This is a genomic window from Streptomyces sp. NPDC007917 (genome assembly GCF_042959105.1).
GTDB lineage: Bacteria > Actinomycetota > Actinomycetes > Streptomycetales > Streptomycetaceae > Streptomyces.
The window spans coordinates 1-114,052 of sequence record NZ_JBIBKK010000011.1 but is presented as its reverse complement, the minus strand read 5'-3'; the positions used below and the strand labels follow the sequence as shown (position 1 = coordinate 114,052).

General features: G+C 71.0%; 101 protein-coding genes, 1 rRNA gene and 2 pseudogenes (1 of these 104 cut by a window edge). 30 read left to right on the top strand and 74 right to left on the bottom strand.

What is annotated here, in order from left to right:
- A protein-coding gene (locus tag ACFZDL_RS23185) for a M28 family metallopeptidase (protein ID WP_353592249.1) crosses the window boundary here: on the top strand, positions 1-600 show its 3' portion. The gene continues 387 nt to the left of window position 1, outside the view; 600 of the gene's 987 nt are visible here — the last part of the coding sequence; the start codon falls outside the window, past its left edge; its stop codon occupies positions 598-600.
- 89 nt (positions 601-689) lie between these two features.
- On the opposite strand, the gene ACFZDL_RS23180 is transcribed toward ACFZDL_RS23185, so the two are convergent.
- The 6 genes from ACFZDL_RS23180 to ACFZDL_RS23155 all read right to left on the bottom strand — a co-directional run bounded on the left by ACFZDL_RS23180 (position 690) and on the right by ACFZDL_RS23155 (position 8,136).
- Positions 690-1,583 (bottom strand): ABC transporter permease, encoded by an 894-nt coding sequence (locus ACFZDL_RS23180; protein ID WP_353592427.1) that lies wholly within the window; start codon positions 1,581-1,583, stop codon positions 690-692.
- A gap of 145 nt (positions 1,584-1,728) precedes the next feature.
- Positions 1,729-2,844: an ABC transporter ATP-binding protein gene (locus ACFZDL_RS23175; RefSeq protein WP_353592248.1), complete on the bottom strand. Its 1,116-nt coding sequence runs from the start codon at positions 2,842-2,844 to the stop codon at positions 1,729-1,731.
- A 22-nt stretch (positions 2,845-2,866) separates the two neighbouring features.
- A complete protein-coding gene (locus tag ACFZDL_RS23170) occupies positions 2,867-4,075 on the bottom strand; it encodes a DUF2092 domain-containing protein (RefSeq protein ID WP_353592247.1) in 1,209 nt (402 codons plus the stop codon).
- Positions 4,076-4,330: 255 nt separating this feature from the next.
- Positions 4,331-5,341 carry a polyprenyl synthetase family protein gene (locus ACFZDL_RS23165; RefSeq protein WP_353592246.1) on the bottom strand — a complete coding sequence of 337 codons (1,011 nt, stop codon included), beginning with the start codon at positions 5,339-5,341 and terminating at the stop codon, positions 4,331-4,333.
- A gap of 296 nt (positions 5,342-5,637) precedes the next feature.
- The gene (locus ACFZDL_RS23160) at positions 5,638-6,840 is read right to left on the bottom strand and encodes an FAD-dependent oxidoreductase (RefSeq protein WP_353592245.1); all 1,203 of its coding nucleotides are present in this window, start codon (positions 6,838-6,840) and stop codon (positions 5,638-5,640) included.
- 39 nt (positions 6,841-6,879) lie between these two features.
- The gene (locus ACFZDL_RS23155; RefSeq protein WP_353592244.1) at positions 6,880-8,136 is read right to left on the bottom strand and encodes an ATP-grasp domain-containing protein; all 1,257 of its coding nucleotides are present in this window, start codon (positions 8,134-8,136) and stop codon (positions 6,880-6,882) included.
- Between the two features lie 228 nt (positions 8,137-8,364).
- Between ACFZDL_RS23155 and fahA the strand changes: the two genes are divergently transcribed.
- Positions 8,365-9,693 (top strand): fumarylacetoacetase, encoded by a 1,329-nt coding sequence (gene fahA, locus ACFZDL_RS23150; protein ID WP_353592243.1) that lies wholly within the window; start codon positions 8,365-8,367, stop codon positions 9,691-9,693.
- Between the two features lie 48 nt (positions 9,694-9,741).
- Positions 9,742-10,239, top strand: a complete 498-nt coding sequence (locus tag ACFZDL_RS23145; protein WP_353592242.1) for a hypothetical protein — start codon at positions 9,742-9,744, stop codon at positions 10,237-10,239.
- 86 nt (positions 10,240-10,325) lie between these two features.
- Here ACFZDL_RS23145 and nuoN read toward each other — a convergent pair whose 3' ends face one another.
- Genes nuoN through ACFZDL_RS23075 form a run of 14 tightly spaced genes read right to left on the bottom strand, consistent with a single transcriptional unit; the run spans position 10,326 to position 26,543 of the window.
- Complete coding sequence (gene nuoN, locus ACFZDL_RS23140) at positions 10,326-11,981, bottom strand: NADH-quinone oxidoreductase subunit NuoN (protein WP_353592241.1); 1,656 nt, start codon at positions 11,979-11,981, stop codon at positions 10,326-10,328.
- Positions 11,978-13,627 carry an NADH-quinone oxidoreductase subunit M gene (locus tag ACFZDL_RS23135; RefSeq protein WP_353592240.1) on the bottom strand — a complete coding sequence of 550 codons (1,650 nt, stop codon included), beginning with the start codon at positions 13,625-13,627 and terminating at the stop codon, positions 11,978-11,980. The genes nuoN and ACFZDL_RS23135 overlap by 4 nt, the downstream gene beginning before the upstream one ends.
- Before the next feature lie 3 nt (positions 13,628-13,630).
- Positions 13,631-15,571, bottom strand: a complete 1,941-nt coding sequence (gene nuoL, locus ACFZDL_RS23130) for an NADH-quinone oxidoreductase subunit L (protein ID WP_353592239.1) — start codon at positions 15,569-15,571, stop codon at positions 13,631-13,633.
- Between the two features lie 15 nt (positions 15,572-15,586).
- On the bottom strand, positions 15,587-15,886 hold the full coding sequence (gene nuoK, locus ACFZDL_RS23125; RefSeq protein ID WP_352276016.1) for an NADH-quinone oxidoreductase subunit NuoK: 300 nt from the start codon (positions 15,884-15,886) through the stop codon (positions 15,587-15,589).
- Positions 15,883-16,815, bottom strand: a complete 933-nt coding sequence (locus ACFZDL_RS23120) for an NADH-quinone oxidoreductase subunit J (protein ID WP_353592238.1) — start codon at positions 16,813-16,815, stop codon at positions 15,883-15,885. Before ACFZDL_RS23120 ends, nuoK begins: the two co-directional genes overlap by 4 nt.
- Positions 16,812-17,456, bottom strand: a complete 645-nt coding sequence (gene nuoI, locus ACFZDL_RS23115) for an NADH-quinone oxidoreductase subunit NuoI (protein ID WP_353592237.1) — start codon at positions 17,454-17,456, stop codon at positions 16,812-16,814. The genes ACFZDL_RS23120 and nuoI overlap by 4 nt, the downstream gene beginning before the upstream one ends.
- Positions 17,449-18,819, bottom strand: coding sequence for an NADH-quinone oxidoreductase subunit NuoH (nuoH, locus tag ACFZDL_RS23110; RefSeq protein WP_353592236.1), 1,371 nt, complete (start codon positions 18,817-18,819; stop codon positions 17,449-17,451). Before nuoH ends, nuoI begins: the two co-directional genes overlap by 8 nt.
- Positions 18,816-21,311, bottom strand: coding sequence for an NADH-quinone oxidoreductase subunit G (locus tag ACFZDL_RS23105; protein WP_353592235.1), 2,496 nt, complete (start codon positions 21,309-21,311; stop codon positions 18,816-18,818). The genes nuoH and ACFZDL_RS23105 overlap by 4 nt, the downstream gene beginning before the upstream one ends.
- Positions 21,308-22,690, bottom strand: a complete 1,383-nt coding sequence (gene nuoF / locus ACFZDL_RS23100) for an NADH-quinone oxidoreductase subunit NuoF (RefSeq protein WP_353592234.1) — start codon at positions 22,688-22,690, stop codon at positions 21,308-21,310. The genes ACFZDL_RS23105 and nuoF overlap by 4 nt, the downstream gene beginning before the upstream one ends.
- Positions 22,690-23,499, bottom strand: coding sequence for an NADH-quinone oxidoreductase subunit NuoE (gene nuoE, locus ACFZDL_RS23095; protein WP_353592426.1), 810 nt, complete (start codon positions 23,497-23,499; stop codon positions 22,690-22,692). The genes nuoF and nuoE overlap by 1 nt, the downstream gene beginning before the upstream one ends.
- A gap of 17 nt (positions 23,500-23,516) precedes the next feature.
- Entirely contained in the window at positions 23,517-24,851 is a 1,335-nt protein-coding gene (locus tag ACFZDL_RS23090; RefSeq protein ID WP_353592233.1) for an NADH-quinone oxidoreductase subunit D, read from the bottom strand.
- The gene (locus ACFZDL_RS23085) at positions 24,851-25,594 is read right to left on the bottom strand and encodes an NADH-quinone oxidoreductase subunit C (RefSeq protein ID WP_353592232.1); all 744 of its coding nucleotides are present in this window, start codon (positions 25,592-25,594) and stop codon (positions 24,851-24,853) included. The genes ACFZDL_RS23090 and ACFZDL_RS23085 overlap by 1 nt, the downstream gene beginning before the upstream one ends.
- The gene (locus tag ACFZDL_RS23080) at positions 25,591-26,145 is read right to left on the bottom strand and encodes an NADH-quinone oxidoreductase subunit B family protein (protein WP_353592231.1); all 555 of its coding nucleotides are present in this window, start codon (positions 26,143-26,145) and stop codon (positions 25,591-25,593) included. The genes ACFZDL_RS23085 and ACFZDL_RS23080 overlap by 4 nt, the downstream gene beginning before the upstream one ends.
- 38 nt (positions 26,146-26,183) lie before the next feature.
- A complete protein-coding gene (locus ACFZDL_RS23075; protein ID WP_353592230.1) occupies positions 26,184-26,543 on the bottom strand; it encodes an NADH-quinone oxidoreductase subunit A in 360 nt (119 codons plus the stop codon).
- 717 nt (positions 26,544-27,260) lie between these two features.
- On the opposite strand from ACFZDL_RS23075, the gene ACFZDL_RS23070 reads away from it, so the two are divergent.
- Entirely contained in the window at positions 27,261-28,085 is an 825-nt protein-coding gene (locus ACFZDL_RS23070; RefSeq protein ID WP_353592229.1) for a C40 family peptidase, read from the top strand.
- 92 nt (positions 28,086-28,177) lie between these two features.
- On the opposite strand, the gene ACFZDL_RS23065 is transcribed toward ACFZDL_RS23070, so the two are convergent.
- The gene (locus ACFZDL_RS23065; RefSeq protein WP_353592228.1) at positions 28,178-28,594 is read right to left on the bottom strand and encodes a CBS domain-containing protein; all 417 of its coding nucleotides are present in this window, start codon (positions 28,592-28,594) and stop codon (positions 28,178-28,180) included.
- Positions 28,595-28,889: 295 nt separating this feature from the next.
- Here ACFZDL_RS23065 and ACFZDL_RS23060 point away from each other — a divergent pair, with 295 nt between their 5' ends.
- Positions 28,890-29,675, top strand: coding sequence for a VOC family protein (locus ACFZDL_RS23060; RefSeq protein WP_353592227.1), 786 nt, complete (start codon positions 28,890-28,892; stop codon positions 29,673-29,675).
- A gap of 11 nt (positions 29,676-29,686) precedes the next feature.
- Here the strand turns inward: ACFZDL_RS23060 and ACFZDL_RS23055 are convergent, their stop codons facing one another.
- The 6 genes from ACFZDL_RS23055 to ACFZDL_RS23030 form a co-directional block, all read right to left on the bottom strand.
- Positions 29,687-30,973 (bottom strand): geranylgeranyl reductase family protein, encoded by a 1,287-nt coding sequence (locus ACFZDL_RS23055; protein WP_353592226.1) that lies wholly within the window; start codon positions 30,971-30,973, stop codon positions 29,687-29,689.
- A 221-nt stretch (positions 30,974-31,194) separates the two neighbouring features.
- A complete protein-coding gene (locus ACFZDL_RS23050) occupies positions 31,195-31,887 on the bottom strand; it encodes a demethylmenaquinone methyltransferase (protein ID WP_353592225.1) in 693 nt (230 codons plus the stop codon).
- A gap of 58 nt (positions 31,888-31,945) precedes the next feature.
- Positions 31,946-32,395, bottom strand: a complete 450-nt coding sequence (locus ACFZDL_RS23045) for a hypothetical protein (protein ID WP_353592224.1) — start codon at positions 32,393-32,395, stop codon at positions 31,946-31,948.
- Between the two features lie 46 nt (positions 32,396-32,441).
- Complete coding sequence (gene mqnC / locus ACFZDL_RS23040) at positions 32,442-33,641, bottom strand: cyclic dehypoxanthinyl futalosine synthase (protein WP_353592223.1); 1,200 nt, start codon at positions 33,639-33,641, stop codon at positions 32,442-32,444.
- A gap of 84 nt (positions 33,642-33,725) precedes the next feature.
- Positions 33,726-35,453 (bottom strand): protein kinase, encoded by a 1,728-nt coding sequence (locus ACFZDL_RS23035; protein WP_353592222.1) that lies wholly within the window; start codon positions 35,451-35,453, stop codon positions 33,726-33,728.
- 124 nt (positions 35,454-35,577) lie between these two features.
- A complete protein-coding gene (locus ACFZDL_RS23030) occupies positions 35,578-36,411 on the bottom strand; it encodes a menaquinone biosynthesis protein (RefSeq protein ID WP_353592425.1) in 834 nt (277 codons plus the stop codon).
- A gap of 407 nt (positions 36,412-36,818) precedes the next feature.
- On the opposite strand from ACFZDL_RS23030, the gene ACFZDL_RS23025 reads away from it, so the two are divergent.
- On the top strand, positions 36,819-37,022 hold the full coding sequence (locus ACFZDL_RS23025; RefSeq protein ID WP_030834854.1) for a cold-shock protein: 204 nt from the start codon (positions 36,819-36,821) through the stop codon (positions 37,020-37,022).
- A gap of 166 nt (positions 37,023-37,188) precedes the next feature.
- Here ACFZDL_RS23025 and ACFZDL_RS23020 read toward each other — a convergent pair whose 3' ends face one another.
- From ACFZDL_RS23020 to ctaD, 3 genes are all read right to left on the bottom strand, one after another.
- On the bottom strand, positions 37,189-37,836 hold the full coding sequence (locus tag ACFZDL_RS23020) for a TetR/AcrR family transcriptional regulator (protein ID WP_353592424.1): 648 nt from the start codon (positions 37,834-37,836) through the stop codon (positions 37,189-37,191).
- 151 nt (positions 37,837-37,987) lie between these two features.
- A complete protein-coding gene (locus tag ACFZDL_RS23015) occupies positions 37,988-38,353 on the bottom strand; it encodes a hypothetical protein (protein WP_353592221.1) in 366 nt (121 codons plus the stop codon).
- Between the two features lie 7 nt (positions 38,354-38,360).
- Positions 38,361-40,040, bottom strand: a complete 1,680-nt coding sequence (ctaD, locus tag ACFZDL_RS23010) for a cytochrome c oxidase subunit I (protein WP_353592220.1) — start codon at positions 40,038-40,040, stop codon at positions 38,361-38,363.
- A 159-nt stretch (positions 40,041-40,199) separates the two neighbouring features.
- Here ctaD and ACFZDL_RS23005 point away from each other — a divergent pair, with 159 nt between their 5' ends.
- Positions 40,200-41,831, top strand: coding sequence for a GMC oxidoreductase (locus tag ACFZDL_RS23005; protein WP_353592219.1), 1,632 nt, complete (start codon positions 40,200-40,202; stop codon positions 41,829-41,831).
- Between the two features lie 41 nt (positions 41,832-41,872).
- Here ACFZDL_RS23005 and ACFZDL_RS23000 read toward each other — a convergent pair whose 3' ends face one another.
- The 9 genes from ACFZDL_RS23000 to ACFZDL_RS22960 all read right to left on the bottom strand — a co-directional run bounded on the left by ACFZDL_RS23000 (position 41,873) and on the right by ACFZDL_RS22960 (position 50,936).
- A complete protein-coding gene (locus tag ACFZDL_RS23000) occupies positions 41,873-42,970 on the bottom strand; it encodes an NAD(P)/FAD-dependent oxidoreductase (protein WP_353592218.1) in 1,098 nt (365 codons plus the stop codon).
- Positions 42,971-43,107: 137 nt separating this feature from the next.
- The gene (locus ACFZDL_RS22995; RefSeq protein ID WP_353592217.1) at positions 43,108-44,442 is read right to left on the bottom strand and encodes a dicarboxylate/amino acid:cation symporter; all 1,335 of its coding nucleotides are present in this window, start codon (positions 44,440-44,442) and stop codon (positions 43,108-43,110) included.
- A 373-nt stretch (positions 44,443-44,815) separates the two neighbouring features.
- Complete coding sequence (locus ACFZDL_RS22990; protein WP_353592216.1) at positions 44,816-45,103, bottom strand: DUF4229 domain-containing protein; 288 nt, start codon at positions 45,101-45,103, stop codon at positions 44,816-44,818.
- 42 nt (positions 45,104-45,145) lie between these two features.
- Positions 45,146-45,820, bottom strand: a complete 675-nt coding sequence (locus ACFZDL_RS22985) for a UdgX family uracil-DNA binding protein (protein ID WP_353592215.1) — start codon at positions 45,818-45,820, stop codon at positions 45,146-45,148.
- A 71-nt stretch (positions 45,821-45,891) separates the two neighbouring features.
- The gene (gene mqnE / locus ACFZDL_RS22980; RefSeq protein WP_391192077.1) at positions 45,892-47,070 is read right to left on the bottom strand and encodes an aminofutalosine synthase MqnE; all 1,179 of its coding nucleotides are present in this window, start codon (positions 47,068-47,070) and stop codon (positions 45,892-45,894) included.
- A gap of 70 nt (positions 47,071-47,140) precedes the next feature.
- Positions 47,141-47,602: an Lrp/AsnC family transcriptional regulator gene (locus ACFZDL_RS22975; protein ID WP_353592213.1), complete on the bottom strand. Its 462-nt coding sequence runs from the start codon at positions 47,600-47,602 to the stop codon at positions 47,141-47,143.
- A gap of 148 nt (positions 47,603-47,750) precedes the next feature.
- Positions 47,751-48,479, bottom strand: a complete 729-nt coding sequence (locus ACFZDL_RS22970; protein WP_391192074.1) for a UbiX family flavin prenyltransferase — start codon at positions 48,477-48,479, stop codon at positions 47,751-47,753.
- 23 nt (positions 48,480-48,502) lie between these two features.
- Positions 48,503-49,426, bottom strand: coding sequence for a menaquinone biosynthesis prenyltransferase MqnP (mqnP, locus tag ACFZDL_RS22965; RefSeq protein ID WP_353592212.1), 924 nt, complete (start codon positions 49,424-49,426; stop codon positions 48,503-48,505).
- Between the two features lie 58 nt (positions 49,427-49,484).
- The gene (locus ACFZDL_RS22960; protein ID WP_353592211.1) at positions 49,485-50,936 is read right to left on the bottom strand and encodes a menaquinone biosynthesis decarboxylase; all 1,452 of its coding nucleotides are present in this window, start codon (positions 50,934-50,936) and stop codon (positions 49,485-49,487) included.
- A gap of 84 nt (positions 50,937-51,020) precedes the next feature.
- Here ACFZDL_RS22960 and ACFZDL_RS22955 point away from each other — a divergent pair, with 84 nt between their 5' ends.
- A complete protein-coding gene (locus tag ACFZDL_RS22955) occupies positions 51,021-51,425 on the top strand; it encodes a PLD nuclease N-terminal domain-containing protein (protein WP_353592210.1) in 405 nt (134 codons plus the stop codon).
- Between the two features lie 126 nt (positions 51,426-51,551).
- Here ACFZDL_RS22955 and ACFZDL_RS22950 read toward each other — a convergent pair whose 3' ends face one another.
- From ACFZDL_RS22950 to hemL, 8 genes are all read right to left on the bottom strand, one after another.
- Positions 51,552-51,881 (bottom strand): CU044_5270 family protein, encoded by a 330-nt coding sequence (locus tag ACFZDL_RS22950; protein WP_353592209.1) that lies wholly within the window; start codon positions 51,879-51,881, stop codon positions 51,552-51,554.
- A gap of 193 nt (positions 51,882-52,074) precedes the next feature.
- Positions 52,075-53,157 carry a c-type cytochrome biogenesis protein CcsB gene (gene ccsB, locus ACFZDL_RS22945; RefSeq protein ID WP_353592208.1) on the bottom strand — a complete coding sequence of 361 codons (1,083 nt, stop codon included), beginning with the start codon at positions 53,155-53,157 and terminating at the stop codon, positions 52,075-52,077.
- Complete coding sequence (locus ACFZDL_RS22940) at positions 53,154-54,893, bottom strand: cytochrome c biogenesis protein ResB (protein ID WP_353592207.1); 1,740 nt, start codon at positions 54,891-54,893, stop codon at positions 53,154-53,156. Before ACFZDL_RS22940 ends, ccsB begins: the two co-directional genes overlap by 4 nt.
- Before the next feature lie 3 nt (positions 54,894-54,896).
- On the bottom strand, positions 54,897-55,664 hold the full coding sequence (locus ACFZDL_RS22935) for a cytochrome c biogenesis protein CcdA (protein ID WP_353592206.1): 768 nt from the start codon (positions 55,662-55,664) through the stop codon (positions 54,897-54,899).
- Between the two features lie 4 nt (positions 55,665-55,668).
- The gene (locus ACFZDL_RS22930) at positions 55,669-56,286 is read right to left on the bottom strand and encodes a TlpA disulfide reductase family protein (RefSeq protein WP_353592205.1); all 618 of its coding nucleotides are present in this window, start codon (positions 56,284-56,286) and stop codon (positions 55,669-55,671) included.
- Positions 56,287-56,348: 62 nt separating this feature from the next.
- A complete protein-coding gene (locus ACFZDL_RS22925) occupies positions 56,349-57,551 on the bottom strand; it encodes a hypothetical protein (protein ID WP_353592204.1) in 1,203 nt (400 codons plus the stop codon).
- 173 nt (positions 57,552-57,724) lie between these two features.
- Positions 57,725-58,411: a histidine phosphatase family protein gene (locus tag ACFZDL_RS22920; RefSeq protein WP_353592422.1), complete on the bottom strand. Its 687-nt coding sequence runs from the start codon at positions 58,409-58,411 to the stop codon at positions 57,725-57,727.
- Between the two features lie 16 nt (positions 58,412-58,427).
- Positions 58,428-59,744: a glutamate-1-semialdehyde 2,1-aminomutase gene (hemL, locus tag ACFZDL_RS22915; RefSeq protein WP_353592203.1), complete on the bottom strand. Its 1,317-nt coding sequence runs from the start codon at positions 59,742-59,744 to the stop codon at positions 58,428-58,430.
- Positions 59,745-59,860: 116 nt separating this feature from the next.
- On the opposite strand from hemL, the gene ACFZDL_RS22910 reads away from it, so the two are divergent.
- Positions 59,861-60,415 (top strand): hypothetical protein, encoded by a 555-nt coding sequence (locus ACFZDL_RS22910; protein ID WP_353592202.1) that lies wholly within the window; start codon positions 59,861-59,863, stop codon positions 60,413-60,415.
- A 47-nt stretch (positions 60,416-60,462) separates the two neighbouring features.
- Here ACFZDL_RS22910 and ACFZDL_RS22905 read toward each other — a convergent pair whose 3' ends face one another.
- Together ACFZDL_RS22905 and ACFZDL_RS22900 are read right to left on the bottom strand one after the other, a co-directional pair.
- A complete protein-coding gene (locus ACFZDL_RS22905) occupies positions 60,463-60,705 on the bottom strand; it encodes a hypothetical protein (RefSeq protein WP_353592201.1) in 243 nt (80 codons plus the stop codon).
- A 329-nt stretch (positions 60,706-61,034) separates the two neighbouring features.
- Positions 61,035-62,447 (bottom strand): hypothetical protein, encoded by a 1,413-nt coding sequence (locus ACFZDL_RS22900; RefSeq protein WP_353592200.1) that lies wholly within the window; start codon positions 62,445-62,447, stop codon positions 61,035-61,037.
- Positions 62,448-62,658: 211 nt separating this feature from the next.
- Here ACFZDL_RS22900 and ACFZDL_RS22895 point away from each other — a divergent pair, with 211 nt between their 5' ends.
- Positions 62,659-63,621 carry a hypothetical protein gene (locus tag ACFZDL_RS22895; protein ID WP_353592199.1) on the top strand — a complete coding sequence of 321 codons (963 nt, stop codon included), beginning with the start codon at positions 62,659-62,661 and terminating at the stop codon, positions 63,619-63,621.
- Positions 63,622-63,633: 12 nt separating this feature from the next.
- On the opposite strand, the gene ACFZDL_RS22890 is transcribed toward ACFZDL_RS22895, so the two are convergent.
- A complete protein-coding gene (locus ACFZDL_RS22890; RefSeq protein WP_353592198.1) occupies positions 63,634-64,185 on the bottom strand; it encodes a GNAT family protein in 552 nt (183 codons plus the stop codon).
- A 52-nt stretch (positions 64,186-64,237) separates the two neighbouring features.
- Between ACFZDL_RS22890 and ACFZDL_RS22885 the strand changes: the two genes are divergently transcribed.
- Positions 64,238-64,876 carry a TetR/AcrR family transcriptional regulator gene (locus ACFZDL_RS22885; RefSeq protein ID WP_353592197.1) on the top strand — a complete coding sequence of 213 codons (639 nt, stop codon included), beginning with the start codon at positions 64,238-64,240 and terminating at the stop codon, positions 64,874-64,876.
- Here the strand turns inward: ACFZDL_RS22885 and ACFZDL_RS22880 are convergent.
- Positions 64,868-65,173: pseudogene (locus ACFZDL_RS22880) on the bottom strand (MarR family winged helix-turn-helix transcriptional regulator); the annotation flags it as partial. The gene ACFZDL_RS22885 and the pseudogene ACFZDL_RS22880 overlap by 9 nt on opposite strands.
- Before the next feature lie 165 nt (positions 65,174-65,338).
- The gene (locus tag ACFZDL_RS22875; protein WP_353592196.1) at positions 65,339-66,394 is read right to left on the bottom strand and encodes a hypothetical protein; all 1,056 of its coding nucleotides are present in this window, start codon (positions 66,392-66,394) and stop codon (positions 65,339-65,341) included.
- Positions 66,395-66,675: 281 nt separating this feature from the next.
- Here ACFZDL_RS22875 and ACFZDL_RS22870 point away from each other — a divergent pair, with 281 nt between their 5' ends.
- Genes ACFZDL_RS22870 through ACFZDL_RS22855 form a run of 4 tightly spaced genes read left to right on the top strand, consistent with a single transcriptional unit; the run spans position 66,676 to position 72,064 of the window.
- Positions 66,676-68,853, top strand: a complete 2,178-nt coding sequence (locus ACFZDL_RS22870) for a HAMP domain-containing protein (protein ID WP_353592195.1) — start codon at positions 66,676-66,678, stop codon at positions 68,851-68,853.
- Positions 68,854-68,859: 6 nt separating this feature from the next.
- A complete protein-coding gene (gene pgsB / locus ACFZDL_RS22865) occupies positions 68,860-70,497 on the top strand; it encodes a poly-gamma-glutamate synthase PgsB (protein WP_353592194.1) in 1,638 nt (545 codons plus the stop codon).
- Positions 70,494-70,976, top strand: a complete 483-nt coding sequence (locus ACFZDL_RS22860; RefSeq protein ID WP_353592193.1) for a poly-gamma-glutamate biosynthesis protein PgsC/CapC — start codon at positions 70,494-70,496, stop codon at positions 70,974-70,976. The genes pgsB and ACFZDL_RS22860 overlap by 4 nt, the downstream gene beginning before the upstream one ends.
- Positions 70,977-70,996: 20 nt before the next feature.
- Positions 70,997-72,064 (top strand): NlpC/P60 family protein, encoded by a 1,068-nt coding sequence (locus ACFZDL_RS22855; protein WP_353592192.1) that lies wholly within the window; start codon positions 70,997-70,999, stop codon positions 72,062-72,064.
- Positions 72,065-72,109: 45 nt separating this feature from the next.
- Here the strand turns inward: ACFZDL_RS22855 and ACFZDL_RS22850 are convergent, their stop codons facing one another.
- Positions 72,110-74,473, bottom strand: a complete 2,364-nt coding sequence (locus ACFZDL_RS22850) for a hypothetical protein (protein WP_353592191.1) — start codon at positions 74,471-74,473, stop codon at positions 72,110-72,112.
- 187 nt (positions 74,474-74,660) lie between these two features.
- Here ACFZDL_RS22850 and ACFZDL_RS22845 point away from each other — a divergent pair, with 187 nt between their 5' ends.
- Positions 74,661-74,996, top strand: a complete 336-nt coding sequence (locus ACFZDL_RS22845) for a YnfA family protein (RefSeq protein WP_353592190.1) — start codon at positions 74,661-74,663, stop codon at positions 74,994-74,996.
- 4 nt (positions 74,997-75,000) lie between these two features.
- Here the strand turns inward: ACFZDL_RS22845 and ACFZDL_RS22840 are convergent, their stop codons facing one another.
- Positions 75,001-76,125: a PepSY domain-containing protein gene (locus tag ACFZDL_RS22840; protein ID WP_353592189.1), complete on the bottom strand. Its 1,125-nt coding sequence runs from the start codon at positions 76,123-76,125 to the stop codon at positions 75,001-75,003.
- 206 nt (positions 76,126-76,331) lie between these two features.
- Between ACFZDL_RS22840 and ACFZDL_RS22835 the strand changes: the two genes are divergently transcribed.
- Positions 76,332-77,087, top strand: coding sequence for an SDR family NAD(P)-dependent oxidoreductase (locus tag ACFZDL_RS22835; RefSeq protein ID WP_353592188.1), 756 nt, complete (start codon positions 76,332-76,334; stop codon positions 77,085-77,087).
- Between the two features lie 92 nt (positions 77,088-77,179).
- On the opposite strand, the pseudogene ACFZDL_RS22830 reads toward ACFZDL_RS22835, so the two are convergent.
- Positions 77,180-77,587: pseudogene (locus ACFZDL_RS22830) on the bottom strand (RtcB family protein); the annotation flags it as partial.
- A 1,362-nt stretch (positions 77,588-78,949) separates the two neighbouring features.
- On the opposite strand from ACFZDL_RS22830, the gene ACFZDL_RS22825 reads away from it, so the two are divergent.
- Positions 78,950-80,128, top strand: a complete 1,179-nt coding sequence (locus ACFZDL_RS22825; protein ID WP_353592187.1) for an ice-binding family protein — start codon at positions 78,950-78,952, stop codon at positions 80,126-80,128.
- A 379-nt stretch (positions 80,129-80,507) separates the two neighbouring features.
- Here the strand turns inward: ACFZDL_RS22825 and ACFZDL_RS22820 are convergent, their stop codons facing one another.
- On the bottom strand, positions 80,508-81,764 hold the full coding sequence (locus ACFZDL_RS22820) for an RtcB family protein (RefSeq protein WP_353592186.1): 1,257 nt from the start codon (positions 81,762-81,764) through the stop codon (positions 80,508-80,510).
- A 183-nt stretch (positions 81,765-81,947) separates the two neighbouring features.
- On the opposite strand from ACFZDL_RS22820, the gene ACFZDL_RS22815 reads away from it, so the two are divergent.
- The 3 genes from ACFZDL_RS22815 (at position 81,948) to ACFZDL_RS22805 (ending at position 85,401) form a co-directional block, all read left to right on the top strand.
- Complete coding sequence (locus tag ACFZDL_RS22815) at positions 81,948-82,940, top strand: DUF3558 domain-containing protein (RefSeq protein WP_353592185.1); 993 nt, start codon at positions 81,948-81,950, stop codon at positions 82,938-82,940.
- A 153-nt stretch (positions 82,941-83,093) separates the two neighbouring features.
- A complete protein-coding gene (locus ACFZDL_RS22810; RefSeq protein WP_353592184.1) occupies positions 83,094-83,804 on the top strand; it encodes a hypothetical protein in 711 nt (236 codons plus the stop codon).
- 118 nt (positions 83,805-83,922) lie between these two features.
- Complete coding sequence (locus tag ACFZDL_RS22805) at positions 83,923-85,401, top strand: DUF2637 domain-containing protein (protein WP_353592183.1); 1,479 nt, start codon at positions 83,923-83,925, stop codon at positions 85,399-85,401.
- 120 nt (positions 85,402-85,521) lie between these two features.
- Here ACFZDL_RS22805 and lysS read toward each other — a convergent pair whose 3' ends face one another.
- Positions 85,522-87,285, bottom strand: a complete 1,764-nt coding sequence (lysS, locus tag ACFZDL_RS22800; RefSeq protein ID WP_353592182.1) for a lysine--tRNA ligase — start codon at positions 87,283-87,285, stop codon at positions 85,522-85,524.
- Positions 87,286-87,443: 158 nt separating this feature from the next.
- Here lysS and argS point away from each other — a divergent pair, with 158 nt between their 5' ends.
- Positions 87,444-89,222, top strand: coding sequence for an arginine--tRNA ligase (gene argS / locus ACFZDL_RS22795; protein ID WP_353592181.1), 1,779 nt, complete (start codon positions 87,444-87,446; stop codon positions 89,220-89,222).
- 58 nt (positions 89,223-89,280) lie between these two features.
- Here the strand turns inward: argS and ACFZDL_RS22790 are convergent, their stop codons facing one another.
- Together ACFZDL_RS22790 and ACFZDL_RS22785 are read right to left on the bottom strand one after the other, a co-directional pair.
- Positions 89,281-89,847, bottom strand: a complete 567-nt coding sequence (locus ACFZDL_RS22790) for a Uma2 family endonuclease (RefSeq protein WP_353592180.1) — start codon at positions 89,845-89,847, stop codon at positions 89,281-89,283.
- A 124-nt stretch (positions 89,848-89,971) separates the two neighbouring features.
- The gene (locus ACFZDL_RS22785) at positions 89,972-91,498 is read right to left on the bottom strand and encodes an alpha/beta fold hydrolase (RefSeq protein ID WP_353592179.1); all 1,527 of its coding nucleotides are present in this window, start codon (positions 91,496-91,498) and stop codon (positions 89,972-89,974) included.
- A gap of 237 nt (positions 91,499-91,735) precedes the next feature.
- On the opposite strand from ACFZDL_RS22785, the gene ACFZDL_RS22780 reads away from it, so the two are divergent.
- The 3 genes from ACFZDL_RS22780 (at position 91,736) to ACFZDL_RS22770 (ending at position 94,453) form a co-directional block, all read left to right on the top strand.
- Positions 91,736-92,329: a hypothetical protein gene (locus ACFZDL_RS22780; RefSeq protein ID WP_353592178.1), complete on the top strand. Its 594-nt coding sequence runs from the start codon at positions 91,736-91,738 to the stop codon at positions 92,327-92,329.
- A 94-nt stretch (positions 92,330-92,423) separates the two neighbouring features.
- Positions 92,424-93,371: an SMI1/KNR4 family protein gene (locus ACFZDL_RS22775; protein WP_353592177.1), complete on the top strand. Its 948-nt coding sequence runs from the start codon at positions 92,424-92,426 to the stop codon at positions 93,369-93,371.
- An 80-nt stretch (positions 93,372-93,451) separates the two neighbouring features.
- Entirely contained in the window at positions 93,452-94,453 is a 1,002-nt protein-coding gene (locus ACFZDL_RS22770) for a 2-dehydropantoate 2-reductase N-terminal domain-containing protein (RefSeq protein ID WP_353592176.1), read from the top strand.
- 76 nt (positions 94,454-94,529) lie between these two features.
- On the opposite strand, the gene ACFZDL_RS22765 is transcribed toward ACFZDL_RS22770, so the two are convergent.
- Positions 94,530-95,003 carry a MarR family transcriptional regulator gene (locus ACFZDL_RS22765; RefSeq protein ID WP_353592175.1) on the bottom strand — a complete coding sequence of 158 codons (474 nt, stop codon included), beginning with the start codon at positions 95,001-95,003 and terminating at the stop codon, positions 94,530-94,532.
- Positions 95,004-95,116: 113 nt separating this feature from the next.
- On the opposite strand from ACFZDL_RS22765, the gene ACFZDL_RS22760 reads away from it, so the two are divergent.
- The gene (locus ACFZDL_RS22760) at positions 95,117-96,337 is read left to right on the top strand and encodes an FAD-dependent monooxygenase (protein ID WP_353592174.1); all 1,221 of its coding nucleotides are present in this window, start codon (positions 95,117-95,119) and stop codon (positions 96,335-96,337) included.
- 29 nt (positions 96,338-96,366) lie between these two features.
- On the opposite strand, the gene hemB is transcribed toward ACFZDL_RS22760, so the two are convergent.
- From hemB to ACFZDL_RS22735, 5 genes are read right to left on the bottom strand one after another with little or no spacing between them, the layout of a single operon-like run.
- A complete protein-coding gene (gene hemB, locus ACFZDL_RS22755) occupies positions 96,367-97,407 on the bottom strand; it encodes a porphobilinogen synthase (protein ID WP_353592173.1) in 1,041 nt (346 codons plus the stop codon).
- A complete protein-coding gene (locus ACFZDL_RS22750) occupies positions 97,404-99,068 on the bottom strand; it encodes a uroporphyrinogen-III synthase (RefSeq protein WP_353592172.1) in 1,665 nt (554 codons plus the stop codon). The genes hemB and ACFZDL_RS22750 overlap by 4 nt, the downstream gene beginning before the upstream one ends.
- Positions 99,065-100,075, bottom strand: a complete 1,011-nt coding sequence (gene hemC, locus ACFZDL_RS22745; RefSeq protein ID WP_353592171.1) for a hydroxymethylbilane synthase — start codon at positions 100,073-100,075, stop codon at positions 99,065-99,067. Before hemC ends, ACFZDL_RS22750 begins: the two co-directional genes overlap by 4 nt.
- Complete coding sequence (locus ACFZDL_RS22740) at positions 100,072-101,595, bottom strand: glutamyl-tRNA reductase (protein ID WP_353592170.1); 1,524 nt, start codon at positions 101,593-101,595, stop codon at positions 100,072-100,074. Before ACFZDL_RS22740 ends, hemC begins: the two co-directional genes overlap by 4 nt.
- Entirely contained in the window at positions 101,592-102,446 is an 855-nt protein-coding gene (locus ACFZDL_RS22735) for a redox-sensing transcriptional repressor Rex (protein WP_353592169.1), read from the bottom strand. The genes ACFZDL_RS22740 and ACFZDL_RS22735 overlap by 4 nt, the downstream gene beginning before the upstream one ends.
- A 323-nt stretch (positions 102,447-102,769) precedes the next feature.
- On the opposite strand from ACFZDL_RS22735, the gene ACFZDL_RS22730 reads away from it, so the two are divergent.
- The 4 genes from ACFZDL_RS22730 to ACFZDL_RS22715 all read left to right on the top strand — a co-directional run bounded on the left by ACFZDL_RS22730 (position 102,770) and on the right by ACFZDL_RS22715 (position 106,845).
- Positions 102,770-103,057, top strand: a complete 288-nt coding sequence (locus ACFZDL_RS22730) for a glutaredoxin family protein (RefSeq protein WP_353592168.1) — start codon at positions 102,770-102,772, stop codon at positions 103,055-103,057.
- Between the two features lie 131 nt (positions 103,058-103,188).
- Complete coding sequence (locus ACFZDL_RS22725; RefSeq protein WP_353592167.1) at positions 103,189-104,115, top strand: HAD-IB family hydrolase; 927 nt, start codon at positions 103,189-103,191, stop codon at positions 104,113-104,115.
- A gap of 502 nt (positions 104,116-104,617) precedes the next feature.
- Positions 104,618-105,421 carry an ECF subfamily RNA polymerase sigma factor, BldN family gene (locus tag ACFZDL_RS22720; RefSeq protein ID WP_353592166.1) on the top strand — a complete coding sequence of 268 codons (804 nt, stop codon included), beginning with the start codon at positions 104,618-104,620 and terminating at the stop codon, positions 105,419-105,421.
- Between the two features lie 203 nt (positions 105,422-105,624).
- Positions 105,625-106,845 (top strand): DUF5667 domain-containing protein, encoded by a 1,221-nt coding sequence (locus ACFZDL_RS22715; protein ID WP_353592165.1) that lies wholly within the window; start codon positions 105,625-105,627, stop codon positions 106,843-106,845.
- 125 nt (positions 106,846-106,970) lie between these two features.
- Here the strand turns inward: ACFZDL_RS22715 and ACFZDL_RS22710 are convergent, their stop codons facing one another.
- The 9 genes from ACFZDL_RS22710 to rrf form a co-directional block, all read right to left on the bottom strand.
- Positions 106,971-108,023, bottom strand: a complete 1,053-nt coding sequence (locus ACFZDL_RS22710) for a lysophospholipid acyltransferase family protein (protein WP_353592164.1) — start codon at positions 108,021-108,023, stop codon at positions 106,971-106,973.
- Between the two features lie 14 nt (positions 108,024-108,037).
- On the bottom strand, positions 108,038-109,087 hold the full coding sequence (locus tag ACFZDL_RS22705) for an NAD-dependent epimerase/dehydratase family protein (RefSeq protein ID WP_353592163.1): 1,050 nt from the start codon (positions 109,085-109,087) through the stop codon (positions 108,038-108,040).
- A gap of 205 nt (positions 109,088-109,292) precedes the next feature.
- Entirely contained in the window at positions 109,293-109,391 is a 99-nt protein-coding gene (locus ACFZDL_RS22700) for a 30S ribosomal protein bS22 (protein ID WP_003948845.1), read from the bottom strand.
- A 139-nt stretch (positions 109,392-109,530) separates the two neighbouring features.
- Positions 109,531-109,740 carry a helix-turn-helix domain-containing protein gene (locus tag ACFZDL_RS22695; RefSeq protein ID WP_014053989.1) on the bottom strand — a complete coding sequence of 70 codons (210 nt, stop codon included), beginning with the start codon at positions 109,738-109,740 and terminating at the stop codon, positions 109,531-109,533.
- Positions 109,741-109,868: 128 nt separating this feature from the next.
- On the bottom strand, positions 109,869-110,684 hold the full coding sequence (locus tag ACFZDL_RS22690; protein WP_353592162.1) for a phosphatase: 816 nt from the start codon (positions 110,682-110,684) through the stop codon (positions 109,869-109,871).
- Positions 110,685-110,792: 108 nt separating this feature from the next.
- Positions 110,793-111,965, bottom strand: coding sequence for an acetoin utilization protein AcuC (locus ACFZDL_RS22685; protein WP_353592161.1), 1,173 nt, complete (start codon positions 111,963-111,965; stop codon positions 110,793-110,795).
- Positions 111,934-113,190, bottom strand: coding sequence for an MFS transporter (locus ACFZDL_RS22680; RefSeq protein ID WP_353592160.1), 1,257 nt, complete (start codon positions 113,188-113,190; stop codon positions 111,934-111,936). The genes ACFZDL_RS22685 and ACFZDL_RS22680 overlap by 32 nt, the downstream gene beginning before the upstream one ends.
- A 39-nt stretch (positions 113,191-113,229) precedes the next feature.
- Positions 113,230-113,874, bottom strand: a complete 645-nt coding sequence (locus tag ACFZDL_RS22675) for an HAD family hydrolase (protein ID WP_353592159.1) — start codon at positions 113,872-113,874, stop codon at positions 113,230-113,232.
- An 86-nt stretch (positions 113,875-113,960) separates the two neighbouring features.
- Positions 113,961-114,052: ribosomal RNA gene (rrf, locus tag ACFZDL_RS22670) — 5S ribosomal RNA — on the bottom strand; the annotation flags it as partial.

Sequence of the window (114,052 nt, the reverse complement as noted above, 5' to 3'; positions counted from 1 at the left end):
GTGGTGTTCTCGGGCGCCCACCTGGACTCCGTCAGCGCCGGCCCCGGCATCAACGACAACGGCTCGGGCTCCGCGGGGGTCCTGGAGACCGCGCTCGCCGTCTCCAGGGCGGGGCTGCAGCCCGCGAAGCATCTGCGGTTCGCCTGGTGGGGCGCCGAGGAGCTGGGGATGGTGGGCTCCCGGTACTACGTGAACAACCTGTCGACCGCGAATCGCGCGAAGATCGACGCGTATCTCAACTTCGACATGATCGGCTCGCCCAACCCGGGCTACTTCGTCTACGACGACGACGCGCGCATCGAGTCCGTGTTCAAGGACTTCTTCGCGGCCAAGGGCGTGCCCACCGAGATCGAGACGGAGGGCGACGGGCGCTCCGACCACGCGCCGTTCAAGAACGTGGGCGTGCCGGTGGGCGGGCTGTTCAGCGGCGCCGACTACACCAAGACCGCCGCCCAGGCGCAGAAGTGGGGCGGCACCTCCGGCCAGGCGTTCGACCGCTGCTACCACCGGTCCTGCGACACCTCGAGCAACATCAACGACACCGCGCTCGACCGCAACACCGACGCCATCGCCTACGCGATCTGGACCCTCAGCAGCTGACAGCTGGGCGGCTGACAGCTGGGCGGCGGTCGCGAGGTGTCACCACCCGCGGCCGCCGCGGCCGTCCGCCCCTCGGTGAGGGGTCCGGCTCAGACCGTGATGTCCCTCGCGGTGAACCGCGCCCAGGCGGCCGAGCCGAACACCGCCACGTAAAGGGCCTGCAACTCGAAGTTCTTGATGAGCTGGTCCCAGTAGACCGGGTCCCGGAGGACGTCCGCGAAGGACAGCCAGTAATGCGGGAACAGATACGGCTGGATCGCGTGCAACTGCGGGATGGTGTCCAGGATCTGCACGGTGACCAGCAGCCCGACGGTCGCCGCCATGGCCGCGATCCCGCTGTTGGTGAGGGTGGAGATGAACAGGCCCACCGTCGCGACGCCGATGAGGGAGAACGCCACGACGCCCGCCACCGCCAGCACCCGGAGCAGTCCGTCCGTGAACGAGACGGTGGTCCCCGAGATCAGCGTGACATCGCCGAGCGGGAAGAGCAGCGCCCCGGTCGCCAGTCCGGCGGCGGCCACCACACCCGTGGCGACCAGGCAGAAGGCCATCACCGTGGTGAACTTGGCGAGCAGGAGCCGGGTCCGCCCGGCCGGGGCGACCAGGAGATAGCGCAGCGTCCCCGAGCCCGCCTCGCCCGCGATGGAGTCACCGGCGATCACGCCGATGGCCATTGGCAGGAAGACGGGCAGGGTCGCCGCCAGCGACGCGAAGACCAGGAAGATGCCGTTGTTGGTGATCTGGGAGAAGAAGGCGGGGCCCTGACCGTCTCCGCCGTGCCCCCCGCCGAACGAGCCTCCGTCGCGTGTCTCGACCTTCACCGCGATCCCGGTGAGGACCGGGATGGCCGCGAGCACGCCGAGCAGGGCGATGGTCCGCCAGCGGCGGAAGGTGGTGCCCAGCTCGCTGCGGAACAGGGCCAGGGTCCACAGCGGGCTCGGCCGCCGGGCCGGCGCCCCGGCCGGGCCGCGCGCCTTCGCCATGCCCGAGCCCGCGCCCCGGCCCACCTCGGCTCCGCTCACCTCGGCTCCGCTCGCTTCGGCCCCGTTCGCTTCGGCCCCGCTCACCTCGGCTCCGCTCACCTCGGCCCCGCTCGCTTCGGCCCTGTTCACTTCGGCCCCGCTCGTCTCAGCCTGCGACATCGAAGCCCTCCCCGGTCAGCGCGACAAAGGCGTCCTCCAGCGAGGCCCGCTCGGCCCCGAAGCCCCGGACCCGCACCCCGGCGCGTACGAGGGCGGCGTTGAGATCCGCGAGGTCGAGCGGCGGGGCGCCCTCGCCGGAGGTGGGCCCGGCCGGGGGCAGCTCCCCCGTGACGCGCTCGTCCAGGACCGCGATGTCCGTCACCCCGTGCTCCTTCAGGACGCGGACCGCGTCCGCGGGGTCCGGGGTGGTGACGGACAGCCGGCCGCGGCTGCCGGCCGCCAGTTCGGCGACGGTGCCCTGGGCGATGAGCCTGCCCTGGGCCATGACCGCCGCATGAGTGCACACCTGTTCGATCTCGTCGAGGAGGTGGGAGGAGAGAAAGACGGTGGTGCCGTCCTCGGCCAGCTCGCGCACCAGCGCGCGGATCTCCCGCATGCCCTGCGGGTCGAGGCCGTTCGTCGGCTCGTCGAGAACGAGGAGTTCCCGCGGCTGGAGGAGCGCCGCGGCCAGGCCCAGGCGCTGTTTCATGCCGAGGGAGTACGCGCGGGCCTTCTTGCGCGCCGCGGCCGTCAGGCCCACCCGCTCCAGGGCGGCCGAGACCCGCGCGGCCCGGGTGCCCGGATCCGCGGTGGGGTCGGCGGCGTCGAAGCGGACCAGATTGTCGCGGCCGGTCAGGAAGGGATACAGGGCGGGGCCCTCGATGAGGGCCCCGACCCTGGGCAGCACGCTGCGGGCGGCGCCCGGCATGGGCGCGCCGAGCACCCGGGCTCTTCCCGCGGTCGGCTCGATCAGGCCCATGAGCATGCGGATGGTCGTCGTCTTCCCCGAGCCGTTGGGCCCGAGGAAGCCGAAGACGCTGCCGCGCGGCACGGTCAGATCCAGCCCGTCGACCGCGAGCTGTCCGCCTCGGTAGCGTTTGGTGAGCCCGCGGGTCTCCACCGCCGCGCCGGCCGCGCCGTCGGCCACCGCGCCGGGCCCGGTGCCGGGTCCGGCGTCCGTCCCGGCATCCGGCCCCGCGTACGCCCCGGCGCCCGCCGGGGCGGCGGTCACCGCGCGGGCGGTCGGCGCCCCGGCCATGTCCTCGGCGGACGGCTCCTCCACGGGCTCCCCCTTCGTCAGGCGGTCACTTGGCCGCGTCAGCGGCGTCGATCAGGGCGCTCTTGTCGACCGCGCCGACGAAGACCTTGCCGTCATCGGTGATCAAGGCGTTGACCAGGCGGGTGCTGAGCACCGTGCCCGAGCCGAAGTCCCCCTTGACCTTCTTGCCCAGGCTGCCCAGGAACTCGCTGGGCCCGCCCCCGCCGCTCGCGCTGGCGGGCAGGCCGCCGGGGAGGTCCAGCCGTGCCACCGAGTCCCAGCCCTTGCCGACCACGTTCAGCCCGGACAGCTCGCGCAGGCTCTTGTCCGCGCCCTTGGCCTTGGCCTTGTGCTCGGCGCCGCTCTCCTCGGTGACCTTGGCGCCCTTGGGCGGGGTGAAACTGAAAGTGCTCGCCTTGGGCTTGCCGAAGTCCACCTGAGTGAAGGCCACGTCGATCGCCGCCTTGCCACCGCTCTTGGGCTCCAGGGTGAACTTGAGCGGGGTCCAGGTGTGCGCGTCCACGGCGATACGGATGGAGCCGACCGTTGAATCGTTCTGCTTGGGACGTATCAGCAGCTGGTAGGCGTCCCGTCCGGCGACCCGCGCGGTGCCGTCGACCTTGACCTGGGTCGTGTCGTCCACGGCGGCGAGCGCCTTCTTGGCGGCCTCCCGCGGGGTGAGGCCGCTCAGGTCCTCGGGCACGTCCCGCCGGTGGTCGCCCTTGGCCGCCTTCTCGGGGGACTTGGCGTGGTAAACCGAGTTGTCGGCGCTGTTGTACGCCCACACCTCGTCGCCATTGTGGATGACGCTGTACTCGGCGGCCTTCTCGATGATCGAGACCCGCTGCCGCTCCGGTCCGTCGGCGGCCACCCGCAGGGTGTGGGTGCCGGACACGAGCTCGGCGAGCTTCGACTCCGGCGAGGCGCCGCCGTCCCCCTGCTGCTCGCCCGCGAGGTCGCCGAGCGAGACGCCTCCGGGCAGGGACGGTATGCCCAGGTCGGTCGTGACCTTCACCGAGCCGGACAGCTGCTCGGTGTCCGATGCGGCGATCTTGCTGATCAGCTCCTCTGCCGTGATCTTCGGCAGATCAGGGGCTCCGGTGCTGGCGAGGGCCGGTACCAGCCCTATCGTCGCCGCCGCGATGCCGGCCACCGCCACCGGGGCGGCGTACCGGACGGCTTTGCGGCGCCCCTTCGGTGGGTCCTCGTCCCAGAAACCGTCGTCGGCGACCTGTGTCGGTCGGATCCGTGCCATATGTGCTCTACCTCCGTCGTCGGCGGCGGTTGTCAGCCTCGCACTCGTCCACCTCTCGGGCCATTGTCACCCGATACCGCCATGTGGTGGTCCCTCAATCCCACCAAATCGACCGTCATGGCGCGTCAGCCGACAGCATCACCTCTGAGTACCCCTGAGGTAGGAGCCCGATGCGCCGCAGGTCTGAGCCGCGGAAGCCGGAAGTCTGAGCCGCGGAAGCCGGAGGACGAGGGCGCGGACGGCGGCGGGCGGCGGTCAGCCGGCCCGGTGCACCACCGCGTCGCACAGCCCCTCGAGCGCGGCCTTCGCCGGCCCCTCGGGCAGCGGCGCCAGCATCGCGCGGGCCTCCGCCGCATAGCGCAGGGTGTCCTGGCGGGCCTGCTCCAGCGCCGGGTGGGCGCGCAGCCGCCGCAGCACCTCGCTGTGGAGCCCGTCGTCGCTGAGGTCTCCGGCCAGCAGCTCGCACAGCTCGCGGTCCTCGGCCGAGCCGGACGCCTCGGCCTGCGCCCGCAGATGGAGCACGGGGAGGGTGGCGATGCCCTCCCGCAGGTCGGTGCCGGGGGTCTTGCCCGACTCATGGCTGTCGCTGGCGATGTCCAGTACGTCGTCGGCCAGCTGGAAGGCGATGCCCAGCCGCTCGCCGTACTGGGTGAGGATGCTGACGACGGACTCGTCGGCCCCCGACATCATCGCGCCGAACCGCCCGGAGACGGCGACCAGCGAGCCGGTCTTGCCCTGGAGCACGTCCAGGTAGTGCTCGATCGGGTCGCGGCCGTCCCTCGGCCCCGCCGTCTCCAGGATCTGCCCGGTCACCAGCCGCTCGAACGCCTCGGCCTGGATCCGCACCGCCTCCGGGCCCAGGTCGGCCAGGATGTGCGAGGCGCGGGCGAACAGGAAGTCGCCGGTGAGCACCGCCACCGAATTGCCCCAACGGGCGTTGGCGCTGGCCACACCGCGGCGGACGTCCGCCTCGTCCATGACGTCGTCGTGGTAGAGCGTCGCCAGGTGCGTCAGCTCGACGACGACCGCGGAGGGCACCACCCCCGGCGCGTACGGGTCGCCGAACTGCGCGGCCAGCAGCACCAGCAGCGGCCGGAACCGCTTGCCGCCCGCCCGCATCAGATGCTGGGCGGCCTCGGTGATGAACGGCACGTCGCTCTTCGTGGCCTCCAGCAGGCCCTCTTCGACGGCTGTCAGCCCGGCCTGGGTGTCGGCTTCCAGAGTCCGGTCCCGCACGCTCAGCCCGAAGGGCCCGACGACGCTCACGGGGTACTCCTGTCTGCCTGCGGTCACACGCAATGTCGATGTGTCGCTGTCTCCACTAAAGGCAGCGTATCCGGTCGGCTGGCGATCACCATGGGCGCCTTCCCGCCTTGTGCGAGCTATCACTTCCGGCGCTCCGCCGACCGGCTCCCCACGACATTCTCCGCGTTCACCGGCAGATCAAACCTGCTCAGGTCCCCGATCATTCGGTGATCGACTGTGGGTCGATCACTGATCAACAGTCGGTCAGTCCGTGATCGGCGTGCCGTCAGCGACTGACGCCGCCGACAGCCACACCGTCACCCATGGGCCAGCGCCACCGCCTTCGCCAGCCGGGGCGAGGCGTACGCGGTGCCGCAGACGAACCGCATGACCGGGCCGAAGCTCGCCGCCGAGGGCAGGCCGGTGAAGTACAGGCCCGGCACTGAGGAGCCATAGCCCGCGTCCAGCCATGGCCCTCCGGCCCTGGTCACCACCTCGGCCCTCAGCTCCGGCCCGAGAAAGCCCAGCGCCGCCACATTCATCCGGTATCCGGTCGCGGCCATCACATGGTCCGCGGCCAGCTCACCGGCGCGCCCGCCGCCGCGCAGGGAGAGCGCCACGCGCCCGCCGCTCTCCACCTCCACCCGGGTGATCCGCTGCCCCTGTGTGACCTGCACCCGCCCCGCGAAGCGCTCCCGCAGCCACCAGGCGCCCAGCGGCCCCAGCACCGCGCGGACCAGATACCGCCGGACCGGTGCGGGCAGCCGCCTGAACGCCGCGGCGTGGTACGAGAGCGCGTACAGCGACCAGGCGCGGCCGAAGGGCGACTCGGGGCGCAGCCTCGGCTGACGGTCCGGCGGCGCGCCGAAGGCGACCGCGCGCCGCCCCCGTGCCACCACCCGCACCGCCGCGGCGCCCGCCTCGGCCAGCAGCACCGCGGACTCCAGCGCCGACTGCCCGGCCCCGGCCACCACCACCTCGCGCCCGGCGAAACGCCCCAGGTCGCGGTGTTGTGAGCTGTGCGAGACGGGCCCGGTGGGAGAGGGGCCGCCGGGGACTGCGGCGGCGAACTCGGCGGGCAGATGGGCGAGCCCGCTCAGCCCGCTGGCGACCACCACGGCGCGCGCGGCGAACTGCTCCCCCGAGTCCAGCTTGAGCTCGAAGCGGCCGCCCCGCCGATCGACCGACACCACCCGCACCTGCTCCAGCTCCGGCACCAGCCGCTCCTGGAACCACAGTCCGTACCGCGCGAAGGTCTCGACGGGGATGATGTCCCAGTCCGACTCATAGCGCTTGCCGCCCTCCGCGCGGCAGAAGTCGAGCAGGGTGTGTCCCACCTGCGGGGCGTCGATGTTCGAGGCCGCCGGGGTGGATTTGAGCAGCATCCCGGCCGGCATGTGCTCACGCCAGCTCACCATCGGTGTCCCGAAGACGCGGACCGGCAGGCCGCGCTCACGCAGATGGGCGGCCGCCGACAGCCCGTACGGACCGGCCCCGATGACCACTACCGGATCGTTCATGAGTCCCCTCCCCCAGACATCACTCACTCGTGGCGCGACTTACTCGTGGCGCGACGCTCTCGCGGCGCGCCACCGCTGGTACAGGTGGACCGCGCCGGGCCGTACACAGCGCGCCAGCATCGTGAAGAACGGCTTCATGTCGTCGGGCGCGGCCCACGCCAGCTCGGTCCCGCTCGCGCGGGCGGGCGCGTGCGGCGTGGTGTATCCGCTGCGGCGGTAGGCGAGCAGCGCGGGCAGGTCGATGTTCTCCACGACGAACCGCCGGTCCGCGAGCTGATCGGCCTCCGGGACCTTGCGCCCCGTCAGGTCCAGGTGCTGGGCGCGCACCACATCGACCCCCGCCTCGCTCTCGAAGAGCCGGAACTGCGCGCCCATCCGGGGGTTGAAGTCAAGCAGTTTGTACCGCCCGTCCCGCCGGTCGAAGCGCCAGTCCAGATCGACGATCCCGGAGAAGCCGATCCGCTTGACGAACAGGGCCGCCATCTCGGCCAGTTCGGGGTTGTCCACCACGTAGGCGCAGGCCGTCATCCCCGCGTGGGGCGGCCAGGACCGCACCTTGACGCCGGTGAACATCGCCAGCGGTGTGCTCTCCGCGTCGAAGTAGGCGTGCACGATCCAGTCCTCGGCGTCCTGGCGCGGCAGATACTCCTGCAGGATCACCCCGGGCCGCGGCCCCCATCCGGCCGCCAGCGCCAGCAGCTCGCGCGGCCCGGAGATCCGCGTGGTGCCGCCGACCGCGGGCCTCCTGCGCCGCTCGAACGCCTCCCGGTTCTTGGCGACCACCGGGAAGCGCGCGGTCGCCGCGAACTCCTTGACGGCGGCGTACGAATCGGGGAACGCCGCGGACGGGGTGGGCACGCCGTGGTCCAGACACAGCTCGTACAGCCCCTGCTTGCTGGCCAGCCGCCTGGGCAGCCCCGGTTCCGCGCGCGGGAACAGGAAACGGCCCTCCCCGGCGAGGGTGTCGGCGTGCTCGGCGATCAGCACCGCCGCCTCCTCGTCCGTCGGCAGCAGGACGGCCGGCCGCCGGATCGCCCGCCCGATCCGCAGCAGCCCCTCCAGCAGCCGCTCCGGCCGCTCCTTGCCGGTGGTCGGCCAGACGAAGGCCCGCTCCAGATAGCGCGAGAGCGCGGCCGGGGTCAGACGGTCCTCGGTGACGGCGTACATGGGGATGCCCAGGCGGCCAAGGGACCTGATGGCGCCGACGCCCCCGTGGTGCAGCGGGTAGTCGCCGATCTTCACGATCAGACCGGGCACCGCGCGGTCCACCGCGAACGGCACGTCACTGCTCGCCACGAGCCCCCCTCGGTCACCGCGGCGCAGTGGCCCCCCCACTGTGCGTGACCCGCTCAAGGACGCTACTGGGGGATTGACCACCACAGCAAGAACTATCCGGACATTGCCAGCTCTTTAGGTGGTAGTCGGTACAGTCCTCCCTCCGCTCGGCCGCCCCCGTAGGGTGTGGCCCGGTGATCCCGGCGATCCCGGCGACCCCCAGTGACGACGAGAAGGCGAGGCACTCCCATGCCCCCACTGAGCCCGCTCGACTTGCCCCATGACGATCCCTTCGGCCCGCACAACCTCCCCTATGGCGTCTTCACCACCCCCGACGCCCCTGACCTGCGGCGCATCGGGGTCCGCTACGGCGACCACGTCCTGGACGCGGGCGCCGCCGCGACCGCCGCCGGCTCCCCGCACGCCGCGCTGCTCGGTCATCCGACGCTCAACCCGCTGATGGCCGCGGGCCGTCCGGTCTGGCAGGCCGTACGAGAGGAGCTGCGCGCCTGGCTGACCGAATCGGCGCACCGGTCCACCGTCGAGCCCCTTCTGCACCCCCTCACCACCGTCACACTCCATCTGCCCTTCGACGTCGCCGACTACGTCGACTTCTATGCCAGCGAGCACCACGCCTCCAATGTGGGCAGGATCTTCCGGCCGGACGGCGGGCCGCTCACCCCCAACTGGAAGCACATGCCCATCGGCTACCACGGGCGCGCGGGCACGGTCGTGGTCTCCGGCACGCCCGTCGTACGCCCCCGCGGCCAACTCCGGCCGCCCGCCGCTCAACCCACCTCTGATCAAGCCACCTCTGATCAGCCCACCTCTGATCAGCCCAGCCCCGGCCATTCCCCACTCCCCCCGTTCGGCCCCACGCGCCGGCTCGACTTCGAGGCGGAGGTCGCCTTCGTCGTCGGTGCCCCTTCACCTTTGAATACACCGCTGCCGCTCTCCGGGTTCCACGACCACGTCTTCGGCGTCTGCCTGCTCAACGACTGGTCCGCCCGCGACATCCAGAGCTGGGAGTACCGCCCCCTCGGCCCCTTCCTCGGAAAGTCCTTCGCCACCTCCGTGGCCGCCTGGATCACCCCGCTGGACGCCCTCGCCGCCGCCCGTGTCAGCCCGCCCACCCGCGACGTCCCGCTCCTCCCCTACCTCGACGACTCCGCCGCCGAGACCTCCGGGACGGCCGGGACCGCCGCGTCCGCCGAGCCGGGCGGGCTCGATCTGCGCATCGAGGTCGCCATCAACGGCCACCCCGTCTCCCATCCGCCCTTCGCGGCCATGTACTGGACGGCCGCCCAGCAGCTCGCGCACATGACGGTCAACGGGGCCTCGCTGCGCACCGGCGACCTCTTCGCCTCCGGCACGGTCAGCGGCCCGGAGCAGCATCAGCGCGGCTGCCTGCTGGAGTTGACCTGGTCGGGCCGCGACCCGCTGCGACTGCCCGACGGCGAGCGGACGTTCCTGGAGGACGGCGACGAGGTGACCCTCACCGCCTGGGCCCCGGGCCCGGGTAACAACCGGGTCGCACTGGGGGAAGTGACCGGCCGTGTCGCCCCGTCCGTGCCGTGAACACTGTTAGGTTGTCGTGTTCCTGTCCCACGACCGAGGAGTAAGCGCGTGATCAAGGCAGTGCGCATCGCCGGTGCGGTGGCCGCGGCCGCCCTGCTGATGACCGGATGCGGCAGCGACAGCGACGACGGCGGCGACAAGCCGGAGGCCTCGAAGAAGGCCCCGTCGAGCGAGCAGTCGAGCGCCCCTGCGGAGGGGGGCGCGGGCGGCGAGGTGTCGGGCGCCTATGTGGCGAAGGCCGACGGCGAGGCGTTGATCCTCTCCATCAAGGGCAAGACGGCGGCCCTGGTCGCGGGCAAGCACACCTGCACCGGCGAGTACGCCGACATGGGCAACAAGATGCTGATGCTCAAGTGCGCCGACGGCAACACCGACCGCACCATGGGCTCGGTGAAGGCGAGCGCGGACGGCAAGACCCTCTCGGTCAGCTGGGACGCCGGCATGAACGACACCTTCACCAAGGTGACCACCCCCGCCGACATCCCGACCAACTTCCCGACCGACATCCCCGGGCTGGAGAGCGTGGGCGGCGTCACCGGCGGCTGACCCAAGGCCGGAAACGCCGTCCGCCCGGCCCCCCACGGGGGACCGGGCGGACGGCCGCTGAGCGGCCGCACAGGGAGCCGGGCGGCTCAGCGCACGAAGACCCCCGCCTGGCCGGCCAGATCGAGGAAGTACTGCGGGGCGACGCCCAGCACGATCGTCACCGCGACGCCGATCGCGATCGCCGCCGAGGTCAGCGGGGACGGCACCGCCACCGACGGTCCCTCAGTCCGCGGCTCGCTGAAGAACATCAGGACGATCACCCGGATGTAGAAGAAGGCCGCGATCGCCGAGGAGATCACACCGACCACCACCAGCGGCCCCGCGCCCCCGTCGGCCGCCGCCTTGAAGACCGCGAACTTCCCCGCGAAACCACTCGTCAGCGGGATTCCGGCGAAGGCCAGCAGGAAGACCGCGAAGACCGCGGCCACCAAGGGCGAACGCCGGCCGAGCCCGGCCCACTTGGACAGGTGCGTGGCCTCGCCACCCGCGTCCCGCACCAGGGTGACCACGGAGAACGCGCCGAGGGTCACAAAGGAGTACGCGGCCAGGTAGAAGAGGACCGAGGAGATGCCGTCGGGCGTCGTGGCGATGACACCGGCCAGGATGAAGCCGGCGTGGGCGATCGAGGAGTAGGCCAGCAACCGCTTCACATCGGTCTGGGTGACCGCGACGATCGCACCGCCCAGCATGGTGACGATCGCCACCCCCCACATCACCGGCCGCCAGTCCCAGCGCAGCCCCGGCAGCACGACGTACAGCAGCCGCAGCAGCGCGCCGAAGGCCGCGACCTTGGTCGCCGCCGCCATGAAGCCGGTCACCGGGGTCGGGGCGCCCTGGTAGACGTCCGGCGTCCACATGTGGAAGGGGACGGCACCGATCTTGAACAGCAGGCCCATCAGCACCATCGCGCCGCCGATGAGCAGCAGCGCGTCATTGCCCATGGTCCCGGCGAGCGCCGGGGTGACCTCGCGGACCTGGCCATCGACCACATCGGCGATCCCGCCATAGGTGACGGTGCCCGCGTAGCCGTACAGCAGCGCGATCCCGAAGAGCAGGAAGGCGGACGAGAAGGCGCCGAGCAGGAAGTACTTGACGGCGGCCTCCTGCGAGAGCATGCGGTGGCGCCGGGCGAGGGCGCACAGCACATACAGCGGGAGCGAGAAGACCTCCAGCGCCACGAAGAGGGTCAGCAGGTCGTTGGCCGCGGGGAAGACGAGCATGCCGCCCACCGCGAAGAGGACCAGCGGAAAGACCTCGGTCGTGGTGAAGCCGGCCTTGACGGCGGCCTTTTCGGCCTCGCCGCCCGGGACGGCGGCCGCCTGCGCGGTGAAGGAGTCGACGCGATTGCCGTGTGCCGCCGGGTCGAGCCGCCGCTCGGCGAAGGTGAAGACCGCGACCAGCGCGACGAGGAGGATCGTGCCCTCCAGGAAGAGCGCGGGTCCGTCGACCGCGATCGCGCCCATGGCCGCGATGCGCGCCTTGCTCGTGCCGTAGTCCCCGGCCGCGAGTCCCAGGACGGCGGCGAAGGCCGCGGCCAGGGCGACCACGGAGACGAAGAGCTGCGCGGCGTAGCGGTGGCGGCGCGGCAGCAGGGCCTCGATCAGCACCCCGATGATCGCGGCGCCGAGGACGATCAGGGTGGGCGCCAGCTGGCCGTACTCGATGTGCGGCGCGGGGATCTTGTCGGGGGGCGACACCGCCGCTGTCGTCCACAGGCTGTGGACAGTGGCCGCGTGGCTCACTTGGCACCTCCGGAAGCACGGTCGTGCATCGGGCTGTAGCTGAACCAGCCCGCGTCAGTGACGGGGTGATCGGGCTTGGGATCCTTCTTGTCCACCACGGACAGGGTGTGATCGACCGCCGGGTTGACGATGTCGGTCAGCGGCTTCGGGTAGACGCCGAGGAAGATCAGCAGCGCGATCAGCGGCGCCACCACCACCAGCTCGCGCACCTTCAGATCGGGCATGCCCCGCACCTCGGCCTTCACCGGGCCGGTCATGGTGCGCTGGTAGAGCACCAGGACGTACAGCGCGGCCAGCACGATGCCGAGGGTCGCGATGACGCCGAGCGCGGGATAGCGGCTGAACGTGCCGACCAGGACCAGGAACTCGCTGATGAACGGCGCCAGGCCGGGCAGCGACAGGGTGGCCAGACCGCCGATCAGGAAGGTGCCGGCGAGCACCGGGGCGACCTTCTGCACCCCGCCGTAGTCGGCGATGAGCCGCGACCCGCGGCGCGTGATCAGGAACCCGGCCACCAGCATCAGCGCCGCCGTCGAGATCCCGTGGTTGACCATGTAGAGGGTGGCTCCGCCCTGGCCCTGCGTCGTCATGGCGAAGATGCCGAGGATGATGAAGCCGAAGTGGGAGATCGAGGCGTAGGCGATCAGCCGCTTGATGTCCCGCTGGCCGACCGCCAGCAGCGCCCCGTAGATGATGCTGACGAGGGCGAGGACGAGGATCACCGGTGTGGCCCACTTGCTGGCCTCCGGGAAGAGCTGGAGGCAGAAGCGGAGCATCGCGAAGGTGCCGACCTTGTCGACCACCGCGGTGATCAGCACGGCGACGGGCGAGGTCGCCTCCCCCATCGCGTTGGGCAGCCAGGTGTGCAGCGGCCACAGCGGCGCCTTGACGGCGAAGGCGAAGAAGAAGCCGAGGAACAGCAGCCGCTCGGTGCTGGTCGCGAAGTCGAGCGTGCCGGCGGCCCGGGCGTCGGTGATCTGCTGCAGCGAGAAGGTGCCCGTGCCCAGGTCGTCGGCGGTGACCACATAGAGACCGACCACCGCGGCCAGCATGATCAGACCGCCCGCCAGGTTGTAGAGCAGGAACTTGACGGCGGCGTACGAGCGCTGGGTGGCCGTCTCCTCCTCGGACCGCCCTCCGGCCCGGTCCCCGAAGCCGCCGATGAGGAAGTACATCGGGATCAGCATGGCTTCGAAGAAGATGTAGAAGAGAAAGACGTCGGTGGCCTCGAAGGAGATCACCACCATCGCCTCGACCATCAGGATCAGCGCGAAGAAGCCCTGGGTGGGCCGCCAGCGCCGGTTGGGGCTGGCCTCTTCCAGCGGGTCGGCGTCATGCCACCCGGCAAGGATGATGAAGGGGATGAGGACCGCGGTCAGCGCGATCAGCGCGACCGCGATGCCGTCCACGCCCAGCTCGTACCGCACGCCGAAGTCCTTGATCCAGGCGTGGGACTCGGTGAGCTGGAAGTGGGCGCCGTCCGGGTCGAAGCGCACCAGCACGATCGCCGCAAGGACGAGCGTGGCGAGCGAGAAGCCCAGCGCCACCCACTTGGCGGCGGCGCGCTTGGCGGCGGGCACGGCGGCGGTGGCGATCGCGCCCAGCGCGGGCACCGCGGCCGTGACCGTCAGCAGGGGAAATGACATGACTCAGACCGCCCTCATCAGCAGGGTCGCGGCGATGAGCACCGCCGTACCGCCGAACATCGAGACCGCGTACGTACGGGCGTAGCCGTTCTGGAGCTTGCGCAGCCGCCCGGAGAGGCCGCCGACCGAGGCCGCGGTGCCGTTGACCACGCCGTCGACCAGCTTGTGGTCCACATAGACCAGTCCGCGGGTCAGATACTCACCGGGCTTGACGAGGACGACATGGTTGAAGTCGTCCTGCAGCAGGTCGCGCCGGGCGGCCCGGGTGAGCAGGCTGCCGCGCGGTGCGGTGCGCGGGACGGGCCTGCGCCCGTACTGCGCCCAGGCGAGCGCGACGCCGATCAGCAGGACGACCATGGTCCCGGCGGTGACGGTGGCGGCGCTGAGCGGGGAGTCCCCGTGGCTGTGGCTGGTGACGGGCTCCAGCCACTTCAGGAACGCGTCGTTCAGGCTGAACAGCCCGCCCGCGAACACCGATCCGAAGGCCAGCACGATCATCGGGATGGTCATGGACTTCGGCGACTCGTGGGGGTGCGGCTCGGCGTGCGCCCCGGCGGTCGCGGCGGCGGGCTCCGCGCTGGGCTGCTCGGGCGAGGGGGTGGTGCCCCAGCGCTTCTCACCGAAGAAGGTCAGCAGCATCACGCGGGTCATGTAGTACGCGGTGATGGCGGCGCCGAGCAGCGCCGCGCCGCCCAGGATCCAGCCCTCCGTGCCGCCCTTGGCGAAGGCCGCCTCGATGATCTTGTCCTTGGACCAGAAACCGGAAAGGCCGGGGAAGCCGATGATCGCGAGATAGCCGAGCCCGAAGGTCGCGAAGGTGACCGGCATGTACTTCCGCAGGCCGCCGTACTTGCGCATGTCGACCTCGTCGTTCATGGCGTGCATGACCGAGCCGGCGCCGAGGAAGAGGCCCGCCTTGAAGAAGCCGTGGGTAACCAGGTGCATGATCGCGAAGACATAGCCGATCGGGCCGAGCCCGGCGGCCAGGATCATGTAGCCGATCTGCGACATGGTCGAGCCCGCCAGGGCCTTCTTGATGTCGTCCTTCGCGCAACCGACGATCGCACCGAAGAGCAGCGTCACCGCGCCCACCGTGACCACCGCGGTCTGCGCGTCCGGCGCGTTGTTGAAGATCGCGCCCGAGCGGGTGATCAGATAGACGCCCGCGGTCACCATGGTGGCCGCGTGGATCAGGGCGGAGACCGGGGTCGGACCCTCCATGGCGTCCCCGAGCCAGGACTGCAGCGGCACCTGGGCCGACTTGCCGCAGGCGGCCAGGAGCAGCATCAGCCCGATGGCGGTGAGCTTGCCCTCGCTCGCGTCCGTGGCGTTCGAGAGCACGGGGGCGAAGGCGAACGTCCCGAAGGTCGTGAACATCAGCATGATGGCGATCGACAGGCCGACGTCGCCCACCCGGTTGACGATGAACGCCTTCTTCGCCGCCGTGGCCGCACTGGGCTTGTGCTGCCAGAAGCCGATCAGCAGGTACGAGGCGAGGCCGACGCCCTCCCACCCCACGTACAGCAGCAGGTAGTTGTCGGCGAGGACGAGCAGCAGCATCGCCGCGAGGAAGAGGTTGAGATAGCCGAAGAAGCGGCGGCGGCGCTCGTCGTGCTCCATATAGCCGATCGAGTAGATGTGGATCAGGCTGCCCACACCCGTGATCAGGAGCACGAAGGTCATCGACAGCTGATCGAGCTGGAAGGCGACGTCCGCGCGGAAGCCGCCGACCGGGATCCAGCTGAACAGATGGCTGTGCAGGGCCCGGTCGTGCTCGTCCCGGCCGACCATGTCGGCGAAGAGCACCGCCCCGATCACGAAGGAGGCGAGCGCGAGCGCGGTGCCCAGCAAATGGCCCTTGCCGTCCAGCCGCCGCCCTCCGCACAGCAGCAGGGCCGCGCCGAGCAGCGGGGCCGCGACAAGCAATCCGATGAGGTTCTCCACGTGAACGCGACCCTTCTAGAGCTTCATCAGGCTGGCGTCGTCGACCGAGGCCGAATGGCGGGAGCGGAACACCGACACGATGATCGCGAGGCCGACCACGACTTCGGCGGCCGCGACGACCATCGTGAAGAAGGCGATGATCTGGCCGTCGAGATTGCCGTGCATCCGGGAGAAGGTGACGAACGCCAGGTTGCAGGCGTTCAGCATCAGCTCGACGCACATGAAGAGGACGATCGCGTTCCGCCGGATCAGGACCCCGGCCGCGCCGATGGTGAACAACAGGGCGGCCAGGTACAGGTAGTTGACCGGGTTCACTTGGCGACCCCCTTCGAGTCCTCTGGATGCTCGGCGCCGTTCGCTTCGGCCGCAGGCGCGGCCGCGCCGTTCGCACTGTCGTGACGGTCGGCGCCCTCGGGGCGCTCCGCGCCCTTGCCGCCCTTGGCGTCCCGTCCCAGCCAGCGCGCCGAGCGCTGCTCCAGGGCGGCCAGTTGGGCCAGCGCCTTCCCGGAGACGTCCCGGATCTGGCCGCGGCCGCGCAGCGTCGCGTTGACCGAGAGCTCGGCGGGAGTGCCGTCGGGCAGCAGACCGGGGATGTCCACCGCGTTGTGCCGGGCGTAGACACCGGGCGCGGGCAGCGGCGGCACCTGTGTGCCGGTGCGCACCCGCCGCTCGGACTGCTCGCGCTGGCTGAGCGCGCGCTCGGTGCGCTCCCGGTGGGTCAGCACCATCGCGCCGACCGCCGCGGTGATCAGCAGCGCGCCGGTGATCTCGAAGGCGAAGACGTACTTGGTGAAGATCAGAGCGGCCAGGCCCTCCACATTGCCGCCGGAGTTGGCCTGGCCGAGGCCGTTGAAGCTCTTCAGCGAGGCATTGCCGATCCCCGCGCACAGCAGGATGCCGAAGCCGAGCCCGCACAGGGCGGCGAGCCAGCGCTGCCCCTTCAGCGTCTCCTTGAGCGAGTCGGCGGCGGTGACGCCGACCAGCATGACGACGAAGAGGAAGAGCATCATGATCGCGCCGGTGTAGACGACGATCTGGACGACGCCCAGGAAGTACGCGCCGTTGGCCAGGTAGAAGACCGCCAGGACGATCATGGTGCCCGCCAGGCACAGGGCGCTGTGCACGGCCTTGCGCATCATGATCGTGCCCAGGGCGCCGATCACGGCCACGGTGGCGAGGATCCAGAACTGCACGGCCTCGCCGGTGGAGGTGGTGCTCGTGGCGGCGGCCAGCATGCTGCTCATGCCCCTACCTCCCGCTCGGTCTCGGCGCGCTGCGCCCCCTCTTGCAGGAGCTCTTCGTCACCCGCGACCGGCGTGGCCCCGCCGGGGGGAACCTCGCCCTTGCTGACCGCCGCCTGGCGCACCGTCCCGGGCGCGGCCTCGGTCACCAGACCGCGGTAGTAGTCCTGCTCGTCCATGCCGGGGTAGATGGCGTGCGGGGAGTCGACCATGCCCTCCTCCAGCCCCGCGAGCAGCTCCTCCTTGGTGAAGATGAGCGATTCACGGGTCCGGTCGGCGAGCTCGTACTCATTGGTCATGGTCAGCGCGCGGGTCGGGCACGCCTCCACGCACAGGCCGCACAGGATGCAGCGCAGATAGTTGATCTGGTAGACGCGGCCGTAGCGCTCCCCCGGGGAGTAGCGCTCCTCCTCCGTGTTGTCCGCGCCTTCCACATAGATCGCGTCCGCCGGGCAGGCCCAGGCGCACAGCTCGCAGCCGACGCACTTCTCCAGCCCGTCCGGGTGGCGGTTGAGCTGGTGGCGTCCGTGGAATCGGGGCGCGGTCGGCTTCTTCTGCTCGGGGTACTGCTCGGTGAGCCGCTTCTTGAACATGGCCTTGAAGGTCACGCCGAAGCCGGCCACCGGGTTCTGGAAGTCAGACACCGTCGGCCTCCTTTCCGTCACTGACAGTGTCGGGCCCGCCACTGACAATCAGCTCGCGGTCGTGTCGCGGGCGTCGGCGCGGTACGGGCGGCAGGGTCTGGCCGGGCAGCGGCGGCACCGGGAATCCGCCCCCCATCGGGTCGAAGGCGGGCTCCGGGCCCTGCTCGGCCTCCGCCTCCGCGGCGGCCTGTGAAGCCTCCCGGTCGCGGAAGATGTCGACGACGAACGACAGCAGCAGCAGGGCGAGGACGGCGCCGCCGACGTACAGCACGATGTCCTGGTAGTCGTAGTTCTCGTTGCGCAGCGCCCGCACGGTCGCGACCAGCATCAGCCAGACCATCGAGACCGGGATGAGGACCTTCCAGCCCAGCTTCATGAACTGGTCGTAGCGCACCCGCGGCAGCGTGCCGCGGATCCAGACGAAGGCGAACAGCAGCGAGAGGACCTTGCCGACGAACCAGAGCATCGGCCACCAGCCGTGGTTGGCCCCTTCCCAGAAGGTGCTGATCGGCCATGGCGCCCGCCAGCCGCCCAGGAAGAGGGTGACCGCGACCATCGAGACGGTGACCATGTTGATGTACTCGGCCAGCATGAACATCGCGAACTTGATGGACGAGTACTCGGTGTTGAAGCCGCCGACCAGGTCGCCCTCGGACTCCGGCATGTCGAAGGGCGCGCGGTTGGTCTCACCGACCATCGCGATGATGTAGATGATGAAGGAGACCGGCAGCAGCAGCGCGTACCAGCGGTCGTGCTGGGAGTTGACGATCTCGGAGGTCGACATCGAACCGGAGTAGAGGAAGACCGCCGCGAAGGACATGCCCATCGCGATCTCGTAGCTGATCATCTGGGCGCAGGAGCGCAGGCCGCCGAGGAGCGGATACGTGGAACCGGACGACCAGCCCGCCAGCACGATGCCGTAGATGCCCACCGAGGCGGTGGCCAGGATGTAGAGGATCGCGATCGGCAGGTCGGTCAGCTGCATCGTGGTGCGGTGCCCGAAGATCGAGATCTCGTTGCCGGCCGGGCCGAAGGGGATGACCGCGACCGCCATGAAGGCGGGAATGGCCGCGACGACCGGCGCCAGGACGTAGACGACCTTGTCCGCGCCCTTGACGACGATGTCCTCCTTCAGCATCAGCTTCACGCCGTCGGCCAGGGACTGCAGCATGCCCCAGGGGCCGTGCCGGTTCGGGCCGATGCGCAGCTGCATCCAGCCGACGACCTTGCGCTCCATGACGATGGAGATCAGCACGGTCACCATCAGGAAGGCGAAGCAGAAGACCGCCTTGATCACGACCAGCCACCACGGGTCGCGGCCGAACATCGACAGGTCTTCTGCGGCGAGGTAGCTCAGGCTCATGAGGTCACCTCCGGTTCCGTCGCGGGAGCACCGATCTTGACCAGTTCACCGGGGCTCGCGCCCAGGTCGCGGTACGCGCCGCCGCCCGTGGAGTTCAGCGGCAGCCAGACCACCCGGTCGGGCATCGCCGTCACCGCCAGCGGCAGCTGGACGGACCCGGCCGGGCCGGTGACGCGTACGGGCTCCCCGTCGCGCACCCCCGCCTCGGCCGCGGTCGCCTCCGACAGCCGGGCCACCGCCGCGTGCCGGGTCGCGGCGAGCGCCGTGTCGCCCTCCTGCAGCCGGCCCTGGTCCAGCAGCAGCCGGTGGCCCGCGAGCAGCGCCTCGCCCTCGCCGGGGCGGGGCAGCGGCCCGCCGGTCTCCATCGGCCCGATGCCGTGGGAGCCGCTCCAGGTGCCAAGCCGCGTCAACTCGGCCCGTACGGCCTGGACATCCGGCAGGCCGAACGGCACATCCATCGCGTCGGCCAGCATGTGCAGCGCCCGGGCGTCCGGAAGGACATGGCGGCGGGTCATCTGGTCGGGCTTGATGGCCGCCTCGAACGGCCGGGCCCGGCCCTCCCAGTTCAGGAAGGTCCCCGACTTCTCGACGACCGCCGCGACCGGCAGCACCACGTCCGCGTGCGCCGTGACCTCGGTGGGCCGCTGTTCCAGGCTGACCAGGAAGCCGACCGCCTCCAGGGCCTCCAGGGCCCGCGCCGGATCGGGCAGGTCGGCGACCTCGACGCCCGCGACCAGCAGCGCGCCGAGCTCGCCGGCGGCCGCGGCCTCGACGATCCGGGCGGTGTCCCGGCCCGTCCGGGCGGGCAGTTCGGCGACGCGCCAGATCTCGGCGGTCTCCTCGCGGGCCCGCGGATCGGTGACCGGGCGGCCGCCGGGCAGCAGCCCGGGGAGCGCGCCCGCCTCGACGGCGCCCCGCTCCCCCGCCCGCCGCGGAATCCAGACCAGCGTGGCGCCGGTGGCGGCGGCGGCCCGTACGGCGGCGGTCAGCGCGCCCGGCACGGCCGCCAGCCGCTCACCGGCGACGATCACCGCGCCCTCGGCGCGCAGCGCCTCGGCCGCCTGTTCCCCGTCCGCGTCCAGACCGGTGCGGCCCGCGAGCGCGTCCAGCCACTCGGTCTCGGTGCCGGGCGCCGCGGGCAGCAGCGTGCCGCCCGCCTTCGTCAGGCCCCGGGTGGCGTGGGTGGCCAGCGAGAACGTGCGCTGGCCGTGCTTGCGGTGCGCCTTGCGCAGCCGCAGGAAGACGCCGGGCGCCTCCTCCTCCGACTCGAAGCCGACCAGGAGGACGGCCGGGGCCTTCTCCAGCGCGGCGTAGGTGAGCCCGCCGCCGTCCAGGTCGCGGCCCCGGCCCGCCACCTGGGTGGCCAGGAAGTCGGCCTCCTCGGCGCTGTGCGCCCTGGCCCGGAAGTCGATGTCGTTGGTGTCCAGGGCGACGCGCGCGAACTTCGCGTACGCGTAGGCGTCCTCGACGGTGAGCCGGCCGCCGGTCAGCACGCCCGCCCGGCCGCGGGCCGCGGCCAGGCCGGCCGCCGCCGCCTCCAGCGCCTCGGGCCAGCTCGCGGGCGCCAGCTCGCCCGTCTCCCGGTCGCGCACCAGCGGGGTGGTGAGCCGGTCGGGGAGCTGCGCGTAGCGGAAGCCGAAGCGCCCCTTGTCGCAGATCCACTCCTCGTTGACCTCGGGGTCGTCCGCCGCGAGCCGCCGCATGACCTTGCCGCGCCGGTGGTCGGTGCGGGTCGCGCAGCCGCCCGAGCAGTGCTCGCACACGCTCGGCGAGGAGACCAGGTCGAAGGGGCGGGAGCGGAAGCGGTAGGCGGCCGACGTCAGCGCGCCCACCGGGCAGATCTGGATGGTGTTGCCGGAGAAGTACGACTCGAACGGGTCGCCCTCGCCCGTGCCCACCTGCTGCAGGGCGCCGCGCTCCAGCAGCTCGATCATCGGGTCGCCCGCGACCTGGTTGGAGAACCGGGTGCAGCGCGCGCACAGCACGCACCGCTCGCGGTCCAGCAGCACCTGCGGCGAGATCGGCACCGGCTTGGCGAAGGTGCGCTTGCGCCCTTCGAAGCGGCTCTCGGCCTGCCCCGCGGACATGGCCTGGTTCTGCAGCGGGCACTCGCCGCCCTTGTCGCAGACCGGGCAGTCCAGCGGGTGGTTGATCAGCAGCAGCTCCATCACACCGCGCTGCGCCTTCTCGGCCACCGGCGAGGTGAGCTGGGTCTTGACCACCATCCCGTCGGTGCAGGTGATCGTGCAGGAGGCCATCGGCTTGCGCTGACCCTCGACCTCGACGATGCACTGGCGGCAGGCGCCGGCCGGGTCGAGGAGCGGATGGTCGCAGAAGCGGGGGATCTCGATGCCGAGCAGCTCGGCCGCGCGGATCACCAGGGTCCCCTTGGGCACGGAGATCTCGATTCCGTCGATGGTGACGGAGACCAGATCTTCGCGCGGCACCGCCGCCTCTCCGCCTCCGGAGGGTGCATTGGTGGTCACGGTCATGCGGTCACCCCCAGGTGAGTGGAGCTCGGATCGTCGGCCCACACGGTGGACTTGGCGGGGTCGAAGGGGCACCCGCCACCGGTGATGTGCTGCTCGTACTCCTCCTTGAAGTACTTGAGGGAGGAGAAGATGGGGCTGGCGGCGCCGTCGCCGAGCGCGCAGAAGGACTTGCCGTTGATGTTGTCGGCGATGTCGGCCAGCTTGGCCAGGTCCTCCATGCGGCCCTTGCCCGCCTCGATGTCGCGCAACAGCTGAACCAGCCAGTACGTGCCCTCGCGGCAGGGCGTGCACTTGCCGCAGGACTCATGCGCGTAGAACTCGGTCCAGCGGGTCACCGCGCGCACCACGCAGGTCGTCTCGTCGAAGCACTGCAGCGCCTTGGTGCCGAGCATCGACCCGGCGGCGCCCACGCCCTCGTAGTCGAGGGGGACGTCCAGGTGCTCCTCGGTGAGCAGCGGCGTCGAGGAGCCGCCGGGCGTCCAGAACTTCAGCCGGTGGCCGGGGCGCATGCCGCCGCTCATGTCCAGCAGCTGCCGCAGGGTGATGCCCAGCGGGCCCTCGTACTGGCCGGGGGCCGCGACGTGCCCGGACAGCGAGTAGAGCGTGAAGCCCGGGGACTTCTCGCTGCCCATCGACCGGAACCATTCCTTGCCCTTGGTGAGGATGGCGGGAACCGACGCGATGGACTCGACGTTGTTGACGACAGTGGGGCACGCGTACAGACCCGCGACCGCCGGGAAGGGAGGCCGGAGCCGGGGCTGGCCGCGCCGCCCTTCCAAGGAGTCCAGCAGCGCGGTCTCTTCACCGCAGATGTACGCGCCGGCGCCCGCGTGCACGGTGATCTCGAGATCGGGCAGATCGGCCAGCCCCAGCTTCTGCCTGCGCGCGTCGGCCTTGCCGAGGTAGCCCGCCTCGTACGCCTCGCGTACGGCCTCGTGCAGCCGGCGCAGCACGGGCACGACTTCGCCGCGCAGATAGATGAAAGCGTGCTGGGAGCGGATGGCGTGACAGGCGATGATCATGCCCTCGACGAGGGCGTGCGGATTGGCGAAGAGGAGGGGGATGTCCTTGCAGGTGCCGGGTTCGGACTCGTCCGCGTTGACGACGAGGTAGTGGGGCTTGCCGTCGCCCTGCGGGATGAACTGCCACTTCATCCCGGTGGGGAAGCCCGCGCCGCCGCGGCCGCGCAGCCCCGAGTCCTTCACCAGCGCGATCACATCGTCGGGCGCCATGGCGAGGGCCTTGCGCATGCCCTCGTACCCGTCGTGGCGCAGATAGGTCTCCAAGGTCCAGGACTTGGACTCGTCCCAGAACGACGACAGCACGGGTGCCAGCAGCTTCTCGGGGCTGGACTCGCCCCGCTCGACTGTCACGGTCATCACTCCCCCTCCTCTGAGACCGGACCGGCCGGGTGGTGCGGATCGGAGGCCGAGGTCCGCTGTGGCGCGTCATGGGAGCTCGGGTGCGTGGGCGCCTGCTCGTCCGCGGGATAGTCCGCGGACCTGGGCGACACGACGCGGCCCGGGGCCGCCTCGCCCTTGGCCAGCCGCAGCCCGACCAGCGAGGCCGGGCCGGCGCTGCCGCTCGCCTCGACCGCGCCCGGACGCGCGTCGGGGAAGCCGGCGAGGATGCGCGCGGTCTCCTTGAAGGTGCACAGCGGAGCGCCGCGGGTCGGCTCGACGGTGCGGCCCGCCCGCAGGTCGTCGACCATCCGCTTGGCCGAGTCCACGGTCTGGTTGTCGAAGAACTCCCAGTTGACCATCACCACGGGCGCGTAGTCGCAGGCCGCGTTGCACTCGATGTGCTCGAGGGTGATCTTGCCGTCCTCGGTGGTCTCTCCGTTGCCGACGCCCAGATGGCGCTGCAGGGCCTCGAAGATCGCGTCGCCGCCCATCACCGCGCACAGGGTGTTGGTGCACACCCCCACCTGGTAGTCCCCGGAGGGCCCCCGCCGGTACATCGTGTAGAAGGTGGCGACCGCGGTGACCTCGGCGGTGGTCAGTCCCAGCACCTCGGCGCAGAACCGGACCCCGGTGCGGGTGACATGGCCCTCCTCCGACTGCACCAGGTGCAGCAGCGGCAGCAGCGCGCTGCGGCTGTCGGGGTAGCGGGCGATCACCTCCTCGGCATCCGCCTCGAGCCGGGCCCGGACCTCGGCCGGGTAGTCGGGGGCGGGGAGCTGCGGCATTCCCAGCTGGACATCGGTCACCGGTCGACGCCTCCCATCACAGGGTCGATGGACGCCACGGCGACGATCACGTCGGCGACCTGGCCGCCCTCGCACATCGCCGCCACGGACTGCAGATTGGTGAAGGACGGGTCGCGGAAGTGCACCCGGAACGGGCGGGTGCCGCCATCGCTGACCATGTGCACGCCCAGTTCGCCCTTGGGCGACTCGACGGCCGTGTACGCCTGCCCCGGCGGGACCCGGAACCCCTCGGTCACCAGCTTGAAGTGGTGGATCAGGGCCTCCATCGAGGTGCCCATGATCTTCTTGATGTGGTCGAGGGAGTTGCCGAGCCCGTCCGGCCCCAGCGCCAGCTGCGCCGGCCAGGCGATCTTCTTGTCCTCGACCATGACCGGCCCCGGCGCCAGCCGGTCCAGGCACTGCTCGACGATCCGCAGCGACTGGCGCATCTCCTCCAGCCGGATCAGGAAGCGGCCGTAGGCGTCGCAGGTGTCGGCGGTGGGGACCTCGAATTCGTAGGTCTCATAGCCGCAGTACGGCTGGGCCTTGCGCAGATCGTGCGGCAGCCCGGTGGCCCGCAGTATCGGGCCGGTGATGCCGAGCGCCATGCAGCCGGCGAGGTCGAGATAGCCGACGTCCTGCAGCCGGGCCTTGAAGATGGGGTTCCCGGTCGCCAGCTTGTCGTACTCGGGCATGTTCTTGCGCATCTTCTTCACGAAGGCGCGCACCTGGTCGACCGCCCCGGGCGGCAGGTCCTGGGCGAGCCCGCCGGGCCGGATGTACGCGTGGTTCATCCGCAGGCCGGTGATCAGCTCGAAGATGTCCAGGATCATCTCGCGGTCGCGGAAACCGTAGATCATGATGGTGGTCGCGCCGAGCTCCATGCCGCCGGTGGCGATCGCCACCAGGTGGGAGGAGAGCCGGTTGAGCTCCATCAGCATCACCCGGATGACCGAGGCCCGGTCCGGCACCTGGTCCTCGATGCCCAGCAGCTTCTCGACGCCCAGGCAGTACGCGGCCTCGTTGTAGAAGGGCGTCAGATAGTCCATGCGGGTCACGAAGGTGGTGCCCTGCGTCCAGTTCCGGAATTCGAGGTTCTTCTCGATCCCGGTGTGCAGATATCCGATGCCGCAGCGGGCCTCGGTGACCGTCTCGCCGTCGATCTCCAGGATCAGCCGGAGCACGCCGTGGGTGGACGGGTGCTGCGGACCCATGTTGACGATGATCCGCTCGTCGTCGGCCCGGGACGCGGCGGCCACGACCTCGTCCCAGTCACCGCCGGTGACGGTGTAGACGGTGCCTTCGGTCGTCTCGCGCGTGGAGGCGGAGGGGGTTGCACGGGTGGCAGACATCAGCTGTACGACCTCCGCTGGTCCGGAGCCGGGATCTGGGCGCCCTTGTACTCGACGGGGATGCCGCCGAGGGGGTAGTCCTTGCGCTGCGGGAAGCCCTGCCAGTCGTCGGGCATCATGATCCGCGTGAGCGCGGGATGGCCGTCGAAGATCAGGCCGAAGAAGTCGTACGCCTCGCGCTCGTGCCAGTCGTTGGTCGGGTAGACGTCGACGATCGACGGGAGGTGCGGGTCGCTGTCGGGGACGCTCACCTCCAGCCGGATCAGCCGGTTGTGGGTGATCGAGCGCAGGTGGTAGACGGCGTGCAGCTCACGGCCCTTGTCGCCGGGGAAGTGGACGCCGCTGACGCCCGTGCACAGCTCGAAGCGGAGCGCCGGGTCGTCGCGCAGGGTCCTGGCCACCCTCGGCAGGTGCTCGCGCGCGATGTGGAAGGTCAGCTCGCCGCGGTCCACGACGGTCTTCTCGATCGCGTTCTCCGGGACCAGCGACTGCTCCTCGAGCGCGCCTTCGAGCTCGTCGGCGACTTCGTCGAACCAGCCCCCGTACGGCCGGGTGGCCGGGCCCGGCAGCCGCACCGGCCGCACCAGTCCGCCGTAGCCCGAGGTGTCGCCGCCGTTGTTGGCGCCGAACATGCCGCGCTGGACGCGGATGGGCTCGCCCTGGTCGCCTCGCCGGCCGGGCAGGTTCTCAGCGTTGAGGTCCTTCTCCGGGTTGACCCCGTTGCTCTTGGGCGCTTCAGTCAACGCAGCAGCCCCCTCATCTCGATCGTCGGGAGCGCCTTCAGCGCCGCTTCCTCCGCCTCGCGGGCCGCACGCTCGCGGTTCACGCCGAGCTTCTCCTCGCGGATCTTCTGGTGCAGCTTGATGATCGCGTCCATGAGCATCTCGGGCCTCGGCGGGCAGCCGGGCAGATAGATGTCGACCGGGACGATGTGATCGACGCCCTGCACGATCGCGTAGTTGTTGAACATGCCGCCCGAGGAGGCGCACACGCCCATCGAGATGACCCATTTCGGATTCGGCATCTGGTCGTAGACCTGCCGCAGCACCGGGGCCATCTTCTGGCTGACGCGCCCGGCCACGATCATGAGATCGGCCTGTCGGGGCGAGCCGCGGAAGACCTCCATGCCGAAGCGGGCGAGGTCATAGCGCCCGGCGCCGGTGGTCATCATCTCGATGGCGCAGCAGGCGAGCCCGAAGGTGGCCGGGAAGACGGACGACTTGCGCGCCAGTCCCGCCGCCTGCTCCACGGTGGTCAGCAGGAAGCCGCTCGGCAGCTTGTCTTCGATACCCATGGGACGGTTCTCCTCTCACTCAGTCCAGTCCAGGCCGCTCAGTCCCACTCCAGGCCGCCACGCCGCCACACATACGCGTAGGCGACGAAGACGGTGAGCACGAAGAGGAGCATCTCCACGAGCCCGAACAGCCCCATGGCGTCGAAGCTGACCGCCCAGGGGTAGAGGAAGACGATCTCGATGTCGAAGACGATGAAGAGCATCGCCGTCAGGTAGTACTTGATGGGGAAGCGCCCACCGCCGGCCGGATGTGGAGTCGGCTCGATGCCGCATTCATAGGCTTCGAGCTTGGCCCGGTTGTAGCGCTTGGGGCCGATGATCGCGGCCATGAGGACCGAGAAGATCGCAAAGCCTGCCCCGAGGGCTCCCAGTACGAGGATGGGCGCGTATGCGTTCACCGTCCTCGCTCCCTTCAGTCGACGGTGACTGTCTGGCGGACCGCACGGACTCGGCGGACCGCACTCACGAAGATCGCGCACATGTGAGGCAGTTCACAAGCCCGTTTCGCCTGCATCCTATGCCCGCCGGTATGTGATCTGCGACACGGGGTGCAACAACGTCTTTGTGATCTCCACCACCTGACGAAGGATCATGAAGTCGGATGAGCGGTGATCTTGCACTCGAAGCATCCGATCGATCACGAGAAGTGACATATAGATCCATCGCCACAGGTGAGCGACTTGCGCTCTTTACAAGATATGGCATCTACACGCAAATTTGCGATGGACGCCTCTGCCTGATATGAGGCATCCATCCTGATGAGTGACCCCGCCGCGGACCGCCGCGCCGTCACCCCGCCCGGCCGCTCCTTGATCGCTACTACGCGCTTTCGTTCACGAACGGGGGTCCGAGAGTGAGGTATCCCACCCCACGAAAGGTTGTGGATATCGATTTGACGGGAATCCTTGGTGCGCGGGCCGGATTGATGGTAGGCCGCACACGAGCCCGCCGGGGCCGCCAAATGCCGTGCGTATGCGCATGATCGAAAAATTCGGACACAGCGGCCGGGGCCCGGAACAAGATCAGGAACCCGAGATTCCGGGCGTGTACGCGTCAAATGTGGCGCACTCCACTTTTCTTGATCCCGGACTACGGCCCCTGATAGCGGTTGGTCCATGTCCCAGACCGCACACATACCCAGCCACCGGAAGCCCCGTCGTGCCGCCTCCTCCACGCGTGCACTCCGCGCCGGGGTCACCGGTGGCTTCCTCACGCTCGCGGTCGCCGGCGCCGCCACGCCCGCCCTGGCCGCCGAGCCGGCCGCCGCCGAGTCGACGCTCGAGATGCCGACCATCGGCGACACCCTGGCGAGCACCGCCGCGCAGTCCGCCGACGCCACCCAGCAGGCGGCCTTCGACTACCAGCTCCAGGCGCAGCAGGACCAGGCCGCCGCCAAGGCCAAGACCGCGGCGAAGAAGGCCAAGGTCGAGGCCGACCGCAAGGCCCGCGAGGCCAAGGAGGCCGCGCGCAAGGCCGCCGCCCGCCGCGCGGCCCAGGAGAAGGCCGAGCGGGCGTCCCGCACCGCCGAGCGCACCACCCTCTCCACCGCGACGACCAGCGCCACGTCCACCGCGACGAAGGCGACCGGCAATGTCGCGACGCTCATCAACTTCCTGAAGGCCCAGGTGGGCAAGGCGTACGTGCTGGGCTCCAGCGGCCCGTCCTCGTACGACTGCTCCGGTCTGACCCAGGCCGCCTTCAACCAGATCGGCATCAGCCTGCCGCGCGTGTCGCAGGACCAGTCGACGCGGGGCACCGATGTGTCGCTGAGCAACCTCCAGCCCGGCGACCTGCTCTACTGGGGCAGCAAGGGCAGCGCGTACCACGTCGGCGTCTACATCGGCGGCGGCAAGTTCATCGGCGCCCAGAACCCGAGCACCGGCATCGTCGAGCGCGACCTGAGCTACGACCCGCCGACCGGGGCCGTCCGCCTCCTCTGAGCCGCCCTCCAGCCGCCTCGAGCCGTTATGAGGCCGCCGTTCCCGTAGCCGCGGGGCGGCGGCCTCATTCCGTACCCGCGCCGGCCATGGGTCTATGCGTAGACCTTCTCCACGAACTCGGCGAGCTGGGGTTCGCTGAGGTGGTGGGCCAGATCGGCCTCGCTGATGATGCCGACCAGCCGCTTGTTCTTGTCGATCACCGGCAGCCTGCGGATCTTGTTCTGCTCCATCTCCCGGAGCACATCGCTGACGTCCGCGTCGGCCGGTATCCAGCGCGGCGTGCCCTTGGCCAGCTCCCCCGCCGTCGTCCGGGACGGGTCCTTGCCCTGGGCGACACAGCCGACGACGATGTCGCGGTCGGTCAGGATGCCGCACAGCCGCTCGTTCTCATCGGCGATCGGCAGCGCCCCGACGTCCAGTTCCCGCATCAGCTGAGCCGCGCGGTCCAACGTCTGCGACTTGGGGATCCACTGCGCGCCCGGGTGCATGATGTCTGCGGCCTTGGTCATGGTGTGTCCTCCTGACGGCCCACCGGCGGCGGAACCGGCCCGCGGGCCCGATCCGGTGTCACCGCGGCCGACGCCACGGCGCCCCCTCCCCTTCATTGTCACCACCACCCCGGGCGCTCGCGACCGGCGTCGCCGTGCCGCCCTCCCGGCCCGCTCCGCGCCGCCCCGGCGTCCCAGCGGCGGCCTCCGGTGCCCGGTGCCAGACTGAGAACTGCCAGGGCGGCCGCGGCCCCCGCGGCGGCGCGGGACCCGGCCCCGGCACCCCGGCCCATCCGGATCCGCCGAAGGAGCACGCATGCTCACCACCGACTACGTCCCCGGCGCCCCCGACTGGCTCGACCTCGGCACCCCCGACACCGACGCGGCCGCCGCCTTCTACACCGGCCTGTTCGGCTGGACTTCGGAGTCGGCCGGGCCCGAAGCGGGCGGCTACGGCTTCTTCAAGAAGGACCGCAAGACGGTCGCGGCCCTCGGCCCGCTCCACGAGGCGGGCGCCCGCCCCGCCTGGACGCCGTACTTCCACACCACCGATGCCGAGGGCACCGCCGCGCTGGTCGCGGAGGCGGGCGGCACGGTGCGCGCCGAGCCGTTCGACGTCTTCGACGAGGGGCGGATGGCCCAGTTCACCGACCCGGGCGGCGCGCGGTTCGCCGTCTGGCAGCCCGGTAAGACCCTGGGCCTGGAAGCGGTCACCGAACAGGGCACGTTGTGCTGGGTGGAGCTGCACACCCCCGACCCGGCCGCCAACATCGCCTTCTACCACACGGTGTTCGCCTGGACCGCCGAGGACATGTCGTTCTCCGGCGGGACCTACACCGTGCTCTCCACGGCCGGGCGCGGCCGTGAGGGCACCTTCGGCGGCATGGCACCGCTCCAGCAGGGGCACGACATCCCGCAGTGGCTGCCGTACTTCGAGGTGGCGGACTGCGACGAGGTCACAGCACGGGCCCAGAAGCTCGGCGCGTCGGTGCTGATGCCCGCCATGACGGCCGAGGACATCGGCCGCATGGCCTGGCTGGCCGACCCGTCCGGCGCGCATTTCGCCGTCATCACCAGCGCCAACCCGGCGACGGCCGCCTGAGCGGACGGGGCCTAGGCCTTCGGGGCCACCTTCGCCAGGCCGTTGATGATGCGGTCCATCGCGTCGCCGCCCGTCGGGTCGGTGAGGTTGGCCATCAGCTTGAGCGTGAACCGCATCAGCATCGGGTGGGTCAGGCCGCGCTGGGCCGCCAGCTTCATGACCGTCGGATTGCTGATCAGCTTCACGAAGGCGCGGCCCAGCGTGTAGTAGCCGCCGTAGGTGTCCTTGATGACCTTCGGATAGCGCTGGAGGGCCAGCTCGCGGCGGGCCGCGGTGCCTCTGGCATGGGCCTGGACGACGACGTCCGCCGCGATCCGCCCGGATTCCATCGCATAGGCGATGCCCTCGCCGTTGAACGGGTTGACCATGCCGCCCGCGTCGCCGACCAGCAGCAGCCCCCGGGTGTAGTGCGGCTGCCGGTTGAAGGCCATGGGGAGGGCGGCGCCCCGGATCGGGCCGGTCATGTTCTCAGGGGTGTAGCCCCAGTCCTCGGGCATCGAGGCACACCACGCCTTGAGCACCTCGCGCCAGTCCAGCTCCTTGAAGGACGCGGAGGTGTTGAGCACGCCGAGGCCGACGTTGCTGGTGCCGTCGCCCATGCCGAAGATCCAGCCGTAGCCGGGCAGCAGCCGGTCCTGCGGGCCGCGGCGGTCCCACAACTCCAGCCAGGACTCCAGGTAGTCGTCGTCGTGGCGGGGCGAGGTGAAGTACGTCCGCACCGCCACGCCCATCGGCCGGTCCTCGCGCCGGTGCAGCCCCATGGCCAGCGAGAGCCGGGTGGAGTTGCCGTCCGCGGCGACCACCAGCGGGGCGCGGAAGGTGACCGGCGTCTTCTCCACGCCGAGCTTGGCCTCGACGCCGACGACGTTGCCCGTACGGTCGTCGATGACCGGGGCGCCCACGTTGCACCGCTCGTACAGCCGGGCGCCGGCCTTCTGGGCCTGCCGCGCCAGCTGCTCGTCGAAGTCGTCGCGCTTGCGGACAAGACCGTAGTCCGGGTACGAGGCCAGCTCCGGCCAGTCGAGCTCAAGACGCACCCCGCCGCCGATGATCCGCAGCCCCCGGTTGCGCAGCCAGCCCGCCTCCTCGGAGACGTCGATGCCCATGGCGACGAGCTCCTTGGTGGCGCGCGGGGTCAGCCCGTCGCCGCACACCTTCTCGCGCGGGAACGCCGTCTTCTCCAGCAGCAGCACGTCCAGGCCGGCCTTGGCCAGGTAGTACGCCGTGGTGGAGCCGGCGGGCCCGGCGCCGACGACGATGACATCGGCGGTCCGCTCCGTGGATGCGGTCTCGCTCACGCGGGTCTCCCGAAGGCTCGGTAACGGCGTGCCGGTCACGCCGGGCACTGGACGGTTGCAGTCTATGTGGCGTGCCGCGGCCGATACGGAGGGCCACCCCCGGTCGTGCCCACCGCGCTTGCGGCTTGACGCACCGTGGCCTGACGCCCCGGTGGTTACGGCTGGGCGCCGCGGCGCCTACGGCCTGACGCCCCGGTGGTCACGGCTCGGCGCCGCGCCGCCTACGGCCTGACGCCCCGGTGGAGGGCGACGATCCCGCCGGTCAGATCGCGCCAGGCGACCTTCGCCCAGCCCGCCTCGCCCAGCCGCGCGGCAAGACCGGCCTGGTCGGGCCAGGCCCTGATCGACTCGGCGAGGTAGACGTAGGCGTCCGGGTTGCTGCTGACCGCGGTCGCGACTGGCGGCAGGGCGCGCATCAGGTACTCGGTGTAGACGGTGCGCAGCGGCCGCCAGGTGGGGTGGCTGAACTCGCAGATCACGATGCGCCCGCCGGGCCTGGTCACGCGCAGCAGCTCGCGCAGCGCGGCCTGGGTGTCGTGGACGTTGCGCAACCCGAAGGAGATCGTGACGGCGTCGAAGACCCCGTCGGCGAAGGGCAGCCGGGTCGCGTCGCCCGCCGTGAGCGGCAGCCGCGGATGGCGCCGCTTGCCCTCCCGGAGCATGCCGAGCGAGAAGTCGCAGGGGACGACGTACGCGCCGGCGGCGGCGAAGGGCAGCGAGGAGGTGCCCGTACCGGCGGCGAGGTCGAGCACGCGCTCGCCGGGGCGCGCGGCGACGGCCCGCGCCACGGCCTTGCGCCACAGCCGGGCCTGCCCGAGCGACAGCACGTCGTTGGTGAGGTCGTACTTGGCCGCCACGTCGTCGAACATCGCGGCGACTTCATGCGGCTGCTTGTCCAGGGATGCTCGGGTCACGCCCCCATTGTTCACCGGGCGCCGGCCCGCCCGGCGCGGGGCCCCCGGCCCGTGTCGCTCACCGGCGGCGGTGCACCAGCCGGCCGGCGAGCACCGTGGCCACGCACGCCCCGTCCGCGTCGAAGGCCGCCAGGTCCGCGCGGCCGGCCTCGGCCAGCGCGGGCGGGCGGGGCAGGTCCAGGACGGCGACGCCGCCCCGCCGCGCGGCCGCAAGCAGCTCGGGGTCGGTGATCCGCGCCGCGACGACGGCCGTGGCGCCCAGCCGCAGCAGCGCGTGGATGCGCTCGCGCGGGCTGGGCGCGTCGGGCACCGGCGCGTCGTGGACCAGGCCGGGGCCCAGCGTGCCGGGCCAGTGGCGCACCCGGGCCCGCGGGTACGCCCGGAGCAGCGCGTCCAGCGGCCCGACCGCCGCGATCCGGTCACCGTCGACGGCGACGGCGGCGTCACGCAGCGGCGCCGCGTCGTCGGGGGTGAGCCGGACGAGGGGCGCCGCGTGGAGGGTGAGCATCACAAGCCGTATCGGGATGGTGTCAGGAGGTTTGGCGGAAGGCGCGTCAGGAGGCGTCGATCAGCTTCAGCTCCGGGTGCGCGGTGCCGCCCTCGATCGCAGTCGACGACAGGTGGGAGACGACCTGGTCGTCGACCGGGTCGTTCGCCGGGTCGTCGTGCACGACCAGGTGCTCGTACGTGGTGGCGCGCTGCGCGGGCACCCGCCCCGCCGTACGGATGAGATGGAGCAGTTCCATCCGGTTGGACCGGTGCCGGGCGCCCGCCGAGGAGACCACGTTCTCCTCCAGCATCACCGAGCCGAGGTCGTCCGCCCCGTAGTGCAGCGACAGCTGGCCGGCCTCCTTGCCGACGGTCAGCCAGGAACCCTGGATATGGGCCACGTTGTCCAGGAACAGCCGGGCGATCGCGATCATCCGCAGGTACTCGAAGACGGTCGCCTGCGTCTGCCCCTTCAGGTGGTTGTTCTCGGGCTGGTAGGTGTACGGGATGAAGGCGCGGAAGCCGCCCGTACGGTCCTGCACATCGCGGATCATGCGGATGTGCTCGATCCGCTCGGCGTTCGTCTCGCCGGTGCCCATGAGCATCGTGGAGGTGGACTCGACCCCGAGGTTGTGGGCGGTCTCCATGATCTCCAGCCAGCGCTCGCCCGACTCCTTCAGCGGAGCGATGGCCTTGCGCGGCCGCTCGGGCAGCAGTTCGGCGCCCGCGCCCGCGAAGGAGTCCAGGCCCGCGTCGCGGATGCGGCGGATCGCCTCCTCAGCCGACACACCGGAGATCCGGGCCATGTGCTCGACCTCGGAGGCCCCCAGCGAGTGGATCACCAGCTGCGGGAATTCCTTCTTGATGGCCGAGAAGTGCTGCTCGTAGTACTCCACCCCGAAGTCCGGGTGGTGGCCGCCCTGGAACATGATCTGGGTGCCGCCGAGTTCGACGGTCTCGGCGCAGCGGCGCAGGATGTCGTCGAGGTCGCGGGTCCAGCCCTTGGCGGTGTCCTTGGGCGCGGCGTAGAAGGCGCAGAACTTGCAGGCCGTCACGCAGACGTTGGTGTAGTTGATGTTCCGCTCGATGATGTACGTCGCGATGTGCTCGACGCCCGCGTAGCGGCGGCGGCGGGCCGCGTCGGCCGCGGCGCCGAGCGCGTGCAGCGGCGCGGACCGGTACAGCTCGAGCGCCTCCTGCGGGGTGATACGGCCCCCGGCGGCGGCGCGGTCGAGCACGGCCTGAAGCGATGCGTTCTCGGTCACCGGGGCGTCCCTTTCGGCGGGTTGCGGACGGACTGCCCCAGCGTACGCCAGCGCTCCCGGCCCTCCGCCGAGGCCCAGGAGCAGTCAGCGCACCTTGCGCAGGGTGCCGCTCGGGTTGCCCCCCTCCTCGTCCACGGTCTTGTAGCGCAGCGAGCCGTCGGAGGCGAGCGTGAACCGCTCATTGGAGGAGCCGGCGCTGCAGCCCGTCTGTTTCTCGCTCTCCTTGATCCGCGAGTCGAGGACCAGCGCGGTCGAGGTGGCCGAGACCAGCTTCCAGCTGCTGTCGCAGCGCAGCACCGCCAGCTCGACCCGGCCGCTGCCGACCCTGTCCCCCGGCTTCCCCTGGCGGATGGTGATGGTCAGCTCGCCTCCGGGGTAGCCGGAGTCGGTGGTCAGCTGGCCCTTCCAGGTGCCGAGGAACGCCTTGGGCACGCCCCGGCCGGGGCTGTCGTCGGCGGGGTCCGTCGCGTCGGCCCCCGGGCTCCGGGTCGCGGAGGCGTCGCTCTTGCCGTCGGCCCCGCCGCCCGCGCTGCTCCCCGGCAGCACATGGAACACGACGGCCGCCGTCGTGGCGGCGGCCAGCGCGCCCGCGATCGACAGCACCAGCGTGCAGCTGAGCGCCTTGGGCCGGTTCTTGCCGCCGACGGTGGCGGACACCGCGAGCTTGCGTCCCCCGGGCGGCCGTTCCCCGGCCGGGGCGGGTGCGCCGGGGGCCTCCCCCGGCGTGGCCGGCTGGGCCAGGCGGCCGTACGACGGGTCCGGCGGGCCGAACGCCCCCAGGGGCGCGGCGGGCGCGTCCTCAGGCGACGCCGGGGTGGCCGGGGTCGCGGGAGCGTTGGGGATCACCGGGGCGGACGGGGCGCCGGGGGCCGACGCGGCCGCCGATGTGTCCGCCGGGACGGCGAGCGCCGACGCGTCCAGGTCAAGGAGCTCCACCGCCTGCCGGCTCACCCGCTCGACCAGCGGCCCCGGCAGCCACCCCGGCCGCACCAGACCCGAGGCGCCCCCGTGGGGGGCGAGGCGGCTCACGATCCGCTCCGGGGTGGGCCGGGCGGACGGGTCCTTGGCCAGACAGGCGGCGACCAGGTCGCGCAACTCCCCCGTCAGGCCCTGGCCGAGCCGGGCCTCCTCGTGAACCACCTTGTAGAGCAGCGCGGCCGAGCTGTCGCCCGGGAAGGGCGGCTCGCCCGTCGCCGCGTACGCCAGCACGGCGCCCAGCGAGAAGACGTCGGCCGCCCCGTCCACGCCCTTGCCCAGGATCTGCTCGGGCGCCATATAGCCGGGCGAGCCGATCGAGGCGCCGGTGGTGGTCAGGGACACCGTGCCCTGGGTGGCCCGCGCTATGCCGAAGTCGATCAGGCGGGGGCCGTCCAGGGCGAGCAGTACGTTGGACGGCTTGACGTCGCGGTGGACCAGGCCGAGGGCGTGCACGGCGACCAGGGCCTCCGCCAGCCCGGCGCCCAGGGCCCGCACCGACGCGTCGGGCAGCGGCCCCTCTTCGGCGATGGCCTGGCTCAGGGACGGGCCCGCGACATAGCCCGTGGCCACCCACGGGACGCGCGCGTCCGGGTCGGCGTCCAGGACCGGAGCGGTCCACTCCCCGCCGACCCGCCGCGCGGCCTCCACCTCGCGCCGGAACCGGGCGCGGAACTGCGCGTCGAGCGAGAAGTGTGCGTGCACGACCTTCACGGCCACGGTCCTGCCGCCCGCGCTCCGCCCCACGAAGACCCGGCCCATACCGCCCGAGCCGAGCCGCCCGAGCAGCCGGTATGCGCCGATGACCTGCGGGTCCTCCGCTCCCAGCGGCTCCATCCCGTCGCTCCCCCCTCGCCTGCGCGCTCCAGCTTAGGTCCTGCCCCGGACATACCGCCCGGAGCGGCGCCCGATGCGCACTGAGCCGTTACACCGCGGCCCGGGGCGCCTCAGCCCCCGCGGCTCACTCCCCGCCGAGGCGGGAGCCCAGGTCCGCCGGGCGGACCCGTACGTCGGCGGGGTAGCCGGCCGCCGGGCCGGTGCGGCGCGCGAACTCGGCGATGCCCTCCAACTGGCGCTCGCCCAGGCTGAAGTCGAGGGTGGTGAAGTAGCGCTCCAGGACCGGCGCCTCCAGCGCCTCCCAGCGGGCCGCCCGCTCGGCGACCTTGGTGACCTCCACCAGGGACAGGTCCCGGGAGTCGAGAAACGCCTCGTGCACCCTGCGGACGATCTCCGGCTCCCGCTCCAGGTACTCGCGGCGCGCCGCCCAGACCGCGAAGACGAACGGCAGCCCGGTCCACTCCTTCCACATCTGCCCGAGGTCGTGGACCTGGAGGCCGAGCTTCGGGGCATAGTGCAGATTGGCCCGCAGCGCCGCGTCACCGATGAGCACCGCCGCCTCCGCCTCCTGCATCATCAGGCTGAGGTCGGGCGGGCAGGTGTAGTAGTCGGGGGTGATCCCGTAGCGCTCGGCGAGCAGCAGCCGCGCCAGGCGTACGGAGGTGCGCGAGGCCGAGCCGAGGGCGACCCGGGCCCGGTCCAGCTGCTCGAGCGGCAGCTGTGAGACGATCACACAGGACATCACCGGCCCGTCGCAGCCGACCGCGATATCGGGCAGCGCCACCAGGTCGTCCGCGTTGCGCAGGAACTCCACGAGGCTGATCGGGCCGATGTCGAGATCGCCGCGGACCAGCTTGTCGTTGAGCGCGTCCGGGGAGTCCTTGGTGAGCTCGACGTCCAGGAGGGCGCCGCTGGTCGCCAGGCCCCAGTAGAGGGGCAGACAGTTGAGGTACTGGATGTGGCCGACCCTCGGCCGGGTCCGGCGGCAGGGCGGGTGGGCGCTGCCTTCGGCGGTCGTGGCGTCGTATGTACTCCGGGCGGGGGAACTCGGTGAATTGTCCACATACGGAGGCTAGCCCCGTGTGTCGCGGCCCACGGCGGCGGGGCCGTCCCCGGGCCGGCGCGGGGGCGGGGGGCAACGCGCCCGACCTGCGGTCCTATCCAATCGGCCGGTCAGGGAAACCCCTCGAATTCGTGATCTTCGGCTCTTTCCCCACGCACACGCACCGTGCTAAGCTCGCAGCAAGTTGCAGTTTGGTTTCCTTGCAGTACAAAGCCTGCGGAGCATGTAACCGCGGGCTTTTGTAATTTTCAGACTTCTTGCAGGTTCTGGAGCAGGGCAACCCTTTGGCCCAAGGAGGGCTTATGGCTACCGGAACCGTCAAGTGGTTCAACGCCGAGAAGGGCTTCGGCTTCATCGCCCAGGACGGCGGCGGCCCCGATGTCTTCGTTCACTACTCCGCGATCAACGCGACTGGTTTCCGCTCTCTTGAGGAGAACCAGGCCGTTACCTTCGACGTCACCCAGGGCCCGAAGGGCCCGCAGGCGGAGAACGTCAGCGCGGTCTGAGTAAGCAGTACCCAAGGAGCCCGGCCCCCGCTTCGGCGGGGGCCGGGCTCCTGCCTCGTTTCAGGCCCTGAAATCTTTCATATTCACTTAACCGCCTATTCACTTCGGCTTTCGTCCGGATTCCCCCGGAAAGACCTGTGCGGGTGCCCCGGGTGGCGGTGCCGGTTCACGCCGGTGAGCGCTCGCCGGGCGACCAGCGTTCGCCCCGCAGCAGGTTGCCGAGACCGGCCCAGGCGAAGTTCATCAGCGTGGCCGCCGCCTCCTCGGCCGAGGGCCCTCCGCCCGCCCGGTCGCCCGCCCACTCGGCCAGCGACTCCGCCGCGCCCACCAGCGCGTACGCGAGCCCGGCCGCCTCGCCGCCGGTCATCCGGCCCCTCCGCGCCGCCCCGCACCCGTTCTCCCGCGCGGCCGCCCGGAGCACATGGGTGACGAACTCGACGATCTCCGCCCGCATCGCGGCCACCTCCCGTGCGAAGGGATCGCCGTGCGTACGGGCCTGAACGTGCAGCAGCGCCCAGCCGTCCGGGTGCTCGGCGGTGTGCGTGAAGAAGCCGTGCAGCCCGCTCCACAGCCGGCGGTCGGCGGGCGCGCCATGCTCGACGGCGGCCCGTATCGCCGCCACCAGCGAGGCGGCCTCCCGCCGGATGCACGCGGCGAACAGCTCGTCCTTGGAGTTCAGATACAGATAGACCAGCGGCTTGGAGACCCCCGCCTGCTCGGCGATGTCGTCCATGGAGGCGTTTCGGTAGCCGCGCCGCGCGAAGGTCCGTACGGCCGCGTCGAGCATCTGCTGCTCGCGCACCGCCCTCGGCATCCGCCTGCTCTTCGTCGCCCCGCCCACGTCCGGCCGCCCCCTTCGCCCGTGCCCGCCCGGCGCCCCTCGGTCGCCGGGTCGCCGGGTCGCCTGGCCACCGTCAAGCCTAAGGCTGCTGAAGGCCCCTCACGCCGGTTCCGGAAGATCGGGATCATGGTGTCACGCCCAGGGCCGCCCACAGCGCGACGGCGCCCACGACCGCCAGAAGCGTCATGGCCGCCACGACCCCCGCGACGCACCGGCACAGCAGCCGCCGCCGCAGCTCGTCGTAGCGCGTCGTGTACTCGGCGCGCAGCTCCTCGCAGCGGTCGACGATGCGGCGCAGCATGCGCCGGGAGAGCTCGACGCGCTCCTCGGTGTACAGCCGGACCACCTCCTCGCGCTGGGCGGCGGTGAGCCAGGCCAGCCGTCCGGCGAACGCCTCGGCCTCCGCCCTGGCGTCGCCGAGCTCGCTCTGGCACAGCAGATAGCCCTCCAGCCGGGCGATACCCGCCTCGATCTCATGGGGATCGGGCACGGGTCCGTCAAGCCCGTTCGCGCTGCGGCGCTTCGGATTCCGCCGCGATGCCGGGGTGGTGCAGATCGAAGGCGGGGGATTCGCTGCGGACCTTGGGGAGGGCGAGGAAGTTGTGCCGCGGCGGCGGACAGGAGGTCGCCCACTCCAGCGACCTGCCATATCCCCAGGGATCGTCCGCGGTCACCTTCTCCCCGTATTTGGCGGTCTTCCAGACGTTGTAGAGGAACGGGAAGGTGGACAGGCCGAGCAGGAACGCGCCGATGGTCGAGACGGTGTTCAGCGCGGTGAATCCGTCCGCGGCCAGATAATCGGCGTAGCGCCGCGGCATTCCCTTCACACCGAGCCAGTGCTGGACGAGGAAGGTGGTGTGAAAACCGGTGAAAAGCGTCCAATAATGGATTTTCCCGAGCCGTTCATCAAGCATTCTTCCGGTGAATTTCGGCCACCAGAAATAGAAGCCGCCGAACATCGCGAAGACCACGGTCCCGAAGACCACGTAGTGGAAGTGGGCGACCACGAAATAGCTGTCGCTGACGTGGAAGTCGAGGGGCGGCGAGGCCAGGAGCACCCCGGTGAGGCCGCCGAACAGGAAGGTGACAAGGAATCCCACGGCCCACAGCATGGGCGTCTCGAATGAGAGCGCCCCCTTCCACATGGTGCCGATCCAGTTGAAGAACTTCACTCCGGTGGGCACCGCGATGAGGAAGGACAGGAGCGAGAAGAACGGCAGCAGCACCGCCCCGGTGACGAACATGTGGTGCGCCCACACCGTGGCCGACAGCCCGGTGATGGCGATCGTGGCCCCGATCAGACCCACGTACCCGAAGATCGGCTTGCGGCTGAACACCGGAATGATCTCAGTGATCACCCCGAAGAACGGCAGCGCGATGATGTAGACCTCGGGATGGCCGAAGAACCAGAACAGGTGCTGCCACAGCAGCGGGCCGCCGTTGGCCGGATCGTAGACATGCGCCCCGAACTTGCGGTCCGCCTCCAGCGCGAAGAGCATCGCGGCGAGGACCGGGAAAACCATGATCACCAGCACGCTGGTGAGCAACACGTTCCAGGTGAAGATCGGCATCCGGAACATCGTCATCCCCGGGGCGCGCATGCAGACGATCGTGGTGATGAAGTTGACCGCACCCATGATCGTGCCGAACCCGGAGAAGGCGAGCCCCATGACCCACATATCGCCGCCCAGATTCGGCGAATGCGCCTTGTCCGACAGCGGGGTATAGGCGAACCAGCCGAAGTCGGCGGCCCCGTTCGGGGTGATGAATCCGGCCACCGCGATGAGCGAGCCGAAGAGGTAGAGCCAGTAGGCGAGCATGTTCAGCCGCGGGAACGCCACGTCCGGGGCGCCGATCTGCAGCGGCATGATGGCATTGGTGAAACCGGCGAACAGCGGCGTCGCGAACATCAGCATCATGATCGTGCCGTGCATGGTGAACGCCTGGTTGAACTGCTCATTGGAGACGAGTTGCGTGCCGGGCTGTGCCAGCTCCGCCCGCATCACCATCGCCAGCAGCCCGCCGAAGAGGAAGAAGGCGAAGGACGTCACCATGTACAAGGTGCCGATCTTCTTGTGATCGGTCGTGGTCAGCCAATTGATGATGACCGTGCCGACTCTGTTCCGGATTTCCCCTTCGGGCTCCCGCTGCTCCGCCCGCCTCGCCTCTACCGCCATCGCTCCTCCGCCCGACGCCGTACGCGTCCGACGTTCATAACGCGGCTGGGGCGGGAGAGGCCGTTATGACCCTTTGGTGGGCGTGTGACGGGAGTGGTCAACAAAAGACCATGGTTGAGCCCTATGGGCGGAACCCGGAACTCCGCACATGATGCGAGCATGACAGCAAATCTGACGCGTCGTCATATTCTTGGTCTGGCCGCCCTGCGGGGCGCCGCTGCCCTCGGGCTCACCCGGATAGCCCTCTCCCCGGCGGCGGCCGCCGGCCGCCCCGCCCCCACGCCGAGCGCCGAATACGCCCCGGCCGTCGTCGTGGGCTCCGGCTACGGCGCGGCGGTCGCCGCCCTGCGGCTCGGCGAGGCAGGCGTGAAGACGCTGGTCCTGGAGATGGGGCGGCTGTGGAACGCCCCAGCCTCCGACGGCAAGGTCTACTGTTCGATGACCGCGCCCGACCGGCGCTCCATGTGGTTCAAGACCAGAACCGAGGCCCCGCTGGCCACCTTCCTGTGGCTGGACGTCATCAACAAGAACATCACGCCCTACCCCGGCGTCCTGGACCGCGTCCGCTTCCCCAACATGTCCGTCTACGTCGGGCGCGGCGTCGGCGGCGGGTCGCTGGTCAACGGGGGCATGGCGGTCACCCCGTCCCGCGCGTACTTCCGGGAGGTGCTGCCCCAGGTCGACGCCGACGCGATGTACACCACGTACTTCCCGCTCGCCAACCGCATGCTCGGCGCCGCCACCGTCCCGTCCGCGTGGTTCGAGTCCACCGAGTGGTACCAGTACGCCCGCGTCTCCCGCGACCAGGCGAAGACGGCGGGCCTGAAGACCGTCTTCGTCCCCAATGTGTACGACTTCGGCTATATGCAGCGCGAGGCCGCCGGGACCGCGACCAAGTCCGCCCTCGCCCAGGAGGTCATCTACGGCAACAACTTCGGCAAACGCAGCCTCGACAAGACCTATCTCGCGGCGGCCCTCGGCACGGGGAACGTCACCATCCGCACCCTCAGCCGCGCCCGCGCCATCCGCAGGGCCGCTGACGGCACCTACGTCCTGACCGTGGACCGCCTCGACGACACCGGCGCCGTCACCGGCACCGACGAGGTCTCCTGCCGCTCGCTCTTCCTCGGCGCCGGCAGCCTCGGCACCACCGAACTCCTGCTGCGAGCCCGCGAGACCGCCGCCCTGCCCGCCCTGAGCCCGCAGATCGGCCGCGGCTGGGGCGGCAACGGCAACGTCATGCTCGGCCGCGCCAACCACATATGGAACCCGACCGGCGCCAACCAGTCGACGATCCCGGTGATGGGGATCGACGACTGGTCCAACGCCACCAACCCCGTCTTCGCCGAGATCGCCCCGCTCCCGGCCGGCACCGAGACCTGGGCCAGCCTCTACCTGGCCATCACCAAGAACCCCGAGCGCGGCACCTTCACCTACGACGCGGCCAAGGACGCCGCCGTCCTGAACTGGACCAGCACCCAGAGCGCCCCCTCCATCACCGCCGCCAGATCCCTCTTCGACCGCCTCAACTCCGCCAACGGCACCATCTACCGCTACGACCTCTTCGGCGACACCCGCGCCTTCGCCGCCGACTTCTGCTACCACCCCCTGGGCGGCTGCGTCCTGGGCCGCGCCACGGACGCGTACGGCCGGGCCGCCGGCTACGACAGGCTGTATGTGACCGACGGCTCCCTCATCCCGGGCTCGATCGGCGTCAACCCCTTCGTGACCATCACGGCCCTGGCCGAGCGCACCATGGCCCGCGTCCTGGCCGAGGACGGGGTGGGCTGACGTGAGCTGACGGACCGGCACCGCCACCACGACGGCTGCCGCTACGGCCGCGCGGGCCCTTGGGAGCGCGGCAGCGGCTCGAGACCGTGCCGGTGCTCGCCCAGGACCCGCGCGCAGACCCCGGCCTCACCGGCCGGACCGAACACGTCCGCGGGGCCGCCCCCGAAGGCGGCCGCCCTGCGGCGGACCACGGCCGCGTCGGTGTCCTCGGCCACCAGATCGGCGTTGATCGCCGCCGCGGCCTGGAACCCGGCCGCCTGCGCGACCGGGACGTTGGCCAGCAGGTCGGTGACGTTCCCCGCCGCCCACACCCCGGCCACCTCGGTGAGCCCGCTCGCGTCCGAGGGCACATACGTCCCGACCCCCATGGGATGCTCCACCGCGCTCAGCCCGAGCCCCGCCAGGACCTCGCCGCGCGCCACCATCCGCGGCGCCACCGCCAGCGCCGCCACCGGCACCCGGCGCCCCGAGACCAGCCGGACCCCGGCCAGCCGGTCGTCCTCGACGGCGAGCCCGGTCACCTCGCCGTCGACCACGGCGATCCCCCGCGCGGCCAGGCGCTCCCACTCGTCCCCGGCCGGCTCGTCACCGGTGTGGAGGAACAGCGTCACCCGCGGCGACCACTGCCGGAACAGCAGCGCCTGGTGCACGGACATCGGGCTGCCGCCCAGCACACCGATCGGCGCGTCGCGGACCTCCCAGCCGTGGCAGTACGGGCAGTGCAGCACATCCCGCCCCCACCGCTCCCGCAGCCCCGGCACCTCCGGCACCTCATCGACCAGCCCGGTCGTCACCAGCAGCCGCCGCGCCCGAAAGCAGCGACCGCTCCCGGCCTCGACGACGAAGCCGCCCTCCACCCGCCGGGCGGAGACGGCCCGATCGGACACGACCTGCCCGCCGTAGCCGGCCACCTCCTCCCGGCCGATCCGCAACAGCTCCAGCGGCGACACCCCGTCGCGGGACAGCAGCCCGTGCGCCCCCGCGGCGGGCGCGTTGCGCGGCTCGCCGGAGTCGATCACCACCACGGAACGCCGGGCCCGCGCCAGCGTCAGCGCCCCCGACAGCCCGGCGGCACCCCCTCCGACGACCACGACGTCGAACGCGTCAGAAACCCTGTCAGAACCCTTGTCTTCGGTCATGCGCCCACCCTGCGCCGCGTCTGCCGAAACCGCGAACCTCCTTGCCGCTTCAGCAAAGCCGACGGCCTCAAAAAGCGCGTCGCCCCGCTCCCGGCCGAGGGCGGCGAGAGCGGGGCGACGTCGGGAACGGGCGGCTGCTACGCCGCGGCCGGGACCGCCTGGCGGTCGACGCCGGCCGCGTCCGCGTCGTCCAGGGGAGACGCCGAGGCGTGTTCGTAGGCGTGGCGGTCGAGGATCTTCTCGCGGGCCGAGACGAGGACCGGGATCAGGGCCTGGCCTGCAACGTTCGTTGCGGTGCGCATCATGTCCAGGACCGGGTCGATGGCCATGAGGAGGCCGACGCCCTCCAGCGGGAGGCCGAGCGTGGACAGGGTCAGGGTCAGCATGACGGTGGCGCCGGTGAGGCCGGCCGTGGCGGCCGAGCCGATGACCGAGACGAAGGCGATCAGCAGGTAGTCACCGAAGCCGAGGTGCACATCGAAGATCTGGGCGATGAAGATCGCGGCGATGGCCGGGTAGATCGAGGCGCAGCCGTCCATCTTCGTCGTCGACCCGAAGGGCACCGCGAAGGAGGCGTACTCCTTGGGGACGCCGAGGCGCTCGGTGACCTTCTGGGTGACCGGCATGGTGCCGACCGAGGAGCGGGAGACGAACGCGAGCTGGATCGCGGGCCACGCGCCCTTGAAGAAGTGCAGCGGGTTGACCTTGGCGACCGTGGCCAGCAGCGTCGGGTAGACGCCGAACATCACCAGGGCGCAGCCGATGTAGATGTCGGCGGTGAAGGTGGCGTACTTGCCGATGAGGTTCCAGCCGTACTCGGCGATGGCGTAGCCGATGAGGCCCAGGGTGCCCAGCGGGGCGAGGCGGATGACCCACCACAGGGCCTTCTGCAGCAGTTCCAGGACGGCCTGGCTGAGGGTGAGGATCGGCTGTGCGTTCTCGCCGAGCTGGAGGGCGGCGACCCCCGCGACGGCGGCCATGAAGACGATCTGCAGGACGTTCAGCTCGGTGAACGGCGTGATGACGTCCGTCGGCACGATGCCGGTGAGGAAGTCCAGCCAGGAGCCCGCGTGGTCGGGCTTGGAGCCGTCCTGCGGGGTCAGGCCGGTGCCCGAGCCGGGGTTGGTGAGCAGGCCGATCGCCAGGCCGATGGCGACCGCGATCAGCGAGGTCGCCATGAACCACAGCAGGGTGCGGGTCGCGAGGCGCGCGGCGTTGTTGACGTTCCGCAGGTTGGTGATCGAGACCAGGATCGCGAAGAAGACCAGCGGGGCGACGGCCAGCTTCAGCAGCTGGACGAAGATCGAGCCGATCTTGTCGAGGGTGGTGACCAGCCAGCCGACGTCACCGCTGCGGGCGACCCAGCCGAGCACCACGCCGAGCACCAGGCCCAGCAGGATCTGCGCCCAGAACGGCACCTTGGGCAGGCGTATGGGGGACGTCTTGGACGGCGTCTCGGAGACGGATGACAACGGACACACTCCGTAGGCAGGAAAAAGTCAGGGGACGAGGAAGCGGACAAGGGTGAGCCAGGAGTCCGTACGGTCTCCGGCCGCTGGGGGGTGAGAAGCGGTCAGCCGCGGCAACAGGCCGCTGACCGGCAGCGGCAGAGATCGATGTGCAGGCGCGCCACGAGCGGGACGCTCATGGGGAATCGGGGCGCGGCTGCTGTCGTCATGACGAAAACATTAACACTCTGGCTTTGAGTTCCCCATAGGCAAGCTTTTACACACAGGAGTGCGAACGAACAACGTCCCGTCGGCCAGCGGAAGCTGACCGACGGGACGCCGCAGAGGTGTGAGGAGAGTTACAAGCAGAAGCCGCGCGGAAACGCGGCGATGTGGCTCAGACGCCGTCTTCCTGGCTCTGGTTCGCCGCGAGCCGCGCCTTGGCGCGGTCGACCCGCTCCGAGACCTGCACCGCCATCTCGTCGCGCTGCTTGCGCAGCAGGACGAAGCTCAGCGGCGCCGAGACGACCAGGGCCAGCAGCGCGACCCAGAAGAGGTTGGAGCCGCCGAGCCCGGCGGGCACCACCCGGAAGTACACCAGGGCCCACATCACCAGGAACGAGCCCGCGAAGATCCCCAGGCGCATGGCGGTGTAGCGGAACGTCGCGCTCGGCTTGAAAGACACGGCCGTCTTCTTTCTGCTGGGAAGTCCTGCCCATCCAGTGAATCACGGACGCCCCAGGGCCTCCGCGACGACCCTGAGATCCGACACCAGCCCCTGGTAGACCGCCTCCCGGTCGTCGGCGCGCAGCACGGCGGAGGGGTGGATGGTGGCGACCACGCACTCCCGCGCCCCCTCCTCTTGGACGGGCAGCAGCATCCCGCGCTGCTTGGTGACCCGGAAGGAGGAGCCGAGCAGCGCCTTTCCGGCAGTCGCCCCCAGCGCCACGATCACCTCGGGGTCGATCAGATACAGCTCGGCGGTCAGCCATGGCCGGCAGGCGCTGATCTCGCGCAGGCTGGGCGGCTTGTGGATGCGCCGTTTGCCGCGCCCGGGGAGGTGGCCGAACTTGAAGTGCTTGACGGCGTTGGTGATGTACGTCTCGGTCGGGTCGATGCCCGCCTCGTCCAGCGCCCGCGTCAGCACCTTGCCCGCGGGCCCCACGAACGGGCGACCCTGCCGGTCCTCCTGGTCGCCGGGCTGCTCCCCGACCAGTACGACGCGGGCGCCCGGGTCCCCGGTGCCGAAGACGGTCTGACTCGCCTCGCGGTGCAGCGGGCAGCCGCGGCACCCCGCGGCCGCCTCGCGCAGCGCGGCGAGGTCGGCGCCGCGCGGCACGAAGGGCTCGGCGGTGTACGCGTCCTCGGGGTCGCGCGCCGCCCCGGCGGAGGCCTTGGCCATGTAACGGCGAGTACCCGCCCCGGGGGCCGTCAGACACCGACCGGGGCGGGCACCGGCAAACGCCGCGGGCGTCAGACGCGCATGGCCTGCGGCGCCTCGCGCCGGTCCGGGTCAGGCCCCTCGTACTCACGGATGATCTCGTAGCGGGTGTTCCGCTCCACCGGCCGGAATCCCGCGTCCCGGATCAGTTCCAGCAGATCGTCGCGGGTCAGCTTGTTCGGCGTGCCGTAGTTGTCGGCGTCGTGGGTGATCTTGTACTCGACGACCGAGCCGTCCATGTCGTCCGCGCCGTGGTTGAGCGCGAGCTGCGCGGTCCGCACGCCGTGCATCACCCAGAAGACCTTCACATGGGGGACGTTGTCGAACAGCAGGCGCGAGACCGCGAAGGTCTTCAGCGCCTCCGCGCCGGTGGCCATGGTGGTCCTGGCCTGCAGCCGGTTGCGGACCTTGCCGTCCTTCATGTCCACGAAGTCGTGCTGATAGCGCAGCGGGATGAAGACCTGGAACCCGCCGGTCTCGTCCTGCAGCTCGCGCAGCCGCAGCACGTGGTCCACCCGGTGCCGGGGCTCCTCGATGTGCCCGTACAGCATGGTGCACGGGGTCTTGAGGCCCTTCTCGTGGGCCAGCCGGTGGATGCGCGACCAGTCCTCCCAGTGGGTCTCGTGGTCGACGATGTGCTGCCGGACCTCCCAGTCGAAGATCTCCGCGCCGCCGCCGGTGAGCGACTCCAGGCCGGCGTCGATCAGCTCGTCGAGGATCTCCGAGGCCGGCAGCCCGGAGATCTTCTCGAAGTGGTGGATCTCGGTGGCGGTGAAGGCCTTCAGGGACACCTGCGGAAGGGCTTCCTTGAGGGCCTTCAGCGACCGCGGGTAGTAGCGCCAGGGCAGGGTGGGGTGCAGACCGTTGACGATGTGCAGCTCGGTGAGGTTCTCGTTCTCCATCGCCTTGGCGAGGCGGACGGCCTCCTCGATGCGCATGGTGTACGCGTCCTTCTCACCGGGCTTGCGCTGGAAGGAGCAGTACGCGCACGAGGCGGTGCACACATTGGTCATGTTGAGGTGGCGGTTGACGTTGAAGTGGACCACGTCACCGTTCTTGCGGGTGCGCACCTCATGGGCCAGCCCGCCGAGCCAGGCCAGGTCGTCGCATGCGTACAGCGCGATACCGTCCTCGCGCGACAGCCGCTCACCGGCGCGGACCTTCTCTTCCAGTTCGCGCTTGAGACCCGCATCTTGGATAGACGCAGTCATGCGGCCGCCTCCCATACGTCTGCAATACGTCTGCTTATGTAGGCCTTTGCTTTAAGTGGCCTTCCTGAGACTACGCCTTGACGTCGTCGGGCAATTCGCCGACCCGGTTCTCCCACTTCGTGGACAGCACGATCGTGGTACGCGTACGGGCGACGCCCTTGGTGCCGGACAGCCGCCGGATGGTCCGCTCGAGCCCGTCCACGTCCGAGGCGCGCACCTTGAGCATGTACGAGTCGTCGCCCGCGATGAACCAGCAGTCCTCGATCTCGGCCAGCTCGCGCAGCCGCCCCGCCACGTCCTCGTGGTCGGCGGCGTCGGAGAGCTGGATACCGATGAGCGCGGTCACCCCGAGGCCGAGGGACGCGGCGTCGACGGTCGCGCGGTAGCCGGTGATCACTCCGGCCGCCTCCAGGCGGTTGATCCGGTCCGTGACGCTGGGTCCGGACAGGCCGACGAGCCGGCCGAGCTCCGCGTACGACGCCCTCCCGTTCTCCCGCAGGGCCTGGATGAGCTGCCTATCCACCGCGTCCATATGCCGTGCGCCTTCCATTATTCAGAGATACAGCAAGTTTACACGCATAAACTAAGGTATAGGGGCATCCCACCCTCTAGAACCTGTGGGCCCCGCAGCCTGTGCGGCGGGCCACGGAGGCGGGGCGACGCGGCGGCGGCGGTGCCCGCTACCCGTCCCCGGTCCCACCCCGGAGTTCCCCCTCCCACCGGCGGTACAGCTTGTGCGGCACCCCCGCCGCGTCCAGCACCCGCCCGGCCACGAAGTCCACCAGATCCTGGATGTGGGTCGCCCCCGCGTAGAACGCGGGCGAGGCGGGCACCACGACCGCGCCCGCCTCGTCCAGCGCGACCAGGTGCCGGAGGGTCTGGCCGCTCAGCGGCGCCTCCCGCACCGCGACCACGAGCGGGCGGCGCTCCTTGAGCGTCACGCTCGCCGACCGCTGCAGCAGGTCCTTCGACAGGCCCAGCGCCACCCCGGCCACACACGCGGTGCTCGCCGGGACGATCAGCATCCCCTTGACGTCATAGCTGCCCGAGGACGGGCCCGCGGCCAGGTCCCCGGCCGCCCAGTGGCGCACGTCCGCCACGTCCACCTGCGGCTCGAAGGCGTCGGGCGTGCCGTCCGCGCCGCGCGCCAGCCAGCGGCCCAGGTCCTCGCGCCAGTGCGCGTCCCGGAAGGAGATGCCCGTCTCGTCCAGCAGCGTCAGCCGTGAGGCCCGGCTGACCACCAGGTCGACGGCCTCCCCCGCGGACAGCAGCGCGCGCAGTACGGAGGCGGCGTACGGCGTCCCGGACGCGCCGGAGACACCGACCACCCAGGGCCGGCGCCGGCTCACTTCTTCGTGCGGTCCGTACGGCTGACTGTGCGGCCTGTACGGCTCGTGCGGCGGCTCCACACGACGAGCCTAACGGGCGGGCCTCATGGGCTCAGTCCCCGCACCAGCAGGTCGAGCAGCGCGCAGCAGAACAGCGCGATGCCGACGAAGCCGTTGACCGTGAAGAAGGCGCGGTTCAGCCGGGACAGATCGCCCGGCCGCACGACCGAGTGCTCGTACCAGAAGGCCGCCGCCACGATCACCAGACCCAGCCAGAAGAAGAGCCCGGCGTCGGTGGCCAGCCCGTACCAGCCCAGCAGCAGTGTGGTGACGACGTGACAAACGCGCGCCCCGTACAGCGCCCCCGCGATGCCGAAGCGGGCCGGCACCGACTTCACCCCGTGGGCCCGGTCGGCCGCCACGTCCTGGCAGGCGTAGATCAGATCGAAGCCGCCGATCCAGACGCCGACCGCGAGGCCGAGGATCACCGCGTCCCAGGACCACTCCCCCGTGACCGCGATCCACGCCCCGACCGGGCCCATCGCCTGGGCGAGGCCGAGGATGGCGTGCGGGAAATTCGTGAAGCGCTTCCCGTACGGATAGACCACCATCGGCACCACCGCGACCGGCGCCAGGGCCAGGCACAGCGGGTTCAGCAGCGCGGCCGCGCCGAGGAAGACGGCGAGCGCGACCAGCGCGCCGATCCAGGCGGAGCGCACGGGCACGGCGCCGGTGACCAGCTCGCGCCCCGCGGTGCGCGGATTGCGGGCGTCGATCTCCCGGTCGATGATCCGATTGCAGGCCATGGCGAAGGTGCGCAGCCCCACCATGGCGACCGTCACCAGCAGCAGCCGCAGCCAGTGGATCGTGCCGTCCCACAGCTGCATCGCGGTCAGCGAGGCGATGTAGGCGAAGGGCAGCGCGAAGACCGAGTGCTCGATCATCACCAGCCGCAGAAAGGCGCGGACGCGGCCGGGCGGCGCGGCGCCGGGGCCGAGGACGCCGGGGGTCGCGGAGTCAGCGCTCATCGGGCCACCCCGGCGGGGGCATGCCCACGCCGCCTGCCTCCGGTTCTCGATGCGCCAGTCACAGCCCGTACTCCTTCCATCGCCTTGTCACCCGATCGGCCGTCTCGGGGTCGGACTCGACCATGCGCGGCCAGCCGCCGTCACGCGTATAGCCCTCCTCGGGCCACTTCGCCGTGGCGTCGATGCCCGCCTTGCCACCCCAGAACTGCTGGTACGAGGCGTGGTCGAGGTGGTCGACCGGGCCCTCGACGACGGTCAGGTCGCGGGCGTAGTCGGTGTTGCCCAGCGCCCGCCAGGACACCTCGTGCAGATCGTGGACGTCGCAGTCGGCGTCGACCACGACGATCAGCTTGGTCAGCGACATCATGTGCGCGCCCCAAATGGCGTGCATCACCTTCTGCGCGTGTTTCGGGTACTTCTTCTCGATGGAGACGATCGCACAGTTGTGGAAGCCGCCCGACTCCGGGAGGTGGTAGTCCACGATGTCCGGGACGATGATCTTGAGTAGGGGGAGGAAGAACCGCTCCGTCGCCCGCCCCAGCGGCCCGTCCTCGGTCGGCGGACGGCCCACCACGATCGACTGCAGCAGCGGGCGCTGCCGCATCGTCACACAGTCGATGGTGAGCGCCGGAAAGGGCTCCTGCGGGGTGTAGAAGCCGGTGTGGTCGCCGAACGGCCCCTCGGGGAGCATCTTCCCGGGCTCCAGCCAGCCCTCGATGACCACCTCGGCGTGCGCCGGGACCTGCAGCGGCACCGTCTTGCAGTCGACCATCTCGACCCGTCGGCCCTGGAGGAAGCCCGCGAGCAGGTACTCGTCGATGTCGCCGGGCAGCGGCGCGGTCGCGGCGTACGTCACGGCGGGCGGCGCGCCGAAGGCGATGGCCACCGGCAGCTTCTCACCGCGCCTGGCGGCCACTTGGTAGTGGTTGCGGCTGTCCTTGTGGATCTGCCAGTGCATGCCGATGGTGCGGCGGTCGTGGCGCTGCAGCCGGTACAGGCCCAGATTCCGGGCCCCGGTCTCGGGGTGCTTGGTGTGGGTCAGGCCGAGGTTGAAGAAGGAGCCGCCGTCCTCGGGCCAGGTGAACAGCGCGGGCAGCGCCTCCAGGTCGACGTCCTCGCCCGTGAGCACCACCTCCTGCACGGGCGCGTCCTTCACCTTCTTCGGCGGCACATGCGCCATGGCGCCGAGCTTGCCGAACGCCTCGCGCAGCCCGCCGAAGCCGTGCGGCAGCTCCGGCTTGAGCAGCCCGCCGATCTTCTCGCCGATCTCGTCGTACGAGGCGAGACCGAGGGCCTTGAGGAAGCGGCGGTCGGTGCCGTAGACGTTCATCGCCAGCGGCATGGACGAGCCCTTGACGTTCTCGAAGAGCAGGGCCGGACCGCCCGACTTGTTCACCCGGTCGACGATCTCCCCGATCTCCAGATACGGGTCGACTTCGGCCTTGATGCGCCGGAGGTCTCCCTCGCGGTCGAGCGCCCGCAGAAAGGAGCGAAGATCGTCATAAGCCATGCGTTCCAGTATCCGGTACGCACTACCCTGGAGCAGTCATGGGGCCACGCGCGGCCCACCATCGTTCCCCGGGGACCGGCCATCATGCTCAGGTATCTGCCCTTCCTGCTCATCCTGGCGCTGTGGATCTACGCCTTCATCGACTGCCTGAACACCCCCGAAGAGGAAGTGCGCCACCTCCCCAAGGTGGTCTGGGTGATCATCGTGCTGCTCTTCGGCGAGGTGCTGATCGGCCCGATCGCCTGGCTGGTGGCGGGCAAGAACCGGCCCGCGCTCGCGGGCGCGGGCGGCGGCGGCAGCCGTTCCGCGGCCGGGCCCCGGCAGCAGTGGGTGGCCCCGGACGACAACCCGGAATTCCTCAAGTCCCTCCGCGAGGAGAACAAGAAGGACGACGAGGAGCTCCTCAAGGACTGGGAGGCGGACCTGCGCCGCCGCGAGGAGGAGCTGCGCCGCAAGAACGAGGAAGGTTCGGGGGACGCGAAGGAGTAAACCCTTCAAGGGCGACGCGAAGAGGCGTACGGGCCGATGGGCTCCGTACGCCTCTTCGTGTCTCAGCGGCTCAGGTCGTGCACCTTTGTGTCACGGCCTTTGTGTCAGGGCCTTTGTGTCACGCCGTCACCGCGGGCGCTGGTCCGGCTTGTCCACGACCGCCCGGTTCAGGAGCGCGGTGGTGCCGGTGACCTGCCCGGCCCTGTGACCGTCGGCGTCCTCGAGCGCGACGCTGCGCTCGCCCAGGTACTCGCCCGTCTTCTCGTCGAAGATCAACTCCTCGCGCAGGGTGGAGCGGCCGGAGTCGGCCCGCGCCACGGCGACCCCGTGCCGCCCGGCGGCGTCCACGGCGTCGGGCACGACCACCACACCGGGGATCTTCGCCGCCGCGCGGTAGAACGCGGCGCTCACCTTCGGCGGCATCAGCGACTCGCGGATGAGATCGCCGACGAGCACGAACGCGTCCTGGTCCAGCGACCGCTCGCGTCGAAGAGCTCCCCGAACGCTGCGGGGTCCCCGTCTCTGACGCGGGCTCGAAGATTCTTCTCCACGACGGGGAACTGTCCGAACGACGAGGGCCGGTTCCCGTGACCCGGGTCACAAGCTCTTGACCTGGGTCACAGGAACCGGCCCTGCGGGCGGCGGCGGTTCAGACTCCGGCGTAGGAGTGCTTGCCGCTGATGAAGATGTTCACGCCGTAGTAGTTGAAGAGGTAGCAGCCGAACGCGATCAGCGCGAGGTAGGCGGCCTTGCGGCCCTTCCAGCCGCCGGTGGCGCGGGCGTGCAGGTAGCTGGCGTAGGCGACCCAGGTGATGAAGGACCAGACCTCCTTGGGGTCCCAGCCCCAGTAGCGGCCCCAGGCGGCCTCGGCCCAGATCGCGCCCGCGATGATCGTGAAGGTCCACAGCGGGAAGACCGTGGCGTTGATGCGGTACGCGAACTTGTCGAGGCTGCCGGCCGCGGGCAGCCGCTCCAGGACGGAGGCGAAGCGGCCGGGCTCCTCGCCCTTGGCCAGCTTCTCCTCGTGCCGGTCGCGGAAGAGGTAGAGCAGCGTGGCGACGGCGCCGAGGTAGAGGCAGGCGCCGGAGATGATCGCGCAGCTGACGTGGATCCACAGCCAGTACGAGTGGAGGGCGGGAACCAACTGGGCGCTGGCGGTGTACAAGACAGAGACAGCGAGACCGAGGTCGAGGAGGACCGTGGTGACCAGGGGGAGCCCGATCCAGCGCACGTTCTTCTTCAGCGCGAGAAGGGTGAGATACGCGCCGACCGCGACCATGGCGAAGGTCGTGGAGAACTCGTACATGTTGCCCCAGGGGGCGCGCTGTACGGACAGGGCGCGGGTGAGCACGGCGCCGACGTGCATCAGGAAGGCGAGCACGGTGAGGCCGACGGCGATCCGGCCGTACACATCGCCCTGTTCGGTACCGCCCGCGGCGCCCGGCCCGTCGGGGACGTCACGGGTGCCCGCGGCGGAGCGGGTGACGATCTTGGGGCGTTCGAGCACGGCGGTGCCGCCGCCCTGGGCGACCCGCACGGTGACCTTGGACGAGGCTGTGGGAGCCGAGTCGGCGGTGATGGCGGCGGCGGTGCGGCCGACGGCGCTGCGGCTGCCGAACACCCACTCGGCGATATGGGCGAGGAAGGCGAGGGTGTAGACCGCCATGGCCGAGTAGATCAGCACATTGCTGAAATGGGCCAGGCTCTCGTTGGTTTCGGCAGCGAGGTTCACGCGCGCGCTCCTTCGGAAGGATCAGCGGTTTGTGCGGTGTCGATATCCGGATTCGGCTCCGGCTCCGGCGCGGGCGGGGCCTCGGACTGCAGGGCCACGGCGAGGTCGGCGAGTTCTTCGGGAAGCTTGGCGGACTCGCTGCGGCCGAGCCCCGCCATCTCGACGACGGTGACGCCGTCGTCTCCGGTCACCGCGCGGACCCACACCCGGCGGCGCTGGATGAACAGGGAGGCGGCGAGGCCGATCAGGGCGGCGACGGCGCCCACCAGCGCGTAGCCAGTGCCCGGCTGGTGGGAGATCTGGAAGGTGGCCCAGGTCTTGATGCCCTCGAACTTCAGGGTCCCGGCCCCGTTCGGCAGCTTCATGGTGTCGCCCACCTTGAGCACGTCCGCGAAGGCCGACCCGTCGGACTTCTTGAACTGCTTCATCCGCGAGGTGTCGAGCTGGTAGACGTTCTGCGGGACACCGCCGTCGACGCCCAGGCTGCCGTGGTAGACGGTCAGGATCAGCGCCGGATTGTCCAGCGCCGGGAACTGGGAAAACATCGTGCCCGTGCTCAGGTCGAGGGTCGGCACGAACTGGCCCTGGAAGCCGATCTGATCCTTCTTGTTGTTCTTGTCGCGGTAGTCCGGGACCTTGATCACCACGTTCTCGGTGAGGTTGACCGCGTCGATCGGCAGCGAGGCCACCGCACCGCGGAACGCGACCTTGCCCTGCCCGTCGCGGACCGTGACGACCGGGGCGTAGCCGTGGCCGAGCAGATAGACCTTGGAGCCCGCGACCTCCAGGGGCTCATTGACCTTGATCGAGGTCTTGTGCTCCTTGCCGTCCGCACCCTCCCAGTAGGTGACATCGGCGCGGAAGGTGCGGGGGGTGCGCTTCTGGGGGCCACTGCGCTCGTAGGTCGCCGTGAAGCGGTCCAGGTGGAAGCCGAAGGGAGCGAGGTCGTTCTTGTCGAAGAGGGTGCCGGACTTGAAGTCGTCGTACTGCGTCAGGTTGTTGGTGAAGCCGTCGCCCTCGACGATCAGCTTGCCGCCCTCGGCCTTGTACAGCTGCCCGACGGCGAAGGCCACCAGCATCACGATCAGCGCGATGTGGAACAGGAGGTTGCCCGCCTCGCGCAGATAGCCCTTCTCGGAGGCCACCGCGTCACCGACCGTATGGGTCCGGAAGCGGCGCCGCTTCATGATCCGCTGGGCGGCCTCCAGCACCCGCTCGGACTCGGCCTCGGTCCGCCAGGTGGTGTACGCGGGCAGCCGGGTCAGCCGTCGCGGGGCGCCCGGCGGGCGGCCGCGCAGCTGGCCGATGAACTGCCAGGTGCGCGGGACGATACAGCCGATCAGCGAGACGAACAGGAGGATGTAGATCGCCGAGAACCACACCGAGCTGTAGACGTGGAACAGCCCCAGCTTCTCGTAGATCGGCGCGAGGGTTTCGTGCCGCTGCTTGAAGTTCTCCACCTTGACCGGGTCGATGCCCGTCTGCGGGACCAGCGAGCCGGGGATCGCGCCGAGCGACAGCAGGAAGAGCAGCAGCAGCGCCACCCGCATCGAGGTCAGCTGCCGCCAGAACCACCGGGCCCAGCCGATCGGCCCCATCGAGGGGACGCTGATCTCCTCGGCGGGGGCCGTGGACAGCTGCGCCCCCGCCGCGCCGAGCTCGCCCTCGTCGGCGGGCCCGGCGGCGTTGTCCTTGGCGTCGCTGCCGGTGGCGGTGTCGGTATCGGTGGTGGACATCGATCAGATCCCAACGTTGAAGCGCAGGGCCCAGGCCTGCATATCGCCCATCATGCTGTCCCAGACACCTGTGAGGAGCAGCACCCCGAGGGTGACGAGCATGCCGCCGCCGATCCGCATCACCCAGACGTAGTGCCGCTTGACCCAGCCGAACGCGCCGAGCATGCGCCGGTAGGCGATGGCCACGGCGATGAACGGCAGCCCGAGACCGAGGCAGTACGCGACCATCAGCAGGGCCCCGCGCCCGGCGCTCGCCTCGTTCAGCGCCAGGGCGTTGACCGCGGTGAGGGTGGGGCCCAGGCACGGGGTCCAGCCCACGCCGAACAGGGCGCCCAGCAGCGGCGCGCCCACCAGCCCCATCCCGGGCTTCATGTGGAAGCGGAACTCCCGCTGCCCGAAGCCCTTGAGCATCCCCATGAAGGCGAGGCCCATGACGATCGTGATGACGCCGAGCACCTTGGAGAGGGTTTCCTTGTGCTCCTGCAGCGTCCAGCCGAAGTTGCCGAAGAGCGCGCCGGCGGAGACGAAGACGGCGGTGAAGCCGAGCACGAACAGCGAGGCGCCGGCCAGCATCCGGCCGCGCTTGGCCTGGCCCAGATCCGTACCGGTGACGCCTGTGACATACGACATATAGCCGGGCACCAGCGGGAGGACACAGGGAGAGAAGAAGGAGACCAGGCCGCCGAAGACGGCGACCGGCAGCGCCACCAGCAGCGCCCCGGTCAGGACGGTCTCGTTCGCGCCGGGGACGGCGGCGGCCAGGATGCTCACGGCGTCACTTCTCCTCGATCAGCGGCTTGAGCATCGTGCGCAGGCTCTCCTCGCTGAGCGGGGTGAGCGCGCGCGCCGCGATCCGGCCTTCCCGGTCCAGGACGATGGTCGTGGGGATGGCCTGCGGATTGAGGCTGCCCTTGGGGAAGCGCAGCATGAGCTTGCCGATCGGGTCGTACAGGCTCGGGTAGTCGACCTTGAATTCCTTCTCGAACTGGATCGCGTTGGCGGGGTCCGGGTCACGGGTGTTGATTCCCACGAACCGCACCCCGTCCGCCTCGGTGTCCTTCGCGACCTTGACGAGGTTGGGCGCCTCGGCCCGGCAGGGCGTGCACCACGAGCCCCAGACATTGACCACGACGATCTTGCCCTTGTAGTCGGCGAGATCGAGCTTGCCGCCTTCGAGGGTCTTGCCCGACAGCTCGGGGGCGTGCTTGCGGTCGCCCTTGGGGACGGTGTCCACGCCGCCCTTGCCCTGGATGAACTTGGTGTCGCTGGAGCCGCCCGAGGTGCCGCCCGCTCCACAGGCGGACAGGGTCAGCGCGGCAACCGCGGCTCCAGTGGCCAGCACGGTTGCGCGACGGCGGATCGCGAGGCGCCGAGGGGCGCGGCGGGCACTCATGTGAAAAGTTTCGCATGCGCCTTTCCCGGATCTTCGGCACCCCCCTCGACACCCTCTCGGGCTCAGGCGGCGGCGCTCCACTGCTGGCCCACGCCGAACGTCTGCAGATGCGCGAGGACCTTGGGGTCCTGGGCGTCCATCCAGTCCGTGAGCTGCCGGAAGGACACCACCCGGACATCCTTCCGCTTTTCGTCGGCGATGTGCTTGAGCGCCTCCTCGACGGCATCCATGTAAATGCCGCCGTTCCACTTCTCGAAGTGATTACCGATGAAGAAAGGGGCGCGGTTCGTCTCGTAGGCCCGCTGGAATCCGGCTATGTACGCCTGGGCCGCCTGCCGGCGCCAGCCCGGGTAGTTGGCCGGCGGGGCATTCGTCGAATTCCGGGACTGGTTGGCCAGGATGTTGTAGTCCATCGACAGGACCTCGAAGGAATGCCCGGGGAAGGGTATTTGCTGCAGCGGGAAGTCCCAGATGCCCTGCTTCTTCGTCGGCCACACCTGACGCCCGCCCGGCGAGCTCGCGTCATAGCGCCAGCCGAGCTCCCGGGCGGTCGGCAGCAGGTTGTTCTGGCCGAGCAGGCACGGGGTGCGGGCGCCGACGAGTTCCTTGCTGTAGTCGAAGGGCAGCGGTTCGAGGTCCTTGAAGCCGGTGTTCGTCCGCCACTTTGTGACAAACGACACAGCCTGGTCGATCTCGGACCGCCACTGGGCGGGCGTCCAGTTGGCGACCGAGCCGGTCCCCGCGCAGAAGTGGCCGTTGAAGTGGGTGCCTATCTCATGGCCCTCCAGCCACGCCTCGCGCACGTTCTCCAGGGTCATCCGGACGTGGTCATCGGTGAGATAGCCGATGTCGGAGGCGCCGACCGGGTTGTTCGGCGGCCGGTACAGCCGCTTCTTCGACTCCGGCAGGCAGTAGAGACCGGAGAGGAAGAAGGTCATGGCCGCGCCGTGGTCCTTGGCGAGCTTGCGGAACCGCGGGAAGAGGCCGTTGCCGACCTCCCCCGCCCCGTCCCAGGAGAAGACCACGAACTGCGGCGGCTTCTGGCCCGGCTCCAGCCGCTCGGGCGCCGACGGCTGGTTCGGCTGCTTCCCCGTGTGGGCCGTCGAGCCGTCGCCGATCGGCCGGAGCGTCGGCCTCGCCTGCGTCGTCCTGCCCGGCCCGGGCGTGAATCCGGAATCCGACGACTTGGAGCAGCCGGCGGCGGCCAGCGACGCCACCGCCCCCGCTCCCAGACCGAGAATCCCCCTCCGGCTGATCTCCCGCATCGCGTCCTCAATTCACTCTCGCCGTAACCGGCGGCCGGCGTCCGCCAGGTCTCGCGGACGCCCGTTGAGATGACGGAGCGAATACTGAGGTTCCGAATCAGCGTCACCGAATTGAATGGTCGACGCGCTGTTTCCGTTCCATTACACGCCGGTACGCGCCGGTTATGCGCCGGTTATGCGCCGACCCCCTTGGAGGCTCCCTTCACGGGCCGCGCGCCCGCGAGCAGATGCGCCGGGACCAGATCGCGGGCCGGCTCGCTGTAGCCGACCGAGACGATCTTGTCGCCGCGGTAGGTGAAAGTGGTGAGGCTGGCCAGGGTGCACTGCCGCTTGCGCGGGTCGTGCCACAGCCGCCGCCGCTCCACGAAGCTGCGCACGATCCAGATCGGCAGCTGATGGCTGACGCAGACCGCCTCGTGCCCGCGCGCGGCGTCCCGCGCCACACCGATGGCCGCCATCATCCGCACGACCTGGTCGATGTAGGGCTCGCCCCAGGAGGGGCGAAAGGGGTTGGTCAGGTACTTCCAGTTGGCCGGTCTGCGCAGCGCTCCGTCGCCCACGCCGAACGTCTTCCCCTGGAAGACGTTCGCCGCCTCGATCAGCCGCCGGTCGCTGTGCACATCCAGACCGTGGGCCTTGGCGATCGGCGCCGCCGTCTCCTGCGCCCGCTCCAGCGGCGAGGCCACGACATGGGTGATGTCGCGCTCGGCCAGGTGCTCGGCGACCCGGTCGGCCATCCGGCGGCCGAGGTCCGAGAGGTGGTACCCGGGCAGCCGCCCGTACAGCACACCCGTGGGGTTCTCCACCTCTCCGTGCCGCATCACATGCACGACGGTGATGTCGTTGTCGCTCTTCGTCATAGGGGTCATGAGCCCATCATTCAGTCGCCTCGGCGGCGGCCCGCGCCGCCCCCGGCAAAGCCTCCGCCACCCGCTCCAGCGCCCGGTCGTCGTGCGTCGTGGACAGGAACCACGACTCGAAGGCGGACGGCGGGAGGTAGACGCCCTGGGACAGCATCGAGTGGAAGAAGGCCGTGAACCGGTACGCCTGCTGCGCCTTGGCCTTCTCGTAGTCGGTGACCTGGTCCCCGGTGAAGAACACCGAGAACATGTTTCCGGCGGCCTGCACCCGGTGCTCGACCCCCTCCTTGGCCAGCGCCTCGCTCACCAGCGCCCGCAGCCGCGCCGACGCCGCGTCCACCGCCGCGTACGCCGCCTCGTCCAGCAGCCGCAGCTGCGCCAGGCCCGCCGCGGTCGCGACCGGGTTCCCGGACAGGGTGCCCGCCTGGTAGACGGGGCCGGCCGGGGCGAGCCGCGCCATGACGTCGGCGCGCCCGCCGAACGCCGCAGCCGGGAAGCCGCCGCCCATGACCTTGCCGAAGGTCATCAGATCGGGCTCCACGCCGTCGATCCCGTACCACCCGGCCTTCGAGACCCGGAAGCCGGTCATGACCTCGTCCGAGATGTACAGCGCGCCGTGCTCGGCGCACAGCTCCTTCAGCCCCGCGTTGAACCCCGGCAGCGGCGGGACCACGCCCATGTTGCCCGGCGATGCCTCGGTGATCACACACGCGACGTCGTCCGGGTGCGCCGCGAAGGCCGCCCGCACCGCGTCCAGATCGTTGTACGGCAGGACCACGGTCTCCCCGGCCTGCGCGCCCGTCACCCCGGGGGTGTCCGGCAGCCCGAAGGTGGCCACCCCGGACCCCGCCGCGGCGAGCAGCGCGTCCACATGCCCGTGGTAGCAGCCCGCGAACTTGATCACCTTCGCCCGCCCGGTGAACCCGCGCGCCAGCCGGATCGCCGACATCGTCGCCTCGGTCCCCGAGGAGACCAGGCGCACCTGGTCCACGGGCCCGATCCGCGCCACGATCTCCTCGGCGAGCGCGACCTCCCCCTCCCCCGGCGTCCCGAACGAGGTCCCCCGGGCCACGGCCGCCTGAACGGCCGCCGTCACCTCGGGGTGCGCATGGCCGAGGATCATCGGACCCCATGAGCACACGAGGTCGACGTACTCCCGTCCGTCGGCATCGGTGAGGTACGGACCGGTACCGGACACCATGAACCGGGGCGTACCCCCCACGGCGCGGAACGCCCGCACCGGAGAATTCACGCCGCCGGGCGTCACGACGGCCGCGCGGTCGAAAAGCGTCTGCGAAACTGGTGCTGCGTACGGATAGCTCACGCATGCCATGTTGTCAGAGGCTGACTAAGAACTGCCGCCGGGCGTTTCACGCGACTGGCGCGGGGGAGGTCTCTGACACGATGATCGGGTTGCGCGGCAGGTGCCGCGAGTGGTCGGGTGGAGATATGCATCGCGGTGGCGAACTGGGTGAAGGGACCGACGATCGAGGTCCCGAGCGCGCCCGCCCTGGACGCCATAGGCGCCGCGGGGACGCAAGCGGCGCACGCAGGAGCGGGAGCGGCCGTATGGGGGTGACGTACAAGTACTTCGGCGCGCCCGATGGCGCCACCGCCGCCCGGGTCCCCATCTCCATGCGCCCCGAGGAGCTCGGCGGCGACGAGCTCGGCCATGGCATGTTCACCAAGATCAAGCCGGAGACGGTGGCCGCGATGGTCCTCACCGGCATCGAGGGCGTCCCCCTCCACAAGGTGCCCCCGCTCGAACTCGTCGTCCTCCACCCCGACTACGCCGTGGTCAAGCTCCCCATGACCGCCGTCGACCCGCTCCGCGGCGTCGGCGAGGAAGCGGTCGGCGCCGCCGCCTTCATCTGGTCCACCGTCCCCGACCGCGGCGGCCCCCGCGACGCCTTCACGGTCTACCGGCTGCTGCACGAGTGGCAGGACTTCTCCCACCGGCTGCACGAGGCGGGACACCAGCCGTACTGCCTGGTCTGGCCCTGACCTGGGGTTCCTTGCGGTTTAGGCGGGGCCTTCGGGTCCCGCGCTCGTCATGGCTCGCTGGATGTACGGTCCCCATCGCCTGGGTCGACCGCAGGGGTGCCCGGGGCGGTGCCCCTTGTTGAGTGATCCCGAGAGCCGGGATCGGTGCCATCGCGCAGTTCGTGCCGGACCTGCCGCCACGCGCGGATGATGTGTGGCAGCTTTGAGAGCACCTCGCTGATCTGCGCCAGCAGTAGCGTGACGCAGCCGAACGCGGCGAGGATGACGAGGGTCACTTCGTCCCACTTCACCGGGTGGCCTCTACCTTCTGCTGGGCCGCCCCGCAGCGCTCGGGCAACCGCACAGGGGTGCGGGCCAGTATTTTGCCAGTGCTTCTGGGCATGTCGACACCTCGCGCCACCCCGGCCGGCACTTCAGGTCACATACCTGGTGAGCCGCTGATGTGAGTGTGCGGAGTTGGGTGGAATCACGCCCATATGCGGCTTCCTCGGGTGCCGGGGCCCGCGGGAAAACGCCGCCCACCGACTCTCCGCGAGCCGGATGCATTGAAGGTATGCCCTGGTACGAGGGGGTTCCCGACCCCAGGCCCGTCGGCGAACGGGCGGGCTCGGGTGGCGCGCTAGCCGAGCAGGGCCTGGCGGGAGATCCAGTCGAGGGCGTCTGCTCCCAGCCGGTCGGGCGCTTCGAGCAACGCGGCTTCCACCGCCGCGAGGTCTGTCAGCGCCTCGGGGGCGCCCGACCTGTCCAGCACGGCGAGACGCTCCATTGCCGAGGCGACATCGCCGGGCCAGCCCGGCATACCGAAGTGGGTAGGAACCTTGAACGCGGCCGAAGTGGCTCTGTGCAGCAGCCCCGCGCGCCAGCCCTGTTCACGCATCACTTCCGCGGTGAACCAGACCCGGTCGTCGATGTGCTGGACAAGCTCCGCCACGGATTCGGACACCATCCGCAGCGCGAAGCGCGAACCGCCGGCCCACGGAAGGTTCACGTCCGAGGCGACGGCCACGAAGGCGAGCAGCGCCTCGGGCCCGTCGTCCCGCGCGGCCACCAGCGCGGCGCGGGCCCTGTGGTACAGATCGACGCTCTGCGCGAAGATCTCACCGTCGCTCGGCCCGTCGTCGGCCGCGTGGATCGCCTCCAGCGGCCCCTCACGCCAGGCGTCGGCCACCAGCCCGACCGCCGCCGCGCTCACCAGGGCATCCGTGTCGTCGGCGTCGATGCCGAAATGCGCCAGGACAACGGGCGCCTGCTCCTCGATGCCCGTGAGCAGCGCGTGCTTCTCCTCGGCCTCGGTCCTTCCCAAGAGAGCCGCGAACCGAGGCGGCAGGGGTTCGGGCTCCGGCTGCTCCACGGTGATTCCGTGATTCGCCAGATCCTCGAAGACGGCGTCCGGTCCGCAGTCGATGTGTGAGGAGTCATGGCGTCCCGAGCAGCCTTCCAGGCATTCGAGCTCCTCGCACATCTCCGGTTCCTCGGGCTGCGCCTCGTTGATGAGGTGATAAGCGAGCCGCTCCGCCACCGCCTCCCGCGCTGTGATCATCGCCAGGTCGAGCCGGAACGCCTCGTCCTTCAGCTCTGGGTCCTCGCGCTCCGCAGAGGTGGGTGGCTCCGGCGCCTCCGGGACCCAGGCGTACGCCGACTCCAGCGAGACCAGCAGCCAGGCGGCCCGCAGCGGCTCGGTGTCACCGTCCCGGGCCAGCCCGGCCACGGCCTCCGCGGCCTGCCGCGCACTGTCGAGCCGGGCGAGATGCCGCTCACGCACCGGCAGCCAGGCCGCGGACTCCGTCCGGGCCCGCTCGGCGTCCTGGGTCAGCGCGGCGTCACGGGCCCGCCGCGCCCGGGCAACCAAACGGGTCAGACAGGGATGGCAGCCGAACAGTCCCGACTCGGGAGTCGGCCCGAGCGGTACGGGCGGCCGATCCTCAAAGGGCTTGTCGCAGAGGCAGCAATCCAGCGCCCCTACCTGGCGGGAGGTGGGGACAGTCGGCAGTGCGGACCGGATCATGGCATAGGCGTATTTAGGGATGTGCACGGGGCAACTCCTTGGGAAACGGCGCCGGTTCGCTCACGGCGCTGTCTCCATGCTCGGGGCCTTCTCGGAGTGCTTGTCATCGTTTGACGCCCGGGACGGGGAAGTTGGCGAAATCTGGCATGTGGCACTTTGCCTGCGACTTCTACGCTCTTGGCACTATCTGACGGCCTTCCGGGCCGCCACCTGAAAGGCCGAAGGGATCTGTCGTTTCGTGACCACCGACACCGTTTCTCTTCCGAACGAAGCCCACCAGGAGCTGGTACGCGCCCTGGAAGAGCTCCACCGGGCGGCGGGCCGCCCCGGCATGCGAAAGGTGAGCGCCCTGATCGCTGAAGGCGACCACCCGGCGGTCGTCAGCCATGAGGGCGTCCGTACGACCCTCAAGGGCCTGAACGTCCCGCGCTGGGAGACCGTGCAGTCGATCGTGGCAGTGCTCGCCGCCGCCTGCGTCGATCCGCCCCGGGACCCGACGGCCGAGGTGGCGCGGTTCCTGCCCCTGTGGCGCGCAGTGCGGGAGGGAGAACCGGGTGGCATGAAGTCGGCCCGGGAACTGGCGCTGTCACAGGGTTGGGGCACAGATGACGGGCAGTGGACCGCTGAGGCGGTCGTCGGCATGATGATCAACCCGTTCAATGCCATTGAGATCGCCCCCTCGCTCGCGGTGCCGCACGAGCCTGTGTTCTCAGAGGACGAATGGGTTCAGGTCGGTGTCCGTCTCATCGAGGAGAACGGTGCCGAGTTTGCTCTGCGTGCTCTCCTGCGAACCCTGAAGGGCGACTACCTGGGCGCCGAGGAGGGCAGCCCCTTCGGCTACCGCTATCCGGACCAGGAAGCTGTCGAAATGCATACGGCCTTCCGCTACGGCTGCGACCGGATACTCCAGCGCCTGGCGGTCGAGCCGAACCTCCTTCAGCGGTCGATCAGCGCCATGCACGCCGACGAGACCATGGACCGTGAGGACCGCATCGAGATGCTGCGCGCCGAATCGGACGTGTCCTTGATGCGGGAGGTCATGACCGCGACCCCGGAGACCTGGCATGAACTCTCCGAGGAGGCCCACCATCAGATCTTCGGCTATCTCATCAAGGAGATCGGCCCAGTGGGCAGATTCGGGCTTCCGCCGGAGCAGCGGTTCCGCATCACCTGGCGCATCCCCGAGCCGCCGGCGGCGTAGCTTCGCCGCCGGTCACCGGCCCAGGGCTCGCCATTCGGGGGCGAGGACCGCCCATATCTGCTTGTCGTAGCGCGCGCCCTCGTACGGCCATGCCTCGCGCCGCACGCCCTCCAGCGTCATGCCGAGCCGCTTGGCCACCGCTGAGCTCCGGTCGTTGTCGGCCCGGCAGTGCCACTCGGCCCGGTGCAGCCCGCGGGATGTGAACGCCCAGTCCACCAGCGCGGCGCACGCCTGCGTGACCAGACCGTGACCCTCGGCGGACGGCTCCAGCCAGCACCCGATCTCGCACACCCCGAAAGCGGCGTCGAAATCGGTGAACATCACGCCGCCGGCCAGCGCTCCGTCCCGCCAGATGCCGTACAGGCGGGCGCCGTCACCGGCCTGGCGTTCGGCGTACCGCTTGAGCGTGGACCGCGCCCCGTCCACATCGGCGGTGACGAACGTGGGCCCGACCCAGGGGCGAATGTGCTCGCGGGCCCGATCCATATGGTCGGCGAACTCCTCGGCATGCCAGACCTCCAGCGGACCAAGGCGAGCCCCGTCGCCCAGCGGCAGCGAGAACATGAGTGGCCTCCTCATTCACATAACACGCGTTATGGCAATGTAGCGTGGCGGCATGCCACGCACCAAGGGAGATCACGAGGCCCGCCGGCGCGACGTCTCCGAAGCCGTCTGGAAGGTGATGGCCATACGCGGCTTCGCCGGCCTGACCCTGCGCGCCGTCGCCGCCGAACTCGGCGCGACCACCGGCCTGCTCACGCACTACTTCCCCACCAAACACGCCCTGGTGGAGTACGCGCTCGACCTCCTCGAACAGCGCACCGCCTCCCGCCCCCGCCGCCGGGCGGGCAAGGGCCTGGCCGCCCTCAGGGACGCGCTGCTCGACATCCTGCCGCTGACCCCCGCGGCCACCGACTCCAACCGGATCTGGGTCTCCTCCTGGGACACCGCGCTCTCCGACCCCGCCCTGAGCACCGAATACGCCCGCAAGTACGCCCAAGGCCGCGACAGGCTGACCGAGCGGGTGGCCGCGGCCCAGGAGCTCGGCGAACTGCCCCCCGGCGACCCCGCGCGCATCGCGGCCGGCGCCGAGTCCTTCGTCCTCGGCATGGTGGTCCAGGCCCTGTTCGACCCGGCGGCGTTCCCGCCACAGCGGCAGGTCGAGCTCCTGGACGACTATCTGGCCCTGCTGGCCCCGCCCACACCGGAGCCGACGGGAAGGCCGGCCGGCAGGAGGAACACCCCGTCAGGATGAGGCCGGGGGCGGGACGTCGACGTCCGCCTCGGCGTGGGCGACGAAGTCGTCGGCGAGGCGGTAAAAGAGCCCGGCGAGCTGTCCCAGGTCTTCGGCGGACCAATGCGCAAGGGCCACCGCCATGCCGCAGCGGCCGGCTTCCCGGATGCGCTCGACGGCGGCCAGGCCGGCGTCGGTGAGCTAAACGCGCTGGGCACGGCGGTCGTCCGGATCCGGAACGCGGATCACATAGCCGGCCTTCTCCAACTGCCCCAGCTGCCGGGTGACATGGGAGGCCTCCACGGACAGCCGGGCGGCGCGTCTCGCTGATGCAGACCCTGGTGATCCCGATCGTCCCCGAGCTGCCGAACTACCTGGACGCCTCGCCGGCGGACCGCCGCCGAGGAGGCGGCGCCCGAGTCGGCCGAGTCGGCCGAGGCCTTGGGGACGGCCTCGTAACGCCCGGCGTCCGGGCGCGGCCGGTCAGCCGGTCGCGTCCGGGTGCGGGGTCCGCTTCGACCAGCGGGCGGTCACCACGTCCATCGCCGCGACGGCGCGGGCGGCCGCCGTGCGGTCGGTGCGGACCGCGTTGGCGAATTCGATGTGCAGGAAGGTGCTGTCCTGGGCCGCGGCGGCGCGGCCCTGTTCGTTGGTGCGGCCCTCCAGGGGGCAGGAGCGGACCCAGGCGCGGCAGACCTCGAAGTCCCGGGAGCGGAGGGCGTTCGCGAGGACGCGGGCGTCGGCGCGGCTCTCGCGGGTGGCGCGGCCGGTCGAGGCGATGACGTCGTAGTCGGGGGCCGAGTCGTCGGCGAAGCCGTGGATCTGGATGCCGGGGAGTCCGCGTTCGGCCAGTTCGGCGCAGACCGCGGAGAAGACGGTGCGGCGACGGTGGGCCACATCGGCCGCGTCCCCGACGCCCGCGTCGCGGTGGGCGCCCGCGAGCACGAGCACGCCGCCGGGGCTGCCGCGCAGGACGCCGACGCCCAGCTGTTCGGTACGGGCGTCCGCCACCGGGTGCGGGATCTGGACGGACCAGCGCACGGGGGCCGACAGGTCGACGTAGACGCGCCCCCAGCCGCGCGGCGCGGGGCCGGTGTCGGTGCGGTCGGCGATCTCGGCGTAGCGCCGGCCGGTGGCGCTGTCGGTGATCGTACGGAGGTCGAAGTCCAGGGCGTCGAGGCGGGCCGCGGCCTGGTCGCGGTGGCCGTCCAGGAGGAGCGCGACGGCGCGGGCGACGCCCTGGCGGTCGGAGCGCCCGGGCGGCAGATAGCCGGTGTCCGCGCCGAACCGGGCGGTGTAGTCGGTGATCCGGCGCTCCAGGTCGGTGCCGCCCTTGGGGGCGGCGGTTCCGCCCGCGCCGCCGCGCAGGGCGAGGGCCGTCGTCAGCAGGGCGGCCACGGCGGTGAGCGCCACGACGCCGAGGACGAGGGGGCTCTTCCGCGCGGCAATGGAGGTCTTCCGCGCGGCGGAAGCGGCCTTCCGGGCGGCGCGGGTGGTCTTCCGGGGGCGGTCGGCTCTCATGGTGGAGTCGGCTCTCATGATGAATCGGACGATAGCGGGGCAACGGGTTCCGGCCATCGATCAGCAGTGCGAGGGGTCAAGCGATCTGACTCACATTTTCATCTCCTCACGCAACCTTTAACCTGACTGATTGATCCAAACCCCACGGGTCGCGTATTTTCGCGCGGCCGCGCGCCTGCGGGGCTCGCGCATCGGCGCGCCCCCGAGCGGCGCGAACACCCCCCAAGCAATTCAAGAGAGGAGCCCCCGTGGCCGCTTCGGCGCCGAAGCGGCGGCGAAAGATCCGCCGACGGGCTGATATGTCACTGATAGGCGGCATTCGTCCGCCCATAGCCGTACTCTCGGCCCTGCTCCTCTCCCTGGCGGGAATCACCGCCCTCACCTTCGGCAAGACCGAGAACGTCCTCGTGCCCAAGGCCGTGCTGACCTCACAGCAGCACTTCGCCGAGGACGGAGCCGTCGCACTGCGCGCCTCGCTCGACGAGTCGGTCACCGACCTCAACCGCACCGCGATCCTCTTCAGCGAGGGCCAACCCGCCTCCGCCGACGCCGTCCTCGACAAAACGGGCAGCGTCTACCAGAAGTGGAGCGGCACCGCGGTCATCGAGATCAAGTCGGGCAAGCTGCTCGCCGCCCGGGGCGAGACCGTGCCGCTCACCGTGATCGACCGCACCAAGCTCTCCGGCAAGGACGGCCTGGCGCCCCGCCTGGTCCGGCTGAAGAACGGCCAGACCCGGCTGATCGCCCTCGCCCTGCTGTCCTGGGAGGGCCGGCCCCAGCAGCTCCTGATCGCCTCCAGCAATCTGAAGGTGCCCGGGATGCGGCTGAGCGAGGGCCGCGCCATCGGCGTCGTGGACTCGACCGGCACGATCCTCAGCAGCGACGGGGCCCTCGACAGCGAGCGGGCGCAGCGCGAGCTGAAGACGTTCGCCACCACCGCCGCCGGCAAGGCCCGGCAGAACCCCATCAGCGCCAAGGAGCCCGGCGCCGGCGGCTACGCGGGCGTCAGCGGCAGCTTCACCGGCGACGCCACGGGCGACCGGCGGACCGTCGCCGGCTACGCCACGCTCGCCGCCGCCGAGCCGGGCAAGTCCACGGTGGCCAGCGGCCTCGGGCTGAGCATCGTCACCCAGGTCGGCGTCACCGAGCGCGCCTCCCAACTGGCCCGCCCCGCCTTCGGCCTGGCCGCCGCGGGCGCGCTGCTGGTCATCGGCGGCCTGGCCATCGCGGTGCTGCTCGGCACCGTCCAGCGCCCCCTGATCCGGCTGTTCCTGGAGAGCCGCCGGCTCACCCGCGGCGACCTGGCCCGCCCGGTGACCGTGCCCCGGTTCGGCGAGGCCGCCCGCATCGGCCGGGCCCTGGAGCGGCTGCGGCAGCAGCTGCGCGGGGAGTCCCCCGAGGGTACGGACGGCGCGGACGGCGCGCGCGGCCTCCGGCGCCTGGGCACCCGCGCCCTGGTCGCCGTCTCCGCCGTACTGCTGCTGACCTGGTCGGTCCCGCTGACCCTGCTGCTCAACCGCCCCAGCTCCTCCGTACACATCCCGGCCCAGGTGGTCAGCGACCAGAAGGCGCGCACCGAGACGATCAGCGACCGGGTGCGCCGGGCGCTCAACGAGGGCCACGCCGACCTGTCCGCCGTCGCCGCCCTGATCGGAAACCGCACCTCGGCCGACGACATGACGGCCGTCCTCACGCGCACCATCGAGGAACATCCGCGCTACGAGTCCGTCTACGTCCTCAGCGGCGACGGCGAGGTGCTGGCCCGGGCCGGGCACAAGCCGCACCACTCGTCCGGCGAGCGCCCCTCCGACCAGCCGCTGAAGCTGTCCGGACACGGCGGCAAGAAGCCCGTCATCCGCGCCACGGCCCCCCTCCAGGGGAAGGCGGGCGCCGCGGTCGTCGGCGAGTTCGACATCGACTTCGTCAACGCGCTGCTGCGCCGCGAGGGCCTCGGCCAGGTCCGGGTGGTCGACGCCGAGGGCCGGGTCATCGCCGGGAACTCCGGCTACCTGGCCTTCCAGAAGATGCCCGGACACCTGTCCCCGCTGGTCGACGGCAAGCAGCCGCACGCCAAGGTCCAGCGCGGCGACGACGTGCGGATCGCCGCCGCGTCCCCGATGACGGGCGGCGGCGTGGCGAAGGTCCTCGACTGGAGCGTCGTCAGCTGGCAGCCCGCCTCCCGGCTCGACATCCCCGCCTACACCCTGCAGAACCGCACCGTGCTGGTCGGAATGCTCGGCCTCACCGCGGCGGCGGCCTGCCTGGGCTGGCTGCACATCGTGGTCGTCCGCCCGCTGCGCGCGCTCGCCGACCAGGCCGAGGCGCTCGCGGGCGGCGACCGGCGTACCGTCCTCTTCCCGCGCCACCACGACGAGGTCGGCGCCGTCGTCCGCAGCCTGGAGCTCATCCGGCAGCAGCTGCAGGAGCAGCAGCGTGGCGGGCGTGACGGCAGTCGGTCCCTCGCCGGAAGGAACTGAAAAACCGTGCTCTTCCTTTACACCGTGCTCATGGTGTGCAGCGCGATACTGCTGGTCGCCGGGGTCGTGGAGCAGCGGCGGCACTTCGCCAACCTGGACAACATCCCCACCCGGGTGCTGGTCAACGGCATCCGCGGCAAGTCGTCCATCACCCGGCTGTGCGCGGGCGCGCTGCGCGGCGGCGACCTGGTCACCGTCGCCAAGACCACCGGTACGGCCGCCCGGTTCATCCACCCCGACGCCACCGAGGAGCCGGTCTACCGCAAGTTCGGCATCGCCAACGTCGTCGAGCAGATCGGCATCGTGCGGCGCGCCGCCGCGTACCGCCCGGACGCGCTGGTCATCGAGTGCATGGCCGTCATGCCGGCGCTGCAGGAGATCAACCAGTCCAAGCTGATCCGCTCCACGATCGGCGTGCTGTGCAACGTCCGCGAGGACCACCTCGCCGAGATGGGCCCCACCCTGGACGATGTGGCGCGCTCGCTGTGCCGGTCCATGCCGGAGGACGGGATCTGCGTCACCGCCGAGAAGGAGCGCCTGCACATCCTCCAGGAGGAGGCCGACGCCCGGAACTGCCGTCTGATCTACGCGGACCCGGAGACGGTCAGCGATGAGGAGCTGCGCGGCTTCAGCTGGTTCACCTTCAAGGAGAACGTGGCGATCGCGCTCGCCGTCGCCGAACTCCTCGGCGTGGAGCGCAAGGTGGCCCTGCAGGGCATGTACGACGCGCCGCCGGACCCCGGTGTGCTGTCCGTCGAGCGCTACCGCACCCACGAGGGCAAGCGGCTGCGCTTCGCCAACGTCTTCGCGGCCAACGACCCCGAGTCGACGCTGATGAACATCAACCAGCTGCTCGACCTCGGCGCGATCCACCGCCCGCTCAACGTGGTGATCAACTGCCGCCCCGACCGCGTCGAACGCAACGGCCAGATGGGCGAGATCATCCCCGACCTCGACCCCGAGCACGTCTTTGTGATCGGCCACCCGGCCAAGTCCGCCATCGACGCCATCCCCGCCTCGTACCGCTCACGCGCCGTCGATCTCGGCGGCGACCGGCGCGACCCGGAGGAGTTCATGGCGCAGATGCTGGGCATGCTCGGGCCCAACTCCTCGCTGGTCGCCATCGGCAACATCCACGGCCAGGGCGAAGTGCTCCTCGAGCACCTTGCCGAGCTCCCCGCCGACGACTCCCCCGACGAGCCCGGCGGCGGCGACAGCGTCGGCGCCCCCGAGCCCGCCGCCCCGGCCGGCGCCGGGGGCACCCGGCCGGCCGCCGCCCCCGTCGCAGCGACCACGTCGGCCCTGCCCGCCCTGCCCGCCCCGCCCGAACACGTCGACACGATGCAGCTGTACGCGCCCCGCATCGACCCCTACCAGCGGTACCCGGAGGCGTACGAGGCCCGGTACGCGCAGCGGCAGCCCGCGGCGCAGGACGGCCAGGCCCGCCCGCGCGGCTACTTCGAGCCCCGGGTGCCGCCCCAGCCCCTCAAAGCAGACCCGCCCCTCATGGCAGACCCGCCCGCCGCGGCGGACCAGGCCCGCGCGGCAGACCGGACCCGCACACACGCGGCGGACCAGCCAGCCGCAGCAGCCCAGCCCCCCGCCGAAGACCAGCAGTGGCACAGCTCAGGAGAGCCGCGTTGATCCCCTCCGTCCTCACCCCAGAGATCGCCGCGCTCGGTATCGCGCTCGGGCTCATGTTCTCGCTCGTCTGCTATCTGACGACCAACCTCTCACCCGGCGGCATGATCACCCCGGGCTGGCTCGCGCTCACCCTCGTCGAGGACCTCCAGCGCGCCGCGATGGTCGTCGGCGTCACCGTCCTCACCTATGTGTGCGTGCTGCTGCTGCAGCGCTTCGTGATCCTGTACGGCAAGCGGCTGTTCGCGGCCGTCGTGCTCACCGGCGTACTGCTGCAGGCCACCGTGATGATCGCGCTGACCATCGAGTTCCCGCTGATGTACAGCAACCAGACGCTCGGATTCATCGTCCCCGGCCTGATCGCCTACCAGCTGGTGCGCCAGCCCAAGGGCCCCACGCTGCTGGCCACCGGCTCGGTGACACTCGGGGCGTACGTCGTCCTCACCGCCGGGATCCTGCTCGGCGTCATGCCGTCCTCCTGACCCCACCACCGGAGCCGACCATGTCTGCCAAGAAGACCTCGAAGAAACGCGGCGTGCTGCACGCCGTGACCGTGCTCGCGCTACTGGGCACCAGCGCCTATCTGACCGTGGAGCTGCGGAAGGAGGAGGACGCCAAGGCCCCGGCGGTGCAGAAGGTCACGGACGATCCGCAGCTGGAGTCCAGCGCCCAGGACACCGGGACCCGGACCTGGGAGCGGCTGAAGAACCCGGAGCGCACCGTGCTGCGCGGCTCCAAGGGCCAGGTGCTCGCCACCTTCACGGACGGCGCCCGCACCGCCACCCTCAAGGGCCCCAGCCGCACCTTCGCCGAGCCCGCCAACACCACCTCCCGCGTGGTGACCGAGGACTGGGTGCGGCTGATGCCCGAGCCCTGGCGCCAGGGGGCGGAGAAGGAGCAGTGGTTCAAGGACTGGTTCAAGCAGTACTACGGCAGCGAGGAGGACGACATCTTCGCGATCGCCTTCCAGTACAGCCAGGGCGCGCCGGTCAAGAAGGACGACGAGGGCACCCCGTACGCGGGGGACGCCGTCTTCGGGCCGTTCAAGTCGGACGGTGTGGACCGCCTCGAACAGAACGACTTCTACGACTACCTGGGCATCCCGTACACCTTCCGTGACGGCACCACCATGCAGCCGCGGCAGGAGCGCTACCGCGCGCTGGACTGCTCCGGCTTCATGCGCATGGTGTGGGGCTACCGCGCCCGCTACCCGCTGCGGGCCACGAACACCCTCGGGGACGGGTTGCCGCGCACCGCCGACGGCATGGCCCGCTCGACGGTGGGCGCGGACATCATCAAGCTGCAGGGCCCCTCGCCCTGGTACAAGCGCCCGGCCAACATCGACGTACTGCAACCCGGCGATCTGCTCTTCTTCAAGATGGACCACCGCACGGGCAACCACATGGACCACGTCGCGCTGTACCTCGGCGTGGACACCGACGGCCACCGGGTCTTCATCTCCAGCCGCAAGGAGGTCAACGGCCCCACCATGGGCGACAAGGGCGGCGCCTCGCGCATCGACGGCAACGGGTTCTACGCCCAGCTGTTCCGCAGCGCGAAGCGGCTCTAGCGTGCCTGTGCCCTCAAGCGCCATTGCCCTCAAGCGCTCTTGCCCTCAAGCGTCGGGGGCGGGTTCTGACGGCTGTGCGGAGGGGCCCTCTCCGGGACTGGTGGGACCGGTGGGGCCGGTGGGACCGGTGGGGCCGACGGAGGCGGTGCTGCCGCTGAGGGGCAGCGTCATCGCCACATGCCCCCAGTCGTCCCGCATGGTGACCTGCGCGCTGTACGTGGTGCCTGGCTCGGCCGAGGCGGGAGGGCGGAAGACGACCTCCAGGACACAGGGGCCGGAGGCGGACCTCGGAGGGCCGGGTTTCTGCGTGGCGGGGCAGGAGGTCGCGCGGACGCTCCAGGCGCTGGAGTCGCTGACGGCGAGCGTCTTCGCGTCGTCGCACTCCCAGTAGCTGCCCCAGGTGACGCTCTTGCTGTCCTGCTGCCCCGCCGCCACCGGTCCGAACGGATCGACGCCCAGCTCGACGGGCGGGCACTGGCCGGGCCCGTAGGTGGGCTGCCCGGTGGTGGGCTCGGAGGCGGTGGCCGTGACGGGGGTGGTGGTGACCGTCGGGACGGCGGTCGTCGCGGTCGTGGGGCCGGTGGTCGGGACGGCGCTCGACGTGGGTGCGGTGGTCGGGGCCAGGGTGCGGGTCGGGTCGAGGGAGGTCACGGGGATGGTGGGATCGGCGCGGGGGCTTTCGCCGCCCGTGCTCGCGACCGCCACGAAGACGCCGCCCGCCACCAGCAGGGCCGCCGCCGTCCCGATGGCCACCGGGTTCCCCGCGAACGAGCTCAGCGCCGACTTCCCGGCCACGGCCGAGCCATGGCCCGCGGCATGGCTCGCCGCCTGGGCCGCGGCATGGCCCGAGGCCGGGCCGCCGAGGTGGCCGGCCGCCGCGCCGGCGCCGAAGGACAGGCCGGCCACGACCCCGGCCGCCAGGCCGAGCGCCCGTCTGCGCGCCTCCTCCTCATGGGTGAAGTACGCCAGGTCGGCGGCGGCCCCCAGCGCGCGGGCCGCGCCCGCGCCGAGGTCCAGAACCTGCCGCCAGGCGCCCCAGCGCAGCGAACGGGCCAGGGCGGGAGCCGTGAAGCGGGCGAGGTCACGGACGGCCTCATGGCCCCCCGCGAGCGCGGCCGCCCCCAGGACGCCGCAGATCACGGCGGACTCGGCGACCAGGTCATGACGGGTGGCCCCGCGCGCCCAGCCCACCAGCGCGGCGGCCAGCGCGGCAGGGTCCTGCGCCGGCCCGGTGCGCTCGGCGACCAGACGGGCGAGCCGGCCCGCGGCACGTAAGCCGCCGCCCTCCGACGAGGCCAGACGCAGCGCCTCCAGCTCCGCGGCGGCGCCCCGGTCCACCTCGACGGCACCGGCGGCTCCGGCTGCACCGGTGGCTCCGGCGGGGTGGGCTGCTCCGGCGGGGTGGGCTGGTCCGGCGGTGATCGCGGCCAGGAGCGCCGGGGACAGCGGCAGCGGCTCGACGGCGCACAGAATGCGCAGCAGCCTGCCCGCCCCATCACTGAGCCCACCCGCCACCCCGACCGCCAGCGCCACCTCGTCCACGGCGAGCGCGGCAAGACCGGCGGGAGCGGCGGGAGGGGACCCGGCGGCGCCGTCAGCTGCGGGACCAGAAGGCCCAGCGGGACCGGCTGGCCCACCAGGCCCGGCAGGTCCGAGCGGCGCCGCGGCCCCCGCGGACGCGGCGGCCTGGAGCAGCGTCCGGGGGTGGCCGCGCACGGTGGCGATCAGCCGGCCCGCCGCCGCTCGCTCATCACCCCACAGCGGGCGGCCCAGCTCCTCGGCGAGCAGCGCGAGCGCGGGCTCCTCCAGCAGCCCGTCCAGGCGCAGGACACGCCCCTCGTTCCACTCCTGGCGCTCGGCGGTGACCACCAGGACGTCGCACCCGGGCGCGGCCTCCACCAGCTCCGCCAGGTCTTCTGCCGAGCCTTGGAAGTCGTCGACCGCGACCAGGGCGTGGACCGACGCCATCAGCTGCCGCGTCACCGCCGGCGCCGGCCTGTAGTCGGGCGCCTCGTAGCACGCCTGGAAGAGCTCCTGCACGAGGTCGTCGACCGGCACCCCGGCCGCCGGGAGATACACCACGTCCTGACCGCGGGCCGCGGCGTCGGCCGCGAACCGGCGAAGCAGTACGGACTTGCCGACGCCGGGCGGGCCGTAGATCTGCACCGGATGGCCCTGCGACAGCCACCGCCGCAGCGCCGCCAGCTCCCCCTCACGGCCCAGCAGCGCGGGCGCGCGGTGCGGGAGCGCGCGCCCCGCGGGGCGGGCGCGGCGGCGGGCCAAGGGCGGCGGCTCGCTCCGTACGGTCACCGAGGAACCGCGCTCGGCGTTGATCACGACGTTGCGATCGCCGACGACGACCTGCCCCTCGACATCGCCGTGTACGTGGATTCCGCCCCCACCGGCCATCGGGCTGCCCCTCCCCCTAGCGCCAACCCAAATTCGAGTTATAGCAGGAGAATTGGCCTGTTAGCCAGCAATTTTTCTCATTGATCGATGATGACCGTTGTATGGGGCGCCCTCTCCACAAGAGCACGGAATTTTCGGCACAGACGTCGTGGACCCCGTAAAGGAAACCGACCCGTACCCTTCCCCCATGCTCGTCGCACGCTCCGTTGCTCTGTTCTGCCTGGCCGCCCTCCTGGAGATCGGAGGCGCCTGGCTGGCTTGGCAAGGGGTGCGCGAGCACAGGGGATGGGCGTGGGCCGGCGCCGGAATCATCGCGCTGGGCGCCTACGGGTTCGTGGCCACGCTCCAGCCGGACGCGGAGTTCGGCCGCATCCTCGCGGCGTACGGAGGCGTCTTCGTCGCCGGATCGCTCGCCTGGGGCATGGTCGCCGACGGTTTCCGCCCCGACCGCTTCGATGTGGCGGGAGCGCTGATCTGCCTGGTCGGCGTGGCTGTGATCATGTATTCGCCGCGTGGTCGGTGACGGCTCAGACGGTCTCCTCGGTCACACTGAGGACGCAGCCGGTCTCCGCGTCGATCAGGACCTCGAAGACCTCGTTGCCGCGCTTGACGTCGACGTCCCAGACCTGCTTCTTGGGCTCCTCGGGCCGCGACTCCTTGTGCTCGCGGTCCTTGTCACCCCAGCTCTTGTGGTCGCGGTCCTTGTTCTCCTGGTCCTTGTGCTGCCGGTCCTTGTGCTCCCGGTCCTTGTTGTTGTCGCGGGTCCGCTGCTGCGGCTCCTTGCGGTGGTTGTCCTTGCGGAAGTCGTCCTTGCGCTTGTGGTCCTCGCGCTTGTGGTCCTCGCGCTTGTGCTCCTGCTCCTCGTTCTTCTGAGCCTCGTCCTCCTCCTCGCACTCGTCTTCCAGCTCGGCGCTGATGGCCTCGCCACCGACCTCGCACTCGGCGATCTCGACGGCCTCGTCGAGCGTCACGCTGCTCGTGCGGGCCTTCTGCTCGTCCTCGTCGCGGCCCTCCTCCTCGTCACCGTTCTCGTCCTCGTGGCGGGCCTCGTCCTGGTGGCGGTTCTGGTCCTCGTGACGCGCCTCCTGGCGGGGCTCGGCGGCGGCCTCGGACTCGGCGGCGCCGTACGGCTGCGCGAGACCGGCGGTGTACTTGGCGATGGCGGCGTACGCCGGGCCGGCGCCGGGCACCGAGCGGTAGTCGTTGCCCTGGCCCTCGTCGCCCGCGTCGGCGCCCTCGGCGGCGTACCCCTCGTCCGCCTCCTGCTCGGTGGAGGGCTGCGCGAGGCTCCGCGCCTGGCCGCCACCGTACTTCCCGCCGTGCTCGTGCTCACGGCCGTTCTCGTGCTCGCCCTTGTTCTCGTGCTCGCCCTTGTTCTCATGCTCACGGCCGTTGTCGTGGCCGTACTGGTGGTGACCGTTGTTCTTGTGCTCGCGGTCCTTGTCGTGGTTCCCGTGCTGCCCCTCGTTCTCCTCCTGCTGGCAGTTGCTGCTCGACCCGGAGTGGGGGTTGGGGGTGGCACTGCCGGCCGCCCAGGCGGCCGCGGGCGAACCGGTCACGAGTGCCGCGGCGGCGACGGCGCCGGCCGATACGACACCCCAGCGTCGGAGAGCGCGACGGGGCAGCTGGGTAAATCTGTTGTGCTGGGTCATGGGCTGTATTCACTCCTTGGCGCAGGGAGGCTCCGGCCCGGCGGCGCCGGACGCAGTGCACCCTTCCCCGGGCCCCTGCCGCCTTAGCGGATTTCGATCTCCAGTCCCCCGATTGGCGGCCAATCTGTCCGTCATATCCTGCGTATGGATTACAAACACAACGCACCTATGCGGACCCCGCCCAACACGTCGCCTCAGGAGGGCCGATGACCACCCGTACCGCAGTCGTCACCGGTGCGAGCAGCGGAATCGGGGCCGCGACCGCCCGCCGCCTCGCCGCCGCCGGATTCCGTGTCGTCCTCGCCGCCCGCCGCAAGGAGCGTGTCGAGGCCCTTGCCGCCGAGCTGACCGAGGCCGGGCACGAGGCCGAGGCGTACCCGCTCGACGTCACCGACCGCGCCGCCGTGGACGCCTTCGCCGCGGCCCTGGACCGCTGCGACGTTCTCGTCAACAACGCGGGCGGGGCGCTCGGCACCGAGACCGTCGCGACCGCCGACCCGGCCGACTGGCGGGCGATGTACGAGGTCAACGTCGTGGGCGTGCTCAATGTCACACAGGCCCTGCTGCCCGCGCTGATCGCCTCGGGCGACGGCACCGTCGTCGTGCTGTCCTCCACGGCGGGTCACATCGCCTACGAGGGCGGCGGCGGCTACGTGGCCGCCAAGCACGGCGCCCACGCCATCGCCGCCACCCTCCGCCTCGAGCTGTGCGGCGATCCGGTGCGGGTGATCGAGATCGCCCCGGGCATGGTCCGGACGGACGAGTTCGCGGTGAACCGCTACCGCGGCGACGAGGACAAGGCGGCCGCGGTCTACGAGGGCGTGGCAGAGCCCCTCACCGCCGACGACGTCGCCGACACCGTCGAGTGGGCGGTCACCCGCCCCTCGCACGTCAACATCGACCTGATGGTCATCCGCCCCCGCGCCCAGGCGGCCCAGCACAAGGTGCACCGGGAGAGCTGACCCGCCGCACGCACGACCCGCTCACGCACACACCGACGGCCCGCCCCGGTTCAGCACCGGGGCGGGCCGTCGTCGCTCCGCCCAAGCAGGCGTCAGCCCTTCACGCACACCAGCTGCTTGAGCTTCGCCACCACCTCGACGAGGTCCCGCTGCTGGTCGATCACCTTCTCGATCGGCTTGTACGCGCTCGGGATCTCGTCCACGACCCCCGCGTCCTTACGGCACTCCACGCCCAGCGTCTGCTCTTCCAAGTCCCTCGTGGAGAAGCGCTTCTTCGCCGCGTTACGGCTCATCTTCCGGCCCGCGCCGTGCGAGGCCGAGTTGAACGACGCCTCGTTCCCCAGGCCCTTGACGATGTACGAACCGGTGCCCATCGAGTCCGGGATGATCCCGTAGTCCCCGCTGCCCGCCCGGATCGCGCCCTTGCGGGTCACCAGCAGGTCCATGCCCTCGTAGCGCTCCTCGGCCACATAGTTGTGGTGGCACTTCATATGAGGCTCAGATCATGAGCCTCGCGGGAGGGGAAGGAGAGAATCCCTTGACGTTGGCATGCAGGACACGGTCTTAGTTCAGAGAAGCATGCATCCACTGCCCGATGCTCCGACCCGACCCCGGCGAGCGGAACCGCCTCATCGAGATCCGAGACAACCTCGCCGGCCGCATCGCCGAGGGCGAAGGCTGGCTCGGCGTCGTCAAGGGTCCCCAGGTCAGCCTCGACGACGCCAGGGACAAACTGGCACAAATACCCAGACAGCGAACCCGGCGGCCTGCCAGGGCCGGGACGGGACGGGACGGTTTCGGTGCACCGGCCGGGGAACCGGGGGCTCACGCATCCCGGGAGAATCCCCACCCGACCGATCCTGAGATTATTGACCCACTGCGTCAAGTCACGGAGAGAGTGGCTGCGATCCCCGGAGCAGTGCGGGCATGGGATGGGGCAGCTGACGCTTTCGAGGCGTTGCGTGGCCTACTGGCGGTCTTGATCGCCCTGAAGGCGGTGCCCGTTTTCTTTCGAGTTGCCAGAGCAGGGTCCGAAGGCCCGGAACAGCGCCAGCGCCGGGAACAGTCGCGGAGGAGGAAAGGTCTTGATCCCGGCGACTACGTAAGTCGCCGGCCGGTGGTCGTGCTGTTAGTGGCCGCAGCGCGATTCACCCGGGGGTTGGCGTAGATCTGCCGTTCTCCATGCGTCTTCCACTCCATGGACGCCGCCCCTCTCGCGTGTGGGCTCTGGCAACCCAGATGACTTGTTTCTCCTGAGCAGCGAGGATCAAGGGTTGCTGGCGCGAGCGGGGCGTCTGGCAGGTACGCAGCTCACACGCCCGCGTGAGAGCCCAGAAGGCGCCTTCGGCTTTCCCCGCCACAAGCCCCCCAGAAGAGCCCCGAACGGGTCCACGGGGCCCATGAACTGGCCGTGATGACGCGTCAGCGAACGGGCTCGGGTCTCCGAAGGACAACATCGCCGCCCTGGGGGATCATCGTGGGCGCGCCGTTCGGGGCGCGCTTCTTCGCGGAGGGCTTCGGCGGCCCGAGGATCGCGGCGGCGGGTCCGATGGTGGCGGGCATCGGGCCAAGACAGCACACCGGATGATTGCGAAAAGAGAGAGCAAGTAGCGACACTCCGGGCAATCGGATGAAAACTTCACCATTACTGGAGAATATCACCCTTTTGGGCCTTTATGATGTTTTGATTCTTATGTGATATTGGCGACGCTTTGGTGAACGCTGCGAGGTCATCACCTCCGGAAGGTCATCGCTCCGCGATTCCCCCTACGGAGGGCTGTGGCCTGACCAGCAGTCATCACGGGAGCCAGGAACCCCCTGCCGGGGTGACGGGGCTCAACGCCGACAAGAGAGGTTCTGCAATGGCAGTGGATGTCATCCCGTCAGCGCCACCCAATAGATGGCACAGACGCAATCGGCTCAAGCGAGCTCTCGCCCTCATCCCCGGAGTGGCGTTGCTGGCGGCGACGCTCACGATGGTCTCAAGCTCCGCGCACGCCGCAGAGGCTCCGGTGGGACTGGGGACCGCCACTAACTACGCGGTCCTGGCCGGTTCAACGGTCACCAATACGGGCCCCACCGTCATCAACGGCGATTTGGGGGTGAGCCCGGGTTCGGCGGTGACGGGCTTTCCGCCCGGAATCGTCAACGGGGCGATCCACGCAGCCGACGCAGCCGCCGCTGGGGCGCAGTCCGACCTCACCATCGCCTACAACGACGCGGCCAGCCGGGGCCCGGGGGCCGCCGTCTCGGGTGACCTCGGCGGATCAACCCTGACACCCGGGGTCTACACGTCCTCGTCGTCACTGGGAATCACGGGGACAGTTACTCTCGACGCCCAGGGCGACCCCGACGCCGTCTTCATCATCCAGATGGGAACAACCCTGTCCGCGGAGGTGGGAAGCAACGTCCGCCTCATCAACGGGGCACAGGCGTGCAACGTGTTCTGGCAGGTGGGCAGCTCCGCCACGATCAAGGTCAACTCCGTGTTCCAGGGCAACATCTTGGCCCTGACGTCCATCACGGTACAGACCGGTGCGGTAATCAATGGCCGGGCCCTGGCGCGTAACGGCGCGGTCACGCTCGACACCAACTTCATTTCGAGGGCCGCCTGCACCGTTGGGCCTCCCGGGCCTCCCGGGCCGCCTGGACCTCCCGGCGCACCTGGGGCACCCGGAGCACCTGGGGCACCCGGAGCACCCGGAGCACCTGGGGCACCTGGGGCACCCGGAGCTGCCGGACCTGCCGGACCTGCCGGACCTGCCGGACCCACTGGCGCTGCCGGACCCACTGGCGCTGCCGGACCTGCCGGACCTGCCGGACCTGCTGGGCCTCCCGGGCCTCCCGGGCCGCCTGGACCTCCCGGCGCTCCCGGTGACCACGGCGGCCACGGCGGCCACGGCGGCCACGACAAGTGCGACGACAGCGACCACGGCGGCCAACGCGATCACAGCGACGACAGCTATCACGACCAAGACGATCAGTGGGACGAATGCGCCGACCACAGGAGCGCGGCGTTGCGGGCTATGCACACGTGCTAGCCCCAAGAAGCTCGAACGCGTAGTTCGTAGCAGAGCCCGAGGCAACAGCCACTGGCCCCGGCGCGCGGTGTCCGGCTTGGCCGCGCCGCAGCCATGAAACAGCCCCGTCCGCGCGGGAAGTCGCACGGACGGGGCCGTTTCAGGCAGGCTGGACGATGACCCCTCGGTTCTCGCTCCGGCGGGCGCGGGTCGCGCGGAGCGGGGGTTGTTTCGTCTGTACGAGTGGGGATCTCAGGGGGCTGGACCACACAGTGTCCGGCAAGTGGCCAGCAGGGCCATCCGTTCAGGTCAAGGTCATGACGATGGCCGGAGGCAGACAGGCCCCGGACCGTCGCCAGTCCGGGGCCGTCGATCCATCGATCACGTGCAGTCCTGCACCTCAGCCCTTGACGCAGATGACCTGCTTGAGCTTCGCGACCACCTGGACAAGGTCGCGCTGCTGCTCCATGACCTTTTCAATCGGCTTGTACGCGGCCGGGATCTCATCCACGACGCCGAAATCCTTACGGCACTCCACGCCCCGCGTCTGCTCCTCCAGGTCCCGCGTCGAGAAACGCTTCTTCGCGGCGTTGCGGCTCATCTTGCGACCCGCGCCGTGCGAGGCCGAGTTGAACGACGCGGCGTTGCCCAGGCCCCGGACAATGTACGACTCGGTGCCCATCGAACCGGGGATGATCCCCCACTCTCCCTTGCCGGCGCTGATGGCTCCCTTGCGGGTGACGAGCAGATCCATCCCCTCGTACCGCTCTTCACTGACATAGTTGTGGTGGCAGCTGATCACACCAGGGCGGAACTCGACGGTCCTCATCTGACCTTCGTCATCTTCCTGCTGGCAGGAGATAACGGGCTCGAACGTCGGCTTGGCCTTCTTGAACTCCTTGCGGACGACGTCCTGGAAGAGCGCCATCATGATCGCGCGGTTGTACTTCGCGTACTCCTGCGCCCAGAACAGATCGTGCCGGTACGCCTCCATCTGCGGGGTGTCCGCGATGAAGACCGCCAAGTCGCGGTCGACCAGGCCCTGGTTGTGCGGCAGCTTCCTGGCCTCGCCGATGTGGTACTCGGCCAGTTCCTTGCCGATGTTCCGGGAGCCGGAGTGCAGCATCAGCCAGACCGATCCCGACTCGTCGAGGCAGAACTCGATGAAGTGGTTACCGGAGCCGAGCGAACCCATCTGCTTCACGGCGCGCTCCTGACGGAACCTGACCGCCTCGGCGACCTCGCCGAACCGCCCCCAGAAGCCGTCCCACCCCGGCGCCGAGAAGCCGTACAGATCCCCCGGGTCGACCGGGTCCTCGTGCATCCCGCGCCCGACCGGGATCGCCCGCTCGATCCGCGACCGCAGCCGCGAGAGGTCCCCCGGCAGGTCCTCGGCCGTCAGCGAGGTCCGGACCGCCGACATTCCGCAGCCGATGTCCACGCCCACCGCCGCCGGGCACACCGCGCCCTGCATCGCGATCACAGAGCCGACGGTGGCACCCTTTCCGTAGTGCACATCCGGCATCACGGCCAGGCCCTTGATCCACGGCAGCGTCGCGACGTTCCGCAGCTGCTCCATGGCCACGCCCTCGACCGTCGCGGGATCGGTCCACATACGGATCGGAACCCGCGCCCCGGGCAGCTCGACATACGACATGTTTTACTCATTCCCCCATAGAAGACCGAAAACGCAAAAGCCGGGCCGAGGCCCCCCAATGTCGGCGGGCGACCGGCAGATGTGGCGGCGCGTGCGATAGACATTGTCTGCAGGGCCGGCCCAGGGGCGGCAAGCAGTTTTCGCTCAGGGTTCGCTCGAATAGATCTTGAAGGGACGGGGACAGTGCAGCCAGCGCAGCAGCGGAGGGCGTACGTACCGGGTGCCGCACGGGCCGCCGCCGTGCTCACCACGGTGCTCGCCGCCATCGGTCTGAGCGGCTGCACCAGCACCGCCTCACACGCGGGCCTCGACGACGGCAAGCCCGGAGACTCGGGGGCGCCGGCCGCCGCCGCGCCCGGCAAGTACCGCACCCTCCCCGAGGCGTGCGGCGCGGTCGGCGCCAAGACGCTGCGCGAGCTGCTGCCGGGCGCCGATGAGGACGACCCGGTCTACGATGGCCAGGCCACCGTCACCTACGACACCAACCGGCGCGTCGGCTGCCGCTGGAAGCTGGAGACGGGGAGCGGCACCCGCTATCTCACGCTCGACTTCGAGCGCGTCGTCTCGTACGACCCGACGGTCAGCGACGACGACCAGGCGAAGGAGCGGTACGAGAAGAAGGCCGCCGCCGCGCACGTCCCGGGCGCCTCGGAGACCCCCAGCGCCCCCTCCGGCTCCGGCTCGGACTCCGGCTCCGGCTCACCGGGCAAGGGCACCCCGAAGGCATCCGCGTCGGCGTCCTCCGGCTCCGGGGGTGACGGCTCCGGGAAGGGCGACTCCGGCAAGGGCGACTCCGGCGGGGGCGGTTCCCAGACCGGGGGCGCCAAAGTCGAGGGCGCCGCGCCCGACGGCTCCGGAACCGACGAGCCGGGCACCAAGGGCACCGGAACCGACGGCTCCGGCACCGGCACTTCCGACGACTCCGACACCGCGGAGACCGCCGCGCCGCGCCGCCTGGACGACCTCGCCGACGACGCCTTCCTCGACGACCAGCTCATCACCAGCGACTCCGGAATCCACCGCGATGTCACCGTCGTCTTCAGGTCCTCGAATGTGATTGCCACCATTGAGTACGACCAGTGGACGACCAACAAGAAGCACATTCCCAGCAGCGAAGAACTGCAGGTCAACGCCGAAGATCTGGCCCAGGAGCTGACGGGACGGCTCAACGAATAGACCGGTGGACGGGGCGTCGCACAAGACGCCCGAATTGGGCCATGCGCGCATCGGCCGCGTACCGTGCCGTCTCATGACGCGGGCGGGACGGCCGCCCATCGACCGAGAACGAGCGAAGGACCCATGCACCGAACAGCCCCTCGACTCGCCCGTATGTTCGTCAGCGCAGCCGTACCGGTGGTGCTCGTCGCCGGCTGCTCCTCCGGCTCCGACAAGGACTCAAAGGACTCGGCCAGCGCGTCGAAGTCGGCCACGCCCAGCCCGACGCCGACCGTCGCGGCCGCAAAGTACAGCAAGCTCCCGGCGGTCTGCCCGACCCTGTCCGCCAAGACGGTCGACGAGCTGGTCCCCAAGGCCGAGAACAAGAAGGGCAAGGAGCTCCCCTCCGCCGACGCCAACCAGTCGGCCAGCTGCCTGTGGACCGGCCTCAACGGGTTCAAGTACCGACAGCTCACCGTCTCCCTCAAGCTCTTCAGATCCGAGGTGTCGCTGGGCTCCGGCGACAAGCGCGCCGAGGCCTACGCCGCCGGCCAGGCCCAGAAGGCCGCCACGGCCGACGGCGCCAAGAACGCCAAGACCGGGCAGGTCTCCGGCATCGGTGACTCGGCCACCACCGTCAGCACGGAGTCGAAGAAGGACGGCGACGAGTTCCGGAACCAGACCATCGTGGTCCGCACCGCGAACGTGGTCCTGACCCTCGAGTACAACGGCGCCGGATATGAGGACGAGAAGACCCCGGACCCCAAGGCGCTGCTCAAGGACGCCCAGACCGGGGCCAAGGAGGTCGTCGCCTCCGTTGAGAAGGACGCCGAAAAGGGCGACGCGAGCAGCGCGGGCAGCGGCTCGAGCACCAGCGCCGCGTAGCCGCCGCCCGCCGCCGGCCGAAGCGTTGCGACCCCCCTTCCCGTCCACCGCCCTTGACGTGTATGCGACGCTGGGCGCGCTGATGCCGTAGGACGGGGAGGGGTCGCGGGTGGCCGCGATGCAGTTGACACGTACGCACCGAATACTGATCGGGGTGGTCGTCACCGGAGCGGTGGTGATCGCCGCGATCGGTTTCGCGGGCTCCTACGCCGCCGTGCGCGACCTCGCCCACGACAAGGGGTTCGGCGCCTTCGCCAATGTCCTGCCCATCGGGATCGACGCGGGAATCGTCGTCCTGCTCGCGCTCGACCTGCTGCTGACATGGCTGCGCATCCCCTTCCCGCTGCTGCGCCAGACGGCCTGGCTGCTGACCGCCGCCACCATCGCCTTCAACGGCGCGGCCGCCTGGCCCGACCCGCTCGGCGTCGGCATGCACGCCGTCATCCCGGTCCTGTTCGTGGTCTCCGTCGAGGCCGCCCGGCACGCCATCGGGCGGATCGCCGACATCACCGCCGACCGGCACATGGAGTCGGTGCGCGTCGCCCGCTGGCTGCTGGCACCCGTGCCGACCTTCCGGCTGTGGCGCCGGATGAAGCTGTGGGAGCTGCGCTCCTACGACCAGGTCATCAAGCTCGAACAGGACCGCCTCGTCTACCGCGCCCGGCTGCGGGCCCGCTACGGCCGCGCCTGGCGCCGCAAGGCACCGGTGGAGTCGCTGATGCCGCTGCGCCTGGCGCGCTACGGCGTGCCGCTGGCGGAGACCGCCCCGGCGGGGCTCGCTGCCGCCGGCCTGGATCCGGCCGAGCTGGCGCCTGCGGCGCTGCCCGCCGCGCTGCCCTACGGCGGCGGGAACGCGGGCATTCCCGGGGCCGCGGGGGCGAACCGGGCCGCGGCCCAGGAGCGTGAGCTGCCCATGTCCTTCCCGCTGCCGGTGTACCAGCAGCAGGGGTACCAGCAGCCCGCCACGCCCGAGCACGACGGCCGGGCGGCGACCGGCTTCGAGCAGCAGGCCGCGGGGCATCCGGTGGCCGGGCAGCCGCAGGCGCAGGACGAGGCGCAGCAGCCCCAGGCCGTACCGGCCCAGGCCCAACAGCTTCAGCAGGCCCAACAGGCCGACGCGACGCAGCAGCCGCACCCCGAGGCGCAGGCCCAGCAGGCGCAGGCCCAGCAGGCGCAGGCGCAGCAGGCGCAGGCGCAGCAGTTCGCAGCACAGGCCGACGAGGCGCAGGCCGCTGCGGGGCTGACGGTCCCGGTCGGCCCGGGCCGCGTCCGCGCGCTGGGCGGGCAGGGCACCAGCAGCCAGGCCCCGTATGTGCCGGCGCAGCGGGGCCAGGAGTCCTACGGTCGGCCCGAGTCGGCCGAGGCGGCCGTGCCGCCCGTGAACCTGCCGGACGACATGCCGCGCGACGAGGCGTACTACGGCGCCTTCCGCCAGCACGTCACCAACAACGGTATGTACCCCTCCCCGTACCAGTTCGGCCGTCTGCTGCGCGAGGGGTACGGCATCACCGAACTCAGCGACGGCGATGTGCGCAGGCACCTGGAGGAATGCAAGGAGCGCTACAAGCTGGAGATGGGGACCGAGTCCATCCCGTAACGCCCCGACCATCCCCTCAACGCGCGGGCGGGCCGGACTCCTGAGGAGCCCGGCCCGCCCGGCACTTTGAGAAACGCCTTGAGAAGCGCTGACGCGCCCGGAGGGCGGCAGTGGCGTCCGTCAGGCCGCGAGCAGCTTGCGCACCCGCTCGGCGCCCACCGCCAGCAGCAGCGTCGGCAGCCGGGGGCCGGTGTCCCGGCCGACCAGCAGCCGGTAGAGCAGCGCGAAGAACGTGCGCTGCGCGACCTTCAGCTCCGGGGTCGGCTTGGCGTCCGCCGCGAGCCCGGCCTGGAGCTTCGGCACTCCGTACACCAGCGTGGTCAGCCCGTCCAGCGACCAGTGGGTGTCGAGCCCGTCCAGCAGCAGCCGCAGCGACTCGCGCTCGGTCTCGCCGAGCGAGGCGAGCAGCTCGGTGTCCGGCTCGTCCCGGACCCGGGTGCGCTGCTCGGCCGGGACCTGGGTGTTGATCCAGCGCTCGGCCTTGTCGAGCCGCGGCCGGGTCTCGTCCAGGGACTTCACCGGGTTGTCCGGGTCGAGCTCGCTGAGGATGCGCAGCGTCTGCTCGTCATGGCCGGTGGTGATGTCGACCACCGACGCGAGCATCCGGTACGGCAGCGGGCGCGGGGTGCGGGCCAGCTCGCCGGAGGCGGTGCGGGTGGCACGGCTGTACGCGGCGGCGTCCGCCGGCTGCGCCGCCCCCTCGGTGATCTTGCGCTCCAGGGCGTCCCACTCGTCGTAGGTCCGCTGGATCTCCTGGTCGAACGCGATCTTGAAGGACTGGTTCGGCCGGCGGCGCGCGTACAGCCAGCGCAGCAGCGGCGCCTCCATGATCTCCAGCGCGTCGGCCGGGGTCGGCACGCCGCCCTTGGAGGAGGACATCTTGGCCATCCCGCTGATGCCGACGAAGGCGTACATCGGGCCGATGGGCTGCTCGCCGCCGAAGACCTCGCGCACGATCTGCCCGCCGACGACGAACGAGGAGCCGGGCGAGGAGTGGTCGACGCCCGAGGGCTCGAAGACGACGCCCTCATAGGCCCAGCGCATGGGCCAGTCGACCTTCCATACCAGCTTGCCCCGGTCGTGCTCACGCAGCAGGACGGTCTCGCCGTGGCCGCAGACGCAGGTGTACGCCATCGCGGTCGTCTCGTCGTCGTACGAGGTGACCGTGGTCAGGTCGCGCTCGCACACCGAGCAGTACGGCTTGTACGGGTAGTAGCCCGCGCCGCCCGCGCTGCCGTCGTCCTCGCTGGCCGCGCCGGAGCCCTCGGCGGCCTCGAGCTCGGCCTCGTCGACCGGCTTCTGCTGCTGCTTGGCGGGCTTCTGCGCCCCGGCCTTCGCCTTGTCCTTGTCCTTGGTGCGGTAGCGGTCGAGCACGGCGTCGATCTGCCCGCGGTGGCGCATCGCGTGCAGGATCTGCTCGCGGTACGCGCCCGAGGTGTACTTCTCCGTCTGGCTGATGCCGTGGAACTCGATGCCCAGCTCCTTCAGCGCCTCGACCATCGGCGCCTTGAAGTGCTCGGCCCAGTTCGGATATGGGGATCCGGGCGGGGCCGGGACGGAGGTCAGCGGCTTGCCGATGTGCTCGGCCCAGGACGGGTCGACCCCGGCCGGGACCTTGCGATACCGGTCGTAGTCGTCCCACGACAGGATGTGCACGCACTCATAGCCGCGCCGCCGGATCTCGTCGGCGACCAGGTGCGGGGTCATGACCTCGCGCAGATTGCCGAGGTGGATCGGGCCGGACGGGCTGAGGCCCGAGGCGCAGACGATAGGTTTGCCGGGGGCGCGACGCTCCGCCTCGGCAATGACCTCGTCGGCGAATCGGGAGACCCAGTCGGTCTCGGTGCTCTGAGCCACGGTCGGCACTTCCTTCCTTGCGGTCATGGCCAGACCATTGTCCCAGACGCGACGAGAGGCCCGGAGGTTTTCCACAGGGGGCCGAGGCAGGCGCCCGAGGACGGCCCGGGCACGGGACAAAAGCGTTGGACACGGCGTGAAATACTGAGGTGGACCCAACCATCTATCGGAATGGCATTCCACTCATGGCCTCGGTCCCATCCCTTGCCGCCACGGTCCACCAGCGTCTCGCGGACGCCCTCTCGGCTGCCCTGCCGGAGGCCGGCGCCGCCGACCCGCTGCTGCGACGTAGCGACCGGGCCGACTTCCAGGCCAACGGGATGCTGGCGCTCGCGAAGCGGCTCAAGGGCAACCCGCGCGAGCTGGCCGCGAAGGTCGTGGAGAGCCTGCCGGCCGGCGAGGTGATCGCGGACATCGAGGTCTCCGGCCCCGGCTTCCTCAACATCACGGTGTCGGACGAGGCGATCGTGAAGACCCTCGCCGCCCGCGCCGCCGACGCCCGCCTCGGCGTTCCGTACGCCGAGAGCCCCGGCACGACCGTGGTCGACTACGCCCAGCCGAACGTGGCCAAGGAGATGCACGTCGGCCATCTGCGGTCGGCGGTGATCGGCGACGCGGTGGTGCGGATCCTGGAGTTCGCGGGCGAGCAGGTGGTCCGGCGCCACCACATCGGCGACTGGGGCACCCAGTTCGGCATGCTCATCCAGTACCTGCTGGAGCACCCGCACGAACTGGACCACCGGGGCGACAAGGACCTGGCGGCCTCCGGCGAGGAGGCCATGTCCAACCTGAACCGCCTCTACAAGGCCGCGCGGGCGCTCTTCGACTCCGACGAGGAGTTCAAGGAGCGGTCCCGGCGCCGGGTGGTGGACCTCCAGGCCGGGGACGAGGAGACCATCGCCCTGTGGCGCAAGTTCGTCGACGAGTCGAAGATCTACTTCTACTCGGTCTTCGACAAGCTCGACATGGAGATCCGCGACCCCGATGTCGTCGGCGAGTCCGGCTACAACGACATGCTCGCCGAGACCTGCCGGCTGCTGGAGGAGTCCGGCGTCGCGGTGCGCTCCGAGGGCGCGCTGTGCGTCTTCTTCGACGACGTCAAGGGCCCGGACGGCAATCCGGTGCCGCTGATCGTCCAGAAGTCCGACGGCGGCTTCGGCTACGCGGCCACCGACCTGTCCGCGATCCGGGACCGGGTCCAGAACCTCCAGGCCGACTCGCTGGTGTACGTCGTGGACGCCCGGCAGTCGCTGCACTTCAAGATGGTCTTCGAGACCGCCCGCCGGATCGGCTGGCTGAACGAGAAGACCCACGCCTACCAACTCGCCTTCGGCACCGTCCTCGGCAAGGACGGCAAGCCGTTCAAGACCCGTGAGGGCGAGACGGTGCGGCTGGTGGACCTGCTCGACGAGGCCATCGAGCGGGCGACGGCCGTCGTCCGCGAGAAGAGCGAGAACCTGGGCCTGACCGAGGAGGAGATCGCCGAGCGCGGCGCCCAGGTCGGCATCGGCGCGGTGAAGTACGCGGACCTGTCCACGTCGGCCGCGCGCGACTACAAGTTCGACCTGGACCAGATGGTCTCGCTCAACGGCGACACCTCCGTGTATCTGCAGTACGCCTACGCCCGGATCCAGTCCATCCTGCGCCGCGCCGACGAGCGCCAGAACCCGGTCGCCCACCCCGAGCTGCCCCTGGCCCCCGCCGAGCGCGCGCTGGGCCTGCACCTGGACCAGTTCGCGGAGACGCTGCGGGAGGTCGCTGCGGGCTACGAGCCGCACAAGCTGGCCGCGTACCTGTACCAGCTGGCCTCGTTCTACACGACCTTCTACGACAAGTGCCCGGTCCTGAAGGCCGAGGGCGGCCCGGCCCAGGTCGAGAACCGCCTCTTCCTGTGCGACCTGACCGCCCGCACCCTCCACCAGGGGATGGACCTGCTCGGCATCCGCACCCCCGAGCGCCTCTGAGCGCTCCCGCGCGCCCCATGACGGCGGCGCCGGACCAGGTACTGGTTCGGCGCCGCCGTCAGGCGTATTGGGTGAAGCCGCTGGTGGAGATCTTCACGCCGAGCGCCGGGAGTTCGACGTCCTCGCCGTACAGCCCGTGGAGGACGCCCTGGTAGGCGCCCTCGCGGGGCACGGTGTACAGGGTCCACGTCCCGTCCCGGGGATCGACCAGAAGGTAGGCGGGGATGCCCGCGTCGGCGTACCAGCCGACCATCTCGCTCGTGTCCTTGGAACTGTTGCCCTTGGAGACGACCTCACAGACGAGCTCGACATCGCCCGGGTCGACAAGCCACTCGTCGGACTCGCCGAAACCCGCGTCGCAGACGAGCAGGTCAGGAGTGGCGTAGTCGTCCTTGTCCTCCGGCATGGACACGGACGCGAGCTGGTAGGACTCCAGGTGGTCCGGCAGAGCCGGGTCGAGCTGTCGGAACAGCTCGTTGATGATCCCGGCGTGCTTGCCGCGCGGGGTCGGGGACATCATGAGAACTCCTCGGATGATCTCGGCACGCAGGCCGGTCGCTTCTTCAGCTGCTTCGGCGGCCTTGCGAAGTCGGCTCATGCCAAGCTCCGGGATGGTGAGGGTCATGGTGTCCAACCTTCTGATGCGAAAAGTCTAGCCACAGGGCCACCGCTGTACGGTGACCCTGGCAGCACGCTCGGCGCCCCGTCAGGCACACCGTCGGCCATCACCGCATCGGGTGATGGCGCCGCTACCGGTCTCCCTCCGCCGCGCAGAAGGCGTCCCGCTCCGGCCACTCGCCGCTGACCAGGAAGTCGGTCACATACCGGTCCGAGCAGGCGTTCCCGTTGGTCACATACGCCCCGTGCCCCGTCTCGTCCGCCGTGACCATCCGGGCCCGCTTCCCGAAGGCCCGACGCAGCTTCAGGGCGCCGCTGTAGGGCGTCGCCGGGTCGCGCCGGTTCTGGACCAGCAGGACGTTCGACGGGCCGTCCGAAGTGATCCGCACCGGCTTCTCGCGCGGCTCGTCGGGCCAGAAGGCGCACAGCATGACGTTCACCGGCATCCCGGCCGTCAGCGGGTGGCTCGTCCGGCTGGCGGCGACCTCGCGGGCGTAGCGCGGCAGGGACTTGGGCCACGAGACGTCGTTGCACATCGTCGCGGCGCCCGAGGCCAGGGCGTTCTGCATCGCCTCGTCCGGCACCGTGGGGGGCTCGGGCAGCTCCTCGCCGTCGCGGGCGGCGCGGATCAGCTCGGCGAGGGCGGCGTAGTCGCTGCCGGGGAGGTCGGCGTAGCGGCTCGGGGCGTAGAGGGTGTTGAGCAGCTGCTGGCGCAGCACATTGCCGTTCAGCTCGGGCGGGTTGGCGCCCTCCCAGGGGATCGGATGGGCGTCCAGCCGGGCCGCGAGGCCGAGGAAGAGCCGGCGGACGCCGTCGGGGGTGGCGGCGAGCCGGTGGGCGCCGGGCCGGGAGGCGTACGCGGCGAAGGTGGGGAAGGCGTCCTCGACGCCGACGGCGTAGCTGGCCAGCCAGCCGCGCCCCACGCGCTTCGGGTCGGGGTCGTCGTTGCTGTCCAGCACCCAGCGGTCGGTGTGCTCGGGGAACATCTGCGCGTACACGGCGCCCGCGTACGTCCCGTACGACACGCCCCAGGCCGACAGCTTCTCCTCGCCGAGCGCCTGGCGGATGCGGTCGATGTCCCGGGCTTCGTTGACGGTGCTCAGGGACTTGACCACCGGGCCGCCGTTGCGGGCGCAAGCGTCGGCTAAGCGCCGTCCGGTGGCGACGTTGCCGGCGATGCTCCCGTCCGGGGCGGGCCAGGGGCGGGAGCGGGTGAGGGCCAGGTCGTCGTGGGGGAGGCCGCAGCCGACCGGGGTGGACCGCCCGACGCCGCGGGGGTCGAAGCTGACGAGGTCGTAGGCGTCCCGCACCGTGCGCGGCAGCGCGGCGCCCAGGGTGGACGGCGTGTTCAGGCCCGAGTCGCCCGGTCCCCCGGGGATCAGCAGCAGGGTGCCCCGGCGGGCGCCCGGCTTGGCGCTGGAGATGCGGGAGACGGCGAGCGAGATCTCCTCCCCGCGCGGGTCGCGGTAGTCAAGCGGCACCTTGAGCGTCGCGCACTCCTGGCTCGGGTCGAGGCCGGTCCCCTCGCACGCGCCCCAGCTCAGCGGCGGGGCGGAGCGGGTGGTGGCCGCGTCGGCGGCGGCCGTGGAGGCGAGCAGGGAGGCGGTGGTGGCGGCGGCGAGGGCCAGTGAGGCGGCCTTGGCGTTGGTGATTCTCATGGGCCCGAGCCTCGCGGAGTCCGCTTGGAGTTCCCATCAGGCCAACTGGCCACTGTCGACGGGGGATAACCCCCGACCGCACCCCGTCCCTCCCTCGCCCCTCCCCCGTTTCCACCCCCTGGTTTTGCGACAAATTCCCCGACGGTCCGGCTGAAAACCGTCGATGCGGACAACCTCGGCCCAATCGGGGCAGTCGGACGACACGTACTGGCAATCGATCATCTCTTGGAGGTAGTCATGCGACGGTGGGGGACCGCACTCGCGGCGCTCACGCTGGCCGGCGCCGGACTGGCGGCGACGGCGGGGACGGCCGGTGCCGCCACCACGTCGAGGACGGCCAAGGCCTCGGCGGAGGCCTGCGCGACCACGTGGGGCAGCGGCGAGAAGACCGCGCAAGACGCAAGCTACAAGCCGCTGGAGAACATCAGGGCGGGTCAGCACGAGTGCTACGACCGCCTGGTGTTCGACATCAAGGGCGGCACGGCCGCCGGCCAGACCGGCTACCGCGTCGGCTATGTCGACGCGATGTACCAGGACGGCTCCGGCGACCCGATCGCCGTCCGCGGCGGCGCGATCCTGGAGATCCACGTGGCCGCGCCGAGCTATGACCCGGAGGTCGGCGGCGAGACGTATCCGGGGCGGGCCGGGAAGCCGCTGCCGGGGGTGGACATCGCCGGATTCCGCACCTTCAAGGACACCCGCTACGGTGCCAGCTTCGAGGGTGAGACCCAGGTCGGGCTCGGTGTGCGCGCCCGGCTGCCGTTCCGGGTCCTCCAGGCGGGCGACCGCCTGATCGTGGACGTCGCCCACTCCTGGGCCGCCGCGCGCTGACCCCGGGCGCCGGTGTCACGGCCCCTCACCGGGCCGTGACAGCGGGCACCCCGGCCCGCGGCCGAATGTCAGTGGCACGCGCTTCACTGTCCCTGTGAACGAGAAAGAACTGCTGTCGTCGCTCCAAGCCCTGGTGTGGCCGGACACCGGGAAGCTGGACTGCCGGGCGGCCGGCCACGGGACGGGGCACATGTGCCTGACGATCCCCGACGGGTCGGGCCTGAGCGAGCTCGTGGAGACCCTCAGCGGCTGGTACGGGGAGCCGCGCGCCCTCGTGTCGGAGGGGCGCGCCGACCCCACCGTGAGCGAGCGGGCCGGGCTGCCGCTCATCGCCCCCTTCGGGGACGGGGAGCGCGTCGTCGAGATGCGTGCCTGGGCCTTCGGCGGCCGGTGGATCGGCTGCGGCGTGGTCCGCGTCGGCGGGGAGGCGCGGCTGGTGGTGGTCCTGGCCCCGCGCACCACCCCGGCGCCGGGCGCGCTGCCTGCCGACGCCTCCTGGCTGGACCGGCTCACCGCCGTGACCGGCTGGGACGCGGACCAGGTGGGCATCGACCCGATCCGCCTGGACCGGCTGCACTCGGGCCGCATCCGTACGGCCGACTGCGCGGCGGCCGAGAAGCGGCTGGGCACGGCGCTGCCGAGCGACTACAAGAAGCTGGTCGAGACGTTCGGGGACGGCGCCTTCGACGGCTTCCTGAACCTGTATCTGCCGGCCGACATCGTCAAGGGCGCCGAGTTCGCGTCCGGTTGGGCGAAGGCTCACGGCACCCCGTCCTGGGAGCCGCACCCGCCGTTCCCCGAGCCGGGCGGGCTGCTGCCCTGGGCGGGCACCGAGCACGAGACGTCGTTCTACTGGATCACCGAAGGCCCGGACCCCGACGCGTGGCCCGTCTATGTCACGGAGGCCGGCCCCGAGGCCGGCGAGCGGTTCGCCATGACGGCCACGGAGTTTGTCTTCCGTATGCTCGCCGACCCCGAGCACCCCTACTCCATACCCGCCGACTTCGCCGCCCACTGGTTCATGAACTACAACAGGCCTTAAGGCCACCGGCGGGACGGCGGACCTCGGGCGATAGCGTGACGGCCCGAGCGTGCGACTCGAACGGGTGGAAGGGGATCGGGATGCGTTACGTCGTCATCGGAGCGGGCGCCGTGGGCGGCGCGATCGGCGGGCGGCTCTCGCAGAGCGGGCACGACGTCGTCCTGGTGGCGCGCGGAGCGCACTACGAGGCGCTGCGGCGGGACGGGCTGCGGCTGCTGACGCCCGACGGCACACACCGGCTCCCGGCGCCCGTGGCCGACGGGCCCGAGGCCGTCGAGCTGCGCCCCGACGATGTGCTCGTCCTCGCGGTGAAGACCCAGGACAGCGTGGCCGCGCTGGACGCCTGGGCGCCCCGCCCGGTGGCGGGCGGCGGGACGGCGGCCGACCGGCTGCCGCTGGTGTGCGCCCAGAACGGGGTGGAGAGCGAGCGGCTGGCGCTGCGGCGCTTCCGCCGGGTGTACGCCATGTGTGTCTGGCTGCCCTCCACCCACCTGGAGCCGGGCGAGGTCATCGCCCCCTGCGCGCCCTTCACCGGCGCGCTCCACCTGGGCCGCTATCCGTCCGGCGCGGACGAGACGGCCCGGCTGATCGCGGCCGACCTGGAGAAGTCCCGCTTCCTCGCGCCGGTCGTCCCGGACGTGATGCGCTGGAAGTACGCCAAGCTGCTGAGCAACGTCGCCAACGCCGTGGAGGCGATCTGCGGGCCGGACGGGGGCGAGGAGGCGGCGGCCCTGGTGCGGCGCGCGAAGACGGAGGCGAGCGCGGTCCTCGACGCGGCGGGCATAGCCCACACCAGCGCGGCCGAGCAGAGCGCGGTGCGCGGCGGAAAGATGGACATACGCCCCGTCGACGGCGGGGCGGCGCGGGGCGGCGGCTCGTCGTGGCAGAGCCTGGTCCGGGGCGCCGGATCGATCGAGGCGGACTATCTGAACGGCGAGATCGTGCTGCTGGGCCGGGTCCACGGAGTGCCGACCCCGGTCAACGAGGCGCTGCGGCGCACCGCGAACGAGTGCGCGCGCGAACGCCGCACCCCGGGCACGGTCACCGCCGCGCGGCTCACCCGGATCGTCGACGCGTCCTGAGCCCGCCCCTCTCTCTTCAGGGCTCGGCTCTCCCCCAGCCACCGCTGGGAGGTGCCCCGGCCCCCTCCCCTTCAGCTCACTCGCCAGGGGCCAGCCGCGAGGCGGCGGCGCTCTGGCGGCGGGCCGTCTCCTTGAGAAAGTGTGTGACGGTCCGCAGCTGCTCGTCGGTGTAGTCGGCGAGCAGCTCCTCCATGGAGCCCAGGAAGTCTTCGAAGTAGGGCGCGAGCGCGGCCAGGCGCTCGGGGTTGGCCTCGATGAGGACACGGCGGCCGTCCTCGGGGTGCTTGACGCGGCGGGCGAAGCCCTTGCGCTCCAGGCGGTCGACGAGGCCGGTGACGGAGGCGGGGGCGAGCCCTGAGCGCCGGGAGAGGTCGCCGGCCGTCAGCGGGCCGTGGCGTTCGAGCAGATCCAGGGCCTTGCTCTCGCCCGCGCTCAGATCCTGCTTCGCGGCCAGGGCCTCATGGAACATCACCACCGCCGTGCTGTGCTCCCGCCCCGCGGCCAGCAGCTGCGCCCGCAGCTCCTTCCGCACCTGGCCCTCACCCTCCATGGCCGCACCCTACCAGTTTATTTCGTTCTCCCGAACGAAAGACTTGCGCACCACACCCTCCCTCTGATTTATTTCGTTCGGCCGAACGAAATAAACCTCCTGGAGGAGATCCCATGACCACGGCACTGATCATCGGCGGCGGAATCGCCGGCCCCGTCACCGCGATCGCCCTGCGCCGCGCCGGCATCGACGCGACCATCCACGAGGCGTACGGCGAGAGCGCCGGCCTCGCCCACGGCGTCTATCTCACGGTCGCCGTCAACGGCCTGCGCGCCCTTCAGGCGATCGACGCGCACCGCCCGGTCCTGGAACACGGCTTCCCGACCGGGGCCATCGAGTTCTTCAGCGGCACCGGCAAGCACCTGGCCAATGTGCCCCTCGGCCCCGCCCTCCCCGACGGCACCGTCACCCACACCATCAAGCGCGCCGACCTCTATCGGGCCATGACCGAACAGGCCGCGAGCCTGGGCATCCGCACGGAGTACAGCAAGCGGCTGGTGGCCGCCGAGACGACCCCGTCCGGCCGCGTCGTCGCGCGCTTCGCCGACGGCACCCAGGCCGAGGGCGACGTGCTGATCGGCGCGGACGGCATCCACTCCGCGACCCGCCGGATCATCGACCCCGGCGCGCCCGCACCCCGCTACACCGGGCTCGGCAACATCGGCGGCTTCGCCCGCGGCGTGGATCTGCGGTCGCTCGGCATCAAGCCCGGCACCTACAACATGGTCTTCGGCAAGCGCTGCTTCTTCGGCTTCACCGTCAGCCCAAACCACGAGATCTGGTGGTTCGGCAACCCGCCGAGCGCCCAGGAGCCGAGCCGCGAGGAGCTGAGCGCGACCACCTCCGACCAGTGGAAGCGGCAGCTGCTCGACCTCTACCGCGACGACCGCTCCCCCGCGGCCCGCATCGTCGAGGCGACCACGGGCCCTCTTCGCGGCACCAATCAGTACGACATGCCCCCGGTCCCCGTCTGGCACCGCGACCGCATGGTCGTCGTCGGGGACGCGGCCCACGCGGTGTCACCCTCGTCCGGCCAGGGCGTCTCCCTGGCCGCCGAGGATGCCGTCACACTGGCCGCGTGCCTGCGCGACCACCGCGACCCGGCGGCGGCCTTCGCGGCGTACGAGGCGCTGCGCCGCGAGCGCGTGGAGCGGGTGGTGGCGTACGGGAAGCGGATGGGCAGCTTCAAGGCGGCCGGACCGGTGGGCCGGGTGATCCGGGACCTGGTGCTGCCCGGCATCATGCGACGGCAGTCCCGGCCCGCCGCGATGAGCTCGCTCAGCTGGCTCTTCGATCACCACGTGACGTGGGAACCGGAACCGCGGGCGGCCTGAAGGCCTCCCAGGCCGCCCGGCAAGAAGTCTCAGCCCCGCGCGTCGCCCCGGCTGAGCCACTGCGCGACCTCGGTCGCCCAGTAGGTCAGGATCATGCCCGCCCCGGCCCGCCGTACGGACGTCAGCGTCTCCATGATCGCCCGGTCCCGGTCGATCCACCCGTTGGCCGCGGCGGCCTCGACCATCGCGTACTCGCCGGAGATCTGGTACGCGGCGACCGGCACGTCCGCCTCGTCCGCGATCCGGCGCAGGATGTCCAGGTACGGCAGCGCGGGCTTGACCATCACCATGTCGGCGCCCTCGGCCAGGTCCAGCGCCAGCTCGCGCAGCGCCTCCCGGGCGTTGGCCGTGTCCTGCTGGTAGGTCTTGCGGTCGCCCTTGAGCGAGGACGCCACGGCCTCGCGGAAGGGCCCGTAGAAGGCCGATGCGTACTTGGCGGTGTAGGCGAGGATCGACACGTCCTGGCGGCCGATGCCGTCCAGGGCCGCCCGGGCGACCCCCACCTGCCCGTCCATCATTCCGCTCGCGCCCACCACATGGGCGCCCGCGTCCGCCTGCACCCGCGCCATCTCGGCGTAGCGCTCCAGCGTCGCGTCGTTGTCGACCCGGCCCTCGGCGTCGAGCACACCGCAGTGGCCGTGGTCGGTGTGCTCGTCCAGGCACAGATCGGACATGACGATCAGTTCGTCGCCGACCTCGGACCGCACATCGCGCAGGGCGATCTGCAGGATCCCGTCGGGGTCGGTGCCCGGCGAGCCGATCGCGTCCTTCTTGCTCTCCTCCGGCACGCCGAAGAGCATGATCCCGCCGACGCCCGCCTCGACCGCCTCCACGGCGGCCTTCCGCAGCGAGTCGCGGCTGTGCTGCACGACGCCCGGCATCGACGCGAGCGGCAGCGGCTCGCTCGCGCCCTCCGCGACGAAGGCGGGCAGGATCAGCTCGGCCGGGTGCAGCCGGGTCTCGGCGACCATGCGCCGCATGGCCGCGTTCACCCGCAGCCGGCGCGGCCTGGCGCCGGGGAAGCTCCCGTACGGGGTGGCGCCGTGCGCGGTGCTGCCGTGGGTGCTCAAGATCGTGCCCTCCTCCGTGAACCGGGCCGCCGCTCGCTCGGGCGGGTGACCGGCTCCCCTGACTGGATCGCGGCCCGCCGCCGGGCCGCCCCGAACTCCGCCAGCGCCTCGGCCAGCTTGTGCACCGAGGGCTCGGGCGACAGTACGTCCACCCGCAGGCCGTGCTCCTCCGCGGTCTTCGCGGTGGCCGGGCCGATACAGGCGATGACCGTGACGTTGTGCGGCTTGCCCGCGATGCCGACGAGGTTCCGCACGGTCGACGACGAGGTGAAGAGCACCGCGTCGAAGCCGCCGCCCTTGATCGCCTCACGGGTCTCGGCCGGCGGCGGCGAGGCGCGCACGGTGCGGTACGCCGTGACGTCGTCGACCTCCCAGCCCAGCTCGATCAGCCCGGCCACCAGCGTCTCGGTGGCGATGTCGGCGCGCGGCAGGAAGACGCGGTCGATCGGGTCGAAGACCGGGTCGTACGGCGGCCAGTCCTCCAGCAGCCCGGCCGCGGACTGCTCACCGCTGGGCACCAGATCCGGCTTGACCCCGAACTCGATGAGCGACCTGGCGGTCTGCTCGCCCACCGCCGCGACCTTGATCCCGGCGAAGGCGCGGGCGTCGAGCCCGTACTCCTCGAACTTCTCCCGCACCGCCTTGACCGCGTTGACCGAGGTGAAGGCGATCCACTCGTAGCGCCCGGTCACCAGGCCCTTGACCGCGCGCTCCATCTGCTGCGGGGTGCGCGGCGGCTCCACGGCGATGGTCGGCACCTCGCTGGGCACCGCGCCGTAACTGCGCAGCTGGTCCGAGAGCGAGGCGGCCTGCTCCTTGGTGCGCGGCACCAGTACGTGCCAGCCGAACAGCGGCTTGGACTCGAACCACGCCAGCTGGTCGCGCTGCGCGGCCGCGCTGCGCTCGCCGACGACGGCTATCACCGGCTGGGCGCCCTGCGGCGACGGCAGCACCTTGGCGGCCTTGAGCACCTGCGCGATGGTCCCGAGCGTGGCCGTCCAGGTGCGCTGCCGGGTGGTCGTCCCGGCGACCGTGACGGTCAGCGGGGTGTCCGGCTTGCGCCCGGCGGCCACCAGCTCGCCCGCGGCGGCCGCGACCGTCTCCAGGGTCGCGGAGACCACGGCGGTCGCGTCCGAGGCGCCGACCTCGCTCCAGCAGCGGTCGTCGGCCGTACGGGCGTCCACGAAGCGCACATCGGTGCCCTGCGCGTCCCGCAGCGGCACCCCCGCGTAGGCGGGCACGCCCACCGCGGCCGCCACGCCCGGCACCACCTCGAAGACGATGCCTTCGGCGGCGCACGCGAGCATCTCGTCGGCGGCGTATCCGTCCAGGCCAGGGTCGCCCGCGACCGCGCGGACGACCCGCTTGCCGCTCCGCGCGGCGCCCATGACAAGATTGGCCGTGTCCCTGAGTAGGGGCACGTCGGCGGTGCTTGACGTCGCGTCAGCTCTCGCCTGCTCCGGTGTGCCCTGCGCGTCCGCGGCCACGCCCGGCCTGACGTGCGTACGTACCACGTCGAGTACGTGCGGGTCGGCGATCAGGACATCAGCGGCGGCGAGTGCCTCCACGGCACGCAACGTCAGCAGGCCTGGATCTCCTGGGCCCGCACCGAGGAAGGTGACGTGCCCATGTCCGGGGTGGTTAGGGGCGTTGGGGTTCAATGTGCTCGCTCCCCCATAAGACCGGCCGCACCCTTCGCGAGCATCTCGGCGGCGAGCTCACGTCCCATGAGCTGGGCCGCCTCCTCGCCAGGCGCCGCGGGAACGGGACCGGTGATGGACAGCTGCACCAGCGAGGAGCCGTCGGTGGTGCCGACGACGCCGCGCAGGCGCATTTCGGTGACAGCCTGACCGTCGCCGAGCAGGTCGGCCAGCGCACCCACAGGTGCGCTGCAGCCGGCCTCCAGGGCGGCGAGCAGGGAACGCTCGGCGGTCACGGCGACCCGGGTGAGCGGGTCGTCGAGCTCGGCGAGCTGAGCAGCGAGCGCCGCGTTGGCGGCGGCGCACTCGACTGCCAGTGCCCCCTGGCCGGGGGCGGGCAGGATGTGGTCGGCGTCCAGGATCTCGGTCGCCTCGTCGAGCCGCCCCAGGCGGCTCAGGCCGGCGGCGGCCAGCACCACCGCGTCCAGTTCCCCCGAGCGGACGTAGCCGATCCGGGTGTCGACGTTGCCGCGGATCGGCACGGTCTCGATCCGCAGGCCCAGCGAGCGCGCCCAGGCCCGCAGCTGGGAGGTGCGGCGCGGGGAGCCGGTGCCTATCCGGGCGCCGGACGGAAGCTCGGCGAAGGTGAGGCCGTCGCGGGCGATCAGCGCGTCGCGCGGGTCCTCGCGGGTCGGCAGCGCGGCCAGGACCAGCTCATCGGGCTGGGCGGTCGGCAGGTCCTTCAGCGAGTGGACGGCGAAGTCGATCTCGCCGCGCAGCAGCGCCTCACGCAGCGCGGTGGCGAAGACGCCGGTGCCGCCGATCTGCGCGAGGTCCTCGCGCGAGACGTCCCCGCGCGTCGTGATCTCCACGAGCTCGACGGGGCGCCCGGTGATACGGCGCACCGCGTCCGCTATCCGCCCGGACTGGGCCATGGCCAGCGCGGAGCGCCGGGTGCCGAGCCGCAGCGGCGCCGGGCCGCCGGGGGCGTGTGCCCGGCCGGAGGCGGCGGGGGGTGTCGCGTTCATGCCCGGCCTCTCTTGGGGTCGTGTCGGACGGTCGCGGCGCCGGGCCGGCCGGTTTCGCCGCCGCCGTTCGGACGGGTGTCGTTCGTGTCGGCCCGGCTGACGGAGGCCACCGCCTGCGGGTCGAGGTCGAACAGCTCGCGCAGCGCGTCCGCGTAGCCGGCCCCGCCGGGCGTGCTCGCCAGCTGCTTGACCCGCACGGTCGGCGCGTGCAGCAGCTTGTCGACCACGCGGCGCACGGTCTGGGTGATCTCGGCGCGCTGTCTTTCGTCGAGGTCGGGGAGGCGCCCGTCGAGCCGGGCGATCTCGCCGGCGACCACATCTGCCGCCATGGTACGCAGCGCGACCACGGTCGGGGTGATGTGCGCGGCGCGCTGAGCCGCCCCGAAGGCGGCTACCTCCTCGGAGACGATGGCGCGGACCTGATCCACGTCGGCGGCCATCGGCCCCGCCGACGTAGTCGGCTGATCGGACACTGTGGCCGCGGCCTCGGCCAGGGACTCGATGTCCACCAGGCGCAGCCCGCCGACGCGGTGCGCCGCCGCGTCGATGTCGCGCGGCATCGCCAGGTCGAGCAGCGCGACGGTCTCCGCCGTGCCCGGCCCCGCGGTGCCCGCCGCCGGGTGCTCCGCGCGCCGGCCGAGGGCTTCCCGCAGCATGTCGGCGGTCAGCACGAGACCCGTCGCGCCCGTACAGGAGACGACGATGTCGGCGTAGGGCAGCTCGTCCGGGACACGGTCCCTCGGCACAGCGCGGGCGATGAGCGGACGACCGGCGGCAGAGCCGTCCTCGCGCGGGGCACCGGCGACGGCATCCGCACCGGCGCTCTGCCCGGCCAGCGACTCCGCCAGGCGCCGCGCCCGATCCAACGTCCTGTTGGCGATCACCAGTTCGGCGACACCGGCGCGTGCGAGCGTGGTCGCGGCCAGCGAGGACATCGAGCCCGCCCCGATCACCAGGGCGCGCCGCCCCGCCGCCCAGTCCGCCACCGGCGCGGCCCCGGCCAGCTGTTCGAGACCGAAGGTGACGAGCGACTGGCCGGCCTTGTCGATACCGGTCTCGCTGTGGGCCCGCTTGCCGACCCGCAGCGACTGCTGGAACAGGTCGTTCAGCAGCCGGCCCGCGGTGTGCAGCTCCTGCCCCAGCGCGAGCGCGTCCTTGATCTGGCCGAGGATCTGGCCCTCGCCGACGACCATCGAGTCCAGGCCGCAGGCCACCGAGAACAGGTGGTGGACGGCCCGGTCCTCGTAGTGGACGTACAGATACGGGGTGAGCTCGTCGAGGTCGACGCCGGTGTGCTGGGCGAGCAGCGTGGACAGCTCGGCGACCCCGGCGTGGAACTTGTCCACGTCCGCGTACAGCTCGATGCGGTTGCAGGTGGCGAGCACGGCCGCCTCAGTGGCGGGCTCGGCCACGAGGGTGTCCTGCGCCAGCTTGGCCGGCTCATCGCCCACCAGGGAGGCGCGCTCCAGCACGCTCACCGGCGCGGTGCGATGGCTCAGTCCGACGACGAGAAGGCTCATGCCGGCATCACGGCGGGCACGTCCCCGTCCGGTCCCTGGCGGCCGTTGTCTGTGCCCGCGCCCGGCGCCGCGCGGTGCGGGGCGAGCGGGGCCGGCGCGACGGCGGCGGCGCCCGGCGCCCCCGGCGCCCCCGGAGCGTCCTGGGCGGCCGACTGCGCGCTCGCCGCCTCCTCGGGCGCGACCGTCTCCTCGCCCGCCTTGCGCTGCTCGTGGAAGGCGAGGATCTGCAGCTCGATCGACAGGTCGACCTTGCGCACATCCACCCCGTCGGGCACCGAGAGCACGGTGGGGGCGAAGTTGAGGATCGAGGTGACACCGGCGGCCACCAGCCGGTCGCAGACCTGCTGGGCCGCTCCCGCCGGGGTGGCGATGACACCGATCGACACGCCGTTGTCGGTGATGATCTGCTCGAGCTCGTCGGTGTGCTGCACCGCGATGCCCGCGACCGGCTTTCCGGTCATCGCCGGGTCGGCGTCGATCAGCGCCGCGACCCGGAAGCCGCGGGAGGCGAAGCCGCCGTAGTTGGCGAGCGCCGCGCCGAGGTTACCGATACCGACGATCACGACCGGCCAGTCCTGGGTGAGGCCCAGCTCACGCGAGATCTGGTAAACGAGGTACTCCACGTCGTAGCCGACCCCGCGGGTGCCGTACGACCCGAGGTAGGAGAAGTCCTTGCGCAGCTTGGCCGAATTCACCCCGGCCGCGGCCGCGAGCTCCTCCGAGGAGACCGTGGGCACCGAGCGCTCGGAGAGCGCGGTCAGCGCACGCAGATACAGCGGAAGACGGGCGACGGTGGCCTCGGGGATCCCTCGGCTTCGGGTCGCCGGTCGGTGAGTTCGGCCAGTTGCCACGGTGCTCCTGCGGGTAGAGCGGGGCTGCGGGCGTCCGTATGTTTCAGGACGTCCCCATCGACAGCAGGCTATGTCTTTGTGAACGCGTGCACAAAGATGGTGTCCGTTTTGTCCGAGCAAAGTGACCGGTGTCACGCACCCATTCGACCTGCTCGTGGAACCACAACGGGTGTCACACCGTTCCCGGCGGCCACATCCGCACGGCCGGGACGCCGACGGGAGCACGGCCAACCGGGAGACCCGAGGCGCCCGGGGGCGGGCCAGGCCGGGGGCGGGCCCGGTCGGGGCGGGCAGCCGGGGCGGCCCCGCCGGCGCGGGGCACAATGGCGGACATGAGCCCGCTGCTGCGCCGCACCCCGCGCAAGAACCCCGCCGAGCGCACGGTCACCCTGATCGGCAAGCCCGACTGCCACCTGTGCGAGGACGCCGAGGCCGTGGTCGCGAAGGTCTGCGGCGAGCTGGGCGCGTCCTGGGAGAAGAAGGACATCACCCAGGACGAGGAGCTCTACCGCAGATACTGGGAGCAGATCCCGGTGGTACTCGTCGACGGCGCACAGCACGACTTCTGGCGGGTGAACCCGGAGCGGCTGCGCAAGGCGCTGGGCGGCTGAGGGAGCCCCCGCACAGCCCTCGCGCCCCGGCCCCCTCCCGGCGCTCACCGGAGCCCGGAAGTCGGCGCGGCTGAATCGTCCCGACACCCGGCCGTAACGGGATGCGGGGAATGGCTGGCTATGCTCAGCCCATGGCCGCATTGGGATGGTTCACCCGTCGTCGACACCTCGCCACCGAGGCCAGCGTCCTCGCCGGAGAGGCCTCGGCCGAAGCCGCCCGCAAGTCCTCGGCCGAAACGCCCCCGCCCGCCCAGGCCCCCGAGCCGGAGTTCCCCGTGGTCGGGGACGAGCGGGCGGCCGCCTTCTTCGACCTGGACAACACGGTCATGCAGGGCGCCGCCCTGTTCCACTTCGGCCGTGGCCTCTACAAGCGCCACTTCTTCCGCAAGCGCGAGCTGGCCCGCTTCGCCTGGCAGCAGACCTGGTTCCGGCTGGCCGGGGTCGAGGACCCGGCCCATATGGAGGACGTGCGCAGCAGCGCCCTGTCCATCGTCAAGGGCCACCGGGTCTCGGAGCTGATGGCGATCGGCGAGGAGATCTACGACGAGTACATGGCCGACCGCATCTGGCCCGGCACCCGCGCCCTCGCCCAGGCCCACCTCGACGCCGGACAGCGGGTCTGGCTGGTGACCGCCGCCCCGGTGGAGACCGCGACGATCATCGCCCGGCGGCTGGGTCTGACCGGCGCGCTCGGCACCGTGGCCGAGTCGGTCGGCGGGGTGTACACGGGCAAGCTGGTCGGCGAGCCGCTGCACGGGCCGGCCAAGGCCGAGGCGGTACGGGCGCTGGCGGCGGCCGAGGGTCTTGACCTGTCACGCTGCGCCGCCTACAGCGACTCCTCGAACGACATTCCGATGCTGTCGATCGTCGGCCACCCCTACGCGGTGAACCCGGACGGGCGGCTGCGCAAGCACGCGCGCGAGCACGGCTGGCGGCTGCGGGACTACCGTACGGGCCGCAAGGCCGCCAAGATCGGCATCCCGGCCGCGGCCGGGGTGGGCGCGGTGGCGGGCGGCACGGCGGCCGCCGTGGCCCTGCACCGCCGCCGCCGCTACTGACGCTCCGCGGGCACGACACAGAGTCACCGACAGGACACTCGGCGTCGCACAGCCGTCACCCTGCGGCCTCGGCCTTCACCCTTGACCGCCTGCGCCGACGCCTGCCCACCCGCGCCGGGCGATGACCGTCCGTGATGACCGCCGCCGGCCCGCGACCCCGCCCCCGAGGCGTCATCGCCTGACCACGGCCGCTCCCGGCCGGTCAATCCGGGTTTCCCGCCCCGCAGGGCTCCGGCCTGCCCTCTTACCGCCCCTTTGGCACAACACGCCACGAAATCGCGCAGACCACGACACCTTCCGGTCAATAGGCCTACTGCATTCGATACTTGATCGGTCATCAACCCATAACGGAGCAGACTGAAACGATGATTTGGACAACTGGGTGTAGCGTTGCCTGTACGAAGCGTTATTCTCCTTAGACGCAAATCGGTACCCACGCGTCCCTACGGCGGGTGAACGGTCCCGTACTGCACGTGATGGAAGCTCTGCCTCTGGGAGTCCCGTGTACCCACACGTCGGGGTTGACGCCTCGGGCCTGGCTACGCTGCGCGCAACGGTCCTCGACTGTCTGCGCGGCTTCGTCCCCACCGCGTATGCCGTCCCCGTCCTCGCCACACCCGTGCCCGCCGGCCTTGCCGGCACCGACGGCCCGGCCGGCCCCGCCAGCTCCTGCTACGCCCTGGCCGACGGCGGGGCGGCGGTCGGCAGACGCTCCCGCGGCGGCACGTCCACCGCCCGCCGCCCCGGCGCGGACAGCGACAGCCGCCGCATGATGGACCTCGTCGAGCGCGCCCAGTCGGGCGAGGCCGAGGCCTTCGGCCGGCTGTACGACCAGTACGCCGACACCGTCTACCGCTACATCTACTACCGCGTGGGCGGCCGGGCCACGGCCGAAGACCTCACCAGCGAGACGTTCCTGCGCGCGCTGCGCCGCATCGGCACCTTCACCTGGCAGGGCCGTGACTTCGGCGCCTGGCTGGTGACCATCGCCCGCAATCTCGTCGCCGACCACTTCAAGTCCAGCCGCTTCCGGCTGGAGGTCACCACCGGCGAGATGCTCGACGCCAACGAGGTCGAGCGCTCCCCCGAGGACTCCGTCCTCGAATCCCTCTCCAACGCCGCGCTGCTGCAGGCCGTGCGCAAGCTCAACCCGCAGCAGCAGGAGTGTGTGACGCTGCGCTTCCTCCAGGGCCTGTCGGTCGCCGAGACCGCGCGCGTCATGGGGAAGAACGAGGGCGCGATCAAAACCCTCCAGTACCGGGCCGTCCGCACCCTGGCCCGGCTCCTCCCCGAGGACGCCCGCTGACCCTGGGTAGTGCCGCCACCACGCCCCGTCCGATCATCGGGAGGGCGTAACCCCGGTGATGCGCCGCTCGTTGTCGAGGATGCAGGCTCCTTGCGGTCACGTCCCATCCATCGACACCACTCTTTCGGGTGGAAATGCATGCGGCGTGCAACCTTCCAGGTGTCCTGGGGAGTCGACCGTCATGACGAGAGGAGGTGCCGCCTGTGATCGCGAACGTATCGGCGCACCGGCGGGCTCACGCCTTCGCCAAGGCCCTGGAGGCCCTGGAGGCCCTGGAGAGGGACAGCCGCCAGGATTCCCAGGGCGCGGCGGGCGCCGAGCAGCCCGGCTCTTCGGCCGACAGCGCGGAGCACAGACGGCTGCTGGCCCTGACGAGCGGGCTCGGCGAGCTGCCGGCCCCGGCGCTGGATCCCGAGGTCCGGGCCACCCAGCGGGCCCAGCTGGTCGCCGCCATGGAAGCGGCCTTCGCCGAGGGCGCGCCCCAGGTGCCCGGGCAGCGGCCTGCCCGCGTCCGCCGGGCGACCCCCCTCAGCAGGCTGCGCCCCCGCTCCCGCTGGTCCAAGGGGCTGGCCGCCGGGGGGCTCACGGTCGGGGTGGCGGCGGGCGCGTTCGGCGGCGTCGCCGCGGCCAGCTCCGACGCCCTGCCCGGTGACACCCTCTATGGCTTCAAGCGCGGCATAGAGGATCTGAAGCTCGAGATGGCCGACGACGACGCGGACCGCGGCCGGCTGTATCTGGACCAGGCGTCGACCCGGATGAGCGAGGCCCGCCGGCTGATGGAGCGGGGCCGCTCGGGCGACCTGGACCACGAGTCGCTGAGCGAGATCCGCAGGACCCTCGCCGGGATGCGCCATGACGCCTCCGAGGGCCACCGGCTGCTGCGCAAGGTCTATGAGCGGGACGGCTCGCTCGGCCCCATCCGGACCCTGTCGTCCTTCTCCAGCTCCCACCGCGAGGGCTGGTCCCGGCTGCGCGAGAAGCTACCCGTCCAGCTCATGGACGTGGGGGACGAGGTCAGCTCGGTATTCGACGCCATAGACCAGGAGGTCGGTCCGCTGCGGTCGCTGCTGCCCGCCTCCCGGGACGGGCGGGACCACACCGGCCGTACGGTGGTCGAACCACCAGAGCGGGCCGCCACGGGCGGTTCCCACATCCCGGCGCCCGCCGCGACCACGCCGAGCGCCACCCGCCCCAGCGGGGACGACACCCGGCCGCGCCCCTCGGCCCCGTCCCACCCCGATGAGGACGGCGGCCTCATCGGCGGCGCCGGCGATCTGCTGGACCCGCCGACGGGCGAGCCGGCCCCCCTCCCCTCCCCCGGCAAGGGCGACGCGGGCGGCAGGCCGGCCCAGCCGGAGATCACCATCCCGCCGCTGCTGCCCGACCTGCTGCCGGGCCTCGGCATCGACGGCGACGGGAAGTAGGGCCCCGCACCGGAGGCGGCGTCCGGTGTTCCTCACGGAACCCGGGCGCCGCCTCCCGCGGTCATACCGTCGCCCAGCTGAACGCAGCTCGGCGCAGAGCCGCTCAGAAGCCGCTCAGAAGCCGCTCAGAAGAAGACGGAGCGCCGCTGCACCAGCAGCTTGTAGAGGGTGTGCTGGATCGTCTCGCGCACCTGGTCGGTCAGGTTGAACATCAGCATCGGGTCGTCCGCCGCCTCCGCCGGGTACGAGTCCGTCGGGATCGGCTCGCCGAACTGGATCGTCCACTTCGTCGGCAGCGGCACCCCGCCGAGCGGCCCGAGCCAGGGGAAGGTCGGCGTGACGGGGAAGTACGGAAAGCCCAGCAGCCGCGCGAGCGTCTTCGCGTTCCCGATCATCGGGTAGATCTCCTCGGCCCCGACGATCGAGCACGGCACGATCGGCGCCCCGGCGCGCAGCGCCGTCGAGACAAAACCGCCCCGCCCGAAGCGCTGCAGCTTGTACCGCTCGGAGAACGGCTTCCCGATCCCCTTGAAGCCCTCCGGCATCACCCCGACCACCTCGCCGCGCTCCAGCAGCAGCTGGGCGTCCTCGGCACACGCCAGCGTATGCCCGAGCTTGCGCGCGAGCTCGTTGATGACCGGCAGCACGAAGACCAGGTCGGCCGCGAGCAGCCGCAGATGGCGGTCCGCCGGGTGGTGGTCGTGCACCGCGACCTGGAGCATCAGCCCGTCCAGCGGCAGCACCCCGGAGTGGTTGGCGACGACGAGCGCGCCCCCGCTGTCCGGGATGTTCTCGATGCCCTTCACCTCGACCCGGAAGTACTTCTCGTACATCGGGCGCAGCAGGGACATCAGGACCTGGTCGGTCAGGTCCTCGTCATAGCCGAAGTCGTCGACCTCGTACTCCCCCGTGACCCGGCGGCGCAGAAAGCTCAGGCCGTGCGCCAGCCGCCGCTCCCAGCCGCCCCCGAAGGCGCTGCCGCCCGGCGGGTCCTGGGGCGGCAGCGGAGGCGTCGCGGCGGCCGTGGCAAGCGTCTCCGGCCGCTGGTCGCGCTCCTCGTCGCGCTGCTGCGGCACGGGCTTGAGCGGGCCCTGGGCCCGCTGCGTACGCCCCGTCCGCTGGCCCTTGCGCCGGGACCGCGGCTCCTCACCGAACGGAATGACCTTGGCATCCGCCATGGTGGTTGCGCTCCTCAATTCTGGGCGGCGCCGCGGGCGGGCAGCAGCCCGGCGAGCCGGTCGACGGTACGGGCGAGGGTCTCGGGCGGGAGCAGCCCGGGCCCGCGGCTGCGGGCGTAGTCGGCGAAGGCGCCGGCCGTGGTGTACCGGGGCTCGAAGCCCAGCGTCTCGCGCATCTGATCGGTGGCGACGACACGGCCGTGCGTGAGCAGCCGGACCTGCTCGGGCGAGAAGTCGGTGATCCCGACGGAGCGCAGCGCGGTACGGGCCCATCTCAGGGTCGGCAGCAGCAGCGGGAGCGTCGGGCGGCCGAGCCGCCGGGCGGCCTGCGAGAGCAGCAGCACACCGTCGCCCGCGATGTTGAACGTGCCGCTGTTGAGCGTGGACCGGGCCGGCTCGGAGGCGGCGATCCGCAGCACCTCGATGGCGTCCTCCTCGTGGACGAACTGCAGCCGCGGGTCGTAGCCGATGACGGTGGGCAGCACGGGCAGCGCGAAGTACTCGGCGAGGGGCGAGTCCGCGCAGGGCCCCAGGATGTTGGCGAAGCGCAGCACACACACCGCCACGTCGGGGCGGCGCCGGGCGAAGCCCCGTACATACCCCTCGACCTCGACGGCGTCCTTGGCGAAGCCGCCGCTGGGCAGCGACTTGGGTGGGGTGGTCTCGCTGAAGACGGCGGGGTCGCGGGGCGCGGAGCCGTACACATTGGTGCTGGACTTGACCACGAGCCGCTTGACCGTCGGCGCCTTCTGACAGGCGCCGAGCAGCTGCATGGTGCCGATGACGTTGGTCTCCTTGACCGAGGTGCGGCTGCCGCGCCCGCCGAGCGGGGTGCCGTTGATGTCCATGTGGACGACGGTGTCGACGCCGGTCTCGGCGAGCAGCTTCCCGATCGCGGGGTGGCGGATGTCGGCGCGTACGAAATCGGCCCCGCCGAGGTGGTGTTCGGGGGTGACGGCGTCCACGCCAATCACCCGGGCGACATCGGGTTCGCGCTGTATACGCCGTACGAAGCGGCCCCCCAGGCGGCGTGCGACTCCGGTGACGAGCACGACCTTTCCCAAGATCAGCGCCTTCCTTCCCACCCTCGATCGAGCTGGGCCGAGGCGAACACCGTAACCGCTGGATGTTGCCCTGTGATGACCACTCGCCGCACGGTACGAGGTTTTAGGACGAGGGTCCGCCGGCGCGGGGAACGCCCCGTACGCACGCGCCGCAGCCCTCCCACCGACGGTGGAAGGGCTGCGGGACGAACACAGCGTCGCTTGCTTACTTCTTGTTGCGACGCTGGACGCGCGTGCGCTTGAGCAGCTTGCGGTGCTTCTTCTTCGCCATCCGCTTGCGCCGCTTCTTGATAACAGAGCCCACGACTACCCTCGCTCACTTCGATTCACTCGGTGCGGGGCGTCCGAGCCCACACGACCTACATCGGGCCAGCCTACCCGGCGCCGAGCGAAGCGCGTAATCCGAGGGGTGCCCTGGGCCCTGCCGTCAGGCCCGTGCGGGCCTAGGCGGACTCCACCCCCACATAGGACTCGCGGAGATACTCATGAACCGCCTGCTCTGGGACCCGGAAGGACCTGCCCACCCGGATCGCCGGCAGATGACCGCTGTGCACCAAGCGGTACACGGTCATCTTGGACACTCGCATCACCGAGGCGACTTCCGCCACGGTCAGAAACTGAACCTCGTTCAGAGGCCTTTCGCCAGCAGCCATGACACACCTGAACCTTCCGCACATGTCGGGCACCGGCTTCCCCTCCGGTGACTCCTGCTCGCATGCGCGCTCCTCACCAGATTAGGGGCGCGTGATACGAGTGGGGAAGAGGAGTAGCGATCGGACGCCTACTGTGACAGACACGCCCGATTGAGTACATAGCGAGTCATCGGTCGGTAGTAAGCGGACCGCACAGCGTCGTCAAGCGGAACCACCACCGACACCCGCCCCTCCGCCTGGCCGACGAACGGCGCGGGGTCGTCCGCATCCGCCAGGCCGATGGCCTCGAACCCCAGCTGACCTGCCCCGCAGACCCATCCGTGGTCCCCGATGACCAACCCCGGGAGGGGGTCGCCGCGGTCGGCCGCACAGCCGAGAGCCACCCGAACCGGGAGCGGAGAATGACTGTGGCAACCAGGGTCGCGGGCCCCGTTCCGCGCGCCGGGCTCCCGCACCATCGCGACTCCTCGTACGTAGCCGAGGCGGTAGGTGCGTACGCCGAACTGGGTCGTTATGTCGATACATCTATTCTGCGCGGGGGTGAGAACGGGGCAGCCGGCCGCCGAGAGCGCCGCGGCCAACGAGGCGTAGAACCCGAGGAGGCGGTGCGGATGCCCGGTCCCGAGCAGCACCGGCACGCCTGCGGCGGCGGCCGCGGCCAGCCGCTCCGCGAAGGCGTCGAGCGCGGCGATGGTCAGATCCGGATCGATCACATCCTGACCGGAGGTGAGCGCCGGATTGGCCGAAACCCCACATTTGTCGCTCATGAGGCGAAGTAACTCCAAGAAGGACCAGTCACCTTCGGGCTCGATGCCGAGCAGCGCCCGGGGGTCGCGCGCGGCGAAGAGCCGGTAGCTGCGCAGGCTCCGCTCCCGGCTCGTGGCCACCGGCCCGGCGAGCCGCGCCGCCAGCAGATGCGCACGCAGCGCGGCGGTACTCAACACGCCACCGATGCTGACGGATCACCGCGACCGGGGGCCGAAGAACGCCGAGAGTTGGCACGGTTGGCCTAACGGCGCCCGGTCATCTCACGGCAGTGGCACCCAGCCGTCTCACGGCAGCAGCCCGTGATGGGGAAAGGCCGCCCGGCGGGTCGCCAGGATCGCCTGGTCCAGCCGGTCCCCCGGGTCGTACCCCCGCTCCGCGAAGTCCCGCCATTGCGGCGCCCGCCCGTCGGTCATCCGCCGCGGCGCCGGCTGCCGCGTCCGCCGGTACACCTCGTGCCGCCACTCCTCCGGCACCTCCGCCTCCGGCGCCACCGGCCGCCCGGCGGCGATCGCCACCAGATGCGTCCACGACCTGGGCACCACATCCACCACCGCGTACCCCCCGCCGCCCAGCGCGATCCACCGGCCGTCCGCATGCTCATGCGCCAGCTCATGACAGCTCTCCGCGACCGCGCGCTGCGCGTCCACGGTCACCGCCAGATGCGCCAGCGGATCCTCCACATGCGTGTCCGCGCCGTGCTGTGTCACCAGCACCTGCGGCCGGAACGCCGCCAACAGCTCCGGCACCACCGCGTGATAGGCCCGCAGCCACCCCGCGTCCCCGGTCCCGGCCGGCAGCGCGACGTTCACCGCGCCGCCCGGCGCCCGCTCCCCGCCCGTCTCCTCCGGCCATCCGGTCTGCGGGAACAGGGTCCTCGGGTGCTCGTGCAGCGAGATGGTGAGCACCCGCGGATCGTCCCAGAACGCCGCCTGCACCCCGTCCCCGTGGTGCACGTCCACATCCACGTACGCGACCCGCTCCGCACCCATCTCCAGCAGCCGCGCGATCGCCAGCGACGCGTCGTTGTAGACACAGAACCCGGAGGCCCCGCCCGGCATGGCGTGATGCAGCCCGCCCGAGAAGTTCACGGCGTGCAGCGCCTCACCGCGCCAGACGCTCTCCGCCGCGGCGACCGACTGGCCGGCGATCAGCGCCGAGACCTCGTGCATCCCGGCGAAGGCCGGATCGTCGATGGTGCCAAGTCCGTACGAGCCGTCCGCCGAGGCCGGATCGGCCGACGCCCGCCGCACCGCCTCGATGTAGTCCCGGCGGTGGACCAGCCGAAGCGTGGACTCCCCCGCGGGCTTGGCCGCAACCACCTCGGCGGCGCGGTCCAGCCCGAACGCCTCCACCAGACGCATGGTCAGCGCCAGACGGACCGGGTCCATCGGATGTCCGGCGCCGAAGTCGTACCCCGTCAGTCCCTCATCCCACATCAACCGTGCGCGACCGCTCATGTCCATCACCGTATCGGGCAGGCGCGGGCGCAAACGACCTCGCGTACCACAGCGTCGCGAGCACCAGCGCCATGGGCACCAGCATCGCGCCCCGGTAATTCCATGCGCCGCCCAATGCGCCGACGAGCGGGGAGCCGATCAGAAAGCCCACGTAATTGAAGATGTTGAGGCGCGCGACGGCCACATCGGAGGCCCCCGGGAACAGCCGCCCGGCGGCCGCGAAGGTCTGCGGCACCAGCACACACAGCCCCAGCCCCAGCAGCGTGAACCCCAGCATCCCCACCCACGCCCCGGGCGCCGCCGCGACGACCGCGAACCCGCCCGCGGCGAGCAGAGTGCCGGCCCGTACGACGGCGACCGCGCCGAAGCGCCGCACCCCGAAGTCGCCGAAGGTACGGCCGAGGAGGGCGGTGACCATATAGACGTTGTACGGGACGGTGGCCAGCTGCTCGGAGCTGTGCAGCACGTCCTCGAGGTACTTGGCGCTCCAGTTGGAGACCGTCGAGTCACCGATGTAGGCGAACGACATCACGAGACAGAGCGGCAGCAGCAGCTTCATGCTGACGGCGGCGGGCGCCTGCTCGTCCTGCAGGCTCTCCTGCCTCCTCTCCCCGCCCTCCTGCTTGTCCGCTGGTTCGCCCGTCCGATCGTCCGCCCGGTCCACGTACCAGCGGCTGGCGAACAGCGCGACCGGCACGAGCGTCGCGACAAGTGGCGCGTACAGCACGGGCAGGGGCACATCCCAGTGCGCCCCTGCCCAGGCGAGCGACGCCCCGCCGATCCCGCCCAAGCTGTACGCGGCGTGGAAGCCGAGCATGATGCTCCGCCCGTACGCATGCTGGAGGGTGACGCCGAGCATGTTCATCGACGCGTCCAGAGCGCCGACGGAGAGCCCGAACACCGCGAGCGCGAGAGCCAGCTGCCACAGCGCCGTGCCCGACCCGGCCGTGAGCAGCGCTAAGGAGACCACCGGCTGGGCCCAGCGCAGCACGAGCCCTGGCCGCACCCGTCTGACCAGGTGCTCGGTCCCGACGCTGCCCACACCCGCGAGGACCGGAACCGCGGCGAGGAACGCGGGCAGCAGCCCGTCGGACACCCCATAGCGGTCCTGCAGCGCGGGTATTCGGGTCACCAGCAGAGCGAAGACCGCGCCCTGGACGAAGAAACTGACGGCCAGCGAGGCCCGGCCGTACCTCAGCCGCGGGGTCGGGCGCGTATCTGTCATGGCCGAGGAGCGTACGGCCCCAGGCTGTACTAGGCGAGATCAGGCGAGCAATTGCTGCAGTTCCGCCATGTCCGGGAAGCGGGCGTGGGCGTCGGCGAGCCTGGCGGCCGGCGTCATCGCCGTATATCCGTACACATCCATCCCGGCGGCGAGAGCGGCCTGCACACCGAGCGGGCTGTCCTCGACCACCGCACACCGCTGCGGGGGAACCCCCATCGTCCGCGCCGCGTGCAGAAACAGATCCGGCGCCGGCTTGCCCCTTCCCACATCCTCGGAGCTGAAGATGCGCTGTTCGCCGAAGAGTCCGTACAGCCCGGTCTTCCGCAGCGCGACCCGTATGCGCTCATGGCTTCCGGAGGAGGCGACACAGTACGGAACGCCGTCCGCGTTCAGCTTCTCCAGGAGATCGGCGACACCGGCCACGGGCTCCAGCTCCCGGCGGAAGGCGTCGAACACGCGGCTGTGGAAGGTCGCGTCGAAGTCGGCCGGCAGTCGGCGGCCGGTGCGCTCGTGGACCAGCTCGTGGATCCGGTGCATAGCCGACCCCATGTAGTCGCGTATGGAGTCCTCGTAGGTGGTGGGGTGGCCCAACTCCGTGAGATAGGCGGCGAGGAGCCGATTGGAGATCGGCTCGCTGTCGACGAGCACGCCGTCGTTGTCGAAGATGACCAGGTCGTAGCGCATGCCGCTCAGACTACTCAGGCCGCGGACGGGAAAAAGAAAAAGCCCGGTCAGGAGCTTGGCTCCTGACCGGGCTTTTATCAAAGATTGTTCGGCGGCGTCCTACTCTCCCACAGGGTCCCCCCTGCAGTACCATCGGCGCTGAAAGGCTTAGCTTCCGGGTTCGGAATGTAACCGGGCG

What these genes read in the sequence shown, in the direction of transcription:
- ACFZDL_RS22840 (WP_353592189.1), bottom strand. Translation starts at nt 76,125, where the DNA reads ATGACCCAGCACAACAGATTTACCCAGCTGCCCCGTCGCGCTCTCCGA.
- ACFZDL_RS22985 (WP_353592215.1), bottom strand. Translation starts at nt 45,820, where the DNA reads ATGGCCAAGGCCTCCGCCGGGGCGGCGCGCGACCCCGAGGACGCGTAC.
- ACFZDL_RS23020 (WP_353592424.1), bottom strand. Translation starts at nt 37,836, where the DNA reads ATGCCGAGGGCGGTGCGCGAGCAGCAGATGCTCGACGCGGCCGTACGG.
- ACFZDL_RS22770 (WP_353592176.1), top strand. Translation starts at nt 93,452, where the DNA reads ATGCGTTACGTCGTCATCGGAGCGGGCGCCGTGGGCGGCGCGATCGGC.
- ACFZDL_RS23160 (WP_353592245.1), bottom strand. Translation starts at nt 6,840, where the DNA reads ATGAACGATCCGGTAGTGGTCATCGGGGCCGGTCCGTACGGGCTGTCG.
- ACFZDL_RS22910 (WP_353592202.1), top strand. Translation starts at nt 59,861, where the DNA reads ATGCATCGCGGTGGCGAACTGGGTGAAGGGACCGACGATCGAGGTCCC.
- ACFZDL_RS23045 (WP_353592224.1), bottom strand. Translation starts at nt 32,395, where the DNA reads ATGCTCACCCTCCACGCGGCGCCCCTCGTCCGGCTCACCCCCGACGAC.
- ACFZDL_RS22890 (WP_353592198.1), bottom strand. Translation starts at nt 64,185, where the DNA reads ATGTTCTCGCTGCCGCTGGGCGACGGGGCTCGCCTTGGTCCGCTGGAG.
- ACFZDL_RS22740 (WP_353592170.1), bottom strand. Translation starts at nt 101,595, where the DNA reads ATGAGCCTTCTCGTCGTCGGACTGAGCCATCGCACCGCGCCGGTGAGC.
- ACFZDL_RS23080 (WP_353592231.1), bottom strand. Translation starts at nt 26,145, where the DNA reads ATGGGTATCGAAGACAAGCTGCCGAGCGGCTTCCTGCTGACCACCGTG.
- ACFZDL_RS23060 (WP_353592227.1), top strand. Translation starts at nt 28,890, where the DNA reads ATGCTCACCACCGACTACGTCCCCGGCGCCCCCGACTGGCTCGACCTC.
- ACFZDL_RS23105 (WP_353592235.1), bottom strand. Translation starts at nt 21,311, where the DNA reads ATGACCGTGACCACCAATGCACCCTCCGGAGGCGGAGAGGCGGCGGTG.
- ACFZDL_RS22955 (WP_353592210.1), top strand. Translation starts at nt 51,021, where the DNA reads ATGCTCAGGTATCTGCCCTTCCTGCTCATCCTGGCGCTGTGGATCTAC.
- ACFZDL_RS22675 (WP_353592159.1), bottom strand. Translation starts at nt 113,874, where the DNA reads ATGCGCTACGACCTGGTCATCTTCGACAACGACGGCGTGCTCGTCGAC.
- ACFZDL_RS23180 (WP_353592427.1), bottom strand. Translation starts at nt 1,583, where the DNA reads ATGGCGAAGGCGCGCGGCCCGGCCGGGGCGCCGGCCCGGCGGCCGAGC.
- ACFZDL_RS22940 (WP_353592207.1), bottom strand. Translation starts at nt 54,893, where the DNA reads ATGTCCACCACCGATACCGACACCGCCACCGGCAGCGACGCCAAGGAC.
- ACFZDL_RS22710 (WP_353592164.1), bottom strand. Translation starts at nt 108,023, where the DNA reads ATGGCGGATGCCAAGGTCATTCCGTTCGGTGAGGAGCCGCGGTCCCGG.
- nuoF (WP_353592234.1), bottom strand. Translation starts at nt 22,690, where the DNA reads ATGACCGTGACAGTCGAGCGGGGCGAGTCCAGCCCCGAGAAGCTGCTG.
- fahA (WP_353592243.1), top strand. Translation starts at nt 8,365, where the DNA reads ATGCCCCCACTGAGCCCGCTCGACTTGCCCCATGACGATCCCTTCGGC.
- ACFZDL_RS23120 (WP_353592238.1), bottom strand. Translation starts at nt 16,815, where the DNA reads ATGAGCAGCATGCTGGCCGCCGCCACGAGCACCACCTCCACCGGCGAG.
- ACFZDL_RS22845 (WP_353592190.1), top strand. Translation starts at nt 74,661, where the DNA reads ATGCTCGTCGCACGCTCCGTTGCTCTGTTCTGCCTGGCCGCCCTCCTG.
- ACFZDL_RS23065 (WP_353592228.1), bottom strand. Translation starts at nt 28,594, where the DNA reads ATGACCAAGGCCGCAGACATCATGCACCCGGGCGCGCAGTGGATCCCC.
- hemC (WP_353592171.1), bottom strand. Translation starts at nt 100,075, where the DNA reads ATGAACGCGACACCCCCCGCCGCCTCCGGCCGGGCACACGCCCCCGGC.
- ACFZDL_RS22805 (WP_353592183.1), top strand. Translation starts at nt 83,923, where the DNA reads ATGCAGTTGACACGTACGCACCGAATACTGATCGGGGTGGTCGTCACC.
- mqnP (WP_353592212.1), bottom strand. Translation starts at nt 49,426, where the DNA reads ATGAGCGCTGACTCCGCGACCCCCGGCGTCCTCGGCCCCGGCGCCGCG.
- ACFZDL_RS23170 (WP_353592247.1), bottom strand. Translation starts at nt 4,075, where the DNA reads ATGGCACGGATCCGACCGACACAGGTCGCCGACGACGGTTTCTGGGAC.
- ACFZDL_RS22925 (WP_353592204.1), bottom strand. Translation starts at nt 57,551, where the DNA reads ATGCGGGAGATCAGCCGGAGGGGGATTCTCGGTCTGGGAGCGGGGGCG.
- ACFZDL_RS22825 (WP_353592187.1), top strand. Translation starts at nt 78,950, where the DNA reads ATGGCAGTGGATGTCATCCCGTCAGCGCCACCCAATAGATGGCACAGA.
- ACFZDL_RS23035 (WP_353592222.1), bottom strand. Translation starts at nt 35,453, where the DNA reads ATGGAGCCGCTGGGAGCGGAGGACCCGCAGGTCATCGGCGCATACCGG.
- ACFZDL_RS23005 (WP_353592219.1), top strand. Translation starts at nt 40,200, where the DNA reads ATGACAGCAAATCTGACGCGTCGTCATATTCTTGGTCTGGCCGCCCTG.
- ACFZDL_RS22885 (WP_353592197.1), top strand. Translation starts at nt 64,238, where the DNA reads ATGCCACGCACCAAGGGAGATCACGAGGCCCGCCGGCGCGACGTCTCC.
- ACFZDL_RS22920 (WP_353592422.1), bottom strand. Translation starts at nt 58,411, where the DNA reads ATGACGAAGAGCGACAACGACATCACCGTCGTGCATGTGATGCGGCAC.
- ACFZDL_RS22765 (WP_353592175.1), bottom strand. Translation starts at nt 95,003, where the DNA reads ATGGAGGGTGAGGGCCAGGTGCGGAAGGAGCTGCGGGCGCAGCTGCTG.
- ACFZDL_RS22780 (WP_353592178.1), top strand. Translation starts at nt 91,736, where the DNA reads ATGCGACGGTGGGGGACCGCACTCGCGGCGCTCACGCTGGCCGGCGCC.
- mqnE (WP_391192077.1), bottom strand. Translation starts at nt 47,070, where the DNA reads ATGACTGCGTCTATCCAAGATGCGGGTCTCAAGCGCGAACTGGAAGAG.
- ACFZDL_RS22790 (WP_353592180.1), bottom strand. Translation starts at nt 89,847, where the DNA reads ATGACCCTCACCATCCCGGAGCTTGGCATGAGCCGACTTCGCAAGGCC.
- ACFZDL_RS22875 (WP_353592196.1), bottom strand. Translation starts at nt 66,394, where the DNA reads ATGAGAGCCGACTCCACCATGAGAGCCGACCGCCCCCGGAAGACCACC.
- ACFZDL_RS22960 (WP_353592211.1), bottom strand. Translation starts at nt 50,936, where the DNA reads ATGGCTTATGACGATCTTCGCTCCTTTCTGCGGGCGCTCGACCGCGAG.
- hemL (WP_353592203.1), bottom strand. Translation starts at nt 59,744, where the DNA reads ATGGCATGCGTGAGCTATCCGTACGCAGCACCAGTTTCGCAGACGCTT.
- ACFZDL_RS23135 (WP_353592240.1), bottom strand. Translation starts at nt 13,627, where the DNA reads ATGTCATTTCCCCTGCTGACGGTCACGGCCGCGGTGCCCGCGCTGGGC.
- ACFZDL_RS22785 (WP_353592179.1), bottom strand. Translation starts at nt 91,498, where the DNA reads ATGAGAATCACCAACGCCAAGGCCGCCTCACTGGCCCTCGCCGCCGCC.
- ctaD (WP_353592220.1), bottom strand. Translation starts at nt 40,040, where the DNA reads ATGGCGGTAGAGGCGAGGCGGGCGGAGCAGCGGGAGCCCGAAGGGGAA.
- ACFZDL_RS22760 (WP_353592174.1), top strand. Translation starts at nt 95,117, where the DNA reads ATGACCACGGCACTGATCATCGGCGGCGGAATCGCCGGCCCCGTCACC.
- nuoE (WP_353592426.1), bottom strand. Translation starts at nt 23,499, where the DNA reads ATGCCGCAGCTCCCCGCCCCCGACTACCCGGCCGAGGTCCGGGCCCGG.
- ACFZDL_RS23000 (WP_353592218.1), bottom strand. Translation starts at nt 42,970, where the DNA reads ATGACCGAAGACAAGGGTTCTGACAGGGTTTCTGACGCGTTCGACGTC.
- ACFZDL_RS22810 (WP_353592184.1), top strand. Translation starts at nt 83,094, where the DNA reads ATGTTCGTCAGCGCAGCCGTACCGGTGGTGCTCGTCGCCGGCTGCTCC.
- ACFZDL_RS23090 (WP_353592233.1), bottom strand. Translation starts at nt 24,851, where the DNA reads ATGTCTGCCACCCGTGCAACCCCCTCCGCCTCCACGCGCGAGACGACC.
- ACFZDL_RS22680 (WP_353592160.1), bottom strand. Translation starts at nt 113,190, where the DNA reads ATGACAGATACGCGCCCGACCCCGCGGCTGAGGTACGGCCGGGCCTCG.
- lysS (WP_353592182.1), bottom strand. Translation starts at nt 87,285, where the DNA reads ATGACCGCAAGGAAGGAAGTGCCGACCGTGGCTCAGAGCACCGAGACC.
- ACFZDL_RS22685 (WP_353592161.1), bottom strand. Translation starts at nt 111,965, where the DNA reads ATGAGCGGTCGCGCACGGTTGATGTGGGATGAGGGACTGACGGGGTAC.
- ACFZDL_RS22855 (WP_353592192.1), top strand. Translation starts at nt 70,997, where the DNA reads ATGTCTGCCAAGAAGACCTCGAAGAAACGCGGCGTGCTGCACGCCGTG.
- ACFZDL_RS22835 (WP_353592188.1), top strand. Translation starts at nt 76,332, where the DNA reads ATGACCACCCGTACCGCAGTCGTCACCGGTGCGAGCAGCGGAATCGGG.
- ACFZDL_RS22725 (WP_353592167.1), top strand. Translation starts at nt 103,189, where the DNA reads ATGGCCGCATTGGGATGGTTCACCCGTCGTCGACACCTCGCCACCGAG.
- ACFZDL_RS23070 (WP_353592229.1), top strand. Translation starts at nt 27,261, where the DNA reads ATGTCCCAGACCGCACACATACCCAGCCACCGGAAGCCCCGTCGTGCC.
- ACFZDL_RS22930 (WP_353592205.1), bottom strand. Translation starts at nt 56,286, where the DNA reads ATGAGTGCCCGCCGCGCCCCTCGGCGCCTCGCGATCCGCCGTCGCGCA.
- ACFZDL_RS22820 (WP_353592186.1), bottom strand. Translation starts at nt 81,764, where the DNA reads ATGTCGTATGTCGAGCTGCCCGGGGCGCGGGTTCCGATCCGTATGTGG.
- ACFZDL_RS22730 (WP_353592168.1), top strand. Translation starts at nt 102,770, where the DNA reads ATGGCGGACATGAGCCCGCTGCTGCGCCGCACCCCGCGCAAGAACCCC.
- ACFZDL_RS22850 (WP_353592191.1), bottom strand. Translation starts at nt 74,473, where the DNA reads ATGGCCGGTGGGGGCGGAATCCACGTACACGGCGATGTCGAGGGGCAG.
- ACFZDL_RS22975 (WP_353592213.1), bottom strand. Translation starts at nt 47,602, where the DNA reads ATGGACGCGGTGGATAGGCAGCTCATCCAGGCCCTGCGGGAGAACGGG.
- argS (WP_353592181.1), top strand. Translation starts at nt 87,444, where the DNA reads ATGGCCTCGGTCCCATCCCTTGCCGCCACGGTCCACCAGCGTCTCGCG.
- ACFZDL_RS23025 (WP_030834854.1), top strand. Translation starts at nt 36,819, where the DNA reads ATGGCTACCGGAACCGTCAAGTGGTTCAACGCCGAGAAGGGCTTCGGC.
- ACFZDL_RS22870 (WP_353592195.1), top strand. Translation starts at nt 66,676, where the DNA reads ATGTCACTGATAGGCGGCATTCGTCCGCCCATAGCCGTACTCTCGGCC.
- nuoH (WP_353592236.1), bottom strand. Translation starts at nt 18,819, where the DNA reads ATGAGCCTGAGCTACCTCGCCGCAGAAGACCTGTCGATGTTCGGCCGC.
- ACFZDL_RS22695 (WP_014053989.1), bottom strand. Translation starts at nt 109,740, where the DNA reads ATGGCTGCTGGCGAAAGGCCTCTGAACGAGGTTCAGTTTCTGACCGTG.